This window comes from Klebsiella planticola ATCC 33531, from assembly GCF_000735435.1.
Taxonomy (GTDB): Bacteria; Pseudomonadota; Gammaproteobacteria; order Enterobacterales; family Enterobacteriaceae; genus Klebsiella; species Klebsiella planticola.
In genome coordinates this window covers 1-113,378 of the sequence record NZ_JMPP01000033.1, presented here as the reverse complement: position 1 = coordinate 113,378, position 113,378 = coordinate 1, and the positions used below count along the sequence as shown (strand labels likewise).

Sequence of the window (113,378 nt, the reverse complement as noted above, 5' to 3'; positions counted from 1 at the left end):
CGCGGTTCCATATCAATCGGCTGAAGATAGACGGCGGCGATCTCCATCTCATTCATGGTGACCGGTTCACCTGCCGGATACTCTTTAAAGGCCAGCGCCGCGGGCGCGGTAAAAATAGCGGCCACGGTGGCGCCGATAATCAGGCTCTTTTTGATGGTCATTTGACAAATCCTCGCGTCTTATAATGTTGAAATATTATTTTTTATCTGTGCTGTGGGTAGGTGATTGCGGCGGAGCGTAATCCACAGGGCAACCAGGGCAGCAATCAGTAAAATCACCTGTGGCGTCAGGGTTTCCAGATAGGGATAAATGCCCAGCCAGCTGATTTCAGGCACGCCGCCAACCAGCGTAGGCTGAAACAGTTTGCCTTCTATCAGTTCAAGGACCCCTTTACCGGCAAAAACAAATGCCATCAGGTACATAAAGCCGCCGGTGAAGATAAAGAAAGGTTTGAGCGGCAGGCGCACCACCGAGTAGCGCATGATGAGCCATGCGGCCAGCAGCAGCACGCAGCCAATAACAAACCCGGCGCCGATGGCCAGATGCCCGGAAACACTCTGCGCGTCGCCAACCAGGGCGTAGTAAAACAGGACTGTTTCGGCGCCTTCCCGATAGACGGCAAGAAAGCTGGTCAGCCATAGCCCCACCAGCGAGCCGCGAGAGAGCGAATGCGTCAGCTTACCCTCCAGCCAGGCTTTCCAGCGGCGGGATTCAACCTTCGACAGCAGCCAGTAGCTCATAAAGAACAGCATCACCACGGCGATCAGCATGGTAATCCCTTCCAGCAGCTCCCGACTGGCGCCGGAGTGGGTAAACACCAGTTGGAAAACGACCGCCGTCGCCACGCTGGCAACCAGCGCGACGACCACCGACTGACGAATCAGCAGCAGCTTGTCGTGATGGTCATTTTTCACCAGCCAGGCCACGATGGCCGCCACAATCAGCAGCGCCTCCAGCCCTTCACGTACAATAATCATCAGGCTGTATAGCAGCAGGCTCCACTGCGTCTCTTCACCCTCGCCCAGCATCGCCACCGCCTGATGCAGATCTGCTCGTAGCGCAGCGGCTTCAGCCACCAGTTTGTCCTGCGGCTGTCCGGCCTTCATCAGGCTGACCAGACGGGTGAAGTGGGCCTCAAGGCGGGTTTTAAACGCAGCATCGCGGGAGCCGATTTTGTTCTCCATCCCGGTGGCTTCAAAACGATCGAAGTAGGTGTCCTGAATATCCAGAAGGGCATCAGACGCCTCGCCGCGCTGGTAGCGCGCCAGCGCCGCATCGATACTCTGGTTAATCCCCGTGGCAACGTTGGCCCAGTCAGCGCCCGGCGCGCCTACGGCGAGCGGGGCGCTCTCTTCGTCTGCCGTCGGGGCATTCACCGGCTGGTCATCGCGGGTCGTCGGCAGCCCCGGCAATATGTCTTCGAGCTCCTGCAACAGCGTCGTCACCTGATAAGCCACATCGTTCAGACGATCCGGCTGGGACGTCAGCGCAATCAGGGCGGTAAACTGCTGATTAATGGCCGCCGCGTTTTTTGCCGAGCGGTTTTGCCGCACCGACATTTCCATCTCTGAGTTTTTAAATCCCTGATAGTGCGCCTGCTGCACCTGCTGACTGGCGAGGGGGTAATTTCCCGCCTGATAGGCGCTCACCGCCTGCGCCAGCAGATCGTCGATGGTGCGGAAGCTGTTCTGCCAGTGCAAGGCGATATCGCCCCGGGTCAACGCGGTATGCTGCTCTTCCGCCACCAGCCGATGGCCGCCATCCAGCACAGGCTCAACGTCACGCAGCGCTTTCTTGAGCCCGTCCACCCGGGCCTGAACCTCTTGCAGCGGCTTACCGTCTGCAATCATGCGACGGATGTCACCGAAAGTGCTCTCCATTTCGTAGCTTTTACGCGCCGAAAAATTGATGCGGATAGGGCCTTCGAGGTTTTCAAACACTTCGAAATAGGCGGCCTGCACTTCCCGACGCGCCTCGTTGTTTTTTTGCTGCTGGTAGAGCTCGGTTGTTTTATCCAGCCGGTGCTCAATATCCTCGATCAGCGGCGCGTAGCGGGTTTGCGCCATCGCGCACGCGCAGAACAGGACGCTGAGCAACGTGAGCAGCAGAAAAGAGCGAGGAGCTGACATGACGGGTTCCATTAACGATAATGATAATAGTTATCATTGTCATTTTTCCTTGTCGTGCACATGACCCAGATCATGAAAATGTCAAATGGTGACAATTTGTGTAAAAAACCGCAAAGAACAACACGTTTTGTGTCGGCTGCGGGCGCGTCCGTTTTTGACGCCCCCCGCCCGCAAGATAAAAAAACGACGCCGGAAGTGGCGTCGTGGCGGGGATGCAAACGACTGAAGGCTATTGGGTTAATATCGCGGGATCATCCTGCAGATGGCGGAGAAAATTGCCGTACCCTTGCTCCCCCATCCAGAAATTGATGCTTTTCTCCACGCCGGTTGAGGTCAGGGTCGCACCGCTGATGCCGTCAACGGTATAGGCGTCATGCTGGCCGACACTGTCCTGAACGACCTGCAACGCGGGCCGCCCCTGGTCATCGCGGATTTTTTTCCCTGCCCACTGTCTGCGCCACTGCGGGTCTTCCACCCTCGCCCCCAGCAGCGGCGTCTCATTCTGCTGGTAATAGATCAGGTCATTTACCGTGCGGCCATCCGTGCTGAGAGCAACCAGCGCATACATCATTGATTTGGCACCCTTACCGTAGACCGGCAGAATAATTTGCTGAATATGCTGGTCGGTATCACGGACCAGGTAAATATCCACCAGCGCACAGCGACGCCGGATTTGCGCCGGGTCGCGGGTCGGTGGCAGGTCTGCACAGCGCTGTTGTTCTGCGCCAGTGTGCCCGGCAGGTACCAGCTCGCCGCGATCGAGATTCAGCTGGCGAGTCACGATGCGTGTCTGGAACAGCGCTCTCAATTTTTGCTCGTCGCGATGCCCGCTGTTTGCGAATCCGGCGACGTCCAGGACCGCAGCTTCCGTCTCTTCATTGACGGGCTCCGCAGCGTCATCCTTGAGCAATAAAAAATAAACAGCAACAATTGCAAAACATAAAACACAAACAACCATCAAAGATAAAACAATTATTTTACTCTTGCGCATCCGCGTATTTTCCCCGTTGCGAAATGAATGCCTCTTTTTAGATTGCGATGATTTTCATCCTGCTGTCCACTCTCTTTTTTTGCTGTCGCGCGAGCGCCAGGCAGACAGAAAATAACCAAACCGAGATTGATTTATTTTGTTAAAATATCAACATAACAACTCAAAACACCCACTTTAAATAAAAAATAATAATTAAAATTAATTTATTTTATATTTTCAGTGCCGTGAAAAAGTCAAATAAAAATAGTTTTCCGCTGATTGATGCGGCCAGGCTGTCACCGCGATGCGCTACGTATTGATAGTTTCCCACGCAATACTGAACAATTCCCCCCCAGGCCAATGTAAAAAACCGTCCGCCCGCTGGCTTTAATGAAGATTAATCTTATAATCAGAAGGATAAAAAAGAACTACCTGCCAACGTCAACCCGGGATAAGAGACAAGCATGTCCAGACCTTCGACGCTGTACGTTCCACATGTTTTAAGCGCGGCGGATATTGCGCCGGAAGAGCGCTATCAGCGAATATCGCAGAACCTCAGCTGCTATGGCATTGAGGTCGTAAATAACCGCCGTCCGGCAGAAATTGTTGCCCACCATAAAACCATATCTGCTATTTCCGGCGATTATTGTAGTGCCATGGGTTCTAAAAACGAGACAATCTTCGACCCGCATCAGGTGGCTGAGTCTTCAACCTATATTTCTCTGCTGGTACAGGGGCATCAGCTGATCGGCGGCAGGAAAAAATCCGCCATCGCCCAGGTTAATCCGGGACAACTCATCGTTCATCAGCGCAATGATTATTACAATTATCAATGTGATGATGTCAAACAGCTGTATATCATTCCGCATAGTGCGAAAATCAAAACGCTATTTAGCGGTCAACTGACCAGCCCGATCATCTCCCTGGATAATCACCCTTTAGCGCTATTTTTAAAATCGCATATGCTGCTGCTGGACGCGCAATCGGCAAGTTTATCTACCCAGGAAACCGCGGTAATCGTCGATGGCTTACATCATATCGCGTTACAGGTTCTGGCCGATGTGGCGCAGGAGAAAGGGCTGCGCTCGTCAGGAAAACTCGCGCATCTGGTGAACAGCGCGAAATCGTTTATTGCGCTTAATTATCATAAACATAACCTCTCTCCCGACCTGCTTTGCCGAATGCTGCGCTGCTCAAGATCCAGCCTCGACCGGGCTTTTCAGCAACAGGGGAGTTCGGTGATGGCGGAGATTAAAGAGATACGCCTGGAGGCGGCCCGGCAACTGCTGGAATCCGATCCCCGACTGCGGGTTGAGCTGGTATCCTGGCGCTGCGGTTTTGTCAGCCACCCGTCATTCAGCAAGAGTTTTCGTGAAAAATACCACGCCACGCCGAAAGCCTGGCGCGACAACCATTATAAATAAAGCGTATGCCCGGGCCCTCGGCGGGTATTAGCGATGACGGAAAGATTTAAAGCGCATCGCTTTGCGTTCTTTTATATAACTCAATAAACAATAGATCGATAATCCCAGCAGCGAAATCGCGACGATAATTAAAAGCAGCGTACTGACGTTCATTTTAGTCTTCTCTTTATCATTTATTAGTTGGTTTTATCATAATGATTCTCAGGGCCGCGAACAGCACGCCGGGCCTCAAGCCTGTTCTCTGCCCCTCAATTCTCTCCGGTGCGCAAAGTATTGATCTTCTTCGCCCAGGAGCGCAGCATGGAAGGGCAAACTTAACAAAACAACAACACAATCAAATAAGTCACAGGAGCGTATCAGTGCAAACCGGATATCGTTTTCAGGCGACGGATCTGCATCAGTTCGTCAACACTCTCTTCATTCAGCTTGGCAGTTCTCCCACCGAAGCCTCCCTTGTCGCCGACCATCTGGTGGCCGCTAATCTCGCCGGCCACGACTCACACGGGGTGGGGATGATCCCGAGCTACCTGCGTTCCCATGCTCAGGGTCATCTGCAGTTTAACCGCCATGCCAGCGTGATGAAGGACGCCGGCGCGGTAGTGACACTCGACGGCAACGCAGGCTTTGGTCAGGTAGTTGCCCATGAAGCGATGCAGAAAGGAATTGAGAAAGCCCGGCAACACGGTATGGCGGCTATCGCCCTGCGCAACGCGCATCACATCGGACGCATCGGCTACTGGGCCGAGCAGTGCGCGGCGGCAGGTTTTATTTCGATTCACTTCGTCAGCGTCGTAGGCGACCCGATGGTTGCCCCGTTTCGCGGCAAAGACAGCCGCTTTGGCACCAATCCGCTGTGCGTTATCTTCCCGCGAGAAGGCCAGCCTCCGCTACTGCTCGACTACGCCACCAGCGCGATTGCCTTTGGCAAAACGCGCGTCGCCTGGCATAAAGGCGAAGCCGTTCCGCCCGGTTCGTTGATTGACGCCCGAGGCGAACCGACCACCGACCCGGCGGTCATGCAGACCTCGCCGCTGGGCGCCCTGCTGACCTTTGCCCAGCATAAAGGCTACGCCCTCGCCACGCTGTGCGAAATCCTCGGCGGCGCCGTCTCCGGCGGCCAGACCACTCACCAGCAGAGCCTGCAGACCTGCGTCGACGCCATCTTCAACTGCATGACCACCATTATTCTCGACCCGCAAGCCTTCGACGCGCCGGACATGCAGCGCGAGACGGAAGCCTTCATCGACTGGTGTAAACAGTCGCCTCACGAGGCGCACGCGCCGATTCTGGTGCCGGGCGAATGGGAAGAGGCCAATCGTCAGGCGCGCCTGGCACAGGGCATTCCACTGGATGCCGGCAGCTGGCAGGCCATCTGCCAAGCGGCGCTGGAAGCCGGATTCCCGCCGCAGAAACTGGCGCAGTTTCAGCCCAAAATAGGCTAGCCTCTGAGAGAACGCCCTCCCCGGGCGTTCTGTTACGTCATCGTCATTAGTGACGACATCACGACGACACCTCAGCACCACGAATTAATCTCCTTACATATCAATAAATTAATTTTGGCACAACTTCTGCATACCGCTCCTGCCTTCCGCTTGCATCGCGGCGAAAGGATTCCATGACGATGGCGGGCCTGGCCCGGCCTGACCATTGATCTTCATTCACTGTTAACAGGTCTGTTACTGATGAAAAAAATCACAAGCGTTTGCCCTTATTGCGGGGCGGGTTGCAAACTCAAGCTGGTTGTCGATAACAATAAAATTATCCGTGCGGAAGCCGCCGATGGGGTAACCAATCAGAATCAGCTGTGCCTCAAAGGGTATTACGGATGGGATTTTCTTAATGATACTCAGCTGCTCACCCCGCGCCTGAAGCAGCCGATGATTCGCTACCAGAAAGGGGGGAAACTCACCCCGGTCAGCTGGGACGAGGCGATTCGCTACACGGCAAAAAAACTCCGGGAGATTAAAGAACAGTACGGCCCGCGCGCGATTATGACCACCGGTTCGTCTCGCGGCACCGGGAATGAAACCAACTATGTGATGCAGAAATTCGCCCGGGCGGTGTTAAACACCAACAACGTCGACTGCTGCGCCCGCGTGTGTCACGGTCCGTCGGTGGCGGGTCTGCAGGAGGCGCTGGGTAACGGCGCGATGAGCAACTCCATCAGCGATATTGAACACTCAAAATGTCTGCTGGTCTTTGGCTACAACTGCGCCGACTCCCACCCTATCGTCGCCCGCCGGGTGATTAAAGCGCGCGAAAACGGGGCGAAAATCATCGTCTGCGATCCGCGACGAATTGAAACCGCCCGCATTGCCGATCGCCACCTGCAGCTCAATAACGGCAGCAATATGGCGCTGGTCAACGCCTTCGGCCACGTTCTGCTGGAAGAAGATCTCTATAACCATGATTACGTCAAACGCTTTACTGAAGGGCTGGACGCCTACCGTGAGGCGGTGAAAGCCTACTCGCCTGAAGCGGTGGAAGCGATCACCGGCGTCCCGGCGCAAGAGATACGTCAGGCGGTGAGAATGTTTGCCGCCGCGCCGTCGGCCACGATCATGTGGGGCATGGGCGTCACGCAGTTCGGCCAGGCGGTCGATGTGGTGAAAGGCCTGGCCAGCCTGGCTCTGCTGACCGGTAACCTCGGCCGGGAACATGTCGGCGTCGGCCCGGTGCGCGGGCAGAACAACGTCCAGGGGGCCTGCGACATGGGCGTGCTGCCGAATCTGTTCCCCGGCTATCAGGAGGTGACCGATCCCAGCGTCCGCGCCAAATTTGCCGAGGCCTGGGGAATCGACCCGGCCATAATGGATGACAAAGTCGGCACCCGTATTACCGAAGTTCCGCATAAAGCGCTGAGCGGGGAGATCAAAGCCTACTACATCATGGGGGAAGACCCGCTGCAGACCGAAGCCGATCTGGGGCTGGTGCGTAAGGGCATCGAAGCGCTGGATTTTGTGGTGGTGCAGGATATCTTCATGACCAAAACCGCCGAAATAGCCGACGTGCTGCTGCCGGCAACCTCCTGGGGCGAACACGGCGGCGTCTTCACCTGCGCCGATCGCGGTTTTCAGCGCTTCGAAAAAGCCATCCCGGCCCCGGGCAACGTAAAACGCGACTGGGAGATCATTAGCCTGCTGGCCCGCGAAATGGGCTATCCGATGCACTACGACGACAACCAGCAAATCTGGGACGAAATGCGCGACCTGTGCCCGCTGTTCTACGGCGTCACCTATGAAAAAATGGGCGATATGAACCACGTGCAGTGGCCGTGTCCGACGCTCGAACACCCCGGCACGCCATGGCTGTATAAAGGAAACCGCTTTGATACCCCGTCGGGGAAAGGTCAACTGTTTGCCGCACCGTGGCGTGCGCCGGCGGAGACCCCGGATGCCGACTATCCGCTGGTGCTCTGTACCGTGCGCGAAGTCGGCCACTATTCGTGCCGCTCGATGACCGGCAACTGCGCGGCGTTGCAATCCCTTGCCGATGAGCCCGGTCGCGTGCAGATAAGCCGCGCCGACGCCGACCGGCTGGGGATCGCCGATCGGCAGCTGGTGTGGGTAAGCTCGCGTCGCGGCAAAGTGATTACCCGCGCGGATATCAGCGACCGTATCAACCACGGCGCCGTCTATATGACCTACCAGTGGTGGGTCGGTGCCTGCAATGAGCTTACTCAGGACAACCTCGACCCGGTCTCGAAAACGCCGGAAACCAAATATTGCGCGGTGAAGATAGAAGCCATCAAGGACCAGCTCTGGGCAGAGCAGTTTGCCTGGCGGGCCTACAGTGACATGAAAGCGCGCCTGAAGGCGGCAGTGGACGCCTGAATACCAGGGGAGAGGCATCGCCTCTCCCCTTCACGTTGATAGCAGCAGCTTCCGCCGTCGGCGTCAGCCCACCGGCAGCAGTTTTTCCACCAGCGCCGTCCACAGCGTGACGCCGTGTTCAATCAGATCGTCGTTAAAATCATAGCCGGCATTATGCAGCGGTTTCGACGGCGTTTCGCCATCGGTACCGATCCAGAAATAGGCGCCAGGGCAGGCCTCCAGCATGCAGGCAAAATCCTCCGACGCCATCGACGGCGCGATCTGCCCGCTCACCGCCGCCTCGCCCAGTACCGCCACCGCCGCCTCGCGCACCTTTATCGCCTCCGCGCGATGGTTTTTGGTCACCGGATAGCCGGGATACCAGGCAATGCTCCCCTGCACGTCGGAGACCTGCGGCTGCGTACTGACATAGTGCGCAATCAGCGCTTTTACCCGTTCACGCACCCGGTTGCTCAGGCAGCGGAAGGTCCCGCGCAGCACCACCTTGTCCGGTAAAACGTTAATCGCTTCGCCGCCGTTAATCTGGGTAATGCTGACAACCGCCGACTCCTGCGGCGACAGGCGGCGCGAGGGGATCGTCTGCAGGGCCATAATCAGCTGCGCGGCGGCGACAATCGGATCGGCGCCGCTTTCCGGCATCGCCGCGTGGCAGCTTTTGCCGGTCAGGGTGATTTCAAACGCGTCCAGCGAGGCCATCATCGGCCCCTCGTTAACCGCCACGTGCCCCAGCGGCAGCCCAGGCCAGTTGTGCAGCGCGTAGATACCGTCCATCGGGAAACGTTCAAATAGCCCCTCTTCCACCATCTTGCGCGCGCCGCCGAGGTTCTCCTCGGCCGGTTGAAAAACAAAATGCACCGTCCCGCGAAAGCGGCGGGTCTGGGTCAGATGCGCGGCGGCGGCCAACAGCATCGCGGTGTGGCCATCGTGGCCGCAGGCGTGCATTACGCCCGGATTACGGGACTTGTAGCTGACGTCACCCCGTTCGGTAATGGGCAGCGCGTCCATATCGGCGCGCAGGCCGATAACCGGCCCGGGGCCGTTCTCCAGGGTCGCCACCACGCCGGTCCCTGCCAGCCCGCAATGCACCTGCAGACCAAAGGATGTCAATAATTCAGCGACGCGACGCGAGGTTTTCTGTTCCTGATAGCCCAGCTCCGGGCAGGCATGAAAATCACGACGCCAGCGGATGGCCTCGGCGATCGATGAAGGCGATACTGCCATGTGTTACTCCTTTCCTGCACAGCATCAACGCTGAACGAGTATGAAATCGGGATACATTTTATGCATGCGCCCGTCGCTGGCGGAATGCCCTCTTCGTTATATCCTTTCGCCAGCGCGCTGACAACACTCCCCGGGGGCCCGAACGGCGCGTTTTGCCGGGCGCCCGAGCCCGCGTATCAATATTAGTAGTCATTTCAACGGTGACAGCGCGCATACGTTTAATTAATATTCAGGGTCGTCGGCACTTTGCCGGATTATCCACCTGTTGACTTCCGTTATCGGGAATAAAATGTTTAACCCAGACCAGAATCGCCTTGCCCCCACGCTGGCGATGATTATGGCCGCGTCATTAGTGGGATTTATCACCGGTTATACGGTGCCTTTAATCAGCCTTGAACTTGCCCAGCAGCAGACAGACACCGTCTACGTCGGCCTGCTGGCCGCGCTGCCGCCGGCGGGGATGATGCTCTCGTCGTTCCTCTCGCCCGCGCTGTGCCGTCGTTTTGAGATAGGCACCTTGCTCACGGCCAACCTGATCCTGCTGGCGCTCGCCACCATCGCCTCCTGTCTGACCGTCGATCTGCAGCAGCTGCTGCTGCCGCGCTTTCTGACCGGGATAGCCTCCGGGGTGATCATCGTGCTTGGCGAAAGCTGGATAACCGGCGGCGCGGCGGGTAAAAACCGCGCCACCCTGACCGGTATTTACGCCTCGGCATTCACCGGCTGCCAGTTGGCCGGGCCGCTGCTGATCTCTGCCGGCGCCGATTATCAAATCTGGGTGCTGCTGGCCGTCGTCGGCCTGACCGCGGCGTGTCTGCTGATGCTACGCCATCTGCCGGGTGGAAGCCGCGAAAGCCTCGCTGAACGCGCCAGCTGGCGCAGCCTGGGCGCGTTTTTACCGGTCCTGGCGTCCGGCGTCTTCTGCTTCGCCTTCTTTGACGCCAGCATTCTGGCGCTGCTGCCGCTCTACGGGATGGATAAAGGGCTGAACGAGGCGATGGCGGTTCTGCTGGTGACCATTGTGTTAACCGGCGATGCCTTCTTCCAGGCGCCGCTGGGCTGGGTTGCCGATAAATTTGGCATCCGCCGCGTACACCTGAGCTGCGCGGTGGTGTTTTGCCTCGCCCTGGCGGCGCTCCCTTTCCTGCTGACGTCGCCTGTACAGCTCATCGTCGGGTGTCTGATCCTCGGCGCGGCGGCGGGGGCGCTGTATACGCTCTCGCTGGTGCGCGCCGGTAAAACCTTCAGCGGGCAGAAGCTTATTATGATCAACGCGCTGCTGGGCTTTTTCTGGTCGGCGGGCAGCGTTGCCGGCCCGGTTGTCAGTAGCCTGCTGATCAGCGTATCCGGCTATGATGGCCTGCTGGTCACCCTACTGGCCTGCGGAGTGCTGTTCCTGCTGATTCAGTGCCTGGGGAAAACGGAGAAAGCGCTGCTGGCGAATGCACGCCAGGACCGCGATGACGACGATGCTCAGACTGAAACCGCCTGAGATGCAACCTTAACTGAGCGGCTAACGGCAAGCGCCACCGGGGGATATTCCCTGATGGCGCGCCGTCGTACGGTATTATAATACCTTGCTTAAGAAGGCCGCGGTGCGCGGATTAACCGGAGCAGTAAAGATCTGCTCTGGTTTCCCCTCTTCCTGAATAATGCCCTGGTCGATAAAGATAACCCGGTCAGCCACTTCGCGGGCAAAGCCCATCTCGTGCGTGACGATAACCATCGTCATCCCTTCGCTGGCGAGATTTTTCATCACTTCCAGCACGTCACCCACCAGCTCGGGGTCCAGCGCAGAAGTCGGTTCATCAAACAGCATAATGGAAGGCTTCATCGCCAGCGCGCGGGCGATAGCCACCCGCTGCTGCTGGCCGCCGGAGAGACTGGAGGGCCAGGCGTCACGTTTATCGCTTAATCCTACCTTCGCCAGCAGCTCTTCCGCCAGCTGCACCGCCTGCGAACGGCTCACGCCGTGCAGGTTGATCGGCGCCATGATCAGATTTTCCAGCACCGTCATATGGGGGAAGAGATTAAAGCGCTGAAAAACCATGCCAACGCTTTCCCGCATCTTGTTCAGATCGGTGCTGCGGTCGTGGGCGGCAAAGCCGTTGACTTCGACGATGCCTTCGCTGACGCTTTCCAGCGCATTCATACAGCGCAGGAACGTGCTTTTTCCGGAACCCGACGGCCCGATAATACAGACGACCTCCTGCGGTTTAATATCGCAGCTGATGCCCCGCAGTACGTGGCTGTCGCCGAAACGTTTGTGCAGATTATTAATGTGAATCACTTTTGCCAAACCTCTTTTCCAGACGGTTAACCAGCTGCGCCAGCAGGAAGGTAATGACCCAGTAGACCAGAGAAATGGTCAGGTAGGGCTCCCAGTAGGTGGCATAGGCGCCGGAAACGGTACGCGCGGCATAGGCCAGATCGGCAAGACCAATCGCCGAAGCCAGCGAAGAGTCTTTGACGATGGCAATCGCATTGTTCCCCAGCGGCGGCAGGATCCGCCGAAAGGCCTGCGGCAGAATCACCTGGCGCATGGTTTTCCACCACGGCATCCCCAGCGCGCGTGAAGCTTCCATCTGCCCTTTATCAATCGACTGAATCCCGGCGCGGAAGATTTCCGAAACATAGGCCCCGGCATTGAGGGTAATGGCCACGATACAGGAGAGAAACGCGCCGTAGTTAGAACGCAGTTCGCGGGCAAAATCGGCGCTCATCAGCCCATGGCTGACCAGCAGACCGTCACGCGGGTTGATAAACAGCGGCACCAGCGCGAAGTGCACCACCATAATCTGCACAAACAGCGGCGTGCCGCGAAACGCGCTGACGTAAACGCGCACCGGAAACTGCACCAGATAGCGCAGCACATATTTCCACGCTCCGTGTTCCGCTTTCGCCATCCGCCCAAGGCCCAGCGTCAGGCCCCACAGGGTACCGAGGATCACGCAGATAATGGTACATTTAATGGTCATCAAGGCGCCGTCCATAAACAGCGGACCGTACTCCTCGATGATCTCCCAACGGAATCCCGTCATAGTGCTTCCCTAAAAAATACGGCTATCGCACGCGTCGATAGCCGTCATGAAAACCAAAAGATGAATTATTGCGCAGGCAGCGTCGGGACGTTGTCGTCAAACCAGGTTTTATAGATTTTGGCGTAGGTGCCGTCGGCGACGATTTTCTTCAGACCGGCGTTGATTTTCGCCTGCAGTTCAGCGTTGCCTTTGGCCACCGCGATACCGAAATACTGGCGTTCAAACCTGGCGTCCGGCACCAGCTTAAACTGCTTCTCCGGGTGCTGTTTGATGTAGTATTTCACCACGCCCACGTCGCCCACCGCCGCGCTGACGCCGTCTTCAAACAGCTCCTGCAGCATCAGCGGGGTATTATCAAAACGCTTAATAGAGGTGCTGTTTTTACCCAGCACATCCGAGACCACGATATCGCCGGTGCTGGAGTTCACCACCCCGACCTTCTCACTCTTCAGCGCTGCCAGAGAGGTCACTTTGGAATCTGCCGGCACCACGATGGACTGCTCAGCCGGGAAGTAAGGGGCGGAAAAATCAACCATCTGCTTGCGCTTATCGGTGATGGTTATTCCGGAGATAATGATGTCGCGGTCGCCGGAGCCGAGGGTGGCGAAGATCCCTTCCCACGGCGTATTCACCAGCTTGATAGTAAAGTTCTCCGCTTTAGCGATCGCTTTAATGATATCAATATCAAAACCTTCCAGCTGCTTCTGGCTGTTTTCATATTCAAACGGGCGGTAGGTCCCACCGGAACCGACAACGTAGGTTTCCTGTGCCGCCTGCGCGCTCCCGGCGAGAGCCGCCAGCAGACAACACGCCTTTATCCATTTCCCCATCATGACAACCTCTTTTTATGCATTAATTTTGCATAAAAATACACATCATCACGATTACTTGCAACAGTAAACCTTTCAGCCAGTGAATTATCGTGTACTTAGCTGCGTTTACCGCCGGATTTACCAATCGCTTTATGCAGTTCGTTAATGCGCTTCATTGATTTCATGGTCCGCTGCGGCGTGGTCGTCGCCACCGACAGCACCAGCATTTCGAGACAGACCAGCACCGTACCGTGAAGCGGTACCCGGCCGTTATCGCCGCCGCGCGGGACGTCGATCACCACCTGCGCCTCCTGGCTAAAACGTGAGTCCACCGCCTGGGTCAACAAAATCGTCGGGATCCCCAGCCGCCGGGCTTCGCGCAGCGCGGTCATCCCTTCACGATGCGGCGATTTCTGTCCCATCATAATCATCACATCGCCACGCTGCAGGCTAATCAGCTGCTCGGCAAGGCTGAAGCCGGTACGGTTGAGCACGCAGGACGGTAACCCGATACGGCTGAACAGCCTGCCGGTGTACTCTGCCAGAATCCCCGATGCCCCGATACCGAAAATCGCCACCTGCCGCGCCTCGCTGAGTAGCGCCACCGCCTGAGCGACGGCGGCACGGTTGGCGGGACGAGAGAGCACTTCACAGGCGCGCTGATGGCCCTCCAGCACAAAATCAATGCTCGAATTCACATCGCAGGAGAGCGCATTCACCGTTGACAGCATCTTCTCCGATGAGGTGATGGAGGGGCCGAACCAGCGCTCCATGGTCTGCTTCAGTTCGCGCAGCCCGGCAAAACCCAGCGCCTGAATGGCCCGCACAACCGTGGCATCCGAAGTCTGCGTCGCCGCGGCGATCTCCATCGCCGTGCGCTCCAGCACCACTTCACGGTTGTCGTTGATATAGCTGACGACCGCCAGCAGACGCGGCGAGAGCTGGTGCGCCCGGGCGCGAAAGCGTTCGCCGAACAGGTCGACCCGCCCTTTCTCTCTTTTCACCGGCGTTTTCATTTCAGCTCCGCCGGCAGCGGACGACCGGCAATGTGCGACTGCACCTGCGCCACCATCAGGGTCAGGGCGGCAAAGGAGTTAGAGATAACCTCCTCGCGCGGCAGCAGGATATAGCGGCCGGTGCGGCAGGCACGCATAAAGTCGCACCAGCCGGGCATCACCCCTTCCATCGCCTGCAGCTCCTCCTGCGGTTTACCGCCGGTATCCGAGCGCCAGGTAGCAAAAACAAAATCCGCATCCAGCTCCGGCAGCTGTTCGGCGCTGACGTCAATTCGCTGTCCGTCGGGGATCTTGTCGATCAACGGCGGAAAACGAAACCCGGCGTCGCGCAGTACCCGCCCCAGCGCGTGATAGGAGTGGTGAACGGTGACTTTGCCATTGTTGGCCTGAATAACCGACACCGTGATGTTGCGGGTATCCACCATCGCTTTGAGCTGGGCGATCTGCGCCTGATAGCGGCGCTCAAGAATTGCCAGCCGCGCCTGGCTGCCGGTGAGCTGCGCCAGCTTGCTGTAAATTCGCGGCGCGCTGCCCTGCAGATGGTCAATGCTGACCGTCGGCGCAATCTTCTCCAGCTGTTCCACAGAGACGTGGCGGCTCGGTTCGGTAATAATCAGATCCGGTTTCGCCGCTGCAACGGCTTCGAGGTCAATATCCGCGGTGCCGATAAACTGGATCGCGCTGTTATCAAAATCGACCCCGGTCAGCTGGGCACTGGAGCGCAGATAGTGGCTACCGTCGGGGCGGGTGCGTCCGTGGCTGGCCACCGGCGGCACGCCAAGCTCAATGAGCGGAATCGTGATATCCAGGTCGTGCATCGAGACGATACGCTGCGGATGCAGCGGCACCGTCACCACCCGCCCTAAATCATCAGTAAACGTTTGTGTTTGACGCTCGGCGGCGCCGGTAACGCCCGCCGCTAACAACAGCAAAGAAATAAGCCAACGCATAGCAACCCTTCTACATTACAGGACGTCACGACGACGCCACAGCAGCAAGATAAAAAACGGACACCCCACCAGCGCAATAACAATTCCGGCCGGAATTTGCAGCGGCGCGAAGGCCAGACGGCCGAGAGTATCGGTAAACAGCACCAGCAGCGCGCCAATCAAAGCGCTGCCGCACAGCAGCGACACCTGGCCACCGCGCAGCAGAAAGCGCGCCATGTGCGGCGCCATCAGACCGACAAAGCCAAGGCTGCCGACGCAGGAGACGCTGGCGGAGGTGAGCAGCACCGGCGCAAAAAAGCGCAGCAGGGTCAGCTGCTGCAGGCGCACGCCGAGTCCCACGGCGGTACGGTCGCCAAGCTGCGCCACATCCGCCGCCCGGGCGGTCAAAAACAGAATCAATGTCCCCGGCAGCGCCCACAAAAAGGCCACCATCAACAGCGACCAGGTTGCCGCGTGCAGACTGCCGGCAAGCCAGATCATCGCCGTTTGCACATCGCGCACATCGGCGGTAGTCATAAAAATGCCGACCGCCGCCGCCAGCGTCCAGGAGACGCCGATACCGATCAGAATGAAGCGCGGCCGCGAGCAATCCCGGGCCAGTACCAGCACCAGCAGCGCCACCAGTGCCCCGCCCAGAATGCCGGCCAGCGGGCGCCAGACCAGCCCGACGGCGGGAAAGAACAGAATCAACGCCAGCACGACCACGCTGGCTCCCTCTTTGACGCCAATCAGCCCCGGGTCCGCCAGCCCGTTTCGGGTGATGCTCTGCATCGCCGCCCCCGCCAGCCCGAGCATAGCGCCGCACAGCAGCGCCATCAGCAGCCTGGGAAGGCGAATATCAAACAGAATAAAGCGCGGCTGGTCGCCGACATTTTCTGGGGCAAAGAGCGCTCGCGCCAGAGTACCGGCAGGCAGTGGGAAGCTGCCGCGCGTCAGGCCAAAGCTTGCCAGCAGCAGAATGGCGATAATCAGCACCGCAGCGATGTTCAGCGCCGCGGGGCGCAGAAGCAGATGGCAGCTCCCCGCGCGAAGGGGCCGGAAACCGGCACGGCGCGCCGCGTTTTTCATTTAAAAAACCTCGCCGCAATAAAGATAAATACCGGAGCGCCAACCAGCGCAGTCATCGCCCCGGTCGCCAGCTCCTGCGGCGCCACCAGGGTGCGGGCGGCGATATCCGCGAACAGCAGCACCAGCGCCCCGACCGGCGCCGCCAGCGGCAGCGCCAGACGAATATCTTCGCTGACCAGGCGACGAATAACGTGTGGCACCACCAGTCCGACAAAACCGATCGGCCCGGCAACCGCCACTGCCGCACCGCACAGCAGCGCAATGGCGCCCAGCCCCAGCAGTCGGGTCTGAATAATGTTCACCCCCAGCCCCAGCGCCACCTTATCGCCCAGCGCCAGAACGTTCAGACGTGGCGTGATAAGCAGCGCGAGCAGGCCACCGGCCAGCGCCGGAAGCGTCGCCGAGCGTAAAATTTGCCAGTTGAGTCCGGCCAGATCGCCCGCCAGCCACGTGCGCATCGCCAGCAGCGTTTGTTCATCCAGAATCAGGATCGCGGCGGTGACCGCCGAGGCAAAGGCGGAGAGCGCCACACCGCAGAGCGTGATGCGTAGCGGCGTCGCCCCGCCGCGTCCGGCGGTCGCCAGCAGCATCACGCCGCCGAACAGCAGCGCCGCGCCGCCGGCGGCAATCAGCGGGCGACCTGGCGTCATGCCGCTCAGACCCAGCGCCGATGTGCCGACTACCGCCAGTGAGGCGCCGGCGTTAAGCCCGAGAATATGCGGTTCCCCCAGCGGGTTACGAATCACCGTCTGCAGCAGCACTCCGGCGACGCCCAGCGCCGCGCCGGTCAACAGCGCCGCCGCGAGACGAACCAGTCGCAGCTCGACAATAATCCGTTGGTCAAAATTACGCGGGTCATAGTGAAACAGCGCCTGAAGCACCGTCTCCGGCGCAATCCAGCGCGCCCCCAGTCCCAGATGCACCACCGAACCGACAATCAGCAGCAGCGTCAGTAGCGCGAGCGCTCGTTTTGGCCGCGCCTGGCGGCGGCGGTGCAACAGCAGCGCGGAGGCGCTCATTGGGCTTGCTCCTGTCGCGCGCGGAAAGGCATAAAAAAGGGTTTCCCGGTCTGCGGGTTGAGCGACATCTGTACCTCAACATCAAACACGGTTTTGATAAGCTCCGGGGTGCAGCTGGCGTTTTCGTCCACGACCCCGGCAATACGCCCTTTCTTGAGGAACACCAGGATATCGGCATAGTTCACCGCAAAGTTAAGGTCGTGCAGCACGGTGACCACCGTGCGTCCATGTTCGCGGGTCAGGGTTTGCAGCAGTTCGAGGATATCGACCTGATAGCGCAAATCGAGCCAGGTGGTCGGCTCGTCCAGCAGGATCGTCGGCGTTTCCTGGGCCAGCGCCATCGCAATCCAGCAGCGCTGGCGCTGGCCACCGGAGAGGCTGTCTACCGGCAGATGGGCGAATTCGGCGGTGCCGGTCAACGCCATGGCCTCTTCTACCGCCCGTTCGTCGGCATCAGACCACTGGCGCATCAATCCCTGCCAGGGGTAGCGACCGCGGGAAACCAGCTCAAAGACCGTTAATCCTTCGGGAGTGAGCGGTGACTGAGGCAGAATCCCCAGCTGGCGTGCAACCGCCCGGGTCGGCATGGTGTGAATCGTCTGACCATCCAGACGCACGCTGCCGCCAAGCGGTTTCAGCATGCGGGCAATCGTCGACAGCAGGGTGGATTTACCGGAGCCGTTGGCCCCGGCCAGTACCGTCATTTTACCGTGAGGGATCGTCAAATGAATGTCATCGACAATCAGGGTCTGGCCGTATCCGGCCGACAGGGAATCCAGTACGATTCCCTGCTCTGCAGGCATCACCCGCTGTGGCATAACTCGCTCCTGCGCCGCAACGGCGTGGCATCAGCCAGCACGTTCTGCACTCAAACAAAAATAAATCTCATTCTCTTTTGATCATGCTGCGGATGAATGTAGTAGTCAATACTCTGTTTCAACGGGCATAAATTGCCTGCACTACCCGGATACTCCCGGGAAGAGGATTACATTTTAAATATATAAAACAGATAATTAACTCAAAAATACGGGTAAGGAATAGCGCCAGAAACGCCGATCCGGCAACTGCTGATTTTTTATCTTACATAACATTTACTACTACATCCCCTCGTGATTGAATGATTCTCAATTACATGCCTGAACGCAAATCATCACAGTTAACAGGCAGATAATATTTTTAAGGGCAATGATTTAATTGGCTTTTTCTGTCTGCAAAGGACAGATTCGTTCACGAGAAACAGACAAATGACGCGATCAACGATCCCTTTCACGACGCTGAAAGGGCGAGCTCTTTTTTCACTGATATTTTTGGGTTCTTTTACCTCACCGGGATTAATTGCAGCAGAAAACAGCGCCAGCAAAGAGAAAACGGCTGGCGACGAAACCATGACGGTGGTCGCCGAGGGTGCGCAGAATGACACCAACGGCTATCAGCCGGTTGCCAGCTCAACGGCAACCCTCACGTCGATGCCGCTGCTGGATATCCCGCAGGTGGTGAATACCGTCAGCGACAAGGTGCTGGAAGATCAGCACGCCACCACTCTTGACGAGGCGCTGTATAACGTCGCCAACGTCGTCCAGACCAACACCCTCGGCGGGACCCAGGATGCCTTTACCCGCCGCGGTTTTGGCGCCAACCGCGACGGTTCCATCATGACCAACGGTCTGCGTACCGTTTTGCCGCGCAGCTTTAATGCCGCCACCGAACGCGTAGAGGTGTTGAAAGGCCCGGCCTCCACGCTGTACGGCATTCTCGACCCCGGCGGACTGATTAACGTCGTCACGAAGCGCCCGGAGAGAACCTTTGGCGGCTCGATTTCCGCCACCTCCAGCAGCTTTGGCGGCGGCACCGGCCAGTTTGACGTCACCGGCCCCATCGAAGGTACGCGGCTGGCCTACCGGATCATCGGCGAGTACCAACACGAAGATTACTGGCGCAACTTTGGTAAAGAGAAAAGCAGCTTTATCGCCCCTTCCCTGACCTGGTTTGGCGACCGGGCGACGGTGAACGTGTCGTACTCCCATCGCGACTACAATACGCCGTTCGATCGCGGGACGATCTTCGATCTCAATACCGGCCACGCGGTCAACGTCGATCGGAAAACGCGCTTTGACGAGCCGTTTAACGTTACCGATGGTTATTCCGATCTGGCGCAGCTGAACGCCGAATATCGCCTGAACGATGCCTGGACCGCCCGCTTTGACTACAGCTACAGCCAGGATCACTACAACGATAACCAGGCCCGCGTAACCGCCTACGATTCGGCCACTGGCGATCTGACCCGCCGCGTTGACGCCACCCACGGCTCAACGCAGAAGATGCACACAACCCGCGCCGATTTACAGGGCAACGTGGTCGTCGGCGGGTTTTATAACGAAGTCCTCACCGGCATCGCCTATGAGAATTACGATCTGCTGCGCACCGACATGATCCGCTGTAAGAATGTGAAAGGGTTCAATATTTACAATCCGGTCTACGGCACTGTCGGCACATGCAGCACCGTTTCGGACTCCGATAGCGATCAGCGTATTCAGCAGGAGAGCTACGCCGCCTACGTTCAGGACGCGCTCTATCTGACCGACAAGTGGATTGCCGTTGCCGGGATGCGTTATCAGTACTATACCCAATACGCTGGCAAAGGACGTCCGTTCAATGCCAACACCGACAGCAGCGACCAGAAATGGACGCCGAAATTGGGTCTGGTGTATAAGCTGACGCCAACCGTGTCGCTGTTCGGTAACGTGGCGCAGTCGTTTATGCCGCAGTCATCGATCGCCAGCTACATCGGCAATCTGCCGCCCGAAGAGTCCACATCCTACGAAGTAGGCGCGAAGTTTGATCTGTTAAGCGGTATCACCGCCAACATCGCGCTGTTTGATATTCATAAACGCAACGTGCTGTACACCGAAGCCGTCGGCGATGAGACCGTCGCCAAGACCGCCGGGAAAGTACGTTCACGCGGCGTCGAGGTGGATCTGGCCGGTTCGATTACCGATAACCTGAGCGTGATCGCCAGCTACGGCTATACCGACGCGAAAGTGCTCGACGATCCTGACTATGCCGGCAAGCCGCTGCCCAACGTACCGAAACACACCGGATCGTTGTTCCTCAGCTACGACATCCATAACGTCTACGACAGCAATACGCTGACCGTCGGCGGCGGCGGTCGCGCGGTGAGCAAACGCTCCGGCACCAACGGCGCGGACTATTATCTGCAGGGCTACGCGGTCGCCGATGTCTTCGCCGCCTATAAGATGAAGCTGCAATATCCGGTGACGCTGCAGGTTAACGTGAAGAACCTGTTTGATAAGACCTACTACACCTCATCCATCGCCACAAACAACCTGGGCAACCAGATTGGCGATCCGCGAGAAGTGCAGTTTACGGTGAAAATGGACTTCTGATTGCATCACCACGCCCGGACAGCGCCGTCGCGGCCTGTCCGGGCACCTCCGTTGCGCCCTCGCCAGACTACCAGTCCTCGGCCTGCCCCAACATGCGTAAAATATCCTGTCGGTGCTGCAACAGCTGCGGGTTATCCCGATGCCGGGGAAAGGCCAGCGGTAGCGTAAATTCGCCAATGATCCGCCCCGGTCGCGGCGACATCACCAGCACGCGTTCGCACAGCAGCAGCGCTTCTTCAATATCATGGGTCACCAGCAGGCTGGTGTAGCCCTGCTGCTGCCAGAGCGTAATCAGCTCGCGCTGCATGCCGATACGGGTCAGAGAGTCCAGTTTGCCGAGGGGCTCATCGAGCAGCAGTAAACGCGGCTCGTTGAGCAGCGCGCGCGCCAGCGCGGCCCGCTGGGCCATCCCGCCCGAAAGCTGCCGGGGCCACGCCTGGCTGAATCCCTGCAGACCGATACGCGTTATCAGCGCATCGGCCTGCGCCTCACGCCCTTTTTTGCCCTGCGCCTGCGGCCCCAACAGCACATTTTGCCGCACCGTCAGCCACGGATAGAGCGTCGGATCCTGAAACACCAGAATGCGGTCGGGCCCCGGACCGCCCATCGCCGCGTTATCTATCCGGATCTGCCCGCTCTGCATTGGCTCCAGTCCCGCCAGCAGCCGCAGCAGCGTCGACTTGCCGCAGCCCGAAGGCCCCAGTAGCGCCACGCTCTCGCCCGGACGCAGCTGCAGACTGATATTCTCCAGCACCGGCACCGTTTCCCTGCCGAGGGAAAAAACATGGTGCAAATGGTGAATCTCGATGCCCGCGCCGACCCGGGCGGTGTTTTGGGGTGTCGCTGTTGCTACCATGTCATCCCTCCTCGCTGCCACTTCAGCAGCCGATCGCGCACCATAAACAGCCCGCTTATCAGGCCGGAACAGAGAAAGGCCATTACCAGCAGCGCGGCATACATATTGGGGTAAGCCGCCCAGCCCTGCGCCCACTGCAGATAAAAACCGATGCCCGATTTCACGCCAACCATCTCAGCGACGATCAGCACTGAGAACGACGCGCCCAGCCCCATAAACAAGCCGACAAACACATTCGGCAGCGAGGCGGGAATCGCCACCCGTAAAATCAGAAAGCGCTGGCTGGCCCCCAGCGTGCGGGCAACGTCATACCAGGCTTTATCGATACTCATGACCCCGGACCAGGTCAGCACGGTGACCGGAAACCAGGTGCTCAGCGCAATCAGAAACACGCTTGCCCCAAAGCTGGAGGGAAAAATAAACAGGCATAGCGGCAAGAGCGCCGTTGAGGGCACCGGGCCAAGCAGGCGCAGGACCGGATGCAGCCAGTAGCCGATACGCTGCGACCAGCCAATCGCCAGCCCGCTGATAAAACCGCAGGAGGTCCCGAGCAGCACCCCGAGCCCGAGCAGTCCCAGAGAGTGCAGCAGACTATCCAGCAGACGCGGCCAGTCATCGACCAGCACTTCGATCAGCGCCTGCGGCGGGGCAAAAAACGGCACCGGCAGGATCGCCGTTTTTGCCGTCAGCCACTCCCATAACGCAAACAGCAACGGCAGCAGCGCCAGCCACTTGCCAGCCGCGAGCAAACGACCGCCCCGCGGATACCAGTAGCGGCAACTCAGCGCTAGCGCCAGCAGTCCACCGGCGATGACAAACTGGCTCATCGCCCACCCCGCGCTATAGGGCCAGCGTCGTCCGACATCCGGCCACGCTAGCGTAAACATCCCGCCCGCCAGCCACAGCGCGGCGGCCAGCAGCCCTTCAGACCACAACGGATAGCGCCCCCCGGCGCGTGACAGCGCACGTTCAGGCGAATACGTTGGCATAAATACTCTCCGCAAACTGGTGGGGGTTGGTCCCCGGTTTGATCACCTGCACCCGCTGCAGATCGCTCACGTACTGGGTCAGTTCATTCACAAAGGCCTCTCCCACGGCGTGGTGTCCATGCCCCTGGCCATGAAGGATCCCCGAGACTTCAGCCTCATCGGTGTTTAATGCATGGGCCATGAACGATTGCGCCACGCTTTCAGGGTGGGCCGATGCATAGCTATGCGCCTCGAGAATCGCCTGGGTCAGCGCGGCGGCAACCGGTTTGTGATCCCGGGCCAGCGCCCCGCTCACGCCCAGCACGCAGCAGCTCAGGTTGGCGTAATCGCCGCTCATATTGCTGGCGATCAGTTGATATTTCCCGCTTTGCAGCAGGCGGAAGCTGAAGGGTTCGCTGCCGCTGATGGCCGCAATCTCCCGCTTATCCAGCGCGATACTGAGCAGATCCGCCGGGTAAACTTTCCACTGCACATCGCTTATCGGATCGATGCCATGTCGTTTGAGCAAAATAGCGAAGAAGTTTTTGTCCGGACCGGCCATATCGGTGACGCCAATCGTCTGCCCTTTCAGACTCTCCAGGCCGCCAAACGGCGAATTTTTCGCCGTCAGCAGATTGAGACAGCCGCCGTGCGTTCCGGCCGTCAACTTGACGTCAAAACCCTGCTCCAGCGCCTTCAGCCAGCGTAGCGCCATCCCGACGCCGGCATCGGCCTTGCCGGTCGCGATAGCCTCCAGCAGCACATCGGTCGAGTTGCCGAAGTTAACGAACTCAACCTCAAGGTTGTATTTGCTGAAAAACTTCTGCTGCTCAGCGACCGCCACCGGCGCGAGACAAACCGCGCTCTTGTTGATGGCCAGCTTCAGCTTGTAGGGTTCCGCCAGCCGCAGCGCCAGGTTTTCACCGCTTCCGCCCCCCTCCGGCATCGTGGTCATCGTGTGCGCCCACAGCGGCCAGGCGGCCGCCGCCAGCATGGTTCCACCGCTGAGCTGTAAAAAGCGGCGGCGTGAGAAAGCGGACTGATTCATGGTCTCTTCTCCTGGGCGGCCGGGACATCAGGCAGCGTAAATCGGGTATCAAAGGTCGGCGTGACGTCCAGCTTCGCGCGAATCAGACCATTGGCCTGATAGAAGTCGGCGGTGGCCTGCTGCTGTTCAATGGTGCGCGAGTCCAGACGCTGCCACTGCGACTGACGGTTAGCAAACTGCGCCCGGGCAATGTCCGGCGGGAAACGGATGATGTCGCCGAGGGTTTTGCCATAGCTCTCGAGATTGGCGTAAGCCCAGCGCTCCGCCCCTGCCAGACGGATGAGATAATCCTGTAGCGCCGCGCGCTTAGCCGGATCCTTTAAGCTTTCATCCGTTGCCGCCAGAAATGTATTCCCCGGCAGCAGCCCTTTACCGCTCACCAGAATCTGACCTTCGGCGGTTTTCACCAGCTGCGTGGTGTAGGGTTCCCAGGTCGCCCAGGCATCGACCGAGCCGTTGAGTAAAGCCACTTTGGCATCGACCGGGCCGAGAAATACCCATTGCACCTCTGCGGGCGATATCCCCGCCTGCTGCAGGGCTTTCAGCGCCACGAAATGACCGATCGAACCTTTGCCGGTGGCGATCCGCTTACCTTTTAAATCCGCGGCGCTCTTGAGCGAACTTCCCGGCGGAACCAGCACGGCCGTACCCGCCGGGTTGCTTTTATCGACGGCAATAGCCTTAACCGGCGCGCCGTTGGCCAGCGCAAATAACAGCGGCGCATCGCCAATAATCCCCGCGTCTACCGCGCCGGCGTTCAGCGCTTCCGCCAGCGGTGCGGCGGCCGGAAACTCAGCCCACTTGATCTCATAACCCAGGTTTTGCAGCGCGTTGGCCGCTTCGAGCTGCGAGCGCATGCCCCCTTTCTGATCGGCAATTCGCAGGGTGATACGCTCCTGCGCCGTCGCCAAAGCACTCAGCGCCAGCAGCGAGAGTCCCGCGGCCAATCTTGTCATTTTTCGTTCGCGCATAAACATTATCCTTATGATTGAAAAGCGTGTTGACCCGCCGCCTGCCACGCGCTGTCGCTCTGCGGCGTATGCACGCGCCCGCACAGCACGTTGCGATAGTGGCGTTCCAGAGGATGTTGTCGGCTCAGGCCATGATTGCCGGTAAGTTCCAGCGCCAGAGCCACGACCTGCACCGCGTTGTCGGTAATAGTCACCTTGGCCAGATTGGCCTCGGTGGCGGTCAATTCCAGCCCGGCGGCCTGTTGCAGCAGGCAGCGGTTCGTCAGCAGCCAGCCTTCTATCTGGCCGGTTTTTTCCTGCACGCGCGGCAGACGGGAGAGCGGGTGCCCGAGGTTGGCCGGCGCCCGCGTACTGAGCCAGCCCAGCAGCCAGTCCCGCGCCGCGCGGGCCACGCCGTCATAGATCGCGGCTAACAGCGCGGTCTGTCGATTGGCGAAGAGACGGAAACGTTCGGCATCCGCGGCGGGAGGCGCAGATGCCGGCCAGATATCTACCGCATTTTGCCCGGGGATCGGCACGTTTTTCAGGATCACTTCATGGCTTCCGGTCGCGCGCATTCCGGCATGGTCCCAGCTCTTAATAATAGTGACACCGTCACTTTCCCGGGGTACCAGCCAGGTGCCGACCTGCGGGTCGAGATCGTCGCTTCGTGCCCAGATAGCCAGCCAGCTCAGCCCTTCAACTCCGGTGGTATAGAGTTTGTGTCCGTTAAGACGCCAGCCGTCGGCGGTACGGGTGGCAACCGTCTGCGGCAGCCCCCCACGCGCCGGCGAGCCGAGTTCAGGTTCAACTCTCAGGCTGTTGATCAGTCCACCCCGCTCGACGGCATCACGATAGACCTGCCGACGCAGCGGTTCCGCCCAGCCGTCGCTATCCGCCAGACGCAGATGATGCAGATACTGCATACAGACGATCAGCGCCGTCGCCGGTTCTCCCCACGCAATGGCGGTAATCGCCTGCTGCAGCCGGGCCAAATCCGCCCCCGCCCCGCCATACTGCGCCGGCGTGGCGAGGCTCAGAAAACCGCGCTGATGCAGGTGCGCGAGATTGTGGTGGGGAAAGTCGCCGCTGCGATCAAGCTCTGCCGCCTGTTCGGCCATCAGTTGACGAATGTCGGTTAACTGCTGTAGCCAGTCGGCCTGCGGACGTACGGGCTGTTGACCGAAAAACGTCACGATGCGCGCTCCTGAATCGCACGCTGAGCCGCTTTTTCGCGGGCAATCGGCAGCAGAGCCTTGCCGTATTCCCGCGCATCATTTAAGGGATCGAAGCCGCGAATCAGGAAGTTGCGCACTCCGAGGTCGTAATAATCCAGCAGCGCATCGGCAACCTGTTCCGCCGTTCCGACCAGCGCGGTGGAGTTATGGCCGCCGCCGACCAGTTTCGCAATGCCGGTCCACAGACGTTTATCCACCACATTTCCCTGTTCTGCCGTGGCCCGCAGGCGCCGCGCGCCTTCGCTATCGGGCTTCGCTTTGAACCCCTGACCCGCCTGCGCCGCCCGTTCGGAAGCGACATGCAAAATATGCTCGGCCTTCTCCCAGGCCTGCGCTTCGCTGTCGGCAATAATCGGCCGGAATGAGACGCTAAAATCAATGTGGCGCTGATGCTTCGCTGCTTCGGCACGCACCCGACGGATGGTCTCCTCCGTCTGCCCTAACGATTCGCCCCACAGGGCAAAAACGTCAGCAAGTTTACCGGCCACCGCAATGGCAGCCTCGGAGGAGCCGCCGAAGTAGATCGGAATGTGCGGTTGTTGCAGCGGACGAATCGCCGACCACGCCTGTTCGGCCTGATAAAAATCATTGTCGATATCAACGGGCTGTTCCGCAGTCCAGACTTTTCGCACCGTATCAAGGAAGGCATCGGTACGCGCGTAGCGCTGGTCATGATTGAGGTAGTCACCATCCCGACGCTGTTCGGCATCGTTGCCGCCGCTGATGATATGTACCGCCAGACGCCCACCGAGCAGATGCTCCAGGGTGGCAAACTTACGTGCCGCCAGCGTTGGCGAGACGAATCCGGGGCGATGGGCCAGCAGGAAACTGATTTTCTCTGTCGATAATCCGGCCAGCGCGGTAACCAGAAAGCCATCCGGCTGATCGGACCAATGCCCCACCAGCAGGCGATCGAAGCCGGCCGCTTCGTGAGTTTGCGCAAAGCGCACGATATAGTCGCGGTCAAAAACCGGTCCTGCCGGGGCGATGGTTTCGGATGAGAGGCGATGGCCGATCATCCCGAGAAACTGAATGCTCATAACATAACTCCTTGCGTCGGGTAACGGTGGCCGCAGCGGCGGCGCCTGTCGTTACCCTATACATCGGCAGTTAATGAGCAAAATGCATTTTTATCATATCTTAATATGCAAAATCAGCATTTAGATAATTTAGTATACTCTTCAATCAGATAGAGTAAGCTGCTGCGCAATTTTCCCGGCAAAAAAAGTGAACGGCTGCTGCAGATTCGCCAGATTCTGTGCGCTCACCTGCCACAAGCAGACCGCCGGCTGGAAATCGGCTAACGTCAGAACGGTCACCTCATCGCGCCACGGGCTGGCGGCCAGCGCCGCACGCGGTACCAGACCCAGCCCTTGCCCCTGAGCAACCAGGCCAATTTGCAGGTGAGCCCCCGCGGTTTCGACATTCAGCTGAAGCCGCAGCCCCTGAGCCTGGAGTTCACGAATTAACCCCGCCCGCAGCCCGCAGCCGTCAGGGTTAAGCACCCAGCCCTGAGACGCGCAGTCCCGCAGTTCAGCGGCCTGCAGGCGCAGGCTTTTCGCCGCAATCACCACTATATCCAGCGAACACAGCAACCGGCCGGCATAGCCATCGGCAAAGACCTGCTGTGCCGGCCCCATTGCCAGCATGCCATCCAGCTCGACGCTCTCGAGTCGCTTTTGCAGCAGCCCGCTCCAGCCGCAGGTCACCTGCGGCTGGAGCTGCGGAAACTGCTGGCGTAGCGCCAGCAGCGCCGGCTGGAGCGCAATTTCCGCCACGCTCTGCGGTACGCCGAGGCGCAAAATACCGTGTGGTTCCGCCTGCGGATCCAGCAGCCCGTACAGCTTTTTCGTCTCCCGCTTGATGCTCAGGCACTGCTCATAAACCCGGTGCCCGGCGGCGGTCAGGGTCAGCGGTCGGGTCTGGCGCTCCAGCAGGGTCACGCCGAGAGTTTGCTCCAGACGCTGCAGCCGTCGGGTAATCGCCGATTGGGTAATTCCCAGATATTCCGCCGCCTGATTGAGGGAAGAAAACTGTACCGTCGCCAGCAGGGCGTCAATGTCGTCGATGCGCATAGAATCCTTAATGTGAATTTTGCATATTAATATATGCGTAAATTGCATTTAAATAATATTAACGCCTTTGTTAGCGTAATGACCAGTCCCTCTGACAGGAACCGTTCATGACCGCACCACGACTGGAAAAACTACGCCATTTTATTCAAGAGGTTGATGCCCTTCATCGGGAGTTCAGCGACGAATCGCAGCTGCTGGAGGCGGTTGCGCAGCGCCTGGCGCGGCTGGTCAGGCAGGATGACTGGCTGCCTGACGAGTACGCTTTGCCGCATCCCCACCACTACCAGCAATACCTGCTGCACGCCGACTCCGGACAACGCTTTTCGATCGTCAGCTTTGTCTGGGGCCCCGGGCAGGCCACGCCGATTCACGACCATCGCGTGTGGGGCGTCATCGGCATGCTGCGCGGCGCGGAAGAGAATCAGCGCTATCGTCTCGATGCTGCAGGTCTTCCGGTGGCCGACGGTATTGCCGGACGGCTCTCGCCGGGCGAGGTCGAAAAGGTCTCCTCCCGCGATGGCGATATTCACCGCGTCAGTAACGCGCTGGCGGAGAGCGTGTCAATCAGTATCCATGTCTACGGCGGCAATATTGGCGCCGTTAAACGTGCCGTCTATACCCCGGAAGGTCTCATCAAACCCTTTATTTCCGGCTACTCCAATCGCCACTTACCCAATATCTGGGATTTCCCGAAGGATAATTAATATGCCCATCCACACTTATCGCCAGCCAGCGCAAGTGCGCCAGGCGCTGCTCGACCACGCCGAACTGGCGCTGATTGACGTGCGTGAAGAAGCGGATTTTGCCACCGCTCACCCGCTGTTTGCAGCTAATCTTCCGCTGAGCAAGCTCGAGCTGGAAATCCACCGTCGGGTGCCGCGGCTGACGACGCCGATCACCGTTTACGATAACGGCGAGGGTCTGGCCGCCCAGGCCGTCGATCGCCTGCGCGGCTGGGGATATCAGGATGTAGCGCTGCTGGAAGGCGGCCTGAAGGGCTGGCAACGCAGCGGCGGCGAGCTCTTCCAGGACGTTAACTCCCCCAGCAAAGCGTTCGGCGAACTGGTGGAGAGCCAACGACAGACCCCCTCTCTGAACGCGGAAGAGGTGCAGGCGCTGATCGACAGCCGTCAGCCGGTGCTGATTGTCGACGCCCGACGGTTCGATGAGTACCAGACCATGAGTATTCCAGGCGGCATCAGCGTCCCCGGCGGTGAGCTGGCGCTGCGTATTGACGGACTGGTCGACTCGCCGCAGACGCCAATCGTCGTCAACTGCGCGGGACGTACCCGCAGCATTATCGGCGCCCAGTCGTTGATCAATGCCGGCGTGAGCAACCCGGTCTACGCCTTACGTAACGGCACCATTGGCTGGACGCTGGCCGGTCTGACCCTCGATCGCGACCAGCAGCGCCGCTATGCCGATGAATCGCTGGCTTCGACGGCGCGTCTTCAGCAGGTCAGCCAGCTGGCGGCAAAAGCCGGGGTGGCGGTTATCGACCAGGCCACGCTCCGGCGCTGGCAGCAGCAGAACGACCGCACCACCTATCTTTTTGACGTCCGCAGCCCGGAGGAGTACGCCGCGGGTCACCTGCCGGGAAGCCTCAGCGCACCGGGCGGCCAGCTGGTCCAGGAGACCGATCACCACGCCAGCGTGCGCGGAGCACGTATCGTCTTAGTGGATGATGACGGTATTCGCGCGGCGATAACCGCCTCGTGGCTGGCGCAAATGGGATGGGAAACGGCCATCCTGCGCGGTCTGAGCGCAGCGAACTTTAGCGAACGCGGCGTGCCGCCCGCCCGCCTGCCCGTGGCGCCTGCGGCAGAGGAGATCGACGCATCGCAGCTGGCGGCACTGCTGCGCGAACCGGGAACGGTGGTCCTGGATTTCACCACCAGCGCCAACTATGTGGCGCGGCACATTCCCGGGGCATACTGGCTGATACGCTCGCGGCTGAAACAGGCGCTGGCGCTGATTCCCTCTGCCAGCCGCTACGTACTGACCTGCGGCAGCAGCCTGCTGGCGCGCTACGCCGTCGCCGAAGTGGCGGCGCTGACCGGCAAACCGGTGCAGGTGTTGAGCGGAGGCACCGCCGGGTGGATCGCCTCAGGTCTGCCGCTGGAGCATGGCGCAACCCATCTGACCAGCGCGCGTAGCGATCGCTATCGTCGTCCCTATGAAGGGACCGATAATTCCCGCGAAGCGATGCAGGCCTATCTGGAGTGGGAGTATGGCCTCGTGGCCCAGCTGGCAAACGACGGGACGCACGGGTTTACGGTACTGTAGCGCGGCCGCGCGATGCCGGACGATATCAGGCCTCGCGCATAATCCACGAATACTGGAACGTTTTCTCTGCCGGGAAGTGCGTGCGCCGCCGGAACGATCCCAGCGACTGCGGCGTACAGTAGGTACAGCTGCCCAGCCATTCAATATGATTTTCCGCCACCCCGGCGCGGCGTAACAGCAGCTGGCCAAAAGCCCGCAGATCGAACCACATCGTGTCGTCCCCCGTCGCCGGCGCTTTTTCCGCTTCAGGCTCAGGGCCACGACGGTGCAGAAACAGCCGATCGCGGTGCTGTTTGACCAGCCCGGCCACCGGCATCGCCAGCAGCGCCTGATAAAATGCCGCCGAGACCTCATAGCAGCAGGCCTGAATATGCGGCCCAATCGCTACCACCACCTCGTCCGGCGGTATGCCATGTCGGGCAAAGAGATCGAGACTATTAGCAATAATTCCGGTCGCCGCGCCGCGCCAGCCCGCATGCACGCTGCAGACAAAAGCGCCGTCACGGGAGGCCATCAGCATCGGCAGGCAATCGGCAGTCACCACCCCCACCTTTTGCCCGCCCAGTGCGGTAAAAACCGCGTCGGCATGCGGGCGTTCCGCCAGCGGCTGCTGAAAATGATGAACCACATTGCCGTGCACCAGCTTCACCGGAGCCAATTCAGCGTAAGGAAAGGCGGCCGTTTCGTGTACATCGAGAAAGGCATAGCGAATGCCGGGAATATCGCTCAGTAACCGGGATTGAAAAGACATGGCGGCAGAGATAAGCAATGGGTGATGATTTACCGTATGCCAAAGTCTGCCGTTGCGCAAGGTGGCGCGCTGCCGGGCCCTGAAGCATAACCCGGCGCCGACGTCAGGCTATTGATTGCCGTCTCTGGCGATTCATCAGCCAGAACACCGCCACGCCAGCCAGCAGAATCCCGGGCGCGGAGGCGGCCATCACCCCAACGGTACCGGCCCCCAGCGCCAGCATTTTTCCCGCCAGCAGCGGACCGCTCATCGCCCCCAGCCGCCCGACGGCCACCGCCGTCCCCACCCCGGTGGCGCGAATTTCCGTGCGGTAGAACAGCGGCGCCAGCGCGTACAGCACGCTTTGCCCGCCGGTGGCGAACAGCCCGGCCACAAAGCCGGAGAACAGCATCGCGGGAAAGGAGGTGGCGCAGCCCAGCGCCAGCAGCGACGCCAGCATACCGCTATAGATCAGCAGCGACATCAGCAGCGGACTTAGTTTATCCAGCAATGCCCCCAGCAGCAGCGTGCCGCAGGCGGCTCCCAGCTGCAAAACAAACATTACGCCTGCCGCCTGACCGGCGCGAAATCCCTGACCTATCAGCAGCATGGGCAGCCAGTTGATCAGCATATAGACCACCAGCAGCGTAAAGAAATAGCACAGCCACAGCAGCAGCGTGGCGGTGGCATTTTCCGGCGCCAGCAGCGTCCGCAGCGGCGCGCTCTGCGTCCCGGCGCGAAAGACGGCGGATTCAGGCAGCCAGCGCAGTAGCATCGGCACCAGCAGCAGTGGCACCACGCCGCCGACCCAGAATACCGTCTGCCAGGCAGAGGTCTCCCCCCACCATCCCAGCGCCGCGGCCAGCGCGGCGCCCACCGGCACCCCGCAGTACATCAGGCTGACGGCGGTACCGCGAAATCGCGGGCCGGCCGCTTCGGAGGTTAATGCGATCAGATTCGGCAGCGCCGCCCCCAGCCCCACACCGGTCATCAGGCGCGCCAGCAGCAGCAGCGGAAAGCTCCCTGCCAGCGCGGTCGCGATGGAAAACAGACCGAACAGCATGACCGACGCGATCAGCACCCGCTTGCGGCCATGGCGGTCAGCAAGAATTCCCCCCACCAACGCGCCGGGAAGCAGCCCGAGGATACCGGCGCTGAAGATCCAGCCCATCTGCATATTGTCGAGCGCGAAGGCGTGAGCCATCCCGGCGGCGGCGATCCCGGCCGCCTGAAGATCCAGCCCTTCCATCAGGGCCACCATAAAACAGAGCCCGATGGTTAACATCAGGCGTGAAGCCGATCCAGAGGTTGTCGTGGTCATAGGGTACCTGTGCGATAGCGAAAACGGTGCCGGTGAAAGGCGGCTGATACGTTGCCAGCCGCCCGTTTTTATTTCGCGCGCTTGAGCAGGTCCAGCGCCACATCGACGATCATATCTTCCTGGCCGCCCACCATCCGCCGCTTGCCCAGCTCGACGAGAATATCGACCGCGCTCAGACCGTAGCGCGCGGCCGCCACTTCGCTATGGCGCAGAAAGCTGGAGTAAACCCCGGCATAGCCCAGCGCCAGGGTTTCGCGATCGACGCGTACCGGACGATCCTGCAGCGGCCGCACCAGCTCATCAGCGGCGTTCATCAGCGCATACAGATCGGTGCCGTGGTTCCAGCCAAGCTTGTCCGCCGCCGCAATAAAGACCTCCAGCGGCGCATTCCCCGCCCCGGCGCCCATGCCGGCAAGGCTGGCATCGATGCGGTCGCAGCCCTCTTCCACCGCGGCGATAGAGTTGGCGACGCCGAGGCTCAGGTTATGGTGCGCATGCATCCCGGTGGCGGTTTCCGGCTTGAGCACCGCCCTGAGGGCGCGGAAACGATCGCGAATATCGTGCATATTCATCGCCCCGCCGGAATCGACCACGTAGATGCAGGTCGCGCCGTAGGATTCCATCTTCAGCGCCTGCTGCGCCAGCTGCTCCGGGGTAGTCATATGGCTCATCATCAGGAAGCCAACGGTATCCATCCCCAGCTCGCGGGCGAAGGCGATATGCTGGGCGGAAACATCCGCTTCCGTGCAGTGGGTTGCCACGCGCACTACCCGCGCCCCGGCCTGATACGCATTTTTCAGGTCGTGCAGGGTGCCGATGCCGGGTAGCAGTAAAGTGGCGATTTTCGCCCGGCTGACCGAAGACGCCGCCGCTTCAATCCACTGCAGGTCGCTATACGCGCCGAAGCCGTAGTTAAAGCTCGACCCCTGCAGGCCGTCGCCGTGGGCCACCTCTATCGAATCCACTCCCGCGCTGTCCAGCGCCCGGGCAATCTGGCGCACATTGTCGAGCGAGTATTGATGGCGAATCGCGTGCATCCCGTCGCGCAGGGTCACGTCTGAGATATAGAGTTTTTTGCCGTTCATGCTGCGTCTCCCGCCGTACCGTTCATCGCCTGAGCCATTTTTTCCGCCGTCGCCAGCGCCGCTGAGGTCATAATGTCGAGGTTGCCGGCGTAGGCTGGCAGATAGTGCGCCGCCCCTTCGACCTCGAGGTAAACCGCCGTTTTCAGGCCACAGAAGCGGCCAACGCCCGGTAGGTTCACCGGCTTATCTTCCGCGATCACCTCAAACTGCACCTGCTGTTTCAGGCGGTAGCCCGGCACATAGGCCTGCACCGCAGCCGCCATCTCGGCGATCGACGCGGCAATCTCCTGCTGCGACGCCGCTTCGCTCAGGACATAAACGGTATCGCGCATCATCAGCGGCGGCTCCGCCGGGTTCAGTACGATAATCGCTTTACCTTTTGCCGCGCCGCCGACTTTCTCTATGGCCTGCGAGGTGGTTTCGGTGAATTCGTCGATGTTAGCGCGCGTTCCCGGGCCGGCGGATTGGCTGGCAATCGAGGCGACGATTTCCGCATAGTGCACTTTTGCCACCCGCGATACCGCCGCCACCATCGGGATGGTCGCCTGACCACCGCAGGTCACCATATTGACGTTGCCCTCGGCAAGATTGGCCTCAAGATTGACCACCGGCACGCAGTACGGGCCGATCGCCGCCGGGGTCAGGTCGATCACCCGGATCCCCGGTTTGGCTTCCCGCAGCGCGGCGTCGTTTTTCACGTGCGCTCCGGCGCTGGTGGCGTCAAACACGAAATCGATATCGGCGAATTCCGCCAGCTGCATCAGGCCGCCGACGCCCTCGTGCGTGGTGGCAACGCCCATACGTCGGGCGCGGGCCAGACCGTCGGATTCAGGGTCGATGCCGACCATCACCGCCATTTCCAGGTGCTGGCCGTGGCGCAGAATTTTAATCATTAAATCGGTGCCGATATTGCCGGAGCCGATAATGGCGACTTTGCGTTTACTCATCACTGTTTTCCTCTTGCGCGACAAACGTTGCCGCCACTGAACCTAAACCGTCAATGTCGGCGGCAAAGCGATCGCCGGCGTGAATCGCCACCATCGGACCTAACGCCCCGGTCAGCACGATGTCTCCCGCCCGCAGCGGTTCGCCGAGGCTGGCCATTTTGCGCGCCAGCCACACCGCCGCATTGAGCGGATGACCGAGACATTCGCTACCCCGCCCGGTGGACACCTCTTCCTCGTTACGCGTCATACGCATGGTGCAGTTTTTCAGATCCAGCCCGGCCGGACGCCGCGCCGGACTCCCCAGTACGTAAACGCCGCAGGAGGCGTTATCGGCGACCGTGTCGACGAAGCCAATCGACCAGTCGCGGATACGGCTACCGACCACTTCCAGCGCCGGCAGTACCCAGTCGATAGCGGCGTACAGCTCATCAAAGGTGGTATCGGCATGCGGCAGGTCGTGTTTAAGCAGCAGGGCGATTTCGGCTTCCACTTTCGGCTGCAGCACCCGGGAGAACGGCACATCGGCGTTATCGCCATAGCACATGTCGGCAAACAGGGTGCCGAAGTCCGGCTGGTCAACGCCCAGCTGCTGCTGCACTTTAGGATGGGTCAGCCCTACTTTGCGCCCCACTACCCGCCGTCCGTGCGCGACGTGGTGCTGGACGTTAATCCGCTGGATGGCGTAGGCCGCCTCCGCATTATCGACGCCGAGAAGATCGCGCAGCGGTTCAATGGCCCGCCCCTGGGTTTCGGCGTCACGCAACCGTTGCGCCAGCTGTTCGAGAGATAACGTTGTCATGACGGTTCCTTATTTGCGCGCCAGAAAATCCAGCACCAGCTGGTTGAAACTGTCGGCATGTTCCCACTGCGCCCAATGGCCGCAGTCACGATAGAGATGCAGTTCAGAACCGTTAATCCCGGCCAGCAGGCGCAGGCCGGCGTCCATCGGTACAAAGCGGTCGTTGCGCCCCCAGACGATCAGGGTTTGGGCGCGGATTTCGCCGAGACGCGGGCTAAAATCCGGGAACTGTTTCGGGTTGGCTTCCAGACTTTTGACGAAATTATCCAGATGATCCCGGCGCGACAGCATATTGTTGAGGCGCGCTTCGAACAGAGCCTCGGTCAGATCGCGGGTATCGAAGACAAAGATATGCATCATCTTTTTCAGGTTTTCGATGGTCGGTTCGCGATACAGGCCGTTCAGCAGCTTGATGCCTTCCGTCGGCATCGGCGTAAACAGGCTCATGCCGCCGGTTCCGCCGCCCATCAGCACCAGCTTGCCCACCCGTTCCGGCCAGCTCAGAGTGAAGGCCACCGCGCTGTGACCGCCCATGGAGTTGCCCAGCAGATGCACTTTGTTGATATCCAGCTGATCAATAACGTTTTTCAATACCCGGGCGTTCAGGTCTGAACGGGAACCGCGATTGACTATCGAGTCGCTTTTTCCCCAGCCGGGACAGTCCAGCAGAATGACCCGGTAGCCGGCCTCGACCAGCGGATCGATATTGCGGCTGAAGTTCGCCCAGCCGGTGGCGCCGGGGCCGGAACCATGCAACAGGACCACGGTTTCATCCCCCTGGCCGCAATCATTAAAATGGATGCGTAGTGTTTCTCCGCCCTCTTCTACGTTGAGGAATCGGCTGGTGTCGGCTTCAGTTTGCGGTTGGTAGCTCATCATATTCTCCCGTTAATTCAGTTCTGCGCGGCGGCGCTCAGCGAGCCAAATCCGGCTATCCACTCGGGGATGGGTCGGTAATAGCGGCCTTCGCAGCGCCAGCGGCCAAATGCGGATAGCGCGGCAAAGGCGGCCACCCAGGTCTTAATTTCGTGCGTCGATTTGCCGGCCATTGCCGACAGCTCTTCGTTACTGACCGCATCCAGCTCCGTCAGCCGTCCCTGCTCGAGCAGGCTCATAAAGCGGTTGTCCCAGACGGGATTGAGCGGATAGAGCGAGTTCTGGTCCTCGATAAACTGTTTCGCCGCGCTAATGACCCGCTGCTGGCGCAGTTCCCGCTCGTCCGGCGGCAGCTGTTTGCCGCTGCCCAGCAGCCGGTCGCGCATATGGGCATCGGCTTTCGCCAGTTCCGGCACCGGCGGCTGATGCGACAGTCCGCCGGAGCCGAGGATTAATACCCGTTTGTTGAGGGTGGTCAGGAAGCGGCCGATGGCTTCGCCCAGCATGCGGGTGCGCTGAAATCCCGGCAGCGGCGCTGCGACGCCGTTAATAAATACCGGCAGAACCGGCAGCGTATCGAGGCCGCCAAGCAGGAACTCCAGCGGTTGCGCAAAGCCGTGATCCACCTGCATACAGTAAGAGACCGCCAGATCGATCCCGTCCTTCATCACCGCGTGGGCGCAGGCTTCCGCCAGCGCCGTCGGCACCGGCAGAACGCCGCTGGCGCTGCTGAAATCACCGATAGAGGTCGCGCCGATGCCTAAACAGAACGGCGGCATCACATCGTAGAAAAAGCCGTTGTAGTGATCGGGGGCAAACAGCACCACCAGCTCCGGGTCGAAGGCGGCAATCCGCGCCCGCGCGTCGGCAATGGCGCCGTTAACTTCGTCCAGTACCGCCTGTTCCGGGTCCACGTAGCCCACCAACGGCGTATGCGAGAGGCAATGAAGATAAGCGTTCATATCAAGCCACCTGTTCAATCGTTGTTGCCATCTGCGCGGAGGCCAGCTGCATCTTGCTGGCCAGCGCGTCGAGCTTTTTGCTCAGGGTTTGCGGGATGGCCACGGTGGCGACGAAGCGATCCGGACGCACAACGGCAATCGCGGTATCGTGCTGCGCGAACCAGCTTTTCAGACGGTTTTGCGTATCGCCGACGCGGATAACGCCGGGCACGTTGTCCTGTTCGCAATGAATCTGTACCTCCGGCACCACCTGAATAAACCGCACCCCGACCGCGCGCCACTGGGCTATCTGCCCGGCATTCAGCCCCCATTGCGGGTTGCAGCCCCAGGCGATAATGGCGAATCTGGCGCCAATCACCTCATCAAGCAGCGTCACCTGCCCGTTTTCCAGCGTGACCTTCGGCTGGATAAACATTTTGCCTGCCGGCGATGTTTTGCCTTCGCCTTCCGCCAGCAGCGCGCCGTCGCGATACTGCGGCATCGGCTTGAAACGCATCTCGAGGAAGTAGCGTTTGACCGGCGGCAGATAGTTCAGCAGCCACGAAATCCCGTCGCGCACCGTGCCATGCCAGCGTTTCGCCGGCGCCAGCACGTTGCCGGCGGTGACCGAGAGATCGATCATCGCTTTGGCGTGATCGCGCCGCTCTTGTTGGTAGCTGTCCAGCAGCGCCTCTCCGGCTTTACCATTCACCACCAGCGCCAATTTCCAGGCCAGGTTGAAGGCATCGCGCATGCCGCTGTTGTAACCCTGTCCCTGCCAGACCGGCATGATGTGGGCGGCATCGCCCGCCAGCAGCACGCGATCGACGCGAAAGCGTTCGGCGATGCGCGCGTTATGGGTGTAGACGCGCTGGCGAATCAGCTCGACGTGGTCGGGGTCCGGCAGCACCTTGCTCAATAGCTGGCGCATCTTGTGCGGCTCGCTGAGCTGGGCTTCGGTTTCGCCGGGCATCACCATAAATTCGAAACGCCTTATGCCGTGCGGCAACGCAGCGGAGACGTACGGACGCACCGGGTCGCAGCACAGATAGACGTGCGGCGTCGCCAGCGGGTCGTTGGCGATATCGATAACAATCCATTGATTCGGCGCGGTTTGACCTTCGAAGGGAATATTCAACGTGCGGCGAATGAAGCTGGCGCCCCCGTCGCAGGCGACCAGCCAGTCGGCGCGAACGGTTTCCCGCTCGCCGTCGCTGCCTTTTACGTTCAAGGTGACACCGTCACTATCCTGAGTAAAAGCTTCAACTTCACGGGAAAACAGGCAGCGCACATGGGAAAAACGGCTGAGGCCGTCATACAGCACCGCGTCGACCTGCGGCTGAATAAACGCGTTACGTCGCGACCAGCCAAACTCGTCGGTCATCGGCTGAATATCGGCAAAGCAGCGCCCTTTCGGCGTCAGAAAACGCATCGCGTGCCACGGCGTGGTATGCGGAAGAACATTGTCCACCAGCCCGATGCCCTGCATCGCGCGCAGCGATTCATCGTCGATGCCGATAGCGCGCGGGTAATCAATCAGCGCGTCGAGCTTTTCGACAACCACTACGCTGACGCCCATCTGACCAAGGTAATTGGCCATCATCAGGCCGACCGGCCCCGCGCCGGCGATAGCGACCTGGGCGGTGTGCTGTACAGCGGGTTGAATATCCGGATTCGATGTTGTCATTTCAGAACCTCACGACTCAGACAAGGTACCTGGCGTCGCAAACTGACGCCCAGCACTTTGTTAAATAGATGTGAATATATTTTTATAGTGAGGTCAGTATAGGGTCGGCCGGATGCGCTACAATCAAAACATCACCGGATGTGCACCAGGTGCACATCGTTGTTTATCTGGATATTTATCGAGGTAACATGCGCGAAAACAGGCAGGCGGATTACAAAACGGTCCGCGGATTGAGTCGGGGATTGTTGTTACTTAATTTGTTAAATAAATTCGATGGCGGGGCCACGATCGGCACGCTGGCTGAGTTTAGCGGTCTGCATCGCACCACCGTCAGGCGGCTGCTGGAGACATTGCAGGAGGAGGGTTACGTTCGCCGCAGTCGATCCGATGACAGCTTTCGTTTAACCCTCAAAATCCGTCAGTTGAGTGAAGGATTTCGTGACGAACATTGGATTTCTGCCCTCGCCACTCCGCTGCTGGGAGAGCTGTTGCGCGAAGTGCTGTGGCCGACGGATATCTCCACGCTGGATGTTGACGCGATGGTGGTCCGTGAAACCACGCACCGCTTCAGCCGCCTGTCGTTTCATCGCGCGATGGTCGGCCGTCGGCTCCCGCTGCTGCTGACCGCCTCGGGGCTCACCTGGCTGGCCTTCGCCCCGGATCATGAGCGCCAGGCGATGATCGAGATCCTCGCGGCGCGTCCGGAAGAGGAGTATCAGCTGGCGCGGGAGCCGGAAAAGCTGGCGGCCATTCTTGAGCGCACGCGACGCCAGGGCTACGGCGAAAACTTTCGCGGCTGGCAGCAGGAGGAGAAAATCGCCTCCATCGCCGTACCGATCCGCAGCCAGCAGCGGGTTATTGGTTGTCTGAACCTGGTTTATATGGCGAAAGCGATGAGTCTTGAGCAAGCGGCGCAGAAATATCTGGCGCCGTTGCAAAAAGTGGCCGCCCAGATCGAGTCGCGAATGACCGAAGAAGAGGTTTTTTACGAGTAAACTTGTCCTGAATGGGTAGACAGGCCGGTTAGAATTGCTTCCGCCAACGCTATATATTTTAATATACGACGATTCTTCTCACCTAACCGAGTCCTCTCATGTCAAAACGACCCCGTTTCTTACCGGGGCTGACGCTGCTCAGCGCCTGCCTGTTTGCCGGTCATGCCTTTGCCGACCGTACCGTCACCGACCAGCTCGGCCGCGAAGTGACGCTTCCAGACCACATTACCCGCGCCGTCGTTCTCCAGCATCAGACCCTCAATCTACTGGTGCAGCTTAATGCCGCCGACGAGATTGTCGGCGTGATGAGCAGCTGGAAAAAGCAGCTTGGCCCTGCTTTCACCCGCTTTATGCCGGGGATTGAACGGCTGCCGACGCCGGGAGATTTAACCCAGGTCAATATCGAGAGCCTGCTGGCGCTGCATCCGCAGGTGGTGTTTGTCGCCAACTATGCGCCGCAGGCGATGATTCAACAGATTCAGAACGCCGGGATCCCGGTGGTGGCTATCTCGTTACGCCAGGACGCCGCGGGTGAAAAAAACAAGATGAACCCGTCGATGGCCGACGAAGAGCAGGCCTATAACGAAGGGTTAAAGCAGGGTATTCGCCTGATTGGCGCGGTGGTCGATCGTAAAGACCAGGCGGAAACGCTCATTCGCACCACCTTTGCAGCGCGTAAAGAGGCCAACGCGCCGGTCGCCGATATCCCCGACGACCAGCGGGTGCGCGTCTATATGGCCAATCCAGACCTTAATACCTACGGCTCCGGCAAATACACCGGCCTGATGATGAAACATGCCGGCGCGCTGAACGTCGCGGCGGCCACGGTCAAGGGCGCGCGTCAGGTCTCACTGGAGCAGGTTTTACAGTGGAATCCGCAGGTGATCTTTGTCCAGGACCGCTATCCGCAGGTGGTCAAACAGATCGAATCCGATCCGCAGTGGCAAGGGATTGACGCGGTAAAAAATCACCGCGTCTGGCTGATGCCAGAGTATGCCAAAGCCTGGGGTTACCCGATGCCGGAAGCGCTGGCCCTCGGCGAGCTGTGGATGGCCAAAAAGCTCTATCCTTCCCGCTATAACGGCGTGGATGTTGATGGTAAAGCGCAGGAGTACTACCAACGATTTTATCGCGTGAAGTGGACGCCGGATGCTCAGTAATCGTCACCCGGCGCTGCTACAAGGCGGGCTGGCGCTGGCAACCTTGTTGATTGCTGTCGCCTCGCTCTGCGCCGGCCAGTATCACCTGAGCCTGAGCGAGGTGTTCAGCCAGCTGGGACATCTGTCGCCCGCTGACGGCGTGGCCGGGCAAATCGTCTGGTCGGTGCGCCTGCCGCGCGTCATCATGGCGCTGCTGGCCGGCGGCGCGCTCGGTCTGTGCGGCGCCACGCTGCAGGGCGTGTTCCAGAACCCGCTGGTGGATCCCCATATCATTGGCGTCACCTCCGGTTCCGCGTTTGGCGGCACGCTGGCTATCCTGCTGGGGCTGGACACCGTGCTGATGATGACCTCCACCTTCGGTTTCGGCCTGCTGGCCCTCATGCTGGTGTACCTGATTGCCGCGCTGCAGGGGCGGGAAAATACGCTGGTGCTGATTCTTTCCGGGATTATTCTCAGCGGTTTTTTCGCCGCGCTCGTCAGCCTGATGCAATATCTGGCCGACACCGAAGAGACGCTGCCGAATATTGTCTTCTGGCTGCTGGGCAGCTTCGCCACCGCCAGCTGGCACAAAGTGGCGCTCATGGCGCTACCGATTCTCGTCAGCGCCACGATCCTGATCGCGCTGCGCTGGCGGATCAACCTGCTGGCGCTGGAGGAGAAAGACGCGCGCGGTCTCGGCGTTTCGGTCACCGCGCTGCGCCGCGGCGTGCTGCTATGCTGCGCGGTGCTGGTGGCCGCACAGGTGGCGGTCAGCGGCAGCATCGCCTGGGTGGGGCTGGTGATCCCGCATCTGGCACGGCTGCTGGTCGGCGCCGACCATCGCCGTCTGCTGCCCACCGCCTTCTGGCTCGGCGGCGGATTCATGATCGTGGTCGACGATCTGGCCCGCTCGCTGACCCAGGCAGAGATCCCTGTCGGGATCATTACCGCGTTGCTCGGCGCCCCGCTGTTTACCTGGCTGCTGATCCACTCACGTCGTCGGGGGATGGTCTGATGAACATGTCGCTTCGCCTGGCGGAACTGCGCTACGGCCATCGTCAGCCGCTCTTCCGGCCGCTCAACCTGCAGTGCCTGCCCGGTGAAATCTGGGCGGTGCTCGGCGCCAACGGGCGCGGGAAAAGTACCCTGCTCGACACCCTCACCGGCGTGCTGCCGCCGCTTGGCGGGAGTTTCCACAGCGAAGGTGGGATAGCGATTGTGCCGCAATCGTTCCGTCCGGCGTTCAACTGGCTGGTGCGGGAGGTGGTGTTGCTGGGCCGCGCCCGGCAAGTCAGTCTGTTTGCTCAACCGGCCGTTGAAGATGAACGCCGGGTTGAGGAGGCTTTACGCCAGCTGGGCATCCCCGACCTCGCGGACCGCGCGTTTCGCTCACTCTCCGGCGGCCAGCAGCAGCTGGTGCTGATTGCCCGCGCGCTGGTGGGTGCCAGCCAGAATATCCTTCTGGATGAGCCCTGCTCGGCGCTGGACCTGTCCAACCAGCAGGTGGTGCTGCAGCTCATCAGCGACCTGGCCCATCGCCAGTCGCGCACCGTGCTCTTCACCACCCACGACCCCACCCATGCCCTGCAGGTCGCCAGCCATACGCTGCTGCTACTGCCGGACGGCGAGTGGCTGGCGGGACGCTCCGGGGAAGTGCTTAGCGAGCCGCATCTGCAACGCACCTACGGCCTGGCGGTACGTAAAATTGAGTACCCCGGCTCAGACTCGCCGCTGCTGGCGCCGCAGTTTACTATTCGGCGTTAGCCGGTAAAAAACCCGCGGCCTGCAGATACTGCTGCCCTTCCGCGCCGAGAATAAAGCGGCACAGACGCTGCGCCCCGGCGCTCTCGTCGAGCGTCGTCAGCTGATAATCGGCCTGGATATTCCACGGCGCCGGGATCGCGACCGTCCGCAGATCGTCAGCCATCGCCATTTGACTGGCGTAATGGGCATAGCCAATAAACAGGTCGGTTAACCCCTCGCGGATAAGCCAGGCTCCCGCCGTTTCGCCCGGCGGGACGCTGAGCGACTGCCGTCCACCGACCAGCTGCTGAGCGCGGGCCATCATCGCGCTACCGGCGCCCGGGAAGCGGGCTTCAATGCGCTCAAACAGCTGCCAGGTATAGTCGCCGGACGGGTCGCAGCCCGGCGTCGATGTAGCCAGACGCAGCTGCGGGTTAGTCAGGAGCGTCAGCCAGTCGTCTCTCTCGCCGGAGGCGGTGCGACGGGCGGTCAGCATCAGCTGGTTGCGGGTAAACGAATGACATTCCCCCGCCCTGCCGGCCTGGCGCAGCGCCTGGGGATGCTGGCGGTTGGCAGAGGCAAATACCGAACACGCCGCCCCGCCTTCAATGCGCTCGCGCAGTAAACCGGCAGGACCAAAATGGGCCTCGACCAGAATACCGCTTTGCTGATGGAAACGTGCCAGCAGCGGGATAAAAGCCCCTTTCAGGCTCCCCGCTGCCAGCAGAACGACTGCGTTGGTCATCGTGATTGCTCGCTAAACGCCCGGAAACAGAGCGATATATTAACCGGGCCGCCAGCGATTCAGTAGCGAATTTCCGCCAGTTCGCGCAGCTGTTCCGGGGTCGCTACCGGTAGGTTGAAGAAACGCAGATAGGCCGGGATCATTTCAAACAACATGTCGGTTCCGCGCTGAACCGGGCAGTCGCGCGCCTGAGCGGCCTGCAGCAGCGGCGTAAAAGCCTGGGTCATCACCACTTCCCCTACCCAGGTACCGGGCGTCAACCGCTGCGGGTCCAGCGGCAGCGGGTCCCCCGCCTTCATTCCCAGCGGCGTGGCGTTTACCACCAGATCGTGCCCCTGCGGGTCACGCTGCATCAGGCTGATATCCAGCAGCGGGTAGTGTTGCAGCAGACGGGCCGCCAGCGCATGCGCAGCATCGGCGTGGCTATCGTAGAGCGTCAGAGCGCGCCCCCCCGCCGCTGCCAGCGAAGCGGCGATTGCCGATCCCACGCCGCCGCAGCCGACCACCAGCGCCCGCGCCCCCTCAGGCTGAAAACCTTTACGCCGGATACCGAGCACGAAACCGTCGCCATCGAACATATCGCCGCTCAGAGTGCCGTCGGCCTCGCGGCGAATGGCGTTGCAGGCGCCGGCAATGGCCGCCGTGGGGCTGAGGCGATGCACCAGCCCGCAGGTGGCAATTTTGTGCGGCATCGTGACCAGCGCACCGATAATATTGGTCAGCGTAAACAGCGCCGGAACCACCGTCGCCAGCGCCTCCGGCTTCACGCCCGTGGGCACCACCTTGACATCCACCTGCTGTCGGTCGAACCACGGGTTGTAGATCATCGGCGCCTTAAAACCGCCGGTCGGATAACCCAGATGCGCGATCAGCTGCGTATTACCACTAATTATCATCCCCAGCTCCTTTACTGCGATAGCTCGATGCGTTTGACATCGCCCAGAATAAACAGATACGCCACGACGCCGAGCAGCGCGGCGCCGCCGATATAGATAAGCGCATAGAAGAAGTCGCCGAAGGCGGCGACGATAAAGCCAATCACCAACGGCGTGAGGATTCCCGCGAAGTTAGCGCAAAAGTTAAACAGGCCGCCGGTCAGGCCGCCCAGCCCTTTCGGCGCGATATCGGAGATCAACGTCCAGCCCAGACCGACCATTCCCTGACCAAAGAAGGCGAATGACATCACCAGAATCACCGCCAGATCGCTGCTCAGCCAGTTGGCGGAAATAATGCTGCTGGCCATCAGCAGACCGGCAACGATCGGCAGCTTACGCGCGAGGTTGGCCGAGCCGGTGGCCTTCAGCAGTTTGTCGGAGATCCAGCCGCCGAACATCACGCCGCCGGCAGCGGCAAGGAACGGCAGAATGGCGAAGATTCCCACCTTCAACCACGGCATATGCCGCGCGGTGGCCAGATAGGTCGGGAACCAGGTGAGGAAAAACACCAGCACCGTATTGCCGGCAAACTGGCCGATGCTGGCGCCCAGAATCTGCCGTTTCCCCAGCAGTTGACGCACCAGCGGCCAGCTGAAAGCCGTCTGCTGGTCGCTCGCCGTCACCAGACCGCCGCCGTTGACAATATGCTCTCGCTCCTGCTGGCTGAGGCGTTTGTCTTCATGCGGTTCGCGGTAGCAGCGCCACCACACCAGCGCAAACAGCACCCCGACAGCGCCGACGCTGATAAACAGCGCCCGCCAGCCGAAACTGCCCATAATCCAGAACAGCAGCGGTGAGAAGCAGGCCAGCCCGAGGTACTCCCCGACGGTATAGACTGCCGTTGCCTTGGCCCTCTCCTGCTGCGGGAACCACGCGCTGACCACCCGGCTGTTCACCGGGAAACAGGGCGCCTCGCTGACCCCCAGCCCAAAGCGGCACAGCAGCAGGGTTTTCAGCCCTATCGCCATGCCGTGAAACAACGTAAACAGCGACCACAGCGTCAGCGACAGGAAATAAGTCACTTTATTGCCGAAACGGTCGAGGAACAGGCCGCCGGGAATTTGCGCCAGCGCGTAGGTCCAGGCAAAGGCGGAAAACACGATCCCCATGACCGCGGCATCAATCCCCAGTTCGGAAGTTAAACTGGGGGCCGCGATGCCCAACACCGTCCGATCGAGGTAGTTAATCATCGTGCCGATAGCCAGCAGCGTGAGGATCCCCATTCGCCGCCGGGAGCGCGGCACGGCGGTCGCGGCTTGCGCCGCTGCCGTGTGATTCTGGCTGTACGCGTTCATAGTCGTTTTCCTGTCATAGGGTGCAGATGAATGTTGTTATTGTATTGGCGATGCTGTGCTCAACGAACCATTTGATACATCACTAACTGTATTGCATTGCCGACAGACGAACGGCGGCATTTGCCGCACCGTACAGGGCATAGCCATCGCGTCTTTCGGTCAATTCGAAGAAAAAGCGCCCTGCCGAGAACGGCCGGGTATAGAGGTGGAGGAACTCCCCGCCGCGCGGATCGCGGTCATAGAGAATGTGCAGACGTTGCAGGGTCGCAACGTCCACCGCCTCGCCATAGCGCGCCAGCAGGTCATCATAGTAATTAGCCGGAATCGGCAGCGCCTGACGGGAGACCTGCGGCAGAGCGTCGAGGGTCTCCGGCAGGTGGCGGCAGGCAAACGCCGCGTGCTGCAAGCCCGCCCCCTGATAGCAGGCCACCGACCGGGCAATCTGGGTGGCGCGGCTCTGAGAAATATTCAGGGCCAGGCGAATATTACCCTGCGGGCTGTGCACCGCCAGACTGCGCACCAGACCATACGGATCCGGCAGCGTCTGTTCATGTTCGAGAGTGAAACCGAAGACGGTGCGGAAAAAGATAATCCAGTTATCGCGGCTTTCCGCCTCCATGCCCAGCGCCAGATGATCGATGCCGCTGTAGTCATCGCGCAGCGCTGGCGCGTCGTGCAGATGAAAATCACGGGCGTAGATATCGTCACCGGCTTCGATTAAATAGATCAGGCTGCCGTCGGGGGCGCAAATCGCCGGAATCGGACTTTCATTCGGCCCGGCATCGCCTTGCCAGGTAGCGTAGCCATAGGCGCGGGCGCGCTCAACAATCGCCGCGCTGCGGCTGACGCGCAGCGCCATCGCACACAGCGAGACTCCGTGGCGCTGGTGAAAATGGTCGGCCCAGCTGTGCGGTTGGTAGTTCACAATCGCTCGTGCGCCGCCGTTGCGCCACAGCACCACCTGTTTCGAACGGTGGCGACCTTCCTGACAGAACCCCAGCTGCGACAGGCGCTGGCCGAGGGCCTGCGCTTCCGCTGGGCTGGCGGCAAATTCGATAAATTCCAGACCGAGATAGTCTGGCGCTGTCGCGGCGTGAAACAGCGATGCATCGCTGTTGTCCAGCTGCCGGTAGGTCTGCTCTTCCAGCCATTGCAGCGAGCGGTAGCCATCTTTCGCCGTTGCGCCGTTCGGCGAAGCGCGGAAGCCGTCATTGAAAATTTCCAGCGACCACGGGCCGCGATAGCCGCAGCGGGTCAGATCGCGGGCAAAGTCCACCAGCGGCAGCTGTCCCTGCCCTGGGAAGCAGCGGAAATGGCGGCTCCACTCCAGAACATCCATCTTCATCAGCGGCGCATCGGCCAGCTGCAGAAAGGTAATTTTGTCCACCGGGACTTCAGGCAACCGCTGCAGCGTATCGCCGCGGGCGAGGATATGAAAGCTATCGAGGACGATACCGAGCGCCGGGCTGTTGACGCTTTTCACCCGTTCCCAGGCCTGATACCAGCGGTTGACGTGCGTTCCCCAGGCCAGCGCTTCGTAGCCGATGACGATCTTTTCCTGCTCCGCCAGCGCCGCCAGCGCGGCGAGATCTGCCACCTGCAGCGCAACATCGGCGGAACACTCCGGCTGCACATTGCTGCACAGGAGCAATGTGTCGCAGCCCAGCTCATGCATCAGGGCGAATTTGCGCTTCGCCCGCTCCATATTCGCCGCAAACTGGCTGCGACTGGCGCCTTCAAAATCGCGAAAGGGTTGAAAAAGCGTGATTTTTAGCCCTAAATCGGCCGCCAGATTGCGAATATCCGCCGGCGTGCCGGTATAATACAGCAGATCGTTTTCAAAGATTTCGACGCCTTGATAACCCGCAGCCGCAATAGCATGGAGCTTTTCAGGCAAGGTGCCGGAAATCGAAACGGTAGCAATAGAGCGCAGCATAAGGTCCTCGTGTCATCAACAGGCGTGAGTCCTGAATATGTATCATTTGGTTCATTTGCGCCATACAAGGTTGCTAATTTGTGATCATTATGTGTATTTTTTGTCTCTCAGAAAAAAGGAGTGGTTATGTCTGTCGTGGCTCATGATGAAGCACAGTCCCTGAAGGAGCGGATTTTCACCGCCGCAATCGTCGTCTTTGCCGAACACGGGCTGTCCGGGGCGCGCATGGAACAAATTGCCACCGAGGCGCAGACAACCAAACGCATGGTGGTTTACTACTTCAAAACCAAGGAGCAGCTGTACCAGGAGGTACTGCAGCATGTCTATGCGCGCATTCGCGAGACGGAACAGCAGCTCGGGCTGGAACAGCTTCCGCCGGTCGAAGCGCTGGTGCAGCTGGTGCGCTGGAGCGTGCGTTATCACGCCACCCATGCGGACTTTATGCGGGTGATTTGTATGGAGAATATGCAGCGCGGTAAGTGGTTACAGTCGTCAGGTCAGCTGAAGCCGCTGAATCGAACCGCCCTGTCGATTCTGGAGGATATTCTGCAGCGCGGGCAGCAGCAGGGAATTTTTCAGGAGGGTCTGCAGGCGCGGGATGTTCATCGTCTGATCAGCAGCTTTAGCTTTTATCAGGTGTCGAACTTTTACACCTTCAACAGTCTCTTCCTCGACGACCCGCTGCCGGCTATCGACGATGAAGAGATGGTCGCCCACCACTGCGATATTGCGGTGAAAGCGGTCGTGCGTTTTGTGATTTCCTGAGCCTGTGCAATCCGCGCGCCGGGAAGGTTAATCGTGCCCGGATAAGGCGTGGATCACCTTCGCCATCGCTTCTTTGGTCAGTTCAGAACGGGCGATTTTCGGATTGGCCAGCGAGGTACGTACCACCCCGGCGATCACGATATGTTTTGGCTGCTGGCCGAGATCGCGCATTTCAAGCACCACTTTCCCCACCACCCGGCACATTTCCTGGTACAACTCGTCGTCTCTGGCTTTATTTCCCATTCTTTTCGACTCACAAATTATCATTATCAATCAAATTATTATTGATATGTTTTCGTGATAAATCAAACCAGCGAACTATTTTTGCACCAGTGCGCCATTTCCAGTAGCTAACCGCGAGAAAATTCGCGCAACAGCGGCGTTGATTTTTGTCGGCTGGTGAAAAAATGTGTTGCGAAGAAGATTTAGATTAGTTTGAGTTTTGTTACATTTTTATGGGAAAGAATGAAACGTCGTTTTCATTTTCTTTTTTTGTTCCAGCGTCGTATAATGCACACCGATTCTTTCTTGAATGGTTTCAGCACATTGGACTGCACAACTAAACGCATAAAATACTGCCTCTTTTCATGGGCTGAACCGCCAGCATACTTTCTTCTGCACGCTCTTTTGTTGTCACCTATCCTTAGAGCGTGGCATAGCAACTTTCGCAATACAGGTTTGACTCCACGGCCGCGCGCCAACGGAGCGAGATTTCCATATCCTTCACAACTTAAAGACTAAAACTTTCATGAAAAAGACCAAAATTGTTTGCACCATCGGTCCGAAAACCGAATCCGAAGAGATGCTGTCCAAAATGCTGGACGCGGGCATGAACGTCATGCGTCTGAACTTCTCTCACGGTGACTATGCTGAACACGGTCAACGCATCAAGAACCTGCGTAACGTGCTGAGCAAAACCGGTAAGACAGCGGCTATCCTGCTGGACACCAAAGGCCCGGAAATTCGTACCATCAAGCTGGAAGGCGGCAATGACGTCTCCCTGAAAGCAGGTCAGACATTCACCTTCACTACCGATAAATCCGTCGTTGGCAACAACGAAATCGTCGCCGTGACCTATGAAGGTTTCACTACCGACCTGTCCGTCGGTAACACCGTTCTGGTCGACGATGGTCTGATCGGCATGGAAGTGACTGCCATTGAAGGTAAGAACGTCATCTGTAAAGTGCTGAACAACGGCGACCTCGGCGAAAACAAAGGCGTAAACCTGCCGGGCGTTTCTATTGCCCTGCCGGCGCTGGCTGAAAAAGATAAGCAGGACCTGATCTTCGGTTGCGAACAAGGCGTTGATTTCGTTGCTGCTTCCTTTATCCGTAAGCGTTCTGACGTCGTCGAAATCCGCGAGCACCTGAAAGCTCACGGCGGCGAAAACATCCAGATCATATCCAAAATTGAAAACCAGGAAGGCCTGAACAACTTCGACGAGATTCTCGAAGCGTCTGACGGCATCATGGTTGCTCGTGGCGACATGGGCGTTGAAATCCCGGTTGAAGAAGTTATCTTCGCCCAGAAGATGATTATCGAAAAATGTATCCGCGCGCGTAAAGTGGTTATCACCGCAACGCAGATGCTGGATTCGATGATCAAAAACCCGCGTCCGACCCGCGCTGAAGCCGGCGACGTGGCGAACGCCATCCTCGACGGTACCGATGCGGTAATGCTGTCTGGCGAATCCGCCAAAGGGAAATACCCGCTGGAAGCGGTCACCATCATGGCCACCATCTGCGAGCGTACCGATCGCGTGATGACCAGCCGTCTGGAATTCAACAACGACAACCGCAAACTGCGCATCACCGAAGCCGTGTGCCGTGGTGCGGTAGAAACCGCAGAAAAACTGGAAGCTCCGCTGATTGTTGTCGCGACCCAGGGCGGTAAATCTGCGCGCGCCGTGCGTAAATACTTCCCGGACGCCACCATCCTGGCGCTGACCACCAACGAAACCACTGCCCGTCAGCTGGTGCTGACCAAAGGCGTGGTGCCGCAGCTGGTTGACCAGCTCTCCTCTACCGATGATTTCTACATCCTGGGTAAAGAACTGGCGCTGCAGAGCGGCCTGGCGCGTAAAGGCGACGTGGTTGTCATGGTCTCTGGCGCCCTGGTCCCGAGCGGAACCACCAATACAGCCTCCGTGCACGTGCTGTAATAATTTACAGGTTAATTCGTTTTTTAAAGGCGCCTCTTCGCAGGCGCTTTTTTTTTATTCAATCACTAGCTACTCTTAATAAAAATGCAAATCGGAATTTACTATTTAATAAGAGATTATCTAAGATGAATCCGATGGAAGCGTGCTGTTTTCACAAAGATTTTTAAACTAATCTGCCAAATTCGATGTTTCTTTGAGCGAACGATCAAAAATAAGCGTATTACCGTAAAAAAATATTCTCATCCCAAAAAAGTTTGTGTAATACTTGTAACGCTACATGGAGATTAACTCAATCTAGAGGGTATTAATAATGAATCGTACTAAACTGGTACTGGGCGCGGTAATCCTGGGTTCTACTCTGCTGGCTGGTTGCTCCAGCAATGCTAAAATCGATCAGCTGTCTTCTGACGTTCAGACTCTGAACGCTAAAGTTGACCAGCTGAGCAACGACGTGAACGCAATGCGTTCTGACGTCCAGGCTGCTAAAGACGACGCAGCACGCGCTAACCAGCGTCTGGACAACCAGGCTACTAAATACCGTAAGTAATAGTACCTGTGTAATAAAAATGGCGCACATTGTGCGCCATTTTTTTGTCCTCTGTTCCCTTCCGTCTCGCGCTACTGCACCCTTTTCGCTTCGTCCATCGTGCCATTCTGCACCGACATCGTCGATATCGCTGCGCTGCTCGCCGCCTCATTGCCCGTGGAGACCACCACCGGATAACCCGCGCGTCGGGACAGCGCTTTCTTAAGCTGCGCATCGTCTACGGTCTTATCTCCGGCAAACTGATGGAAGGCCGCTGGCAGCGTGTGCGGAATCGTCCGGGTGTTGCCCGCTTCATCCTGCGTCAGAGGCCGATGAACTTCGACATAGCGTTTACCGTCCGGCTCAATCGCAAATTTCACCGGCTGGTTGATAACGCGAACCGGCGTCCCCGTTTTTACCTGACTAAACAGCGCCTGGATGTCCGCGGCGTTCATGCGCATACAGCCCGAGCTGACCCGCAGGCCAACGCTATCCGGTGCGCTGGTACCGTGGATAAGATACTCGCCGTTGCCGTACGCCAGGCGCAGCGCATAGCGCCCTAACGGGTTATTCGGCCCGGCCGGCACCACGGGCGGCAACTTGATGCCTTTCTCCAGCGAACGCGCGCGGATGCCCGCCGTCGGCGTCCAGGTCGGATTGGGGATCTTCTGCCCGACGCGCGTGGTCATCTCCGGCGTCTCCAGCCCTTGCTGACCAATACCCAGCGGATAAACCTGAACCTGGTTCTGTCCCGGCGGGAAGTAGTACAGCCGCAGTTCCGCCAGGTTCACGACGATACCTTCCCGGGGCACATCCGGCAGCAGCATCTGCGAAGGAATTAATACCTGAGTCCCGGGTTTCGGTTCCACCGGCGCAAGAGTGTCGTTCGCTTCGAGAATCAGCATCGCCGCCGTGTCGAAATGGCGGGCAATCGCCTGCAGATTGCGATCCCCTTCCTGTACCGTCCACCATTGATTCTGGCCAATGAGCCGACTGTTAGCCGGGGGAAGTGGATAATCTACCGCCCAGGCGCCGTGTGAGACGCTGAGGGCGGTCAGAAGGGCTACGGTGATAAGAGATGCGCGTTTCATACTGAGATTCCTTCTTTCGCTGATAAAACGCCAGGATCTGCCGTCGGGCCGGGATCTCCCCGGCCTGACCTAACAGAATGAAATCTACCTGTTTATTCTAGCTAAGATTTGCGGCTTTCGCGCGAATTGCGCGAATCATGGCTTCCAGGCCCTGAGATCGCGAAGGGGTAAGATGCTGGGTCAGCGCCATTTTTTCAAACCACGGCCGCACGTCAAAGTCGGTGATATCCTTGGCCGTCATCTGGTCGTAGAGGATAAAGACCACGGCAATCAGCCCTTTGACGATCGCCGCATCGCTATCGCCGCGCAGCGATAGCCCTCCGGCTTCCCCTTGTTCTACCACGATCCACACCTGGCTCTGGCAGCCCTGAATGATATTTTGCGCGGTATGCTCTTCGGCGCTCAGCGGCGCCAGCCGCTGGCCGAGTTCGATAATATAGAGATACTTCTCTTCCCAGTTCGCGCAACGACTAAAGTTGCGCAGCAGTTTGTCTTTATCCGGTAATGCCGCCATGATTGCTTCCTTTAGCCCAATAGCGTGTGGATGCGCTGCAGTCCTGCGACCAGGCGATCCACCTCTTCCGTGGTATTGTACATCGCCAACGAAGCCCGACACATGGCCGGTACGTTGTAAAACGCCATCAGCGGCATCGCACAATGGTGACCGGTGCGTATGGCAATGCCGTAATTATCCAGGAAGCTGCCCACGTCATAGGCATGATGAGCGCCAAGGTTAAAGGCTATCACCCCCAGTCGCTCGTCAGGGCCATACAGGGTTAAATCAGGCACCGCCTTCAGCGCCTGCAAGGCGTAGCGCATCAGCGTCTGTTCATATTCGCCAATGTGCGCCAGCCCCAGCGCGCTGACATACTCCAGCGCGGCGCCAAAGCCGATAATCCCGCCGGTATTGGGCGTACCCGCTTCGAAGCGCCACGGCGCTTTCGCCCAGGTCGTCCCTTCGGTCAGACTGACGGTGGCAATCATTGACCCGCCCCCCTCCCACGGCGGCATCTCCTGCAGCAGCGCCTCTTTGGCATACAGAATGCCAATTCCGGTCGGGCCGTACAGCTTATGGGCGGAGAAAACATAAAAATCGCAGTCCAGCGCCTGCACATCCACCGCGTGGTGCATCACCGCCTGCGCCCCGTCCACCAGCACTTTCGCCCCATGCTGGCGGGCTAGCGGAATCAAGGCCGCCAGCGGGTTCTCCGTCCCCAGTACGTTGGAAACCTGGGTGATGGCCAGCAGGCGGGTTCGCTCATCAAACAGCGGCGGAATGGCATCCAGCTGCAGAGTGCCGTCCGGAGTGAGCGGGATAACCCGCAGCTCTGCGCCCACCCGGGCGCAGAGCATCTGCCAGGGGACGATGTTCGCATGGTGCTCCATGGCGCTGATGATGATGTTATCGCCGGCGCCGACGTTGGCGTTCCCCCAGCTGTTGGCCACCAGATTGATCCCTTCGGTGGTCCCCCGGACGAACACCAGCTCTTCCGCTGAGCGGGCATTCAGGAACCGCGCGGCCTGCTGACGCACCTGTTCCATCCGCGCCGTCGCCTCTGCGCTCAGCGTATGGATACCGCGATGGACGGCGGCATAGCCGTGGCGATAAAACTCCGCCTCGGCGCGAATTACCGCCTCTGGTTTTTGCGCGCTGGCGGCGCTGTCGAGGTAGACCAGCGGCTGACCGTTGACCTCCCGGCTCAGCAACGGAAAATCCGCGCGTATCCGTTCTACAGAAAATGTCATGCTTTTTCTCCCGGTAGACGTTGGCCAATACGCGCCAGAATCTGCGCCCTGAGCGTCTCATCGCCAATCGCTTCCGTCAGCTCGGCGGCGAAAGCGTACAGGATCATATGCTGCGCCGCCCGATGGGGAATGCCACGCGAACGGAGATAGAACAGCTGTTCGTTGTCGATGCGCCCGATGGTAGCACCGTGGCTACACTTGACGTCGTCGGCATAAATTTCCAGCTGCGGCCGGGTGTCCACTTCAGCCAGGCGCCCGAGCAGCAAATTATTGTTGGTCATCTGACCGTCGGTTTTAATCGCGTGCTTCGCGACATTAATCAGACCGTTAAACACCGCCCGCCCTTTATCGCTGACGATGGTCTTATGCAGCTGGCGGCTATTACAGTAGCCAACGCGATGATCGAGCCAGGTTCGGCTGTCGCAGACTTCATTGTTGACCGGCATCGCCAGGGAGTTGATCCGCAGGGTGCTGTTCTCTCCCAGCAGTTGGGTGCTGGTGTGGTGGCGCAGCACCGCGCCGCCAAGCAGAAAGCTGCTGCTGAAGACCGAAGCGTCGCGGCCCAGCGCGAGATCGTTGTGGGCAAAGTGGTTGCTCTGCGCATTTTCAAACGCCAGTTTGATATGCTGCAGATGGGCATTATCCGCCACCGACATCGTCAGACGCGCGCCGGTAAAGTGGCGCTGTTCATCCAGGCTCAGATAGTGCTCGATAATCGTGGCTTCGGCGCCGCTCTCCAGCTCAAGATGATGGCGATAGTGCGCGGTATTCACGTCGTCGCCCGTTCCTCCACGCGTCACATGCATGAGCAGCAGCGGCTTAGTGGGCCGCTGATGGCGTGTTACGCGGATTCGCGTCACCGTCTGAGCCAGGCTCTCTGTGAGATGCAGGAACACTTCTGGCTGCACCGCGTCAGGCAACCCCTGACGATCGGCCGTCACGCTGACGTCGTAGCCGCTGTCGGCCAGATTGTCGCTTAACGTCTCGCTGAACTGCCCGTCGATGAAGACCAGCCGCCAGGCGTCCACCGACAGCGCCCGTTGATCCCGCTCTGTCGCCGTTAAGGTACCCGGCTCAAGCGCGACAAACGTGCCTTTGGTTAGCGTATCCAGCGGCGTATATTTCCAGTCTTCATGTTTGCGCGTCGGCAGACCGAGGCGCAGTACCTGTTGGAGATGCTGGCGGGCTTCGGGCGTTCGCCGCTCGCCCTGCGCCTCAAACAGATGATGCCACTGCTGCAGCGCGTTACTGCTGTTCGGTAAGCCAGCCATAGCCCTGCTCCTCCAGTTGTTTGACCAGGGTAAAATCGCCGGATTTGACGATTCGCCCCTGATAGAGCACGTGGACGTAATCAGGCTTGATATAGTCGAGAATACGCTGGTAGTGGGTGACGATAATAAATGCGCGCTTGCCATCGCGCAGCGCATTGACGCCGTCAGAGACGATCTTCAGGGCGTCAATATCCAGCCCTGAATCCGATTCATCAAGGATGCACAGGTCCGGCTCCAGCACGGCCATTTGCAGGATATCGTTGCGCTTCTTTTCACCGCCGGAGAAGCCCACGTTGACCGAACGGGTCAGCAAATCTCCCGGCATCTTCAGCAGCTTGATTTTCTCTTCCATCAGATCCTGGAAGTCGAAACGGTCTAACTCTTCCTGGCCGCGATAGTCGCGCACCGAGTTAAGCGCAGTCTGCAGGAAGAACTGATTGCTGACGCCGGGAATCTCCACCGGGTACTGGAAGGCCATAAAAATGCCTTCACCGGCGCGGTCTTCCGGCGCCAGGCTGAGCAAATCTTTGCCTTTGAACTCCACGCTACCGCCGACGACCTCATAGTCCTCACGCCCGGCGAGCGTCGCAGAAAGGGTGCTTTTGCCGGAGCCGTTCGGCCCCATAATGGCGTGCACTTCGCCAGGGCGGATTTCCAGATTCAATCCGCGCAGGATCTCTTTGTCTTCAACGGCGACCTGCAAGTTTTTGATACTTAACATCTCATTTCCCTTAATTCGTAAAGCCTGGTGCTTAGCCGACGCTGTGTTCCAGACTGATAGCCAGCAGTTTTTGCGCTTCGACGGCAAACTCCAGCGGTAGCTCTGAGAAGACATCTTTACAGAAGCCGTTGACGATCATCGAGATGGCATTATCTTCGCTGATGCCGCGCTGCAGGCAGTAGAACAACTGGTCTTCGCCGATCCGCGAGGTGGTGGCTTCGTGCTCCAGCTGCGCGCTGTCGTTGCGACACTCCACGTACGGGAATGTATGCGCCCCGCAGTCCGGTCCAATCAGCATCGAGTCACATTGGGTGAAGTTACGCGCGTTAGTGGCCGTCGGCATAATTTTGACCAGCCCACGGTAGCTGTTCTGGCTTTTGCCGGCGGAAATCCCTTTCGAGATAATCGTCGAGCGGGTGTTTTTGCCGATGTGGATCATCTTGGTGCCGGTGTCTGCCTGCTGGTGCCCGCTGGTCAGCGCCACGGAGAAAAATTCGCCGATGGAGTTATCGCCGCGCAGAATGCAGCTCGGATACTTCCAGGTGATGGCCGACCCCGTTTCTGACTGCGTCCAGGACATCTTGCTGTTTTCGCCTTCGCACAGCGCGCGTTTGGTGACGAAGTTCAAAATCCCGCCGGTGTTGTTATCTCCGGGGAACCAGTTCTGCACCGTGGAATATTTCACCTCGGCATCTTTGTGAATAATCACCTCGACCACCGCCGCATGCAGCTGGTAGCTGTCGCGCACCGGGGCGGAACACCCTTCGATATAGCTGACGTAGCTGCCTTCATCGGCCACCAGAATGGTGCGTTCGAACTGGCCGGTTTTTTCCGCATTAATGCGGAAATAGGTCGACAGCTCCATCGGGCAGCGCACCCCTTTTGGTACGTAGATAAAGGTGCCGTCAGAGGCCACCGCCGCATTCAGGGCGGCAAAAAAGTTGTCATTCCCCGGCACCACGGTGCCGAGATATTGCTTCACCAGCTCCGGGTGGTCGTGGATCGCTTCACCAAACGAACAGAAGATAATCCCCTGCTCCGCCAGTTTTTCCCGGTAGGTTGTCGCTACCGAAACGGAGTCAAAAATCGCGTCAACCGCGACTTCGCGCCCTTCGCGTACCGGTACGCCCAGCAGGTTGAAAGCCTCTTCGACTTCCTGAGTCAGGTAGGCGCCGGGGCCGGTTTGCTGCACCGCGCCTGGCTCAGAGGCGCAGGTGTCATCGCAGTTACCGCAGGACGGCGCCGAGTAATAGCTGTAATCCTGGTAGTTGAGCTTTTCATAGTGCGCTTTCAACCAGTGCGGTTCTTCCATCTCCAGCCAGGCGTGATACGCCTTTAGCCGGAACTCGAGCATCCACTCGGGCTCGTTGCGGCGGGCGGAAATGGCGCGCACCACCTCTTCGTTGATGCCTTTCGCCAGCTCATCGGTCTTTAAGCGGGTAAAAAAGCCTTCTTTATAATTGAGCGGCCCGTCGGACCAGGTTTTGACATCGTCAGTTGCTTCAGTATTACGAGACATAGTTACTCCGCCTGAACCCCAAAGCTTTCGCCGCAGCCGCATTCGTGCTGCGCTTTCGGGTTATGAAACTTAAAGATTTCATTTAATCCTTCCCGAACATAATCCAGCTCCGTCCCGTCGATAAACGGCATCGCCTGCAGCGGCGCCCAGAGTTTCGCCCCGTCGCGCTCAAACAGCAGGTCGTCTTCTGCCGGTTCGGCAATCAGCTCGAGTACGTAACCAAAACCGGCGCAGCCGCTGGTTTTAATCCCCAGACGCAACCCCTGTTTGTCGGGCTGTTGACTCACCAGGTCGCGAATATGGGCGGCTGCCGCGGGGGTCATCATCAGACCCTGCCAGCTAAATTCATCGGGATTGAAGGTTCCTGTATCTAATTCCATCGCTCTACCTCATTGGTTAGCGCCATAAGGGCATACGACCATGTTAATGATAACGATTATCACTTCAACCCAGCCGGAGAAGGGATATTCCCCATGCGAACCCTTTTATCTCGCTTTTTATAAGCATAGACCCTCACCTGCAGGTTATCAGGTGACTATTTTGTAATTTAATATATTGATAAATAATAAGTTATTTAGCGTTTTATCCGGGTGTGACGGGCAATGGGAAAGGTGCATCGGAAATACCTATTTTTGAAATCGAAAATAGTCCATTCAGCATCAGTAGCACTTACTGTCAAATCAATAGCTTGTTGTTTGTACCGTTTGATGGCAAGGCGCTATCCGATCTACCCCTTTAGCATTATCTATAACTATCCTTCTGGATGGCTATTTGTTATCCGGTAAAGCGAAGCGGTTATCATGTTAAATTCGGACAAAAACCAGGAATAAAGGTTTTTTCTCTACTGGTAAATTGATGTACAATTCCCGGCTAAATTTCCTACAGTTTTCGACCCTGTGTCGGAGGCACTGCTTACCTGGAGTTTGTCCGTACCGGATGATAGATATCAGTATTATGTCGATGTGCATGGTGGTACTGCTGGTTATGAGCGTACTGCTGAACTAAGCCAGCCACAAACCCTGCTTCCCACGCCGGAGCTTCACATTCGTTATGAAATGAGGAGTTTTGGAGGATTTGCCCGCCGTGGGATTGTTCGTCAATGACGTTGCCTCTAAGATTCCAGCCACATTCCAACGAGGTAACGAAGATGAAAGGAACAATCATTGCTCTGTTAGCCACCGCGTCAATTGTCGCGGCCAGCGCATTTGCGGCAGATAAAAATGACGGCCCTGCTCCCGCCGGTAATAATGCCGGACAGCCGGTGATGGAGATGCCGCAAGGGCGTGGTCCAATGCCTATGCCTCTGCCGCCATTCCCGCCGAGAAAACCGGTATTATTCTCTGCAACGGTTGCCACCGATAACCCGGCTGAGACCATTAATAAACTGACCGCGCTGATCCCGACAGGTAGCGCTAAACATTATGAAGTGCGCGTGGAAGTTGTTCCCGCTCCCGATATGCCCTGAGTTATCCCGGGCCATATACCGGTAGCCTTGAGCGGCTGATGCCAGCCTCATAAAAAAAGCTGCCAGTTAACGTGGCAGCTTTTATTTTGCGTCTGCTTTAGTGCTCAATGTCTATATCCTCATCACCCACGGCGATGAGGATACAGGTATGATGACGGTATATTAACTCTTAATCTTTCTGTAGATAAACAGCACGACTAATGCACCGATTACCGCCACGACAAAGCTGCCGAAATTAAAGCCATCAACCTTGCCGAAGCCAAAAAACGTACTGATCCAACCACCGACAACCGCACCAATGACCCCCAGAACGATAGTGACGATAAACCCGCCGCCGTCTTTGCCTGGCATAATCCACTTAGCCAAAATACCGGCAATAAGACCAAAAATGATCCAGGAAATGATACCCATAGTTAACTCCGTCCTCTTCGTTACGCACAAATATTTCGTACTTAAAATAGTAGCATAAGTAGCGTGAATAATTCATGAATTATATTTTTAGCGCCGATGACTTGCTGTATAAGCCGCGATGGTCTACATATCATGGTGTCGATGCTAATGCGCAAAGGAGTTAAGAATGGGGTATTACGTTATTAAAAAATCGGAGAAAAGCGTTTCCCAGCCATGGTATTTCCTGCTAAAAGCGGATAACCATGAAACCATTGCCACCAGTGAAATGTATTCCTCGAAGGAAGCGGCGAAAAAAGGAATTGCCTCAGTGCAGAAGAATGGTCCCACTGAAACGATTAAGGATGAAACACAATAAAATCTGCTGAATATAAGGGGGAAATATATTCCCCCTTATATTTGGATGAGAAGAATCTCAGCGCGCTGTGGCTATCTCAGACGACCGCCGTGGTCAGGCGCGAGGAGCAGCACAGGCGCCCCTGTTCATCAAAGATTTCAATCTGCCACACCTGATGGCGCGAACCGACATGCAGCGCTTTACAGACGCCCCTGACCCGGCCACCGCGCACCGAGCGAATGTGGTTGGCATTGACCTCCAGCCCTACCACCTTTTGCTCGCCTTCACTGCACAAATAGCCGGCAACCGAGCCCAGCGTTTCCGCCAGTACCACCGATGCTCCACCATGTAGCAGACCAAACGGTTGATGGGTGCGGCTATCCACCGGCATGGTGGCTTCGATGGTATCATCGGTGAAGCTATCAAAATGAATATCCAGCAGCCCGACCATATTGCCTTCGCCCATGCGGTTAAGCTGTTCCAGCGTTGTCTGACGTTTCCAAATCATCCAATAATCTCCAGCAGCGCCTGCAGCGGATGACGAACACCGCTGCCTTCAATGCGTTTCACCTGACTACGACAGGAATATCCGGTCACCAGGCAACGGTTGCGCGGTAAACGCTGGATCGCCTGTTGCCAGGAAAGCGCGTAGATATCCAGCGAGTTGGCATGGTTTTTTACCTCATGACCGTAGGTGCCGGCCATCCCACAACAGCCCACGCTGACGTTTTCCAGTTTCGCGCCGAAGCGCGCAAAAATCTCTGCCCACTGCTTCGGCGCCGCGGGCAGCGCCGTGACTTCCGTACAGTGACCAAACAGATACCACGCTTCGCCGCCATTCTCCTGTTCGCGAGCTTCCGGCAGCGCCTGCGGCAGCCACTCGTGCACCAGCATCACGCGGAAATCCCCCCGTTTGTCACCCAGAACCTGGTTGTACTCATCGCGATAGCACAGCACCAGCGCCGGATCGACGCCAACCATCGGCATGCCCAGCTGCGCCACGCGGTTGAGAAAATCTGCGGTTTTCTGCGCCGTACGCGCAAAGCGCGAGAGGAACCCTTTGATGTGCTGCGCCTTGCCGTTTGGCGAGAACGGCAGCAGTACCGGCTGGTAGCCTACTTTTTCAACCAGACGAACAAAATCAGCCACCACCTGCGCGTCGTAGTAGCTGGTGAACGGATCCTGCACCACCAGTACCATTTTGGCTTTCTGCTCAGCGCTGAGCGTTTCCAGCTGCTCCAGCGTCATGTTTGCCGAGCGATGTCCCACCATTCTCTGCTTCAGCGACGGCGTCGAGAGCAGCGGCAGATCCACCATCCCGATGTGCTTCTCCGACAGCTTGCGCATCCACGGCTGGTTAATAAAGAAGTTGAAGGTCTTCGGCGCCTGGGCCATCAGCGGCGCATAGGATTCCACCGTTGCCACCAGATGATCGCGAACCGGCCGCAAATAGCGACTGTGGTAAAGCTGCAGGAAGCGCGAGCGGAATTCCGGAACATCGATTTTAATCGGACATTGGGTAGAGCACGCTTTACAGGCCAGACAGCCGGACATCGCCTCTTTGACCTCATGGGAGAAGTCATATTCCCCCTTGCGGGCGTGCCAGCTGTTGCGGGTCCGCGCCACCAGCGTACGCAGGCTGGCGCGTTTTTCCGGCAGATCTTTTTCCAGCTGATTGGGGTCGATGCCGCGATCCGCCAGCAGGCGCAGCCACTCGCGCACCAGCGTTGCGCGCCCCTTCGGCGAGTGGATACGGTGATTGCTGACCTTCATCGACGGACACATCGGGCTTTTAACATCGAAGTTAAAGCACAGGCCGTTACCGTTACACTCCATCGCACCGCGCCATGCGCTGCGCACCGCAATCGGGATCTGCCGATCCCAGGTGCCGCGCTTCACGGCATCCACTTTCATCATCGGCGCCTCTACGCCTTCCGGCGGACAGATTTTCCCCGGGTTAAGACGGTTGTGCGGATCGAACGCCGCTTTGACTTTGCGCAGCTCGCCGTAAAGTTCTTCGCCAAAGAATGCCGGACTGTACTCGGCGCGGAAGCCTTTGCCGTGTTCACCCCACAGCAGGCCGCCGTATTTGGCGGTCAGCGCCACGACCTCGTCGGAGATCTGTTTCATCAGCACTTCTTGCTGCGGATCGCACATATCCAGCGCCGGACGCACGTGCAGAACGCCGGCGTCTACGTGGCCAAACATACCGTAGCTCAGGCCGTGGCTGTCGAGCAGCGCACGAAACTCGACGATATAATCGGCCAGATGTTCCGGCGGCACGCAGGTATCTTCCGCAAAGGGAATCGGCTTGGCGGCACCTTTGGCATTCCCCAGCAGCCCCACCGCTTTTTTACGCATCGCGTAGATGCGCTCAACGCCGTCCAGTTCGTTGCAGACCTGCCAGCCGATGACGCCCGCTTCGCTGGCGGCAATCAGCTCATCAAGGCGCTGACACAGCGTGGTCACCTGGTTGTCGATAAGCGCCGCGTCATCGCCGGCAAATTCGACGATATTCAGCCCCAGCATCTCTTTATCCGGGACATCGGTAATCAGCTCACTGACCGAATGCCAGACGATATCTTCGCGCGCCAGGTTAAGGACTTTTGAATCGACGGTTTCCACCGACAGCGCTTTCGCCTCGACCATAAACGGCGCGTTGCGCAGCGCGGAGTCAAACGAATCGTATTTGATATTCACCAGACGGCGCACTTTCGGCAGACGGGTAATATCGAGACGCGCTTCGGTGATAAAGGCCAGCGTCCCTTCCGAGCCGGTGAGAATACGGGTCAGATCGAACTCGCTCATGTCATCATTAAAGACGTGGCGCAGGTCATATCCGGTCAGGAAACGGTTAAGTTTGGGGAATTTATCGATAATGAGCTGACGTTGCGCTTTGCAACGCTGAAATACCGTCCGGTAAATCCGCCCAATCGCCGACTGTTCCCGGCTCAGTGTCTCCGCCAGGGCGACGGGCATCGCCTGGGTATCGAGAATATCGCCGCCCATCAGCACCGAACGAACGCCCAGTACATGGTCTGAGGTTTTGCCATAAACCAATGATCCCTGGCCGGAGGCATCGGTATTGATCATCCCGCCGAGGGTGGCGCGGTTGCTGGTGGAAAGCTCCGGGGCAAAAAAGTAACCGTACGGTTTAAGGTACTGGTTCAGCTGATCTTTAATTACGCCCGCTTCAACACGAACCCATCCCTCTTGCGGGTTGATTTCGAGTATGCGGTTCATATGGCGGGACATATCGACGATGATCCCCGCATTCAGCGACTGGCCGTTGGTGCCGGTGCCGCCGCCGCGCGGGGTAAAGACCAGCGATTTGAAGCGTTCTTCGGCGGCGAGCCGCGCCAGCAGGACGACATCTGCCGTCGAGCGGGGAAATAAAATGGCATCCGGCAGCAGCTGATAAACGCTGTTATCTGTCGCCATCGTTAGCCTGTCGGCATAGCTGGTGGCGGTATCGCCGGTAAATCCTTGCTGCTCCAGTACCTGCAAAAAAGTCAATACCAGTTGAACGACACCTGGTGCTTGAGAAATTTGTGGGATCATAATGCTTGACCCTGCCTGACTATGTTGTGTTGTAGAGATGTCATCCTTCAGACTGCCTCTTGTTGGCGCATTTGCTGCCGACTCCTTGCGTGAAGCTGACCCTTGCGGGCAATGCAAACCACGTTCACCACGCCGGGCAAAAAAAGCCTGAGAGCCGGGAGTCGATCGCCGCCTCGATGCGTCCGGATGATTTTGTGTATGGATAACTAAACGATTGCGTGGCGCAGTCAACTTTTTATCACATTTTTTTCATATGCGCCCGCCAGATTTATGTGCAAAATCAGGCCCGTGAAATTATTGATATTATTATCAGTATATGGATTTACGCGGCGTCAGCATTTTGACGCGACTGGAAAGGTAAAATTTCTTTATGCTTAACGATCGCCAACCCCGGGATATACCGCAAATTCTGCTGTCGGTACTGTTCTTATCCCTGATAATTATCTCCTGCCTGTGGGTGGTGCAACCCTTTATTCTGTCCTTCGCCTGGGCAGGCACCGTCGTCATCGCCACCTGGCCCGTTCTGCTGCGTCTGCAGCGTTTGCTGTTCGGTAAACGCGCCCTCGCCGTGCTGGTCATGACCGTGCTGTTGTTTTTACTGTTTGTCATCCCGATTGCGCTGCTGGTAAATAGCCTGGTAGATAACAGTATTCCGCTGATAAAACTGATCTCCACCGGGAATGTCACGCTGCCGGATTTCGCCTGGCTCAATAGCGTTCCGCTGATTGGCGACAAGCTCTACGCTGCCTGGCACGGCCTGCTGGATATGGGCGGTGCGGCCATTATGGCCAAAATTCGTCCCTATATCGGCACCACCACCACCTGGTTCGTCGGTCAGGCGGCGCATATCGGCAAACTGCTGGTTTATTGCGGGCTGATGCTGTTGTTCAGCGCTCTGCTGTACTGGCAGGGTGAGAAAGTCGCTTATGGATTCCGTTATTTCGCAACGCGTCTGGCGGCAAAACGCGGCGATGCGGCGGTCCTGTTGGCCGGTCAGGCCATTCGCGCCGTGGCGCTGGGCGTGGTGGTGACGGCGCTGGTTCAGGCGGTGCTCGGAGGGATAGGCCTGGCGATTAGCGGCGTCCCTTACGCCGCGCTGCTGACCGTGGTCATGATCTTCACCTGCCTGGTACAGCTGGGGCCATTGCTGGTCCTGGTCCCCTCGATTATCTGGCTCTACTGGACCGGAGATACCACCTGGGGCACGGTGCTGCTGGTATGGAGCTGCGTGGTGGGGACCATGGATAACGTTATCCGCCCGATGCTGATTCGTATGGGCGCCGACCTGCCGATGATCCTGATTCTCTCCGGCGTTATCGGCGGGCTGATCGCCTTCGGGATGATCGGCTTGTTTATCGGTCCGGTGCTGCTCGCCGTCTCCTGGCGCCTGTTTGATGCCTGGCTGCAGGAGGTTCCGCCGCCGCCGAAAGATCCCGATCAGGTGCTGGCGGAACTTGAAGCGTTAAACGTCAGTAATATCAACAGCGAAAAGTAAAAAATCGAGGCGGGGAAACCCGCCTTAATCATAAGAAAAACTGATAAAAATAATACTGTTCTCCCCCGTAATCCCCTCCCTCACGTTACGCAATCAGCATATTCTTCACACCTGTTTAACTATTGAGATGAATCTGATCGACGCAAAAAAAGGCTGTGTCTACTATTAGGGCACGGTTATAGATCAACACCTTGATTTATAAGCATGGAAATCCCCTGAGTGAAACAACGAATTGCTGTGTGTAGTCTTTGCCCATCTCCCACGATGGGCTTTTTTTTACTTCGTTGCCATTAGCCGCCGCGGCGCTATCTCCGCTTGTTTGCACGTACGGCTGTCAATAGCGGTCGGCACGCGCCGAAAATAAAAAAATCCCCGCCATTGCTGACGGGGATTGGGGGGATTTAAAGCGCGGGCTTACTTATTCAGTTCAGCCAGACCAAGCCAGGTTTGCACCACGGTATCCGGGTTCAGAGACAGACTATCAATCCCTTCCTCCATCAGCCATGCGGCAAAATCTTCGTGGTCAGAAGGACCCTGGCCGCAAATACCGACGTATTTGCCCTGCTTCTTCGCCGCGCGAATCGCCATCGACAGCAGCGCTTTCACCGCGTCATTACGTTCGTCAAACAGCTCAGAGACCACGCCGGAGTCGCGATCGAGGCCCAGCGCCAGCTGAGTCATATCGTTTGAACCAATGGAGAAACCGTCAAAGTGCTCAAGGAACTGTTCGGCCAGCAGCGCATTCGATGGAATTTCACACATCATAATGATTTTCAGCCCGTTTTCGCCGCGCTTGAGCCCCTGGCGCGCCAGCTCTTCTACCACCGCTTTCGCCTGGGCGACGGTGCGGACAAACGGCACCATGATTTCGACGTTACTCAGCCCCATATCGTTGCGCACGCGCTTCACCGCTTCGCACTCCAGCGCGAAACAATCGCGGAAGCTGTCAGAGACGTAGCGACCGGCGCCGCGGAAGCCGAGCATCGGGTTTTCCTCTTCCGGCTCATAACGCTCGCCGCCCACCAGGTTGGCGTATTCGTTAGATTTGAAGTCGGACAGACGCACGATTACCCGCTTCGGATAGAACGCCGCGCCGAGGGTCGCAATCCCTTCGGTCAGACGACCGACGTAGAACTCTCTCGGCGAGTCGTAGCCTTTCATCAACTCACGGATTTCGTTCTGCAGCGCCGGCTCCTGGTCATCAAACTCCAGCAGCGCGCGCGGGTGGACGCCAATCATACGGTTGATGATGAATTCCAGACGCGCCAGACCAACGCCTTCGTTCGGCAGACAAGCGAAATCGAATGCGCGATCCGGGTTACCGACGTTCATCATGATTTTCAGCGGCAGGTCCGGCATTTCCCCGACGCTTGAGCTCTTAATGCTGAAGTCGAGCAGTTCGGCGTAGACGTAACCGGTATCGCCTTCGGCACAGGAGACGGTCACGTTCTGGTTTTCCTGAATGCGATCGGTCGCGTCACCGCAGCCAACGACCGCCGGAATCCCCAGCTCGCGGGCAATAATCGCCGCGTGGCAGGTACGGCCGCCGCGGTTGGTGACGATCGCCGAGGCTTTCTTCATGATCGGTTCCCAGTCCGGGTCGGTCATGTCGGTGACCAGCACGTCGCCCGGTTCGATGCGGTTCATTTCACTGATATCGTGAATGACTTTCACCGGACCGGCCCCGATGCGATGGCCGATCGCGCGGCCTTCAGCCACAATCTGCCCTTGCGCATGCAGGGTATAGCGTTCCATCACCTGGCCGCGTGAACGTACGGTTTCCGGACGCGCCTGGACGATGAACAGCTCGCCGGTATGGCCATCTTTCGCCCATTCGATATCCATCGGACGGCCGTAGTGCTTCTCAATTTGCACCGCCTGCTTCGCCAGCTCCTGCACTTCCTCGTTGGTTAACGAGAAAATGTCACGCTGCGCCTGCGGAACGTCTTCGATACGCACCTGCTTGCCATGTTCCTGGGTCGGCGCGTAAATCATGCGGATCTTTTTCGACCCCATGGTACGGCGCACGATAGACGGACGACCCGCCGCCAGCGTCGGTTTATGGACGTAGAACTCATCCGGGTTCACCGCGCCCTGCACCACCATTTCGCCAAGGCCCCAGGCGGAGGTAATAAATACCACCTGGTCAAAGCCGGACTCGGTATCAATGGAGAACATGACGCCGGATGAGGCGAGGTCGGAACGCACCATCCTTTGAACCCCGGCGGATAGCGCCACGCCGCGGTGGTCATAACCCTGATGCACGCGATAGGAGATCGCGCGATCGTTAAACAGCGAAGCAAACACGTGCTTCACCGCGACGAGCACGGCATCAAAGCCCTGCACGTTGAGGAATGTCTCTTGCTGCCCGGCGAAGGAGGCATCCGGCATATCTTCCGCCGTGGCGGAGGAACGCACGGCAAAGGAGGCCTCGGCATTATCCGCGGACAGCTGTGTATAAGCATCACGAATGGCGTCTTCCAGTTCGCTCTGGAACGGCGTATCAATGATCCACTGACGGATCTGGGCGCCCGCTTTCGCTAATGCGGAAACGTCGTCAATGTCGGTTTCATCCAGCAGTTCATAAATACGCTGGTTGACACCGCTTTGGTCCAGGAACTGATTGAAGGCATCAGCGGTGGTGGCAAACCCGTTCGGTACGGAAACACCCATACCGGACAGATTCGTAATCATTTCACCAAGGGAGGCATTTTTGCCCCCAACTCTGTCTACATCATTCATGCCGAGTTGGTTATACCAAAGCACCAGCGGTGACGAGCCATTGTTGGACATCGAGACAATCCTTTTGTGATTTAATACCAGTGATAAAAAACTCACGATCAACTACGGGATTTATCCTGACATATTTATGCGGCTGAAAAAAACGGTGAATCGTTCAAGCAAATTATTTTTCATTTTTTAGGATAGTTTTCCCGATATAGCTAAGCTAATGATTCTGCTGAAATCTGCTGCAATAAGATACAAAGTGCCGGCAAAATCGAAAACTGAACCATCCTTTTCATTAAAAATAAAAATACCGTTTCATTTTTAAAAGTGAGACAAAGCCTAAAGGGATATGCTTAAATTTAATTTCTGCTTTCAGATAATTAAACTCATTATACCGGATGGTCAAAATGGAAAGTGCTGTAGATCGCCACGTATTTTATATTTCTGACGGTACCGCCATTACGGCCGAAGTCCTGGGGCATGCGGTGATGTCGCAATTCCCGGTCGCTATCAGCAGTTTTACGCTGCCGTTCGTCGAAAATATCAGCCGCGCGCGGGCAGTTAAGGAACAAATTGACGCCATCTATCAGCAGACCGGCATCCGCCCGCTGGTGTTCTACTCCATCGTTATCCCTGAAATTCGCGATATCATTTTGCAAAGTGAGGGGTTTTGTCAGGATATTGTGCAGGCCCTGGTGGCCCCGCTTCAGCAGGAACTCCGGCTCGACCCGACGCCGATCGCGCACCGCACCCACGGCCTGACGCCGGGTAACCTCAACAAATACGATGCACGTATTGCGGCGATTGATTACACCCTTGCCCATGACGACGGTATCTCGCTGCGTAATCTCGATCAGGCACAGGTCATTTTGCTGGGCGTCTCGCGCTGCGGCAAAACCCCGACCAGTCTTTACCTGGCGATGCAATACGGTATCCGCGCGGCAAACTACCCGTTTATCGCCGACGATATGGACAACCTGATCCTCCCGGCCTCGCTCAAGCCCTTACAACATAAGCTGTTCGGTTTAACCATTAATCCGGAACGGCTGGCCGCGATCCGCGAAGAACGCCGTGAAAACAGCCGCTATGCGTCGATGCGCCAGTGTCGCATGGAGGTGACCGAGGTTGAGGCCCTGTATCGCAAGAATAAAATTCCGTGCCTGAATAGCACCAATTATTCGGTTGAAGAAATTGCGACTAAAATCATGGACATCATGGGGCTGAATCGAAGAATGTACTAACGAACTAGTGCATTGGAGAAAATTTGTTTATGCTATCGCCCGTGGCCTATACAGGATCATGACCTGCCCTTGCAATAAGCAGAGATTGGTTTATCGTGATGCGCATCACTTCCCGGCATTTTCGCCGCGGAAGAAACAGATTTTTTGAGACTCCAATGAATAAAACAGACGAATTGCGTACCGCGCGCATTGAAAGCCTGGTGACGCCCGCGGAACTGGCGCAGCGGCATCCCGTGTCTGCCGACGTTGCCGCACACGTTGCCGCCTCCCGCCGTCGGATTGAAAAAATCCTCAACGGTGAAGATCGCCGTTTGCTGGTGATTATCGGACCGTGCTCCATTCATGATACCGACGCGGCGATGGACTACGCGCGCCGCCTGCAAGGGATGCGCGAACGCTACCAGCCGCAGCTGGAAATCGTCATGCGTACCTACTTTGAAAAACCGCGTACCGTTGTGGGCTGGAAAGGGTTAATTTCGGATCCTGACCTTAACGGCAGCTATCGGGTGAATCACGGTCTTGAACTGGCGCGTCGGCTGCTGCTGCAGGTCAACGAGCTGGGGGTCCCCACCGCCACCGAATTTCTCGATATGGTGACCGGGCAGTTTATTGCCGACCTGATAAGCTGGGGCGCTATCGGCGCGCGTACCACCGAAAGCCAGATCCACCGGGAAATGGCCTCCGCGCTCTCCTGCCCGGTCGGCTTCAAAAACGGCACCGATGGCAATACCCGTATCGCCGTTGATGCCATCCGTGCCTCCCGCGCCAGCCATATGTTCCTGTCGCCCGATAAGCAGGGTCAGATGACCATCTATCAGACCAGCGGCAACCCGTACGGCCACATCATCATGCGCGGCGGTAAACAGCCGAATTATCATGCTGAAGATATCGCCGCCGCCTGCGATGCGCTGCGTGAATTTGACCTGCCGGAACAGCTGGTGGTTGATTTCAGCCACGGCAACTGCCAGAAGCAGCACCGTCGTCAGCTGGAGGTGTGCGCCGATATCTGCCAGCAGATTCGCGCCGGTTCCACATCGATTGCCGGCATCATGGCCGAAAGCTTCCTGCAGGAAGGCACGCAGAAGGTGGTTGCCGGGCAGCCGCTGACGCGGGGCCAGTCCATTACCGATCCTTGCCTGAGTTGGGAAGATAGCGAACGTTTGCTGGCCGAACTGGCTGCGGCAACCGCTACCCGCCTGTAGTCCCTGCCCCCGCCACGCCGTGGTGGGGGAGATTCTTTCCGCCTGGTCTGGCGCAACCTCCCCCAAAAAACAGGGTTTTCACAAATAACGCTTGCCGTGAAAATTAACATTACTGATAATGATTATCATTGTTTCTTTTATTTTTATTTGGTGCTTTGACGCGTATGGATAACACTGCCACAGCAGAAAAAACAAAAGACAATGCCCCTTACCCCATCCCCACCGACCGTAAGATCAACAGCCGCACCTTACTCGGCGCTGAAGGTCGGGTGGTGATTGAACATGGCGGCCAGCGCTATTTGCTGCGCCAGACCCATGCGGGGAAACTGATCCTGACGAAATAGCCCCTCTCTGCCCGCGAGGACAGAGCAGGCCTGGGTAACGTCAGCTGGAGCAGCTTACTTCCAGACGCCTTCCCCAGTCGGGCGGACGGTTGATATAATCATCGTCCCGGTCTGCAAACGGCTGGCGTAATGCCTCATGCAGCCGCGCCAGTTCGCTCATCTCCCCTTGCTCTGCCTGCTCGATGGCCCGCTGTGCCAGCCAGTTTCGTAACACCAGCGCCGGGTTTACGCTCTGCATCTGCTGCTGGCGTTGCGCATCATCGATCGGCTCATCGCGCAGACGCGCGCGATAGCCTGCGAACCAGCTATCGAAGGCCGCGCGATCGATGAACTCATCGCGCAGCGGCGACGCCGCGCTGTGTTGTTCACTCACGCTCAGCATGCGGAAAGTCCGGGTGTAATCGCTGCCTTCCCGTATCATCAGCGCGAACAGCCCATCCAGCAGGTCATTATCGCCTTTCTGCTGGGTGAACAGACCCAGCTTATCGCGCATACGGCGGCCGTATACCGTCAGCAGAGCATGCTGGTAGCCATCCAGCGCGGCATTAAGCGCATCCACCGCAATAAACGGCGACAGCGACTGCGCGAGACGTTGTAAATTCCACAGACCAACCGCCGGCTGGTTTTCAAAACTGTAGCGGCCCTGATAATCGGAATGGTTGCAGATAAAATCGGGTTTGAAGTCGTCCAGGAAGCCGTATGGGCCGTAGTCCATCGTCAACCCAAGAATCGACATATTATCGGTGTTCATCACCCCATGGGCGAAGCCTACCGTCTGCCAGCTGGCGATCAGCGTCGCCGTTCGCGTGACAACGTCACGGAACCATAAAACGTATTTATCAGCGTCATCAACCAGCTCTGGCCAATGGTGACGAATCACGTAGTCGGCTAGCTGCTGTACCTTTTCCGGCTCACGGCGATAATAGAAATGTTCGAAATGGCCGAAGCGCACGTGGCTTTCGGCCAGACGCATCAACATCGCGCCGCTTTCCAGCGTTTCGCGTTGCACGGGGGTATCGCTGGTGACCATGGCGAGCGCGCGCGTCGTCGGGATCCCCAGCGCATGCATGGCTTCCGAGGCCAGGCTTTCGCGGATCGTGGAACGCAGCACCGCTCGCCCGTCGCCCATTCGCGAATAGGGCGTCAGGCCGGCGCCTTTAAGATGCCAGTCCAGGCGACGCCCGTCCGGCAGCTGCTGTTCAGCAAGCAAAATCCCTCGGCCATCGCCAAGCTGGCCGGCCCAGGCGCCAAACTGATGGCCGCTGTAGACCTGCGCCAGCGGCGACATGCCGGGCAGCAGCGTTTCGCCTCCCCACACGCCGGCGCCCTGCGCCGGATGAAACAGCGCCTCGGGAATGTCCAGGGTTTGCGCCAGCGGCGCATTGTGCCAGATAAGTCGGGCATTTTTCAGCGGGGTGGGCGCTAAAGCGGTATAGAAATCCGGCAGTTCATCACGCCAGTGGGTAGTAAAAGACAGGGTCATGGTTCCTCCTCTCTCCAGTGTAGTGCCTTCAACACGGTATTAACACGGGAGAACCGCAGGGTTATCGACATAAAAAAAGGGAAGCCAACGCTTCCCCTTCGCCACGCCTTCCGTCGCTATATCCTGCGGGCCTGCCAGAACTTTTTATTCCAGTAGACGTTATCCAGGGAGGAGCGCGTCACGCCCTGGCTGGTCGAGGCGTGGATAAACTGATTGTCGGTATCGTAGATGCCCACATGCAGACCGCTGTCGCCGGACCCGGTTTTGAAAAAGACCAGATCCCCCGGTAACAACTCACTTTTATCAATTTTAGTGCCAATTTCTGCCTGATCGCGAGTTTCACGCGGCAGTTGCAGGGCAAACTTATCGCGGAAGGTCATGAGGACAAATCCGGAACAATCAACCCCGCGCGGAGACATACCGCCATAGCGATACGGCGCGCCCCGCCAGTTGCGCAGCTGTTCGTTCAGGTTTGCGATAACGGTAATGGAATCTGCAAGCCGCGGATTCGGCGGCGGCGCCCGGTGGCTACTGCAGCCAGCCAGAAATAGCGCCGTCAATAAAATGAACCACAAACGCATCTCAGACGATTCCTCTGTTCCTTATCAACTCGTCAGGATAATTTAGCTGGTTTATCAATGCACTGGCAAGGTTGCTTCGTGCTACTGTGACGCAACGAGCATAAAATGACCGGCGACCGCAATGCGCTGAAAAGGAATCGCATAGGCCGCGGTTAAATTTTCTTCGGTTAACACCGCCGATGTCTCACCGCAGGCAATGGCCTGCCCCCGGCAGATAAGCCAGGATTGATGCGCGTGTCGCAGGGTATGATTAAGATCGTGGCTGCTCATCACGACCGCCACGCCCGACTCGCACAGTTCACCCAGAACCCGGTCTAGCGCCGCCTGCTGCGCCACGTCCAGACTGTTCATCGGTTCATCCAGTACCAGCAGCTGCCCCGCCGGATTCGCCTGCGGATGAATCTGCAGAATGACCGCCGCCAGGCGTACGCGCTGCCACTCGCCACCAGAAATATGATTCACCTGGCGCCCGAGCTTATCGCTCAGGCCCAGCTTATCGGCAACGCTGCCGAGCAGTTCGCTTTGCCCACCATTTTGCAGATGCAACGACAGATAGTGCCATACCGGCATGGCAAAAGGCGGCATCTGGTGCTGGCTGAGGTAGGCCCGGTGACGCGCCAGCTCCTGTGCCGACCACTGGTCCAGTTTACGTTCGTTAAGAATAACGTCTCCGGGCCCCGTCGTCAGGCCGGCCATTCGCATCAGCAACGTGCTTTTGCCTGCGCCGTTGGGCCCGACCAGATGAACCATTTCACCAGGACGCACCTGGGCGCTAAATGGCGCCAGACGCCCCGCCTCTTTGACGTCCCGCAGCTGCATCAAAAACGGCATTATTTCGCTAACGCCCCTTTAATCGCGGCCACCAGCAGCGGATCGTCGGGGGTCATATCCGGCGAGAAGCGCTGGATAACCTGGCCATCTTTACCCAGCAGGAATTTTTCGAAATTCCACAGAATGTCGCCGACGTTGGCCGGCGCACGGCCTTTGCTGGCCATACGCTCGTAGAAACCGCTGCCTTCCGGCGCTACGGCCTGCGGCGCGGCATCGACCAGCTGCTGATAGAGCGGATGGCGGTGCTCGCCATTGACATCAATTTTGCTGAACAGCGGGAAAGTGACGCCGTAGGTGGTGCTGCAGAAGGTTTTAATCTCTTCTTCGCTACCCGGCTCCTGCCCCAGGAACTGATTGCACGGGAAGCCAAGCACGGTGAAGCCGTCATTCTCAAGATCTTTTTGCAAGGTCTCCAGCTGCTCATACTGCGGCGTCAGGCCGCATTTTGACGCCACGTTCACGATCAGCAGTACTTTGCCCGCATAGTCCGCCAGCGTTGTTTTTTGACCATCAATCGTGGTGACTTCAGTATTCAGAATATCGTGTTGCATAGCCTTCTCTCCGTCCATCAAATGGATTTCTGATTTAAGGTGATCCCTATCTACTGTAGCGGATTCACGGGCGTTCATTGTACGTCTAATCGGCTGCCAGGAATACCGCACCGTACCCGCCGCGAACATGAATTCCTCTCAATATGGTCAGCAGACAATTCAGTGTACAGTGTTAAATGGATGTAATAGCCTTTTGTTATGGACTAATTTTGAGAGAGTTTTATAGATGAAAAAGTTGTTAAGCTCGGTGTTAATCGCCACATCGGTAGTGTTGTTATCGGCCTGCTCTCCAGACGATAACAACAAAGTTAAGGTGGCGATTAACACCGGTCCGGATGAAGCCATCTGGAAAGTGGTTGAGCAGGTGGCGAAGGATAAATATCACCTCGACGTCGAGGTTATCTCTTTCAATGATTACGTGCTGCCCAATGAAGCGTTAAATAATAAAGACGTCGATGCTAATGCCTTCCAGACGCTGCCCTATCTTGAGGCACAGTCGAAAGAGCGCGGCTACAAATTTGCCATCGTTGGCAAAACGTTTGTCTTCCCGATTGCCGCTTATTCACGCAAAATTAAACATATCAACGAGCTGCCGGACGGCGCAACGGTATCTATCTCTAACGAAACCACGACCTTAGGCCGCAGCCTGCTCCTGCTGCAGGCGCAGGGCTTAATCAAACTGAAAGAGGGCGTGGGCTATTTGCCGACATCGCTGGATATTATCGACAACCCGAAACATTTGAAAATTGTTGAAGTCGATACGCCGCAGCTGACCCGTACCCTCGACGATCCGAACGTCGCGCTGTCGATTATTAACACCAACTTCTCCGCGCAGGCAGGTCTCTCCGCGGCCCGCGATGGTTTATTTATGGAAGGACCGGACTCTCCGTATGTGAATGCCATCGTTTCACGTGAAGAGAATAAAGACAGTAAAAAGATTCAGCAGCTGAAAGAAGCCTTCCAGACCAAAGAGGTCGCAGATAAAGCCATGGAAGTATACAAAGGCGATGCGATCAAAGGCTGGTAAACCCCAGCTCCCCTCCCTGGCGCAGCGATAATGGCTGCGCCAGTCCACCGCTTATTGCGAATGCGCGGATTTCAGCAGTAGCCAGATGAAGACCGGCGCTCCCAGCGTCGCGGTGACCACGCCGATCGGTAATTCCGCCGCCGACAGCGCCAGGCGGGCAATGATATCGGCGCCGAGCAGCGAACTGGCGCCGGCAAGCACACAGGCCGGAAGCAGCACCCGATGATCGCTCAAGCCGCATAAGCGCAGAATATGCGGTATCACCAACCCAATAAATCCAATTGCCCCTGCCAGCGCCACGCTCACGCCAACCAGCCAGCCTGTCGCCACGACCAGCAGCCTGCGCCAGAGCCAGAGAGGCAGTCCCAGCTGACGAGCGGACACTTCCCCCAGCGCCAGGAGATTCAGCGGCTGTGATTGCAGACACGCCCAGATAAGCACCGGCAACAGCGCCAGTATCAGCCACAGCTGCTGCCAGTCCACGCCGCCAAACCCGCCCATCATCCAGTACATGAGCTGACGCAAATCGAAAGAGGTGGAGAAATAGACCGCCCAGGTCATCAACGCGCTACAGATAATGCCGAGCGCGACGCCCGCCAGCAGCAGACGGCTGGTTGACAGATGCCGCCGGGCAAAACGCAGCAGAATAAAAGTAATCACCAGCGCGCCGGCAATCGCGCACAGCCCCAGCGCCCACCCCGGCAGATAGCCTTTGCCCAGCAGCACCGCGGCAATTAATCCCACGCCAGCACCGTTGGAGACACCCAGCAGCCCCGGTTCCGCCAGCGGGTTTTCGAATAATGCCTGCATGATCGCCCCGGAGAGTGCCAGCGCAGCGCCGACCAGCAGAACGGCCAACGTACGCGGCAGACGAATCTGCCAGATAAACAGCTGCCCTTTGGCGCTGAACCACTCCTGCGGACCAATCCACTGGTCTCCGGCGCAGAGACTGACGGTCATCATGCCGAGAAGCAGCAGCAGTAGTGCAATAAGCCAGCGCCGGCTGCGGCGCTGTTGAGTTTGGGCAAAGGTCAGCATAATTTCCGTATTGCCAGAAAGAGATGCCGTTGATTTTACGGTGGCGACAGAGGTGAGAAAAGCAAAACCTCCCGCAGAGGAAGAGATAACCGGATGATCCACTGACCATCACGGCGAGACATCGGCCCCGCCGCACTGAGCAGAATGGCCTCTTACACCAGCACCTGAAACAGCAGAGCGAAGAGAATAATGTTAGCAATCACGATAGCCCAGCCGTTATAGAGCATGTATTTGAGATGGGTCGACTGCGCCAGCCCCATCTGCCCAAACATATCCGAAGAGGGGAACGGGCCAAACCAGTCCACCTGCGATGAGGCCAGCAGCACCGCAGTGGTTCCCTGCGGCGGGACGCCAGCGGCCATCAGCATCGGGCCAAAAATCTTGTGGGTAAAGGTCATCTGCGCTACCGCCGCGCCGGGCACATGGCCAATGATATTGAAGGCGAAAATACAAAAGCACAGCCAGGCCGGGGAGATCCCCTCCAGCAGCGGCTGGGTGTAATCCAGCAGCCCCTGATAGGCATGGAGCCCATCCATCAGTTCAAGAATCGGGTTATAGAGCCAGTAGAGGATAAACATCCACACCAGACGGCCGCAGCCGTGATACAGCGCCTGCAAAATCTGCGTAGGCCGCAGGCCGCCGACCAGCCCGGTGATCAACGCCACCAGCAGCATCACAATAATCGCGAAGCTAAAGCCGGCTTTTATCACCACGCCCACCACCGCCATCACGATAATCGTTGCCGCAAACGCCAGCGCGCTGAGCTTTCTGCGCTTTGAAACGGCGGCACTCGCTTGTTCCTGCGTTTTTTCAGCCAGGTCGACCTCATACCGCAGCTTCCCTTCGGTCATCTTCTGAATGCGCCCCGCCATCAGCCAGCCGGCCAGCAAAGTCACCGCACTCATTGGCAACCCGACATACAGTAAATAGTCCGGATAGCTGAGGCCGCCGAGCTTGAGAATCGTCACGGTACTCGGCGTAAACGGTCCGGTAAAAAGCCCGATGGAGCCGGCGGTCATCATCAGCGCCGCCACCGTCGGCGGCGTCAGCCTGACCGCCGCGGCAACCGGAATAATCACCGCCACGATGATCGCATTTCCCCCGGCCATGGTCCCCAGGGCGCCGCAGATTAGAATCGACGAAATGACAATACCCAGTTTAACCCGGGTCTGACTCGACAGCCCGATACGATGAACCACAAATTTCACCAGTTCCACCGCAGCGCCGGTACGGGTTGCCACTTCTCCGACACCGGCACCGAGCATAATGATTAACCCGACGGTGGCAATGAAAGAACCGGTCGATTTTGCCAGCATCGTTCCCATTTCAGGCAAGCCGGTCGAGGTCATAATCATCGCAATAATAATGGATGAGATCACCGCCAGCACAATATCTACCCCGACGAGCGAGAGGATGGCGAGGGCGACAAGCGGTGTAAAACTCAGCAAGCCGAGTTCGGCGGCGGGCCGTCCATGGCACCAGAATGCCGTCACTAAAAACAGCCCTAATAACAGGCCAATAATAATATTTTTTCTGGTGATATTCTGTCTGGTTAGCGGGTTGCCAGAGAGCGTTGAGTCACTCATATAACTCCTTGATGCCAATAAAACCGGCCGCTATTAGGGCGCGGTGTATTCGGGCCTGCTCAGAAAATATCCCCCCTCGTTATAATTTGTTGGCTTCGTTGCCTGAGGGTGTATGTAGGGACAACAGGTATTGTTCTGAGAATCGGATTATCCGCCTGAAGGCGGCGCAGTCAGCTCAATAAGTCAACAGCTCGCTGATTGCGGATTAAATTTATGTTAAGTTAATGTTATTAGAAAATGACTTTTTATCTGGCCTCTATAACCCTGAGTTAACTCCTCATGAAACTGCGTCACCTGGAAATCTTCCACGCCGTGATGACTTGCGGCACGCTTTCCCGAGCAGCAGAATCGCTCAACATCTCTCAACCCGCCGCCAGCAAAGCGCTTAAAAACGCCGAGCAGAAGCTGGGTTTTAAACTTTTTCAGCGGGTACGCGGCAAGCTGCTGCCCAGTAGCGAAGCGCTGATGCTGTTTGAAAAAGCTCAGAATATTTATCATGATCTCGATAACCTGCGCCTGCTCGCCGATAACCTGGCCCGCGATCCCAGAGCCAAAATTAGCCTCGGCTGTCTGCCGAGCCTTGGGTTGAGTCTGGTCCCGGAACTGGTCACTGATTTCTACCAACAAAATGCCAATCTGGTGATGACACTCACCACCGAACACACTGAGACATTGGTCAAAAAATTGGATCTGCGCGAGATAGACCTAGCCCTGACGCTGCAGCCCGTCCAGCAAGGGGAGATCACCAGCACCGCCATCGCTGAGGTCCCGCTGGTGTACATTGACCGCGACTATCGTCAGGGAGAGGTGGTGATTGAGGAGATTGACCAGCAGCGGTGGATCTCGCCCGGACCGCACTCTCTCTCCGCGGCCATTGCGACCCGCCGTGATTTTTCGACGACCCGTCTGAACGTGCAGACCTACTACATGGCCACCGAGTTTGTGAAGCGCGGCATGGGATGCAGCATTACCGATATTTTTTCCGCCCGGCATAACCTGGCGCCGGCGATGATTCATCCGATCGCGCCGCCGATGATGATCACCCTGTGTTTACTGCGTCGGGCAGATGTTTCACTCAGCCCGATCAGCCAGAAGTTTGTCGATTTTCTCTGCATCCGGCTCCGCCAGCAGCTGCAGGAGATTAACCTGGAGTTATACCCTGAACATAAAAAGTCAATTGCGCCGCAGAGGCAAATGCTTTGACATAAAGCCCATGCATTTATCAGCGGTGGGTTTATCAGGTTATGAAAAAGCGCATTGTCATTATCGGCGGCGGTGTTATCGGGCTAGCAACGGCTTATGAGTTAATCAAGAGCGGTCATCAGGTGCAGTTGCTGGAGCGTCAGGCGAAGCCAGGTCAGGCAACCAGCTTTGCTAACGGCGGGCAGCTTAGCTACCGGTATGTGGCTCCCCTGGCCGATCGTGGCGTTCCCCTGCAGGGGATGAAATGGATGGGTAAAGCCGACTCGCCGCTCAATATGCGTTTGAAAATGTCGCCGGGGCAATGGCGCTGGCTGCTGCAGTTTCTCCGCGCCTGTAATAGCCAGACGAATAAGCTCAACGGCGATCATATATTGCGCTTGTCGCTGCTCAGCCGTCAGGTGATGCAGGAGTGGCTGACGGCGGATAATCTGCACGACTTTCACTGGCGGCGTTCCGGGAAATTGATCGTTCACCGTCGGGCATATGATTTTAATAAAGCCGCCAAAGGCATTAGCCCGCAATACCAGCAAGCGTTGAATGCCGACGACTGTATTCAGCTTGAACCGGCGCTGAAATATATTCGCCCTTCGCTGCAGGGCGGTATTTATTCACCCGGCGATGAGACCGCCGACTGTCAAAAATTCTGTCAGGCGCTGCTGGAGAAACTGCATGCCAGCGCCAGCTTTACTCTGACCAGCCATTGTGAGGTGCTGCGCCTGAATAAAAAAGGCGCCCGCATTGATTCTGTCGATACCCGTCAGGGAACGATAGTCGGCGATGAGTACATCGTGGCGGCAGGAAACGGCAGCGGCCCCCTGCTGGCCGGGACCGGTATTCGCGTGCCGCTGTGCGCTCTGAAAGGCTACAGCCTGACGCTCCCCTACCCCACAACGCCCGGGATTGCCCCTGATATCAGCGTAACGGATTACGGCCATAAAGTGGTCTATGCCCGGCTGGGCGATCGGCTGCGCATTGCCGCCATGGTCGATATTGGCTACGACGGCGATCAACTGCGCCCCGAGCGTATCCAGGCGCTAAAAAAGATCGTGACCCGCAGCTTCCCTGAGTTACAGGGGGTTGAAGATGCAGAGGCCTGGTGCGGTATGCGCCCTTCAACCCCCGCGGGGCCCCCTCTGCTTGGTCGTGCCGGGTATCAGAACCTGTGGATGAACCTCGGTCAGGGTAGCCTTGGCTTTACTCTGGCCGCCGGCAGCGCGGTGGTTCTCGGCGCGCTACTCAACGGCGCTGGTCCCGCCATTTCTTTAGAAGGTCTGACATGGGAACACACAGCATGAAAATAGAACGCCATCATTCGCAGCCCCGCCTTTCCGCCAGCGTCGGGTACGGCGATCTGATCTTTTTATCAGGGCAAACCCCGGTCAGCAGCGATGACGATATCCGCCAGCAAACCCGGGAGGTTTTAGCGAAAATTGACGCGCTGCTGGCCGAAGCAGGCAGTGATAATCGTCATATTCTGTCTGCCCAGGTGTGGCTGAAGACGATGGCGCGTGATTTTGCCGGGTTTAATGAGGTCTGGGTCGCCTGGATGCCGGAAGGTCACAGCCCGGCACGCGCGGCTGTCCAGGCGGAAATGGCACGCCCTGATATCCTCGTCGAGGTGATGGTTACGGCCGTAAGAAGTTGATTTACGCCACAAAAGAAAAAGGCCGCATCAGCGGCCTTTTTAGTTAGTTCAGATTATTTGTCTCTGGGCGAAGCGTTTTCGACACGGCTTTTAAGTTTCTGACCGGGTCTGAAGGTCACCACACGCCGGGCTGTAATGGGAATATCTTCCCCCGTTTTCGGGTTACGACCCGGGCGTTGGTTTTTATCCCGCAAATCGAAGTTGCCGAACCCGGAGAGTTTTACCTGTTCTCCGTTTTCCAGAGCACGACGCACCTCTTCGAAAAACAACTCTACCAGCTCTTTGGCATCCCGCTTGCTAAGCCCAAGCTTATCAAACAGATATTCTGACATTTCAGCTTTTGTAAGCGCCATAGGTTCAATCCCTCAATGATGCCTGGAATCGCTCTTTTAATGCCTCTACACATCTGGCAACGGTAGCGGCAATCTCCTCTTCTTCGAGTGTACGGCTGGTATCCTGCAGGATGAGGCTAATCGCAAGGCTCTTACTGCCTTCCGCTACCCCTTTACCACGGTACACGTCAAATAAGTTTACGCCAACTACCTGATTTACGCCAACTTTCTTACACTCTGTCAAAACATCGGCTGCAGGTACGTTTTCCGCGACGACAACGGCGATATCACGACGGTTCGCCGGGAAACGAGAAATCTCGCGCGCCTGAGGCACCACGCGGTCTGCAAGCTTGTTCCACTCCAGTTCGAACGCTAAAGTCCGGCCGTTCAGATCCAGTTTACGTTCCAGTTCAGGATGAACAACCCCAATGAAACCAATACGTTCACCTTTCAGATAAATCGCGGCCGACTGCCCCGGATGCAGTGCGCTGTTCGCTTCTGCGCGGAATTCGATATCCGCTAATTTACCGGTCAGGTCGAGAATGGACTCCAGATCGCCTTTCAGATCGTAGAAATCAACGGTCTCTTTTGCCAGATTCCAGTGCTCTTCGTAGCGGTTGCCACAAATCACACCGGCCAGCATCACGTCCTGACGAATCCCCAGCGGAGCCTGGGTATCCGGAACAAAGCGCAAACCGCTTTCAAAAATACGCACGCGGCTCTGCTGACGGTTCTGGTTATACACCACCGTACCCAGCAGGCCGGTCAGCAGCGACAGACGCATTGCCGACATTTCGCTGGAGATAGGACTCGGCAGAATCAGGGCTTCTTCACCCGGGTGAATCAGCTGCTGCACTTTCGGGTCAACAAAGCTGTAGGTGATCACTTCCTGGTAGCCTTTGTCGTTAAGCAGCGTTTTTACACGTTTCAGCGACAGATTAGCTTCGCGGTGGGTGCCCATAATCAGCCCCGCCTGCACCGGACGATCGGGAATGTTGTTATAGCCATACACGCGGGCCACTTCTTCGACCAGATCTTCTTCGATGGCAATATCGAAACGCCAGCTCGGGGCAACCGCCTGCCACTCATCGTTGCCCGCGGTCACTTCGCAGCCCAGGCGCGTCAGAATATCGCTGACCTGAGCATCATCAATATGATGGCCGATCAGGCGATCCAGTTTGCTACGACGCAGGGTAATGGTCGCCGCCTTCGGCAGCGCAGCTTCGTGGGTCGCATCGATAACCGGACCCGCTTCGCCGCCGCAGATATCGATCAGCAGGCGGGTTGCACGTTCCATCGCTTTATACTGCAGCGCTGAATCCACGCCGCGCTCATAGCGATGTGAGGCATCGGTGTGCAGACCGTGACGACGCGCGCGGCCGGTGATGGCCAGCGGGCTGAAGAAGGCGCATTCCAGCAGCACGTTCTGCGTTTCGTCATTGACGCCAGAGTGTTCACCGCCAAAGATGCCGCCCATAGCCAGCGCTTTGTGATGGTCGGCAATAACCAGGGTATCGGTATCCAGTTTGGCTTCGGTGCCGTCCAGCAGAACCAGTTTCTCACCCTCTTTCGCCATACGGACCACGATCCCACCGTCGATGCGGTCGCAATCGAACGCATGCATCGGCTGACCCAGCTCGAGCAGCACATAGTTGGTGACGTCAACCACCGCGTCGATGGAGCGAATCCCGCAGCGACGCAGTTTCTCTTTCATCCACAGCGGCGTTGGCGCTTTAACATTGATACCTTTCACCACGCGGCCCAGATAGCGAGGACAGGCGTCCGGCGCTTCAACGGCAATCGGTAGCGTATCGGTAATGGTGGCGGCAACGGGGGTAATCTCCGGTGCGTTCAGCGGTTCTTTATTCAGAACGGCCACGTCGCGGGCGACACCGATGATACCTAAGCAGTCCGCGCGGTTCGGCGTGACGCTGATTTCGATAGTGTTATCGTCCAGCTGCAGATATTGACGAATATCGGTGCCAATCGGCGCATCCGCCGGCAGTTCGATAATTCCGCTATGATCGTCGGACACGCCCAGCTCAGAAAACGAGCACAGCATCCCTTCGGAAGGCTCACCGCGCAGCTTCGCGGCCTTAATTTTGAAGTCGCCAGGCAGCACGGCGCCGATGGTTGCTACGGCAACTTTCAGCCCCTGACGGCAGTTTGGCGCCCCGCAGACGATGTCCAGCAGACGTTCGCCGCCGACATTGACTTTCGTGACGCGCAGTTTGTCGGCATTCGGGTGCTGACCGCACTCAACCACTTCTCCCACAACCACGCCGTTGAAGCTACCGGCAACCGGCTCAACGCCGTCCACTTCGAGACCCGCCATGGTGATCTGGTTAGCCAGCGCTTCGCTGTCGATCGCCGGGTTAACCCACTCGCGTAACCACAGTTCACTGAATTTCATTATTCTGTCCTGCCCTTATTTAAACTGTTTGAGGAAACGCAAATCGTTTTCGAAGAACGCACGTAAATCGGTCACGCCGTAGCGCAGCATCGTCAGACGCTCCATCCCCATGCCGAAGGCAAAACCGGAGTAGACTTCCGGATCGATGCCAACATTACGCAGCACGTTCGGATGCACCATCCCGCAGCCCAGCACTTCCAGCCACTTGCCGTTTTTACCCATCACGTCAACTTCCGCGGACGGTTCGGTAAACGGGAAGTAGGATGGACGGAAACGAATCTGCAGGTCTTCCTCAAAGAAGTTATTCAGGAAGTCGTGCAGCGTCCCTTTCAGGTTGGTGAAGTTGATATTGGTATCAACAATCAGACCTTCCATCTGGTGGAACATCGGCGTGTGGGTCTGGTCGTAGTCGTTACGGTAAACGCGGCCCGGCGCAATAATGCGGATCGGCGGCTGCTGGTTTTCCATAGTGCGAATTTGCACGCCGGAGGTTTGGGTACGCAGCAGACGCGTCGCATCAAACCAGAAGGTATCGTGATCGGCACGTGCCGGGTGGTGTCCCGGAATGTTCAGCGCATCAAAGTTGTGGTAGTCATCTTCGATTTCCGGACCGGTCGCGACGGTGAAGCCAAGCTCGCCGAAGAAGTTTTCGATGCGATCGATGGTACGGGTCACCGGATGCAGACCGCCGTTTTCAATACGGCGACCCGGCAGAGAGACATCGATAGTCTCTGCGGCCAGACGCGCATTCAACGCTGCGCCTTCCAGATCCGCTTTACGCGCGTTAAGCGCCTGCTGGACCTGCTCTTTCGCTTCGTTGATGACCGCACCAGCCGCCGGACGCTCTTCTGGCGGCAGTTCACGCAGGGTTGTCATCTGAAGGGTCAGATGCCCTTTCTTCCCCAGGTATTCCACGCGGACGTTGTCCAGCGCGGCAACATCTGATGCCTCATTAATGGCTGCCTTCGCACTGGCAACCAGCTCTGCGAGATGTGACATGGTTTTCCTCATTATGTCGGTGCAGACACCGGTTATGGTCATTATTTTATTCTGACTATTTCGAGTTACAGGCGGCGCCGGGCCGCATGGCACTTAGCGCAGAAAACCGCTGTCGCCGAATGCGCGCTCAGCCCACGCACCTGCAGCTTGAAATAGAATGAACACGTTCATATACGAAAAAAGCCTCCACAGTGGGAGGCTTTCTGGCGCTGTTTTCCGTTTCTTCTTTCACGCGCTAGCCTCCTGAGTTCAGGTGCTAAAGTAAAAAAAGAAGCGGAAAATAGCAGCATTCATGCTTGCATTACCTTGTCTGGTACGAAACGTAAGACCTGTATTGAAAAGCTTACGGCAATAAAAGTCAATGTATTGATGGTGTTGAAACGAAAAGAGGGAGACAAGCTCCCTCTTTCAACTGGCTTATGCCAGAGCTGCTTTCGCTTTTTCGACCAGCGCGGTGAACGCTAATTTGTCGAATACGGCGATGTCAGCCAGGATCTTACGGTCGATTTCAACAGAGGCTTTTTTCAGGCCGTTGATGAATTTGCTGTAAGAAATACCGTTCTGACGTGCTGCTGCGTTGATACGCGCAATCCACAGTTGACGGAACTGACGCTTTTTCTGACGACGGTCACGATAAGCGTACTGACCAGCTTTGATAACAGCCTGGAAGGCAACGCGGTATACGCGAGAACGCGCACCGTAGTAGCCTTTAGCTTGTTTCAAAATTTTCTTGTGACGTGCACGGGCAACTACACCACGTTTTACGCGAGCCATATGTGCTCTCCTGTATCTATTCTAATTAAAAAGTTTAAAAGGGTTAACGACTTATGCGTACGGCAGGCACGCGATTACCAGGCCCAGATCGCCTTTGGAAACCATGGCTTTCGGACGCAGGTGACGTTTACGCTTGGTAGCTTTTTTAGTCAGAATGTGACGCAGGTTAGCGTGCTTGTGCTTAAAACCACCTTTACCGGTTTTTTTGAAGCGCTTAGCAGCACCGCGTACGGTCTTAATTTTTGGCATTTTAATAACTTCCACTTCGCATTGTTAATAAACGAAACATAGGCGAACAACGCCTGCGAAGCCTGAGGGCTCCACAGGAGTTGCTACTTGAAGGCCTTACTGTTTCTTCTTAGGAGCGAGCACCATGATCATCTGGCGGCCTTCGATCTTCGATGGGAAGGATTCGACCACTGCCAGTTCACTCAGATCGTCACGGACGCGGTTAAGCACTTCCATACCGATCTGCTGGTGAGCCATCTCACGACCGCGGAAACGCAGCGTGATCTTAGCTTTATCACCCTCTTCCAGAAAGCGAACCAGGCTGCGGAGTTTTACCTGGTAGTCGCCATCATCGGTGCCAGGACGGAATTTGATTTCCTTAACCTGGATAACTTTTTGCTTTTTCTTCTGTTCCTTAGAAGACTTGCTCTTTTCATAGAGGAATTTGCCGTAATCCATAATACGACAAACCGGCGGCTCGGCGTTAGGGCTGATTTCGACTAAGTCTACTCCGGCTTCTTCAGCTTTTTCCAGAGCTTCTCTCAGACTCACAATACCAAGCTGCTCGCCTTCCAGACCTGTTAAGCGAACTTCTTGCGCGCGAATTTCGCCATTAATACGATTCGGACGCGCCGTTTGAACTCGTTTTCCGCCTTTAATACCTTATTCCTCCAGTTGTTGAAGACTGCGGCTGCGAATCTCTTGTTGCAGCTTTTCGATCACTTCATTTACGTCCATGCTGCCGAGGTCTTTACCACGACGGGTACGCACGGCCACTTTGCCGGCTTCGACTTCTTTGTCGCCACAGACCAACATATACGGGACACGACGTAAAGTGTGCTCGCGGATTTTAAAGCCAATCTTCTCATTTCTCAAGTCCGCTTTTACCCGAATGCCCGCATTTTGTAGTTTACGAGTCAATTCGTTAACGTATTCAGACTGAGAATCGGTAATATTCATCACCACGACCTGCACCGGCGCAAGCCAGGTTGGGAAGAAGCCGGCAAACTCTTCGGTCAGGATGCCAATGAAGCGCTCCATGGACCCCAGAATGGCGCGGTGAATCATTACCGGTACCTGACGCTCGTTATTTTCGCCCACATAAGAGGCGCTTAAACGCTGCGGCAGAGAGAAGTCCAGCTGTACAGTACCGCACTGCCATGCACGATCGAGGCAGTCATACAGAGTAAATTCAATTTTCGGACCGTAGAACGCGCCTTCACCCAGTTGATATTCAAACGGGATATTGTTTTCTTCCAGCGCGACCGCCAGATCCGCCTCAGCACGATCCCAGGTCTCGTCGCTTCCGATACGTTTTTCCGGACGAGTTGAGAGTTTGACGACGATTTTCTCGAAGCCAAAAGTGCTGTACATATCGTAGACCATACGAATACAGGCGTTGACTTCATCACGGACCTGATCTTCAGTACAGAAGATGTGGGCATCATCCTGCGTGAAGCCACGTACACGCATCAGACCATGCAGCGCGCCCGAAGGCTCGTTACGATGGCAGCTACCGAATTCCGCCATACGCAGCGGCAGATCGCGGTACGATTTCAGACCCTGATTAAAGATCTGCACGTGACCCGGACAGTTCATCGGCTTGATGCAGTATTCACGGTTCTCAGAAGAGGTGGTGAACATCGCATCTTTGTAGTTGTCCCAGTGCCCGGTTTTTTCCCACAGCACACGGTCCATCATGAACGGGCCTTTTACTTCCTGGTACTGGTACTCTTTCAGCTTGGAGCGCACAAACACTTCCAGCTCGCGGAAGATTGTCCAGCCGTCGTTATGCCAGAAGACCATACCCGGCGCTTCTTCCTGCATATGATACAGGTCGAGCTGCTTGCCAATCTTGCGATGGTCACGTTTGGACGCTTCTTCCAGACGCAGCAGATGCGCGTTAAGCGCTTTTTTATCTGCCCATGCGGTACCGTAAATACGCTGCAACATCTTGTTGTTGCTGTCGCCGCGCCAGTACGCGCCTGCGGTTTTCATCAGTTTAAAGTGATGACAAAAACGCATATTCGGCACGTGCGGTCCACGGCACATGTCGACGTACTCTTCATGATGATACAAGCCAGGCTTGTCATCATGGGCGATATTTTCATCAAGAATGGAAACTTTATAAGTTTCGCCACGCTTCACAAAGGTTTCACGCGCTTCGTGCCAGCTGACTTTCTTCTTGATGACGTCATAATTCTTCTCGGCGAGCTCGTGCATACGTTTTTCGAGCGCGTCGATATCTTCCTGGGTCAGCGTATGATCGAGATCGACATCATAATAGAAGCCGTTATCGATAACCGGGCCGATAGCCATCTTGGTGTTTGGCCACAGCTGCTTAATCGCATGACCGAGCAGATGCGCGCAGGAGTGACGAATGATTTCCAGACCGTCTTCATCTTTTGCGGTAATGATGGAGAGGGTTGCATCGTTTTCGATGAGGTCGCTGGCGTCGACCAGCTCACCATTCACTCGTCCAGCGATCGTAGCTTTCGCCAGGCCTGGACCGATATCCAGAGCAACATCCAGCGGGCTAACGGCGTGGTCAAAATGGCGTTGACTGCCATCAGGAAGCGTAATTACAGGCATTTTATGTCCTTATTTGCAGTGGTGCCCCACACGAAAGAGCACATACAAAACAATATAATAATAATTATCAACAAGTTATAGCTCAGTTCCCGCTTCACTCTGCGAAATATGAGGACGACCGTTTACCGAACCGTTCCCACCTGCAGCCGCCTGTTGATAACACCGGCCCTTAGTTTACACATCATTAGTGCGTGTTAAAAGTCAGAACAAGATAAATGGTGGCGGTCAGGGATAAAACAAGGGGAACAGAAATCATGCGCTGGATATTCAGCCACAGGAACAACATGCCGGGACGACGGATGAAAATAGAAAAACAGCTCGCGCCACAACAGGTAATGGCAAGAAATAGCAAAGTGGAAGAATCGCCTTGACCACTCTTCAGGAAATAAACCGGTACATCTCTACCCGGCTTTATATCCCCTGAAATGTCATCATATTATCTACAGATGAAAATCAGGACCACTCGCCGGCAACAAGGGTATGGACATTAAATGCATCATCCATAGAGTGACCCGTTGATTGTGAACCGGGAGCAATATTTGATCCGGCTTCAACATCGGTAGCTTTGGCAATACCGACCTGCGTATGGTCAGTGTTGCCTGGCTGCGGGACCGGGTTAGCGGCGAACACGCCAAAAGACAGGGTGCACAGCATCACAGCCGCAGTCGCGATTTTGCTATTTTTCATGATGGTGATTCTCTTATTTACTGAAGGTAGTCCGGCAAAGATCTCATCTTCGTCGATAGTCAACAGTATAGATCCCGATCACACTTTTGTCCGACTAAATATTTAGCTATTTGTGTCAAATTATCTGCAGAGTTGTCAGGAAAAAATGAATTATGAGGAAATTATGGAGTTATTTTCTTTTTATAAAAAACAAAACAAAAGACCAAAAATAATAATGCCAGCGGTTGTGAATTTTAAAACAATCAGGCCGGTTTCCCGGCCTGAAATAAATTACATCTTATAACCCAGAGACAGCGTCGTGCGGCGATCGGTATGATTCGGCGCCGATGACGGCGGCTCGGAGTTCCAGGTCAGGTTGTAGGCAACCCGCAGTGCAAAATGCGCATTGATAGCGACGTTCAGGGCACTTTCCGAGTTCAGCGTCGTGTCCTGGGCACCAAACACCGACACCCCTTGGGTGAACTTGGTGTTATCGGTCATCTGCCAGGCCCAGGTACCGGAAGCATAGCCCAGCGGCTGGGTATCATTATCGCCATCGGTATACTCGTCATAGCGCACGCCAGGACCAAATTCAAAGCGCAGGCTGTGGACCGGACCGTTCAGAATCTGGCGACCATAACCCGCGGTTAAAACGTCGCGTTGTTGGTAGCCATTATAGCGGTCAGTCAACCAGCTGGCCTGGCCAAACACGTAGTTGCTGTCGGTCAGGTTGTAGCGACTACGGCCGCCAACCGCGTATTTTTCGGAGGAGCGCTGATCGTTGGACGATGTGTTGCTGGCGTTACCCCACAGCGACCATGCCGTCGTATCGCCGTACCAGGTCAACGTAGAATCCGCGGTCATTGAAGAACTTTTCGTATTTCCGGACTGCGCCAGATAACCGGCGTTAACCGCACCTTCGAAAGGTTTTTTGGCAGTGGAAGGGTCATCCATAACAGTAAAAACGGAATCATCGGCCAATGCGTGCGCAGACGCAAAGAGCCCCCCCGCCAGCAAAGCCGCTGCGGGTACTGTCTTCAAAAGCTTCATTTAATTTAGAGTCCGTACAACAAAAAGAGAGACCCAGCTGGTCCCGGAAACTTTCGCAAGGATCGCTATACGCGTCATCCTTCAGGCTACTTCTTTGCTGGCGTCACTAAGACATCCCCCACACAGTATGAACTGTGCTTTCGTGGGATGGCTTCCCTCGCCGCCTCGACGCATCTTGAATGATATTTGTATCTTGCAGGTCCAATGAAAGGCAAAGAATTATAAAAAAGCACGATTAACATAGCAATCAATTACTATTTCATTTTTTGAATAAGACAGCTCTTAGAACAATCTTTATTTCATAAAGATAAAAATAAAAAGCGCTTTACAAATCGCGACCGGCAATCGCTTCCCCTTCCCGGTAAGAAGTGCCATGCTTAAAAACACAACAGCTTAACCCGTATCATGGAGGAAATTAGATGACCAAAATCTATACGCTAACGCTGGCTCCCTCACTCGACAGCGCAACGCTGACACCGCAAATGTATCCTGAAGGAAAACTCCGCTGCAGCGCACCGGTTTTCGAACCCGGCGGCGGCGGTATCAACGTCGCACGTGCCATCACCTTTCTCGGTGGTAACGCAACGGCCATCTACCCGGCCGGTGGCGCCACCGGCGAACACCTTACGGCGCTACTCACTGCAGAACAGGTCCCGGTTGAGCCTGTCGAAGCGCAAGACTGGACGCGGCAAAATCTGCATGTGCACGTGGGCGCCAGCGGCGAACAATACCGCTTCGTGATGCCTGGCGCCGCCTTAACGGAAGAGGAGTTCCGTCGTCTCGAAGAAAAGGTTCTGGCAATCGAGAGCGGCTCATTGCTGGTGGTGAGCGGCAGCCTGCCACCTGGCATCGGCGTTGATAACCTGACTCAGTTAGTCAAAAGCGCGCAGCGTCACGGGCTTCGCTGCATCATTGATAGTTCGGGCGAGGCGCTGGCGGCCGCTCTTGATGTCGGTAATATTGAGCTCGTCAAGCCTAACCAAAAAGAGCTGAGTGCCCTGGTGGGGCGCGATCTGAGCCAACCCGATGACGTTCGACGTGCGGCGGAGGAGCTGATTCGTTCGGGTAAGGTCCGCCGGGTTGTCGTCTCACTCGGCCCACAGGGTGCGCTGGGGGTAGATGCCAGCGGCAGTGTACAGGTCGTGCCGCCGCCGATGAAAAGCCAAAGTACCGTTGGCGCCGGCGACAGCATGGTCGGCGCAATGACCCTGCGCCTGGCGGAAGATGCCAGTCTGGAGGATATGGTCCGCTTCGGCGTCGCCGCCGGTAGCGCCGCCACCATTAACCAGGGTACCCGTCTGTGCTCGCTGGAAAACACGCACAAAATCTATACTTACCTGTGCGGTCGCTAGTTCCCCTTCCCTCTGCTGGCGCAGAGGGAGTCGCCAAATCATCATCATGGTCTATGCTGAAAATTCCATGGATTACAACAGGGTGAAAAATGAGCACAGAAATTGTTACCCGCGTCGTCACGGTTAACTTTCAGGAAGAGACGCTGACTGAAATTAACGAGCTAAGTAATCATCTCACCCGCGCAGGATTTACTCTTGTGCTGAATGACGAAAACGGCAAGGTCCATGAACTGGGTACGAATACCTTTGGCCTGATTTCCGCGCAAAGCGCCGACGAGGTCAAAGCGCTTAGCGCCGGATTGGCGGAAACGGCGCTGGGTCGCCCCGTTGATGTTACCGTCACCACATTTGCCGAGTGGTTGAAAGCTCAATAAGTGCGATTCGTGCAGCGGAGCGCGCCAGTTGTGCGTCAGTTCGAATTTTACACCGGGGTTATGGGCTAACCTTATGAAATGGTGGAAAACAAGGGGAGAGACAGCATGTGGCAAGCTATCAGCACGTTGTTAAGCGACTGGCATTCCGAAACAGCTGAAATCGAACTTCGCAACGAACTGCCCGGCGGTGAAATTCATGCGGCCTGGCATTTACGTTTCGGCGGACGGGACTACTTTGTTAAATGTGATGAGCGCGAGCTTCTGCCTATCTTTACCGCTGAAGCAGACCAGCTTGAGCTGCTGTCGCGGAGTAAAACCGTTAGCGTTCCGCAGGTTTATGCAGTTGGCAGCGATCGCGACTACAGTTTCCTGGTCATGGAATATCTGCCCCCTCGCCCGCTGGACGCGCACAACGCCTTCTTACTCGGTCAGCATATTGCGCATCTGCATCAGTGGAGCGATCAGCCGCAGTTTGGGCTGGATTTTGATAACGACCTTTCCACCACCCCGCAGCCCAACGCCTGGCAACGCCGCTGGTCGACTTTCTTTGCCGAACAGCGTATCGGCTGGCAGCTGGAGCTGGCTGCCGAAAAAGGGCTCAGCTTCGGTGATATCGACAGCATCGTCGATAATGTGCAGCAGCGTCTGAGCAATCACCAGCCTCAACCGTCATTGCTACATGGTGATTTGTGGTCGGGGAACTGCGCGCTAGGACCCAACGGCCCCTACATCTTCGATCCCGCCTGTTACTGGGGAGACAGAGAGTGCGATCTGGCGATGCTGCCGCTACACCCTGAACAGCCACCGCAGATCTACGATGGCTACCAGTCAATATCGCCGCTGCCCTCCGGTTTCCTTGAGCGTCAGCCGGTTTATCAGCTCTACACGTTGTTAAACCGGGCGATTTTATTCGGCGGTCAGCATCTGGTGACGGCACAGAAAGCGCTGGATGCGGTATTAATGGAAAAGGCCCCATAAGGGGCCTGATTACAACACGGTCAGCTAATCTCTACGCCCTTCAGACGGAATTTGATCGTCATGGTGACGCCGGTTCCTGGTTTGCCCGCTTCATAGCGCCATTTGCGCAGCGCGTTTTTCACATCGCGTTCAAACATGTTGGCTGGCTGCGCAGAGAGAATTTCTACGTTATCCACCCGCCCATCTGGCGTGACATCAAACTTGACGCGAACAGAGCCTTCAATGCGCAACGCCTGGGCACGTGCCGGGTATGCCGGCTGGTTGCGGCTTAGCGCTCGCGGGCCGCTCGGCGCGGTCAGAGTCGGTTTCGCCGTTGCCGGTGCGGCGTTCGGCTGCGTACGCGCTGGCGCGGTATTGGTCGTTTCAAACGGTGAAGCCACGCGCGTTTCCGCCGGTTTCACATCACGCTTCGGCTGCTCAACCTTCTTCTCCGGCTTCGGCTTCGGTTTAGGCTTCGGCTTCGGTTTGGGTTCGGGCTTGTGAATGACGACCGGCGCTTCTTTTGGCGGCTCCGGTTCCGGCACGACTTCCGGTTCAGGCTCCGGTTCAACAACGGGTTCCACTACCGGCTGTGCGGCCTGAGGCGGTTCGAGATCTGCCGGCGCAACCATCGTAATTTCGATGGGTTGCGAGGGAGAGGGCCGTTCAATAACCTGATGTACCGAGGTATAAAGCAACCCCGCCACAACGGCACCGTGGATAGCCACGGACAGCAGCGTCGGCCACGGGAAGCGGCGAGGTAAATCAAGGGTCATTGCGCTCATAGTCGTTTCTGTTGAAAAATGATGCCCCGATTTTAAATGCAAATAGCAATCATATTCAATAAGCCTTGTTATCTTGCATCAAAATTTGCCCCGTTTTGTGGGAAAAATTTTCTGAAGCATGGCATTTTAAGCCGGTACGCATCTTTACATTGCAGTCAACGACGGATTCACTTAACGTGATTCGCCTGTTTATTGATAAGGAGCCTTGCCGTGCTTTACGTTATCTACGCTGAAGACATTGCCGATTCTCTGGAAAAACGCTTGTCGGTACGTCCCGCCCACCTGGCACGTTTGCAGCTGTTACAAGATGAAGGTCGCCTGTTGACCGCCGGGCCAATGCCTGCCGTCGACAGTAATGAGCCTGGCGCCGCCGGGTTTACGGGCTCAACGGTCATTGCGGAATTTGAATCGCTGGAAGTCGCAAAAGCATGGGCAAATGATGACCCTTACATCGCGGCTGGCGTGTATCAGAACGTCTCCGTGAAGCCTTACAAGAAAGTATTCTGAGATCGTCCGACAGCAAAACAGAGGCACCGTAAACGGTGCCTTTTATATCAGTACTCAGTGAAGACAAACAGCAGGGAACCACGTTGTCGTTTCACCAGTTCCTTCCTGATGGAGAGGATGCGCATGTTGCGGCGCGATTGGGCTTCCAGCCAGCGGGACTTGCGGCGACTCACCTGTCTTAGCATGCGCCAGCGCCCTACTTCCGTTCTACTACGCTTCATTGCTACTACTCTACAAGTGAAAAACAGACCACATTATAAACCCATGAATCTGGCTGACCAACGCTTTCGCTGCGTTTTTATTTGCCAGATGGATGTTGATGCGTAAACTCATGACATAGAGTTATTCAAAAGGATTTTTCATCTATGACAACCTTTTACACGGTGGTGAACTGGCTGGTCATCCTCGGTTACTGGTTACTCATCGCCGGTGTAACATTACGCATTCTGATGAAACGGCGCGCCGTACCTTCAGCAATGGCGTGGTTGCTGATTATCTATATTCTTCCGCTGGTTGGTATTATTGCCTATCTCTCATTTGGCGAGCTGCACCTGGGTAAACGTCGTGCGGAACGAGCCCGGGCGATGTGGCCCTCCACCGCCAAATGGCTAAACGATCTCAAAGCCTGCAAACATATTTTTGCCGAGGATAACAGCCCGGTCGCCGAGTCGCTGTTTAAGCTCTGCGAACGCCGTCAGGGGATCGCCGGCGTTAAGGGCAATCAGCTACAGCTGTTGACCGAATCTGATGACGTGATGCAGGCGCTGATGCGCGATATCCAGCTGGCGCGGCACAATATTGAGATGGTGTTTTACATCTGGCAACCTGGCGGCATGGCCGATAAGGTCGCGGAATCGTTGATGGCGGCGGCGCGGCGCGGCGTTCACTGCCGCCTGATGCTTGATTCCGCCGGCAGCGTCGCCTTTTTCCGCAGCCCGTGGGCAGCCATGATGCGTAACGCCGGTATCGAGGTGGTCGAAGCGCTGAAGGTCAACCTGATGCGTGTTTTTCTGCGCCGCATGGATCTGCGCCAGCACCGCAAAATGGTGATGATTGATAACTATATTGCCTATACCGGCAGTATGAACATGGTCGACCCGCGCTTCTTTAAACAGGATTCCGGCGTCGGGCAGTGGATTGATCTGATGGCGCGGATGGAAGGCCCGGTCGCCACGGCGATGGGCATCGTCTACTCCTGCGACTGGGAAATTGAAACCGGCAAACGTATTTTACCGCCGCCGCCGGATCTCAATATTATGCCCTTTGAAGAAGCCAGCGGACACACGATTCATACCATTGCTTCTGGCCCCGGTTTCCCGGAAGACCTGATTCATCAGGCGCTCCTCACCGCCGCCTATTCCGCCAAAGAACATCTGATCATGACCACCCCTTACTTCGTGCCCAGCGACGATCTGCTGCATGCTATCTGCACCGCGGCGCAACGCGGGGTCGACGTCAGCATTATCCTGCCGCGTAAGAATGATTCGCTGCTGGTTGGCTGGGCCAGTCGGGCCTTCTTTACCGAGCTGTTGGCGGCCGGGGTTAAAATTTATCAGTTTGAAGGCGGCCTGCTGCATACCAAAAGCGTACTGGTCGACGGCGAGCTCAGCCTGGTCGGTACCGTGAATCTCGATATGCGCAGCCTGTGGCTTAATTTCGAAATCACGCTGGTCATTGACGACGTCGGATTCGGCGGCGATCTGGCGGCCGTTCAGGACGATTATATTTCCCGTTCGCGCCTGCTGGACGCGCGGCTGTGGTTAAAACGACCGCTCTGGCAGCGGATCACCGAGCGACTGTTTTACTTCTTCAGTCCGTTGCTGTAAAACGTGCCAATCAGATGTTTAACGGGTAGCAATCATGGATATGGATTTAAACAATCGCCTGACCGAAGACGAAACGCTTGAACAAGCTTATGACATCTTCCTGGAGCTGGCTGTCGATAACCTCGATCCGGCGGATGTCATTCTGTTTAACCTGCAGTTTGAAGAACGCGGCGGCGCCGAGCTGTTTGACCCCGCGCCGGACTGGGAAGAGCATGTCGATTATGACCTCAACCCGGACTTTTTCGCCGAAGTCGTGATTGGTCTTGCCGATACCGATGGCGGCGAAATTAACGATATCTTTGCGCGTATTCTGCTGTGCCGTGAAAAAGACCATAAGCTGTGCCATATTCTGTGGCGTGAATAAGCCTCTCCCATACTAAAGCACAAAAAACGGCAGACGGTCACCACACCGCCTGCCGTTTTATTTTTCTTCCCCGACTATTCCGGCAGTTCACTCCCGCAGGCGTTGCAAAAACGCGCATTTTTATCATGCGCGGCGTGCTGACAGTTTGGACACGCGCGCGCGCGGCGATGTTGTAATGCGCTGGTCATATGCGTGGTGATAAGCCCGGTCGGGATGGCGATAATGGAATAGCCGATTAAGATCAGAACCGAGGCCAGAATTCTACCGATCGGCGTATGCGGCGTAATATCGCCATACCCTACCGTCGTAATGGTCACAATCGCCCAGTAGACCGATGCATTTAAGGTGGTAAACCCATACTGCGGCCCTTCAATCAGATACATCAGCGAACCAAAGATAACCATCACGATGGCAATAAAGGAATAAAAGAGGATCAGCTGATGGCGGGCGCTAACGATTGCCGCCCAGAAAATATTCAATGACGGCATAAAGCGCAGCAGTTTAAGAATACGCAAGCAGCGAATCGCCCGCATCGCACGCCACGCAAAGACATAATTGAGGCTCATTTCCGGCCACATCCACATCACATAGAGCGGCAGGATGGTGGCTAAATCTATCACCCCCCAAAAGCTGAAAATATAGCTGAAGGGTTTCGGCCAGCTGATAATACGCAGGAAATATTCGAGGGTAAAAACAGCGGTGACAAACAGCTCCAGCCAGACAAAAATGTGCCATTCATCAAACGTCAGGTGATATTGCGTACCCAGACCGGACTCAATAAAAATCACCAGCACGCTCAAAAGCGCAAAAATACCGCACAGGCCTTCAAATCGTCGTCCGGAACGACGGGTTTGATCGAAGAGTAAATGATACAACCGCTGGCGAGCGGCGTGAAAATGAACAGCCACGTTTAACCTCGCAAAAAAAAGGGCTGACCTACGTCAGCCCCAGAGATTATAACGGGTCTACCTTCAGGCAGGAAACCGCATGTCGGAAACTCCCCTCCAGCACCGGCCGCGTTTTCGCACATTCTGGCCCGGCGATGGGACAACGTGTACGGAAAACACACCCCGACGGCGGGTTAATCGGCGACGGCAGCTCCCCCTCCAGCAGCTGGATGGTTTTGTTCTTTTCCAGATCCGGGTCCGGAATCGGCACCGCGGACATCAGCGCTTTGGTATAGGGGTGCAGCGGATTGTGGTACACCTCATCATAAGTCCCCAGCTCCACCGCATGGCCCAGATACATCACCAGAACGCGATCGGAAATATGCTTCACCACCGCCAGATCGTGAGCGATAAAGATCAGCGACAGCCCCATTTCGCGCTGCAGCTGCTGCAGCAGGTTAACGACCTGCGCCTGAATCGAAACGTCCAGCGCCGAAACCGGCTCATCGCAGATAATCAGCTTCGGCTCGAGAATCAGCGCACGGGCGATACCGATACGCTGGCACTGGCCGCCGGAAAACTCGTGCGGATAGCGGTTAATCAGGTTCGGCAACAGACCCACTTTCATCATCATCGCTTTCACCCGGTCACGGACTTCCTGACGCGACATTTTGGGATGATAGGTGCGCAGCGGCTCGGCAATAATTTCGCCGATAGTCATACGCGGGTTGAGCGAAGCCAGCGGATCCTGGAAGATCATCTGGATATCGCTGCGAACATCGCGCCACTGTTCCTGCTTCATGCCTAACAGATCTTTGCCAAGCCAGGCGACTTTGCCGTCGGTCGCCTTCACCAGACCAATAATTGCCCGGGCAAAGGTCGACTTGCCGCAGCCGGATTCCCCGACCACGCCCAGCGTTTCGCCCTCGTAGAGACGCAGCGTGACGCCATCCACCGCTTTCAGCGTTTTGGACGGCTGCCAGAACCACTGTTTGCCATCCTTAATATCAAAGTGGACTTTCAGATCGGCAATTTCGAGCAGGACTTTTCTTTGTTCCGTAACGGCGGTCATAGCAGATCCCCTACCAGTTGAAAGCAGGCGCGCAGGCGGCCCGGTGCAAACTCCTCCAGAGGTGGAGCACTATGACAAATCTCCATCGCATGCGGACAACGCGGCTGGAACGGGCAGCCTTTCGGCAGACGCAGCAGGTTTGGCGGGTTGCCCGGGATGGTCAACAGCGACTCGCCCTCGGCGTCCAGACGCGGAACCGCGTTCAGCAAGCCGATAGAGTACGGATGGGAAGGATGATAAAAGACATCCCGCGCCATGCCGTATTCCATGGTCCGCCCGGCATACATCACCAGCACTTTATCGCAGATCCCGGCGACGACCCCAAGATCGTGAGTAATCATAATGATCGCCGTATTGAACTCGCGCTTAAGCTCATTCAACAGGGTCATGATTTGCGCCTGAACCGTAACATCCAGAGCAGTTGTCGGCTCATCGGCAATCAGCAGTTTAGGCCGGCACAGCAGCGCCATCGCAATCATCACGCGCTGACGCATCCCGCCGGAGAATTCGTGCGGATACATTTTCATGCGCTTACGCGCTTCCGGCATCTTAACCGCATCCAGCATCTTCACCGACTCTTCAAAGGCTTCGGCTTTTCCCAGACCTTTATGCAACATCAGAACTTCCATCAGCTGCTCACCCACCCGCATATACGGGTTCAGGGAGGTCATCGGGTCCTGGAATATCATGGAAATTTGTTCGGCGCGAAGCTTATTCAGATCGCGCTCCGGCAGATTGAGAATCTGACGGCCGTTAAACAGAGCCGACCCGCCAATCTGACCGTTGGAAGCCAACAGGCCCATTAAAGCAAACGCGGTCTGCGACTTACCGGAACCCGATTCGCCGACGATGCCCAGCGTTTCCCCGGCTCGCAGGTTAAAATTGAGGTCATTCACCGCCGTGACATCGCCATCAGGCGTTTTGAACGTGACGCGGAGATCTTTGACATCCAGCAGCAGGCCGGATTGTTGCTGTGCCTGCGGCGCTTTTGCCGTTTCAATTGTGCTCATGACGGCGCTCCTTAGCGATCTTTCGGGTCGAGGGCATCACGCAGGCCATCGCCGATAAAGTTAAAACAGAACAGCGTAACCACCAGGAACCCCGCTGGAAACAGCAGCAACCACGGCGACACTTCCATAGAGTTCGCGCCATCGCTGAGCAGCGCACCCCAGCTGCTCAGCGGTTCCTGAGTACCCAGACCAAGGAAGCTTAAGAAGGATTCAAACAGGATCATGCTCGGAACCAGCAGAGAGGCGTACACCACCACCACACCCAGTACGTTAGGCACGATATGCCGAACCACAATACTGAATGTTGAAACACCGCCGACCTGCGCCGCTTCGATAAACTCTTTGCGCTTCAGGCTCAGCGTCTGGCCGCGAACAATACGCGCCATATCCAGCCAGGAGACCATGCCGATGGCAACGAAAATCAGCAGGATGTTCTGGCCAAAGAAGGTGACGAGCAGGATAACGAAGAACATGAACGGAAAGGAGTTGAGGATCTCCAGCAGACGCATCATCACGGAATCGACTTTGCCGCCCAGGTAGCCGGAAAGTGAACCGTAGAGCGTACCAAGAACCACCGCCACCAGCGCCGCAGCCACCCCGACCATCAGCGAGATACGCCCGCCGATAGCGACGCGAACCAGCAGGTCGCGGCCGGAAGAGTCGGTACCAAAGTAGTGGCCGGATGTCGTATCCGGCGCACTGGACATCATGCCCCAGTCGGTATCGAAGTAGGAGAACTGCGATACCATCGGTGCAATAGTCACGAACAGTGCGATAATCACCAGCACAATCAGGCTGGCAACGGCGGCACGGTTATGCATAAAACGACGGCGGGCGTCCTGCCATAAACTACGTCCTTCGACTTCCAGCTTTTCACTGAAGTTTTCCAACGCCTCGTTGCTTTTCTTACTTAACATCATGGCGAACTCCAGCCTCAATAGCGAATCTTCGGATCGATAACGGCATACAGCACGTCAACAATCGCGTTAAACAGAATAGTCAGCGCGCCGACCAGAATGGTCAGGCTCAGCACCAGCGAATAGTCGCGGTTAAGCGCGCCATTCACAAAAAGCTGACCAATACCCGGAAGACCGTAGATCGTTTCGATGACCATTGAGCCGGTGATGATCCCCACAAATGCTGGCCCCATATAAGAAAGAACCGGCAGCAGAGCGGGTTTCAGCGCATGACGCAAAATAATGCGCCGCATCGGCAGCCCTTTCGCGCGCGCGGTGCGGATAAAGTTGGAATGCAGGACCTCAATCATTGAACCGCGGGTAATACGCGCGATACTGGCGATATAGGCTAACGATAAGGCCACCATCGGCAGAATCATAAATTTCAGCGCCCCGCCGTTCCAGCCGCCGCCGGGCAACCAGTGCAGCGTGATGGCGAATATCATCACCAGCAGCGGCGCAACCACGAAACTGGGTATCACCACGCCGGTCATTGCCACCCCCATGACCGCATAATCCCATTTTGTATTCTGCTTCAGGGCCGCAATAACCCCTGCCGTCACGCCGAGAACGACCGCCAACAGGAAGGCGGCAAGCCCTAATTTAGCGGAAACCGGGAAGCTCGACGCCACCAGATCGTTTACCGAATAGTCTTTATATTTAAAAGAGGGACCGAAATCACCGTGCGCCAGCTGCTTCAGATAATTGAAGTACTGGGTCATGATGGGGTCGTTTAAATGGTATTTAGCTTCAATATTCGCCATCACTTCCGGCGGCAGCGTGCGTTCACCGGTAAATGGACTTCCCGGCGCCAGACGCATCATGAAGAAAGAGATCGTAATAAGAATAAATAGCGTCGGAATCGCTTCCAGACAGCGACGAAAAATAAATTTTAACATTGCCCGTACCTTCTGGCCTGTGCCTATCGAGTGCGATGAATTCAGACACGGTGGGGCAAGCGTCGCCTGCCCCACGTATTGCCATTAATGTTTGATAATATAAAGGTTTTTAACGTAGATATTATCTAACGGGTCTTTACCGGTATAGCCGCCCACCCACGGTTTAACCAGACGGGCGTTGACGTAATAGAAGACCGGCACGATCACAGAATCTTTATCGAGCTGCTGTTCTGCTTGCGCATACAGGTCGGCACGCTTCGCGTCATCATTAGTTTGTAATGTTTCGGCGATGATTTTATCGAAAGCCGGGCTCTTATAATGAGAGGTGTTATTTGAGCTGTCGCTCAGCATCGTATTCAGGAATGAGGTTGGTTCGTTGTAATCCGCACACCAGCCGGCACGCGCCACGTCGAAGGTCCCCTGATGACGGTTATCGAGGAAGGTTTTCCATTCCTGATTTTCCAGCTTGACGTTAGCCCCCAGGTTTTTCTTCCAGATGGACGCCACGGCAATAGCCAGTTTTTTATGCAGATCGGAAGTGTTATACAGTAAATTAAAGGTCAGCGGTTTATCAGCGGTATATCCGGCTTCCGCCAGCAGTTTTTTCGCTTCTTCGTTACGCTTGTCCTGAGACCAGGTAAACCATTCTGGTTTGACAACTTTCATGCCATCGGTATACGGCGGGGTATAGCTATAGGCCGGCAGGTCGCCCTGATTCTTCACTTTATTAACGATAATATCGCGATCCAGCGCCATTTTCAGCGCGGTACGGACGCGGACATCGGTAAACGGTGCTTTCTGGTTATTAATTTCGTAGTAATAGGTGCAGAGATACGGATCGACATGCACTTCTTGCGGGATCTCTTTTTTCAGTTTCTGGAACAGTTCAATCGGCATGTTGTTATAGGTCATGTCGATTTCGCCGCTGCGGTAGCGGTTAACGTCGGTAACTTCGGAAGAGATCGGCAGGTAGGTAACCTGATTAATGACGGTTTTCGCGTTATCCCAGTATTGCGGATTGCGCTCAAGCACAATACGTTCGTTAACGACCCAGTCTTTCAGCTTATAAGCGCCGTTGGTCACGATATTGGCAGGCTGGGTCCATTTCTCGCCGTATTTTTCGATGGCGGCTTTCGGCACCGGAGAAACGGATGGGTGAACGAGGAGTTTATAAAAATAAGGAACCGGTTCGCTCAGCGTGACTTCGAAGGTTTTATCATCAATCGCTTTTACGCCCAGATCGGTGATCGGCTTTTTGCCCGCGATAATGTCATCAACATTCAGCAGGTGGCCATATTGCAGATAGCTTGCGTAAGGTGAAGCGGTTTTCGGATCCGCCAGACGCTGCCAGCTATAGACGAAATCTTGCGCGGTAACCGGCGTGCCGTCCGACCATTTCGCATCTTTGCGCAGATGGAAGGTCCAGACTTTAAAATCTTTATTATCCCAGGATTCTGCGGCCCCAGGAATCGGATGGCCTTGAATATCGCCAATCACTAACCCTTCAAACAAATCGCGGTTAATGTTGGATTCCGGAACGCCTTCAATTTTATGCGGGTCCAGGGATTGCACTTCCGCGCCGTTATTACGTACCAGCGATTGTTTATCCGCCAGCTGCACCCCTGCAGGTACATCCGCTGCCATAGCAACATTCGCGGTAATTAGCGCAGACAAAATCCCCGCGGCTACCAGACTTTTTTTGGTGATGATGGTCATTGTGTTGTTACTCCATTCATTATAATTACTGGCTATTTAACCAGCCTGTTTTTTTCCCCTAACGGGATTCTGTACAGTGCAGGAGTTTATGCTGCTGTCAGACTTTACTACTTGCTATCACCGACTTATTTATTACGGCCGCTCAAACGGCGACCTTGGCGTCGATTCTTTTATCCCCTGTGGCGGGGCGGTTTCAGCCGCAACGAGTTATTTAATAATAATTCTCATTTACGTGTATTGTTCAGTGAGCGATCACGGCGGAAAGTACCAAAAGGCCATCTCATCCGCCAATGCAATTTGCAAATATGTTACCGGATTCTCTTTTATGGTTTTCTCTACGCCGCTATCTTGCCCTGTCTTGCGGCGAGAAAATCATTAAAGAATTTAGTTTTCATACAGATACTGTCAACAGCCCGTTATGGATGCCGCGGCACCACGCTGAGATGCATTTTTGTACGAAAATTTAACAATCGGTTATTATTTAGCACATTCATCTGCCCCGGTTATGAAATTACTAATATCATTTCAATTATGCGACGGCAAGCACCAGAGAATGATGTGAAGAAAATAACAGTGGCAAGGGGGTGATAAAAAGAGAGGAAACGTTCGGAAAGTTACATAATCAGCTGATAAATAACAATATTTAAAGACATTACGGAAAGCTATCTTATCGCGTGTTATCCGCTTAATTGATATGTTTTGCTAATAATGAAGCAAACGCGGAGCACCGGGCTCCGCCTCGCGCGGGCTCGTTTAACTGACCAGGCCAGGAAACAGCGCTTTTATTCCGGTGACGATAAACTCAATCCCCAGCGCCATCAGCAATAGCCCCATAATACGCGTGATGACGTTGATACCCGTCTGCCCTAACAGGCGCACCAGCCACGGCGCCATGCGGAAAATCCCCCAGCAGCATAAGGCAAACAGGGCAATGGCAAGGGAAAACCCTAACAGGTAGGTTACCGTGTGGTAGCGCGTTCCCCAGACGATAGTCGAGCTGATTGCGCCCGGCCCTGCCATCAACGGCAGCGCCAACGGCACGACGCCAATACTTTCACGAATTGCGGTTTCTGATTTTTCCTGCTTGTTTTGCTTATCCTCGCCGAGTTTGCCGCTGATCATCGACATCGCAATCGTCACGACCAGGATCCCGCCGGCAATACGGAATGAGTCAATAGAGATGCCGAAAATTTGCAAAATCGAGTCACCGAGAAAAAGCGACGTCAGCAGAATAATGGCAACCGAAAGATTCGCCGTCAGGTTGGTCTTATTGCGGATCACGGCCGTCTGATAACTGGTCATACTAATGAAAACCGGGATGATGCCTACCGGGTTAACCAGCGCAAATAACCCGATGAAAAACTTGAAGTAAGTTGAAAAATCAAACAACGGTAGAGTCACAGTGCGCTCCGCAGCATCATTAAAAATGGCTGTTGACAGTTAGCCACATAAAATATTCGCGCAGAAGATACGCTTTTTAGCAGCATAATTCATCTCAAATATACGTACAGCGGCGACAAAATGGCATGTTATCTATTTGTTTCCCTCGGTTACTTATTCACTTAGTTTGCATACCAATTATTACACTTGATTTGACTGGTCAAAAAACAGACTGCTGAAAGGTGTCAGCTTCACGTAAACTTGATCTAAATCACGTAAATTGTACTCAGAAGTGAGTAACCTTGTTCACACCAAAAGAGTGCAGCATAGCGGTACCTGAGAATTAAAAAGATCAAGCTTCTTTAGTAAATCAATGAAGCCAGCGGCGCCAGAAACGGCACCTTAACATTTAGATGCAAGCTGTTAACAGCCTGTCTATACTGTCGAATCGAGCTACTGATTTACTAAAAAAGTTTAACATTATCAGGAGAGCATTATGGCTGTTACTAATGTCGCTGAACTTAACGCACTCGTAGAGCGCGTAAAAAAAGCCCAGCGTGAATATGCCAGTTTCACTCAAGAACAAGTTGATAAGATCTTCCGTGCCGCCGCTTTGGCCGCCGCAGATGCTCGAATCCCTCTCGCAAAAATGGCCGTAGCAGAATCTGGCATGGGCATTGTCGAAGACAAGGTTATCAAAAACCACTTCGCTTCCGAATATATCTATAACGCCTATAAAGATGAAAAGACCTGCGGTGTTCTCTCTGAAGACGACACTTTCGGGACTATCACTATCGCCGAACCGATCGGCATTATCTGCGGTATCGTTCCGACGACTAACCCGACTTCCACAGCAATCTTCAAATCACTGATCAGCCTGAAGACGCGTAACGCGATCATCTTCTCTCCACATCCGCGTGCGAAAGATGCCACCAACAAAGCGGCAGATATCGTTCTGCAGGCTGCTATCGCGGCAGGCGCACCGAAAGATCTGATCGGTTGGATCGACCAGCCTTCCGTTGAGCTGTCTAACGCGCTGATGCATCACCCTGACATTAACCTGATCCTCGCGACCGGTGGTCCAGGCATGGTTAAAGCAGCTTATAGCTCCGGTAAACCAGCTATCGGCGTAGGTGCAGGTAACACTCCGGTCGTTATTGATGAAACTGCAGACGTTAAGCGTGCGGTCGCTTCCGTACTGATGTCTAAAACCTTTGATAACGGCGTTATCTGTGCGTCTGAGCAGTCAGTGGTCGTTGTTGACTCCGTCTATGACGCCGTTCGCGAACGTTTCGCCAGCCACGGCGGCTACCTGCTGCAGGGCAAAGAGCTGAAAGCCGTTCAGGACATCATCCTGAAAAATGGCGCGCTGAACGCGGCAATCGTAGGTCAGCCGGCATACAAAATTGCTGAACTGGCAGGCTTCACCGTTCCGGCTACCACCAAGATTCTGATTGGTGAAGTGACCGACGTTGATGAGAGCGAGCCGTTTGCTCACGAAAAACTGTCTCCGACGCTGGCCATGTACCGCGCGAAGAACTTCGAAGATGCTGTTGATAAAGCTGAAAAACTGGTGGCAATGGGCGGTATCGGTCATACCTCTTGCCTGTACACCGACCAGGACAACCAGCCGGCTCGCGTTGCCTACTTCGGCCAGATGATGAAAACCGCACGTATCCTGATTAACACCCCGGCTTCTCAGGGTGGTATCGGTGACCTGTACAACTTTAAACTCGCGCCTTCCCTGACTCTGGGTTGTGGTTCCTGGGGTGGTAACTCCATCTCTGAAAACGTTGGTCCGAAACACCTGATCAACAAGAAAACCGTTGCTAAGCGAGCTGAAAACATGTTGTGGCACAAACTTCCGAAATCTATCTACTTCCGTCGTGGCTCACTGCCAATCGCACTGGATGAAGTGATTACTGATGGTCACAAACGCGCGCTGATTGTGACTGACCGCTTCCTGTTCAACAACGGTTATGCAGACCAGATCACCTCCGTGCTGAAAGCATCCGGCGTTGAGACTGAAGTCTTCTTCGAAGTTGAAGCTGACCCTACCCTGAGCGTAGTACGTAAAGGTGCGGATCTGGCTAACTCCTTCAAGCCGGACGTTATCATCGCCCTGGGCGGTGGTTCCCCGATGGATGCCGCGAAAATCATGTGGGTCATGTACGAACATCCGGAAACCCACTTCGAAGACCTGGCGCTGCGCTTTATGGACATCCGTAAACGTATCTACAAGTTCCCGAAAATGGGCGTGAAAGCGAAGATGATCGCCGTCACCACCACTTCCGGTACCGGTTCTGAAGTTACGCCATTCGCAGTTGTTACCGACGATGCAACCGGTCAGAAATATCCGCTGGCTGACTACGCGCTGACTCCGGATGTGGCGATTGTCGATGCTAACCTCGTGATGGATATGCCGAAGTCCCTGTGTGCTTTCGGTGGTCTTGACGCCGTGACTCACGCCCTGGAAGCCTATGTTTCCGTACTGGCATCTGAGTTCTCCGACGGCCAGGCTCTGCAGGCGCTGAAACTGCTGAAAGAGTACCTGCCAGCGTCCTACCACGAAGGTTCTAAGAACCCGGTAGCACGTGAGCGTGTGCACAGTGCAGCGACTATCGCCGGTATCGCGTTTGCTAACGCCTTCCTCGGCGTATGTCACTCCATGGCGCACAAACTGGGTTCTCAGTTCCATATTCCGCACGGCCTGGCTAACGCCCTGCTGATTTGTAACGTGATTCGTTACAACGCGAATGACAACCCGACCAAGCAGACTGCATTCAGCCAGTACGACCGTCCGCAGGCACGCCGTCGCTACGCTGAAATCGCTGACCACCTGGGTCTGAGCGCACCGGGCGACCGTACCGCAGCGAAAATTGAAAAACTGCTGGCATGGCTGGAAAGCCTGAAGGCTGAACTGGGTATTCCTAAGTCTATCCGTGAAGCTGGTGTACAGGAAGCTGACTTCCTGGCCCACGTTGACAAGCTGTCTGAAGATGCATTCGATGACCAGTGCACCGGCGCAAACCCGCGCTACCCGCTGATCGCCGAGCTGAAACAGATTCTGCTGGATACCTTCTACGGTAACGAGTTCAGCGAAGGTGAAACTGCCGCGAAGAAAGAAACCGCAGCCGCACCAAAAGCCGATAAAAAAGCGAAGAAATCTGCTTAATCGACTCTGATAACGCTGGTAAAAAGCCCCATCTCCGGATGGGGCTTTTTTTTATCCCCTTCCGCCAGAGAAGACGGGATGAGCGATAGCAAACGCTTTTTCCTGATGCGCATTTGCGACCTGGGTATCCACGATACCGCTGGTAGAGCTTTGTTTTCGGCGGCACAGGAGCACAATCAGGGTCGCAACGCCCTCATGCCGTTGATACCGGCCAGGAGAAGTCCATCACGGAACATCGGCAGCAGCAGGCGTTTCAGGCGTAACCAGTTCTGGATAAAAGTCAGGGTATCGGTTCACGGCAGGAAGACGCAGCAGGCGCCATACAGGCGCCTGGGAGGGGAATGTTCTGTACGATTAGCAGTGGCGATGTTTACTCTGCACCCGGGTCAGCGAGCCTTCACTTAAGGCTTCTTTATAATGTTTACGGCAAACGGAAACATAGCGTTCATTCCCGCCAATCACCACCTGCTCACCTTCATTATATGGCCGCCCTTCCTGATCGAGACGCAGCACCATGCTCGCTTTACGTCCGCAGAAGCAGATCGTTTTTAATTCAACCAGCTTATCGGACCATGCTAATAAATACTGACTACCAATAAACAACTCGCCACGGAAATCCGTACGCAGGCCGTAGCACAACACCGGAATATCCAGGCGATCGACGACTTCAGACAATTCATGTACCTGCTCGCGGGTCAGAAACTGACTCTCATCCACCAGGACACAATGAACAGGCTGTTGCGCATGTTCGGCCGCAATATCGCTAAAGAGCGAGGTTTGAGGGTTAAACAGCCGGGCTGGCGAGGAGAGACCAATTCTTGAACTGACCTTACCTGAACCAAAGCGGTCATCAATCTCGGCGGTATAAACCAGGGCACGCATGCCTCGCTCTTGATAATTGTATGACGACTGTAACAAAGCGGTCGACTTACCTGCATTCATTGCAGAATAGTAGAAATAAAGTTGAGCCATCGGCTGCATCACCCCAATCAGTGTGTTTTATCGCGGCAAAATTGTAGCATATTTTCCCGTGCTACCCCCCCTTTCAGCATGGGTATAGCGGCATACGCTATGCTCGTCCTCCCTGCTGATAGATTACGCTTTTTTAATTGAATGCGGGTGCCGGCAATTTGTACAGCCCTCCTTGTTGGCCCCCTACGATTGTCCTTTTGTGCGAATCGTAGCAGGCGCCAGCCCGCTATAACGTTTTTTGCTCACCCGATTATATTAAAGATTGCCGTTACTAATACGCTAATACTCAAGAGGGATATTTATCCCTGCAAAGTATAATTTTACTCCCGGGCAACAGAGAAAAGCATACTATCTCAGGGTTTTAGCGCAGGATTCAGCTCAGGCTATAAGCAAAAAAGATGTGAAGTCGCACGTAGAATTTAACTTAAATTAATTAATTACCACGACAAATAACAAGTAATTTTGAATTCCTTACATTCTCCCCTATTGCACATCTGATTATATCGCTCTATTATTACTCCAACAAACCACCCCACAATATAAGTTTGAGATTACTACAATGAGCGAAGCACTTAAAATTTTGAACAACATCCGTACTCTTCGTGCGCAGGCAAGAGAATGCACCCTTGAAACGCTAGAAGAAATGCTGGAAAAATTAGAAGTTGTCGTTAACGAACGTCGCGAAGAAGAAAGCGCTGCAGCTGCAGAAATTGAAGAGCGTACTCGTAAACTGCAACAATACCGTGAAATGCTGATTGCAGATGGTATTGATCCGAACGAACTGCTGAGCACCATGGCGGCAGTCAAAGCGGGTACCAAAGCTAAACGCGCTGCGCGCCCGGCTAAATACAGCTACGTTGATGAAAACGGCGAAACCAAAACCTGGACAGGTCAAGGCCGCACCCCGGCAGTGATCAAAAAAGCCATGGACGAGCAGGGTAAAACCCTGGACGATTTCCTGCTGTAATCGATCAGCTGTATTTGAAAAATCCCGCTTCGGCGGGATTTTTTTTATCTGCCGTCCGGCGATATAAAAAAACCGGGAAACGAAATTCGCTCCCGGTTTATCATTATGCTGAAAACGATTACTTAGCTACTGCTTTTTCCAGCCAGGCTTTAAAATCTGCGCCGAGGGATTTATGGCGCACGCCATATTCCACAAACGCCTGCATATAGCCCAGTTTATTACCGCAGTCGTGGCTCTTACCTTTCATATGATAGGCCTCAACCGTCTCTTTCTCGATCAGCATGTCGATCGCATCGGTCAGCTGGATTTCATCCCCGGCTCCCGGAGGCGTTTTTGCCAGCAGCGGCCAAATGTCCGCGCTCAGCACATAGCGACCGACGACAGCAAGGTTAGACGGCGCCACATCGGCTTTCGGCTTCTCAACCACACCCACCATCGGGACGCTTTCGCCCGGCTGCAGGGACTCGCCTTTACAGTCGACAACGCCGTAGGCGGTAACATCAGCGACAGGCTCAACCATAATCTGGCTGGATCCTGTTTCATCAAAACGGGAGATCATTTCGGCCAGGTTATCACGGGAAAGATCCGACTCGAATTCATCCAGAATAACGTCTGGCAGAATAACCGCGACCGGCTCGTCACCCACCACCGGGTGCGCGCACAGTACCGCGTGGCCCAGACCTTTAGCCAGACCCTGACGGACCTGCATAATGGTGACATGCGGCGGACAAATAGACTGAACTTCTTCCAGCAGCTGACGTTTAACACGTTTTTCCAGCATCGCTTCCAGTTCAAAACTGGTATCGAAATGGTTTTCGATAGAGTTTTTAGACGAATGGGTCACCAGAACAATTTCAGTAATTCCGGCTGCGATGCATTCGTTAACAACGTACTGAATTAAAGGCTTATCTACCAGTGGCAGCATTTCTTTCGGAATAGCCTTGGTGGCGGGTAGCATCCTGGTACCTAATCCCGCAACCGGGATAACAGCTTTTCTTACTTTAGAATTAAGGGCAGCCATTGAAATCTCCTGGACTGTTCGTTTTTTAAACTTTTCGTTAATAATAACGTGTCGAGTATATCAGTCCACTCAGGCAAACCTGGTCTGAAAAGGTTTGTGTTCCCTCGAATTAGGACTTTACTTATAAAACGCAATGATAGTACCACCGCAAAAGATTACCCGGTAATCCTACCAGCTTAAAAAAACAGGTAATTGTTCATTCCGCAGACAACATCAGTCGCAAACGCCCTCCGGCCCCCCAAATTTGGCACTGCCATGATGCGCAGCGCTGGCTAATTTGGTTGAGATAAGCGTTACCCAATGTCCCTAACGGAACGCCATTGCTAATCTGAATTTGATGTTCTCCGGTATTGAGTGTGCCATTCAGACCTGCGGATACCAATATCAAATTTTTCAGACCGCTATGGTAATAACCCACCAGCAATGGAAATTGCCCAGGTAAATTGGCCTGACGCAGTAATTGGTTAACCTGTTTCAACAGGCTCCCCATTTCCGGCAGGCGCTGCCCCTGATGGGCCAGCTGCTCCTGAAGCAATCCATTAAACAAAGCCCGCAGCAACAGCGCCGCCAGCACCCCATTATCTCCTGCTCGTGTGACATCCAGACAATAGAAGGCCAGATCATTTTCTGATAATGGCGCAATATCGAGCACCAGACCGGGTTTATCCGCCGACACCAGCTGACGATAATGAATACGGCACTTCGAAATTTCTTGCTGTACCGGAGGCTGAAGCTCCTGCAGCAGCCTTGACGCTGCGGTAGGGTCGCTAACCAGCGCGTCCCAGTCCTCAAACAACCGTTCTTCTTCCTCAACCCGCGAGTTGAACATATTGGGATACAGACAGGCATACACCGTTTCCCGCAGGCGGTTGAAATCTTTTACCGGCTTTAGCAACACATCCTGGACGCCAAGGCGCAACGCCCTGGCAATATCGGCCATATTTTCCGTTGCCGAAATCATCAGAATCGGCAGCGTTTCGCCCCGGTTGCGTATCTGCTCCACCAGCTCAAGACCATTCATTCGCGGCATAGAGATGTCGCAAATCATCAGGTCGGGTTTGGACTCGGCCATCTTCTGGAGCGCTTCCACGCCATCCCCCGCCAGTGCCGTTGTCGCGCCCAGTGAGGTTAGCCAGGAGTGCAAGAGTGAGCGGAAAACGGCTTCGTCTTCAACTATCAGAATCAGTTTTCCCGCCAATGGCTGCGTCATGATCTCTCCTCTGGCTGACGATAGTTAAATAGTGGCATGCAATTCACACTATCGCCTGTCAGAATTTACTTAAGTCCTGGTTAAATGGCGTCACACCGCAGTGCGCACCAAGGGTAGTAGCTCATCCATCTTCTTTTCAACCGCCTGATATCCGGCAGCAATCGCCTCACCGGCACGATGAAAATCAAGCGTGGATATTTGTGGGCAAAAAGGCTGCAGCAGAATATCGGGAGGATCGCCCGCCATCCGATTGCGTTTCAGGCGATTTTCCAGCACCTGAATAGAGGTCGACATAATCTCCATCGCCGTTGGCGTCGCCGCGCGACGGGAGGTCATTCCGCTCAGACGCGCGCGAATCCTCGCATGCCAGGAAAAATCTTTGTCTTCTTCAGGCTGAGGTTTTTCAATGGACCACAAATCCTGCTGCATCAGATGCGCATCGTGCTGTAAGTCGACGGCAATCACGATATCCGCCCCCAGCGCGCGCGCCAGGGAAACCGGAACGGGGTTGACTACCGCGCCATCGACCAGCCAGTAGCCATTATGCATGACCGGCGACATCAGGCCCGGCATGCTGCAGGAGGCGCGCACGGCCTGGTGCAGATCGCCCTCGGTAAACCACAGTTCGCGGCCGGTGCTTAAATTGGTCGCCACCGCAGCAAAGCGACGGTCGCAGCGCTCAATATCGGAGACGGGCAATACCTGTCGGAACTGATTGAATACGCGCTCACCGCGCAGCAGGCCACCGCGACGCCAGGAAAGATCCATCAACCGCAGCACGTCCCAGTTACTAAAAGAGGAGACCCATTTCTCAAGGACCGGAAGCCGATTGCAGGCAAAGGCGGCCCCCACCAGCGCACCGATTGAACATCCTGCGACGATATCAATTTCAATGCCCGCGCGCTGTAGCGCTTTAATCGTCCCTATATGCGACCACCCGCGGGCAGCTCCCGCCCCTAACGCCAGACCAATTTTAAGCTTTCTCATTATGACCGATATACTTCCTTCCACTCCGAGCATGGCATCATTGCCACAGCTCAGTTAACATAAAACACTTTGGCGCCGATGCGCCGTGATTCTTTTTCCATGGAGGCCGCTTTGTCGCCATTATGCCCTTGTGGCAGCGCTCTGGAGTATAGCTTATGTTGTCAGCGATATCTGACCGGCTCGTTGCCCGCACCGGATCCCTCACAGCTGATGCGATCTCGCTATAGCGCGTTTGTCATGAAGGATGCCGATTACCTGATCGCCACCTGGCACCCTTCCTGCCAGCCACAGCACTTCCGGGACGATCTGGAAAAGGGGTTCGCTAAAACGCAGTGGCAAGGCTTAACCGTATTTGCTACCGATGAAGGCCGTCACCCCGACGAGGGATTCGTCAGTTTCATCGCGCGATACCACGACGATAACCGCCCCGGCGCGATTATTGAACGTTCCAGATTCTTAAAAGAAAATGGACGGTGGTATTATATCGACGGCACACGACCGCTGATTGGTCGTAACGACCCCTGCCCTTGCGGTTCAGGTAAAAAATTTAAAAAATGCTGCGGCCAGTAAAGTTGGCGCCGGCAATAGCAAACACTACAGGATTTTCCTCGCGATGCATTCATTACAACGTAAAGTACTACGCACCATTTGCCCTGACCAGAAAGGACTCATCGCGCGTATCACGAATATTTGTTACAAGCACGAGCTGAATATCGTGCAGAACAACGAGTTTGTCGATCACCGTACCGGTCGCTTCTTTATGCGTACCGAACTGGAAGGTATTTTTAATGACGCCATTCTGCTCGCCGACCTTGATAGCGCGCTGCCGGAAGGCTCTATACGCGAACTAACCCCCGCTGGCCGCCGTCGCGTGGTGATCCTGGTCACCAAAGAGGCACACTGTCTGGGCGATCTGCTGATGAAAGCCAACTATGGCGGCCTGGATGTTGAGATTGCGGCGGTCATCGGCAACCATGAAACCCTGCGCTCGCTGGTTGAACGTTTTGATATTCCGTTCCAGCTGGTCAGCCACGAAGGGCTGACGCGCGAAGAACACGACAAGCTGATGGGCGACGCCATTGAATCCTATGCGCCGGATTATGTGGTGCTGGCGAAGTATATGCGCGTTCTGACGCCGGAATTCGTTTCCCGCTTCCCGAACCAGATTATCAACATTCATCACTCCTTCCTGCCAGCCTTTATTGGCGCCCGTCCTTATCATCAGGCCTATGAGCGCGGCGTGAAGATCATCGGCGCTACCGCCCACTACGTTAACGACAACCTGGATGAAGGCCCGATCATTATGCAGGATGTAATTCATGTCGATCACACCTATACGGCGGAAGATATGATGCGCGCGGGGCGCGATGTTGAAAAGAATGTGCTGAGCCGCGCGCTGTATCAGGTTCTGGCCCAGCGCGTGTTTGTTTACGGCAACCGAACGATTATTCTTTAATCGATAATGAAATGAACTGGTTAGCATTACACCTTTACGCGTAAATTTCAGGCAACCAGTTTAATTTTATCAACGGAAAGCTTTACAGGGGCGCATCATTTGATATGATGCGCCCCGCTTCCCCAGAAGGAAGCAGGCCAGTATTATGCATTACCCCGTGGTGGGGTTCCCGAGCGGCCAAAGGGAGCAGACTGTAAATCTGCCGTCATCGACTTCGAAGGTTCGAATCCTTCCCCCACCACCATTATTCACCACAGTAATGTGGTAACCCCGGCAAATCTCAGCAAGGTTTGCACTTGTCGGGAAGGGTAAGAACCTTCGATTAAGGTTCGACTCGAGCGCAAGCGAGAGAACGTTGCCGCAGGCAACGGCCCGAAAGGTGAGGCGCGAAGCGACGAATAATCCTTCCCCCACCACCATTCACTCCGCTGAATGTTGTCATCT

General features: G+C 56.5%; 107 protein-coding genes, 1 tRNA gene, 2 other RNA genes, 1 pseudogene and 1 other annotated feature (1 of these 112 running past the window's edge). Of the genes and pseudogenes, 38 read left to right on the top strand and 73 right to left on the bottom strand.

Annotated elements, in window-relative coordinates:
* From GRPL_RS10580 to nqrC, 3 genes are all read right to left on the bottom strand, one after another.
* Positions 1-161: the beginning of an iron transporter gene (locus tag GRPL_RS10580; protein ID WP_032687199.1), read on the bottom strand. 367 nt of this gene lie to the left of the window's left edge; 161 of the gene's 528 nt are visible here — the first part of the coding sequence; it begins with the start codon at positions 159-161; the stop codon falls past the left edge of the window.
* 18 nt (positions 162-179) lie between these two features.
* Complete coding sequence (locus GRPL_RS10585) at positions 180-2,129, bottom strand: FTR1 family iron permease (RefSeq protein ID WP_032699584.1); 1,950 nt, start codon at positions 2,127-2,129, stop codon at positions 180-182.
* Positions 2,130-2,358: 229 nt separating this feature from the next.
* On the bottom strand, positions 2,359-3,120 hold the full coding sequence (gene nqrC, locus GRPL_RS10590) for an NADH:ubiquinone reductase (Na(+)-transporting) subunit C (protein WP_032699583.1): 762 nt from the start codon (positions 3,118-3,120) through the stop codon (positions 2,359-2,361).
* 443 nt (positions 3,121-3,563) lie between these two features.
* Here nqrC and GRPL_RS10595 point away from each other — a divergent pair, with 443 nt between their 5' ends.
* Positions 3,564-4,523 (top strand): helix-turn-helix domain-containing protein, encoded by a 960-nt coding sequence (locus tag GRPL_RS10595; RefSeq protein ID WP_032699581.1) that lies wholly within the window; start codon positions 3,564-3,566, stop codon positions 4,521-4,523.
* A 27-nt stretch (positions 4,524-4,550) separates the two neighbouring features.
* On the opposite strand, the gene GRPL_RS0125755 is transcribed toward GRPL_RS10595, so the two are convergent.
* The gene (locus tag GRPL_RS0125755) at positions 4,551-4,676 is read right to left on the bottom strand and encodes a small membrane protein (RefSeq protein ID WP_138223600.1); all 126 of its coding nucleotides are present in this window, start codon (positions 4,674-4,676) and stop codon (positions 4,551-4,553) included.
* A gap of 206 nt (positions 4,677-4,882) precedes the next feature.
* Between GRPL_RS0125755 and GRPL_RS10600 the strand changes: the two genes are divergently transcribed.
* Positions 4,883-5,965, top strand: a complete 1,083-nt coding sequence (locus GRPL_RS10600) for a malate/lactate/ureidoglycolate dehydrogenase (protein ID WP_032699579.1) — start codon at positions 4,883-4,885, stop codon at positions 5,963-5,965.
* 240 nt (positions 5,966-6,205) lie between these two features.
* Complete coding sequence (gene fdhF / locus GRPL_RS10605) at positions 6,206-8,356, top strand: formate dehydrogenase subunit alpha (RefSeq protein WP_032699577.1); 2,151 nt, start codon at positions 6,206-6,208, stop codon at positions 8,354-8,356.
* Between the two features lie 63 nt (positions 8,357-8,419).
* Here the strand turns inward: fdhF and GRPL_RS10610 are convergent, their stop codons facing one another.
* Positions 8,420-9,577, bottom strand: a complete 1,158-nt coding sequence (locus tag GRPL_RS10610) for a M20 aminoacylase family protein (protein WP_032687193.1) — start codon at positions 9,575-9,577, stop codon at positions 8,420-8,422.
* A 289-nt stretch (positions 9,578-9,866) separates the two neighbouring features.
* On the opposite strand from GRPL_RS10610, the gene GRPL_RS10615 reads away from it, so the two are divergent.
* Positions 9,867-11,069: an MFS transporter gene (locus GRPL_RS10615; RefSeq protein WP_032699575.1), complete on the top strand. Its 1,203-nt coding sequence runs from the start codon at positions 9,867-9,869 to the stop codon at positions 11,067-11,069.
* 75 nt (positions 11,070-11,144) lie between these two features.
* Here GRPL_RS10615 and GRPL_RS10620 read toward each other — a convergent pair whose 3' ends face one another.
* The 8 genes from GRPL_RS10620 to GRPL_RS10655 form a co-directional block, all read right to left on the bottom strand.
* Positions 11,145-11,867 (bottom strand): amino acid ABC transporter ATP-binding protein, encoded by a 723-nt coding sequence (locus GRPL_RS10620; RefSeq protein ID WP_032687354.1) that lies wholly within the window; start codon positions 11,865-11,867, stop codon positions 11,145-11,147.
* A complete protein-coding gene (locus GRPL_RS10625; RefSeq protein WP_032687191.1) occupies positions 11,854-12,618 on the bottom strand; it encodes an amino acid ABC transporter permease in 765 nt (254 codons plus the stop codon). The genes GRPL_RS10620 and GRPL_RS10625 overlap by 14 nt, the downstream gene beginning before the upstream one ends.
* Positions 12,619-12,683: 65 nt before the next feature.
* Positions 12,684-13,451, bottom strand: coding sequence for a basic amino acid ABC transporter substrate-binding protein (locus tag GRPL_RS10630; protein ID WP_032697350.1), 768 nt, complete (start codon positions 13,449-13,451; stop codon positions 12,684-12,686).
* Between the two features lie 95 nt (positions 13,452-13,546).
* Complete coding sequence (locus GRPL_RS10635) at positions 13,547-14,446, bottom strand: MurR/RpiR family transcriptional regulator (RefSeq protein WP_032687189.1); 900 nt, start codon at positions 14,444-14,446, stop codon at positions 13,547-13,549.
* Positions 14,443-15,396, bottom strand: coding sequence for an iron-siderophore ABC transporter substrate-binding protein (locus GRPL_RS10640; RefSeq protein ID WP_032697351.1), 954 nt, complete (start codon positions 15,394-15,396; stop codon positions 14,443-14,445). The genes GRPL_RS10635 and GRPL_RS10640 overlap by 4 nt, the downstream gene beginning before the upstream one ends.
* A 15-nt stretch (positions 15,397-15,411) precedes the next feature.
* Positions 15,412-16,464 carry a FecCD family ABC transporter permease gene (locus tag GRPL_RS10645; RefSeq protein ID WP_032687187.1) on the bottom strand — a complete coding sequence of 351 codons (1,053 nt, stop codon included), beginning with the start codon at positions 16,462-16,464 and terminating at the stop codon, positions 15,412-15,414.
* Positions 16,461-17,483 (bottom strand): FecCD family ABC transporter permease, encoded by a 1,023-nt coding sequence (locus GRPL_RS10650; protein WP_032699572.1) that lies wholly within the window; start codon positions 17,481-17,483, stop codon positions 16,461-16,463. The genes GRPL_RS10645 and GRPL_RS10650 overlap by 4 nt, the downstream gene beginning before the upstream one ends.
* On the bottom strand, positions 17,480-18,301 hold the full coding sequence (locus GRPL_RS10655; protein WP_032697353.1) for an ABC transporter ATP-binding protein: 822 nt from the start codon (positions 18,299-18,301) through the stop codon (positions 17,480-17,482). The genes GRPL_RS10650 and GRPL_RS10655 overlap by 4 nt, the downstream gene beginning before the upstream one ends.
* A gap of 516 nt (positions 18,302-18,817) precedes the next feature.
* Here GRPL_RS10655 and GRPL_RS10660 point away from each other — a divergent pair.
* Positions 18,818-20,887 (top strand): TonB-dependent siderophore receptor, encoded by a 2,070-nt coding sequence (locus GRPL_RS10660; RefSeq protein ID WP_155274630.1) that lies wholly within the window; start codon positions 18,818-18,820, stop codon positions 20,885-20,887.
* A 67-nt stretch (positions 20,888-20,954) separates the two neighbouring features.
* Here GRPL_RS10660 and GRPL_RS10665 read toward each other — a convergent pair whose 3' ends face one another.
* The 7 genes and pseudogenes from GRPL_RS10665 to GRPL_RS10695 all read right to left on the bottom strand — a co-directional run bounded on the left by GRPL_RS10665 (position 20,955) and on the right by GRPL_RS10695 (position 28,022).
* Positions 20,955-21,743: an ABC transporter ATP-binding protein gene (locus GRPL_RS10665; RefSeq protein ID WP_032699568.1), complete on the bottom strand. Its 789-nt coding sequence runs from the start codon at positions 21,741-21,743 to the stop codon at positions 20,955-20,957.
* Positions 21,737-22,732, bottom strand: a complete 996-nt coding sequence (locus tag GRPL_RS10670; protein ID WP_032687178.1) for an ABC transporter permease — start codon at positions 22,730-22,732, stop codon at positions 21,737-21,739. Before GRPL_RS10670 ends, GRPL_RS10665 begins: the two co-directional genes overlap by 7 nt.
* Positions 22,713-23,759: an ABC transporter substrate-binding protein gene (locus GRPL_RS10675; RefSeq protein WP_032687177.1), complete on the bottom strand. Its 1,047-nt coding sequence runs from the start codon at positions 23,757-23,759 to the stop codon at positions 22,713-22,715. Before GRPL_RS10675 ends, GRPL_RS10670 begins: the two co-directional genes overlap by 20 nt.
* Complete coding sequence (locus GRPL_RS10680; protein WP_032687176.1) at positions 23,756-24,730, bottom strand: ABC transporter substrate-binding protein; 975 nt, start codon at positions 24,728-24,730, stop codon at positions 23,756-23,758. The genes GRPL_RS10675 and GRPL_RS10680 overlap by 4 nt, the downstream gene beginning before the upstream one ends.
* Positions 24,731-24,741: 11 nt before the next feature.
* On the bottom strand, positions 24,742-25,830 hold the full coding sequence (locus GRPL_RS10685; protein WP_050460871.1) for an acyl-CoA dehydrogenase family protein: 1,089 nt from the start codon (positions 25,828-25,830) through the stop codon (positions 24,742-24,744).
* Positions 25,831-25,900: 70 nt separating this feature from the next.
* A pseudogene (locus tag GRPL_RS10690) lies at positions 25,901-26,987 on the bottom strand (LLM class flavin-dependent oxidoreductase); the annotation flags it as partial.
* Positions 26,988-27,128: 141 nt separating this feature from the next.
* Positions 27,129-28,022, bottom strand: coding sequence for a LysR family transcriptional regulator (locus tag GRPL_RS10695; RefSeq protein WP_032699562.1), 894 nt, complete (start codon positions 28,020-28,022; stop codon positions 27,129-27,131).
* Positions 28,023-28,129: 107 nt separating this feature from the next.
* Between GRPL_RS10695 and GRPL_RS10700 the strand changes: the two genes are divergently transcribed.
* Positions 28,130-28,726, top strand: a complete 597-nt coding sequence (locus tag GRPL_RS10700) for a cysteine dioxygenase family protein (protein WP_032687172.1) — start codon at positions 28,130-28,132, stop codon at positions 28,724-28,726.
* Position 28,727: 1 nt separating this feature from the next.
* Positions 28,728-30,308, top strand: coding sequence for a rhodanese homology domain-containing protein (locus GRPL_RS10705; RefSeq protein ID WP_032699560.1), 1,581 nt, complete (start codon positions 28,728-28,730; stop codon positions 30,306-30,308).
* Between the two features lie 25 nt (positions 30,309-30,333).
* Here the strand turns inward: GRPL_RS10705 and GRPL_RS10710 are convergent, their stop codons facing one another.
* From GRPL_RS10710 to GRPL_RS10745, 8 genes are all read right to left on the bottom strand, one after another.
* Positions 30,334-31,059: a purine nucleoside phosphorylase YfiH/LACC1 family protein gene (locus tag GRPL_RS10710; RefSeq protein WP_032699558.1), complete on the bottom strand. Its 726-nt coding sequence runs from the start codon at positions 31,057-31,059 to the stop codon at positions 30,334-30,336.
* Positions 31,060-31,162: 103 nt separating this feature from the next.
* Positions 31,163-32,359: a 3-(3-hydroxy-phenyl)propionate transporter MhpT gene (mhpT, locus tag GRPL_RS10715; RefSeq protein WP_032699555.1), complete on the bottom strand. Its 1,197-nt coding sequence runs from the start codon at positions 32,357-32,359 to the stop codon at positions 31,163-31,165.
* A gap of 68 nt (positions 32,360-32,427) precedes the next feature.
* Positions 32,428-33,444, bottom strand: coding sequence for a 4-hydroxy-2-oxovalerate aldolase (gene mhpE / locus GRPL_RS10720; protein WP_032699554.1), 1,017 nt, complete (start codon positions 33,442-33,444; stop codon positions 32,428-32,430).
* On the bottom strand, positions 33,441-34,391 hold the full coding sequence (gene mhpF / locus GRPL_RS10725) for an acetaldehyde dehydrogenase (RefSeq protein ID WP_032699551.1): 951 nt from the start codon (positions 34,389-34,391) through the stop codon (positions 33,441-33,443). The genes mhpE and mhpF overlap by 4 nt, the downstream gene beginning before the upstream one ends.
* Positions 34,384-35,190 (bottom strand): 2-keto-4-pentenoate hydratase, encoded by an 807-nt coding sequence (gene mhpD / locus GRPL_RS10730; protein WP_032697362.1) that lies wholly within the window; start codon positions 35,188-35,190, stop codon positions 34,384-34,386. The genes mhpF and mhpD overlap by 8 nt, the downstream gene beginning before the upstream one ends.
* 9 nt (positions 35,191-35,199) lie before the next feature.
* Entirely contained in the window at positions 35,200-36,066 is an 867-nt protein-coding gene (mhpC, locus tag GRPL_RS10735; RefSeq protein ID WP_032699549.1) for a 2-hydroxy-6-oxonona-2,4-dienedioate hydrolase, read from the bottom strand.
* A 17-nt stretch (positions 36,067-36,083) separates the two neighbouring features.
* Positions 36,084-37,028, bottom strand: coding sequence for a 2,3-dihydroxyphenylpropionate/2,3-dihydroxicinnamic acid 1,2-dioxygenase (mhpB, locus tag GRPL_RS10740; protein ID WP_032699546.1), 945 nt, complete (start codon positions 37,026-37,028; stop codon positions 36,084-36,086).
* A gap of 1 nt (position 37,029) precedes the next feature.
* Complete coding sequence (locus tag GRPL_RS10745; RefSeq protein ID WP_032699543.1) at positions 37,030-38,694, bottom strand: bifunctional 3-(3-hydroxy-phenyl)propionate/3-hydroxycinnamic acid hydroxylase; 1,665 nt, start codon at positions 38,692-38,694, stop codon at positions 37,030-37,032.
* A 188-nt stretch (positions 38,695-38,882) separates the two neighbouring features.
* On the opposite strand from GRPL_RS10745, the gene GRPL_RS10750 reads away from it, so the two are divergent.
* The 4 genes from GRPL_RS10750 to GRPL_RS10765 all read left to right on the top strand — a co-directional run bounded on the left by GRPL_RS10750 (position 38,883) and on the right by GRPL_RS10765 (position 42,592).
* Positions 38,883-39,689: a DNA-binding transcriptional regulator gene (locus GRPL_RS10750; protein ID WP_032699615.1), complete on the top strand. Its 807-nt coding sequence runs from the start codon at positions 38,883-38,885 to the stop codon at positions 39,687-39,689.
* 98 nt (positions 39,690-39,787) lie between these two features.
* Positions 39,788-40,849 (top strand): ABC transporter substrate-binding protein, encoded by a 1,062-nt coding sequence (locus GRPL_RS10755; RefSeq protein WP_032699541.1) that lies wholly within the window; start codon positions 39,788-39,790, stop codon positions 40,847-40,849.
* A complete protein-coding gene (locus GRPL_RS10760) occupies positions 40,839-41,843 on the top strand; it encodes a FecCD family ABC transporter permease (protein WP_032687161.1) in 1,005 nt (334 codons plus the stop codon). Before GRPL_RS10755 ends, GRPL_RS10760 begins: the two co-directional genes overlap by 11 nt.
* A complete protein-coding gene (locus tag GRPL_RS10765) occupies positions 41,843-42,592 on the top strand; it encodes an ABC transporter ATP-binding protein (RefSeq protein ID WP_032699538.1) in 750 nt (249 codons plus the stop codon). Before GRPL_RS10760 ends, GRPL_RS10765 begins: the two co-directional genes overlap by 1 nt.
* Here GRPL_RS10765 and GRPL_RS10770 read toward each other — a convergent pair.
* From GRPL_RS10770 to GRPL_RS10785, 4 genes are all read right to left on the bottom strand, one after another.
* On the bottom strand, positions 42,579-43,316 hold the full coding sequence (locus GRPL_RS10770; protein WP_032699535.1) for a substrate-binding domain-containing protein: 738 nt from the start codon (positions 43,314-43,316) through the stop codon (positions 42,579-42,581). The two genes, GRPL_RS10765 and GRPL_RS10770, sit on opposite strands and share 14 nt — an antisense overlap.
* A 59-nt stretch (positions 43,317-43,375) precedes the next feature.
* Positions 43,376-44,212 carry a shikimate dehydrogenase family protein gene (locus GRPL_RS10775; RefSeq protein ID WP_032699532.1) on the bottom strand — a complete coding sequence of 279 codons (837 nt, stop codon included), beginning with the start codon at positions 44,210-44,212 and terminating at the stop codon, positions 43,376-43,378.
* Positions 44,213-44,223: 11 nt separating this feature from the next.
* Positions 44,224-45,546 carry an MFS transporter gene (locus GRPL_RS10780; protein WP_032699529.1) on the bottom strand — a complete coding sequence of 441 codons (1,323 nt, stop codon included), beginning with the start codon at positions 45,544-45,546 and terminating at the stop codon, positions 44,224-44,226.
* A gap of 82 nt (positions 45,547-45,628) precedes the next feature.
* Positions 45,629-47,482, bottom strand: a complete 1,854-nt coding sequence (locus tag GRPL_RS10785) for a bifunctional sugar phosphate isomerase/epimerase/4-hydroxyphenylpyruvate dioxygenase family protein (RefSeq protein WP_032699527.1) — start codon at positions 47,480-47,482, stop codon at positions 45,629-45,631.
* Between the two features lie 126 nt (positions 47,483-47,608).
* Here GRPL_RS10785 and GRPL_RS10790 point away from each other — a divergent pair, with 126 nt between their 5' ends.
* Positions 47,609-48,247: a TetR/AcrR family transcriptional regulator gene (locus tag GRPL_RS10790; RefSeq protein WP_032687155.1), complete on the top strand. Its 639-nt coding sequence runs from the start codon at positions 47,609-47,611 to the stop codon at positions 48,245-48,247.
* 27 nt (positions 48,248-48,274) lie between these two features.
* Here GRPL_RS10790 and fumD read toward each other — a convergent pair whose 3' ends face one another.
* Positions 48,275-48,490, bottom strand: a complete 216-nt coding sequence (fumD, locus tag GRPL_RS10795; RefSeq protein WP_032687154.1) for a fumarate hydratase FumD — start codon at positions 48,488-48,490, stop codon at positions 48,275-48,277.
* Between the two features lie 222 nt (positions 48,491-48,712).
* Between fumD and ynhH the strand changes: the two genes are divergently transcribed.
* From ynhH to lpp, 3 genes are all read left to right on the top strand, one after another.
* Positions 48,713-48,988 carry a protein YnhH gene (ynhH, locus tag GRPL_RS28585; protein ID WP_421082474.1) on the top strand — a complete coding sequence of 92 codons (276 nt, stop codon included), beginning with the start codon at positions 48,713-48,715 and terminating at the stop codon, positions 48,986-48,988.
* Positions 48,989-48,995: 7 nt separating this feature from the next.
* Complete coding sequence (gene pykF, locus GRPL_RS10800) at positions 48,996-50,408, top strand: pyruvate kinase PykF (protein ID WP_015584114.1); 1,413 nt, start codon at positions 48,996-48,998, stop codon at positions 50,406-50,408.
* Positions 50,409-50,718: 310 nt separating this feature from the next.
* Complete coding sequence (gene lpp, locus GRPL_RS10805; protein ID WP_001082307.1) at positions 50,719-50,955, top strand: murein lipoprotein Lpp; 237 nt, start codon at positions 50,719-50,721, stop codon at positions 50,953-50,955.
* 71 nt (positions 50,956-51,026) lie between these two features.
* Here the strand turns inward: lpp and ldtE are convergent, their stop codons facing one another.
* The 7 genes from ldtE to sufA form a co-directional block, all read right to left on the bottom strand.
* Positions 51,027-52,025, bottom strand: coding sequence for a L,D-transpeptidase LdtE (gene ldtE, locus GRPL_RS10810; RefSeq protein ID WP_032687153.1), 999 nt, complete (start codon positions 52,023-52,025; stop codon positions 51,027-51,029).
* A 97-nt stretch (positions 52,026-52,122) separates the two neighbouring features.
* The gene (sufE, locus tag GRPL_RS10815) at positions 52,123-52,539 is read right to left on the bottom strand and encodes a cysteine desulfuration protein SufE (protein ID WP_032687152.1); all 417 of its coding nucleotides are present in this window, start codon (positions 52,537-52,539) and stop codon (positions 52,123-52,125) included.
* Positions 52,540-52,550: 11 nt separating this feature from the next.
* The gene (sufS, locus tag GRPL_RS10820; protein ID WP_032687151.1) at positions 52,551-53,771 is read right to left on the bottom strand and encodes a cysteine desulfurase SufS; all 1,221 of its coding nucleotides are present in this window, start codon (positions 53,769-53,771) and stop codon (positions 52,551-52,553) included.
* Positions 53,768-55,042 carry a Fe-S cluster assembly protein SufD gene (sufD, locus tag GRPL_RS10825; protein ID WP_032699524.1) on the bottom strand — a complete coding sequence of 425 codons (1,275 nt, stop codon included), beginning with the start codon at positions 55,040-55,042 and terminating at the stop codon, positions 53,768-53,770. Before sufD ends, sufS begins: the two co-directional genes overlap by 4 nt.
* The gene (sufC, locus tag GRPL_RS10830) at positions 55,017-55,763 is read right to left on the bottom strand and encodes a Fe-S cluster assembly ATPase SufC (protein WP_032697372.1); all 747 of its coding nucleotides are present in this window, start codon (positions 55,761-55,763) and stop codon (positions 55,017-55,019) included. The genes sufD and sufC overlap by 26 nt, the downstream gene beginning before the upstream one ends.
* A 31-nt stretch (positions 55,764-55,794) precedes the next feature.
* Positions 55,795-57,282: a Fe-S cluster assembly protein SufB gene (gene sufB, locus GRPL_RS10835; protein ID WP_015584111.1), complete on the bottom strand. Its 1,488-nt coding sequence runs from the start codon at positions 57,280-57,282 to the stop codon at positions 55,795-55,797.
* A 2-nt stretch (positions 57,283-57,284) separates the two neighbouring features.
* Positions 57,285-57,662 carry a Fe-S cluster assembly scaffold SufA gene (sufA, locus tag GRPL_RS10840; protein WP_032687147.1) on the bottom strand — a complete coding sequence of 126 codons (378 nt, stop codon included), beginning with the start codon at positions 57,660-57,662 and terminating at the stop codon, positions 57,285-57,287.
* A 767-nt stretch (positions 57,663-58,429) separates the two neighbouring features.
* Between sufA and GRPL_RS10845 the strand changes: the two genes are divergently transcribed.
* Positions 58,430-58,747 (top strand): hypothetical protein, encoded by a 318-nt coding sequence (locus tag GRPL_RS10845; RefSeq protein ID WP_032687146.1) that lies wholly within the window; start codon positions 58,430-58,432, stop codon positions 58,745-58,747.
* Positions 58,748-58,909: 162 nt separating this feature from the next.
* On the opposite strand, the gene GRPL_RS10850 is transcribed toward GRPL_RS10845, so the two are convergent.
* Positions 58,910-59,158 carry a GlsB/YeaQ/YmgE family stress response membrane protein gene (locus GRPL_RS10850; RefSeq protein ID WP_004863295.1) on the bottom strand — a complete coding sequence of 83 codons (249 nt, stop codon included), beginning with the start codon at positions 59,156-59,158 and terminating at the stop codon, positions 58,910-58,912.
* 166 nt (positions 59,159-59,324) lie between these two features.
* Between GRPL_RS10850 and GRPL_RS10855 the strand changes: the two genes are divergently transcribed.
* On the top strand, positions 59,325-59,513 hold the full coding sequence (locus GRPL_RS10855) for a YegP family protein (RefSeq protein WP_032687145.1): 189 nt from the start codon (positions 59,325-59,327) through the stop codon (positions 59,511-59,513).
* A 76-nt stretch (positions 59,514-59,589) separates the two neighbouring features.
* On the opposite strand, the gene menI is transcribed toward GRPL_RS10855, so the two are convergent.
* Together menI and ydiJ are read right to left on the bottom strand one after the other, a co-directional pair.
* Positions 59,590-60,000 (bottom strand): 1,4-dihydroxy-2-naphthoyl-CoA hydrolase, encoded by a 411-nt coding sequence (menI, locus tag GRPL_RS10860; RefSeq protein WP_032687144.1) that lies wholly within the window; start codon positions 59,998-60,000, stop codon positions 59,590-59,592.
* Positions 59,997-63,053, bottom strand: a complete 3,057-nt coding sequence (ydiJ, locus tag GRPL_RS10865) for a D-2-hydroxyglutarate dehydrogenase YdiJ (RefSeq protein ID WP_032699522.1) — start codon at positions 63,051-63,053, stop codon at positions 59,997-59,999. Before ydiJ ends, menI begins: the two co-directional genes overlap by 4 nt.
* A gap of 370 nt (positions 63,054-63,423) precedes the next feature.
* Between ydiJ and ydiK the strand changes: the two genes are divergently transcribed.
* Together ydiK and rprA are read left to right on the top strand one after the other, a co-directional pair.
* Positions 63,424-64,548: an AI-2E family transporter YdiK gene (gene ydiK, locus GRPL_RS10870; RefSeq protein ID WP_032687142.1), complete on the top strand. Its 1,125-nt coding sequence runs from the start codon at positions 63,424-63,426 to the stop codon at positions 64,546-64,548.
* Positions 64,549-64,720: 172 nt separating this feature from the next.
* Positions 64,721-64,828, top strand: an RNA gene (gene rprA, locus GRPL_RS26950) — antisense sRNA RprA.
* 134 nt (positions 64,829-64,962) lie between these two features.
* On the opposite strand, the gene ppsA is transcribed toward rprA, so the two are convergent.
* Positions 64,963-67,341 (bottom strand): phosphoenolpyruvate synthase, encoded by a 2,379-nt coding sequence (gene ppsA, locus GRPL_RS10875; protein WP_032697375.1) that lies wholly within the window; start codon positions 67,339-67,341, stop codon positions 64,963-64,965.
* Between the two features lie 341 nt (positions 67,342-67,682).
* Here ppsA and ppsR point away from each other — a divergent pair, with 341 nt between their 5' ends.
* The 3 genes from ppsR (at position 67,683) to hemP (ending at position 70,062) form a co-directional block, all read left to right on the top strand.
* Positions 67,683-68,516, top strand: coding sequence for a posphoenolpyruvate synthetase regulatory kinase/phosphorylase PpsR (gene ppsR, locus GRPL_RS10880; protein ID WP_004863318.1), 834 nt, complete (start codon positions 67,683-67,685; stop codon positions 68,514-68,516).
* Between the two features lie 155 nt (positions 68,517-68,671).
* Entirely contained in the window at positions 68,672-69,718 is a 1,047-nt protein-coding gene (gene aroH / locus GRPL_RS10885; protein WP_004863320.1) for a 3-deoxy-7-phosphoheptulonate synthase AroH, read from the top strand.
* A gap of 164 nt (positions 69,719-69,882) precedes the next feature.
* The gene (hemP, locus tag GRPL_RS10890) at positions 69,883-70,062 is read left to right on the top strand and encodes a hemin uptake protein HemP (RefSeq protein WP_046852335.1); all 180 of its coding nucleotides are present in this window, start codon (positions 69,883-69,885) and stop codon (positions 70,060-70,062) included.
* A 40-nt stretch (positions 70,063-70,102) separates the two neighbouring features.
* Here the strand turns inward: hemP and selO are convergent, their stop codons facing one another.
* The 4 genes from selO to GRPL_RS10910 form a co-directional block, all read right to left on the bottom strand.
* Positions 70,103-71,545, bottom strand: coding sequence for a protein adenylyltransferase SelO (gene selO, locus GRPL_RS10895; RefSeq protein WP_032687140.1), 1,443 nt, complete (start codon positions 71,543-71,545; stop codon positions 70,103-70,105).
* 116 nt (positions 71,546-71,661) lie between these two features.
* Positions 71,662-72,126, bottom strand: coding sequence for an NlpC/P60 family protein (locus tag GRPL_RS10900; RefSeq protein ID WP_004863328.1), 465 nt, complete (start codon positions 72,124-72,126; stop codon positions 71,662-71,664).
* An 81-nt stretch (positions 72,127-72,207) separates the two neighbouring features.
* Positions 72,208-72,957 (bottom strand): vitamin B12 ABC transporter ATP-binding protein BtuD, encoded by a 750-nt coding sequence (gene btuD / locus GRPL_RS10905; protein WP_032699519.1) that lies wholly within the window; start codon positions 72,955-72,957, stop codon positions 72,208-72,210.
* Entirely contained in the window at positions 72,957-73,508 is a 552-nt protein-coding gene (locus tag GRPL_RS10910) for a glutathione peroxidase (RefSeq protein WP_032687137.1), read from the bottom strand. Before GRPL_RS10910 ends, btuD begins: the two co-directional genes overlap by 1 nt.
* 226 nt (positions 73,509-73,734) lie before the next feature.
* Here GRPL_RS10910 and GRPL_RS10915 point away from each other — a divergent pair, with 226 nt between their 5' ends.
* The gene (locus GRPL_RS10915) at positions 73,735-74,535 is read left to right on the top strand and encodes a MetQ/NlpA family ABC transporter substrate-binding protein (protein ID WP_032687136.1); all 801 of its coding nucleotides are present in this window, start codon (positions 73,735-73,737) and stop codon (positions 74,533-74,535) included.
* 51 nt (positions 74,536-74,586) lie between these two features.
* On the opposite strand, the gene btuC is transcribed toward GRPL_RS10915, so the two are convergent.
* Both btuC and GRPL_RS10925 read right to left on the bottom strand, forming a co-directional pair.
* The gene (gene btuC / locus GRPL_RS10920) at positions 74,587-75,573 is read right to left on the bottom strand and encodes a vitamin B12 ABC transporter permease BtuC (protein WP_032699518.1); all 987 of its coding nucleotides are present in this window, start codon (positions 75,571-75,573) and stop codon (positions 74,587-74,589) included.
* Between the two features lie 152 nt (positions 75,574-75,725).
* A complete protein-coding gene (locus GRPL_RS10925; RefSeq protein ID WP_032687134.1) occupies positions 75,726-77,159 on the bottom strand; it encodes a gluconate:proton symporter in 1,434 nt (477 codons plus the stop codon).
* A 279-nt stretch (positions 77,160-77,438) separates the two neighbouring features.
* Here GRPL_RS10925 and admX point away from each other — a divergent pair, with 279 nt between their 5' ends.
* From admX to GRPL_RS10940, 3 genes are read left to right on the top strand one after another with little or no spacing between them, the layout of a single operon-like run.
* Entirely contained in the window at positions 77,439-78,362 is a 924-nt protein-coding gene (gene admX / locus GRPL_RS10930) for an HTH-type transcriptional regulator AdmX (RefSeq protein ID WP_032687133.1), read from the top strand.
* A 14-nt stretch (positions 78,363-78,376) separates the two neighbouring features.
* Positions 78,377-79,657: a D-amino acid dehydrogenase gene (locus GRPL_RS10935; RefSeq protein WP_228134580.1), complete on the top strand. Its 1,281-nt coding sequence runs from the start codon at positions 78,377-78,379 to the stop codon at positions 79,655-79,657.
* The gene (locus GRPL_RS10940; protein ID WP_032699514.1) at positions 79,654-80,007 is read left to right on the top strand and encodes a RidA family protein; all 354 of its coding nucleotides are present in this window, start codon (positions 79,654-79,656) and stop codon (positions 80,005-80,007) included. The genes GRPL_RS10935 and GRPL_RS10940 overlap by 4 nt, the downstream gene beginning before the upstream one ends.
* A gap of 53 nt (positions 80,008-80,060) precedes the next feature.
* Here GRPL_RS10940 and ihfA read toward each other — a convergent pair whose 3' ends face one another.
* The 10 genes from ihfA to GRPL_RS10985 all read right to left on the bottom strand — a co-directional run bounded on the left by ihfA (position 80,061) and on the right by GRPL_RS10985 (position 89,061).
* Positions 80,061-80,360 carry an integration host factor subunit alpha gene (gene ihfA, locus GRPL_RS10945; RefSeq protein WP_004102960.1) on the bottom strand — a complete coding sequence of 100 codons (300 nt, stop codon included), beginning with the start codon at positions 80,358-80,360 and terminating at the stop codon, positions 80,061-80,063.
* A 4-nt stretch (positions 80,361-80,364) separates the two neighbouring features.
* On the bottom strand, positions 80,365-82,752 hold the full coding sequence (gene pheT, locus GRPL_RS10950; protein WP_032699512.1) for a phenylalanine--tRNA ligase subunit beta: 2,388 nt from the start codon (positions 82,750-82,752) through the stop codon (positions 80,365-80,367).
* A gap of 15 nt (positions 82,753-82,767) precedes the next feature.
* On the bottom strand, positions 82,768-83,751 hold the full coding sequence (gene pheS / locus GRPL_RS10955; protein ID WP_032687130.1) for a phenylalanine--tRNA ligase subunit alpha: 984 nt from the start codon (positions 83,749-83,751) through the stop codon (positions 82,768-82,770).
* A gap of 173 nt (positions 83,752-83,924) precedes the next feature.
* Positions 83,925-84,050, bottom strand: a sequence feature (Phe leader region).
* Positions 84,001-84,045 (bottom strand): pheST operon leader peptide PheM, encoded by a 45-nt coding sequence (gene pheM / locus GRPL_RS27785; protein WP_001386830.1) that lies wholly within the window; start codon positions 84,043-84,045, stop codon positions 84,001-84,003. Its footprint overlaps the feature before it by 45 nt.
* A gap of 118 nt (positions 84,051-84,168) precedes the next feature.
* Positions 84,169-84,525 carry a 50S ribosomal protein L20 gene (gene rplT / locus GRPL_RS10960; RefSeq protein ID WP_004102963.1) on the bottom strand — a complete coding sequence of 119 codons (357 nt, stop codon included), beginning with the start codon at positions 84,523-84,525 and terminating at the stop codon, positions 84,169-84,171.
* 51 nt (positions 84,526-84,576) lie between these two features.
* Complete coding sequence (gene rpmI, locus GRPL_RS10965; protein ID WP_001124225.1) at positions 84,577-84,774, bottom strand: 50S ribosomal protein L35; 198 nt, start codon at positions 84,772-84,774, stop codon at positions 84,577-84,579.
* 96 nt (positions 84,775-84,870) lie between these two features.
* Positions 84,871-85,413, bottom strand: a complete 543-nt coding sequence (gene infC / locus GRPL_RS10970) for a translation initiation factor IF-3 (protein ID WP_049267827.1) — start codon at positions 85,411-85,413, stop codon at positions 84,871-84,873.
* Positions 85,414-85,416: 3 nt separating this feature from the next.
* Positions 85,417-87,345, bottom strand: coding sequence for a threonine--tRNA ligase (thrS, locus tag GRPL_RS10975; RefSeq protein ID WP_032697383.1), 1,929 nt, complete (start codon positions 87,343-87,345; stop codon positions 85,417-85,419).
* A 453-nt stretch (positions 87,346-87,798) separates the two neighbouring features.
* Positions 87,799-88,032: a YdgH/BhsA/McbA family protein gene (locus GRPL_RS10980; RefSeq protein ID WP_004863364.1), complete on the bottom strand. Its 234-nt coding sequence runs from the start codon at positions 88,030-88,032 to the stop codon at positions 87,799-87,801.
* A 270-nt stretch (positions 88,033-88,302) separates the two neighbouring features.
* On the bottom strand, positions 88,303-89,061 hold the full coding sequence (locus tag GRPL_RS10985; protein ID WP_004863367.1) for a DUF481 domain-containing protein: 759 nt from the start codon (positions 89,059-89,061) through the stop codon (positions 88,303-88,305).
* Positions 89,062-89,480: 419 nt separating this feature from the next.
* Here GRPL_RS10985 and pfkB point away from each other — a divergent pair, with 419 nt between their 5' ends.
* The 3 genes from pfkB (at position 89,481) to GRPL_RS11000 (ending at position 91,765) form a co-directional block, all read left to right on the top strand.
* Complete coding sequence (pfkB, locus tag GRPL_RS10990; protein WP_032687128.1) at positions 89,481-90,413, top strand: 6-phosphofructokinase II; 933 nt, start codon at positions 89,481-89,483, stop codon at positions 90,411-90,413.
* A gap of 89 nt (positions 90,414-90,502) precedes the next feature.
* Positions 90,503-90,787 (top strand): type V toxin-antitoxin system endoribonuclease antitoxin GhoS, encoded by a 285-nt coding sequence (gene ghoS, locus GRPL_RS10995; protein WP_004863372.1) that lies wholly within the window; start codon positions 90,503-90,505, stop codon positions 90,785-90,787.
* Between the two features lie 105 nt (positions 90,788-90,892).
* Complete coding sequence (locus tag GRPL_RS11000; RefSeq protein ID WP_032687127.1) at positions 90,893-91,765, top strand: fructosamine kinase family protein; 873 nt, start codon at positions 90,893-90,895, stop codon at positions 91,763-91,765.
* A 20-nt stretch (positions 91,766-91,785) separates the two neighbouring features.
* On the opposite strand, the gene tonB is transcribed toward GRPL_RS11000, so the two are convergent.
* Positions 91,786-92,529 (bottom strand): TonB system transport protein TonB, encoded by a 744-nt coding sequence (gene tonB / locus GRPL_RS11005; RefSeq protein ID WP_032687126.1) that lies wholly within the window; start codon positions 92,527-92,529, stop codon positions 91,786-91,788.
* Between the two features lie 210 nt (positions 92,530-92,739).
* Between tonB and GRPL_RS11010 the strand changes: the two genes are divergently transcribed.
* On the top strand, positions 92,740-93,036 hold the full coding sequence (locus tag GRPL_RS11010; protein WP_004863379.1) for a YciI family protein: 297 nt from the start codon (positions 92,740-92,742) through the stop codon (positions 93,034-93,036).
* Between the two features lie 47 nt (positions 93,037-93,083).
* On the opposite strand, the gene GRPL_RS27780 is transcribed toward GRPL_RS11010, so the two are convergent.
* On the bottom strand, positions 93,084-93,257 hold the full coding sequence (locus GRPL_RS27780) for a YciY family protein (protein WP_004863385.1): 174 nt from the start codon (positions 93,255-93,257) through the stop codon (positions 93,084-93,086).
* A 144-nt stretch (positions 93,258-93,401) separates the two neighbouring features.
* Here GRPL_RS27780 and cls point away from each other — a divergent pair, with 144 nt between their 5' ends.
* Both cls and GRPL_RS11020 read left to right on the top strand, forming a co-directional pair.
* Positions 93,402-94,862, top strand: coding sequence for a cardiolipin synthase (gene cls / locus GRPL_RS11015; RefSeq protein ID WP_004863387.1), 1,461 nt, complete (start codon positions 93,402-93,404; stop codon positions 94,860-94,862).
* 34 nt (positions 94,863-94,896) lie between these two features.
* Positions 94,897-95,226 (top strand): HI1450 family dsDNA-mimic protein, encoded by a 330-nt coding sequence (locus tag GRPL_RS11020; protein WP_004863389.1) that lies wholly within the window; start codon positions 94,897-94,899, stop codon positions 95,224-95,226.
* Between the two features lie 74 nt (positions 95,227-95,300).
* Here GRPL_RS11020 and GRPL_RS11025 read toward each other — a convergent pair whose 3' ends face one another.
* The 7 genes from GRPL_RS11025 to GRPL_RS11055 all read right to left on the bottom strand — a co-directional run bounded on the left by GRPL_RS11025 (position 95,301) and on the right by GRPL_RS11055 (position 103,167).
* Complete coding sequence (locus tag GRPL_RS11025) at positions 95,301-96,134, bottom strand: ion transporter (protein ID WP_032699510.1); 834 nt, start codon at positions 96,132-96,134, stop codon at positions 95,301-95,303.
* A 46-nt stretch (positions 96,135-96,180) separates the two neighbouring features.
* Positions 96,181-97,185, bottom strand: coding sequence for a murein tripeptide/oligopeptide ABC transporter ATP-binding protein OppF (gene oppF / locus GRPL_RS11030; protein WP_032699507.1), 1,005 nt, complete (start codon positions 97,183-97,185; stop codon positions 96,181-96,183).
* Positions 97,182-98,195 (bottom strand): ABC transporter ATP-binding protein, encoded by a 1,014-nt coding sequence (locus GRPL_RS11035; RefSeq protein ID WP_032699505.1) that lies wholly within the window; start codon positions 98,193-98,195, stop codon positions 97,182-97,184. Before GRPL_RS11035 ends, oppF begins: the two co-directional genes overlap by 4 nt.
* An 11-nt stretch (positions 98,196-98,206) precedes the next feature.
* Positions 98,207-99,115 (bottom strand): oligopeptide ABC transporter permease OppC, encoded by a 909-nt coding sequence (gene oppC, locus GRPL_RS11040; RefSeq protein WP_032687122.1) that lies wholly within the window; start codon positions 99,113-99,115, stop codon positions 98,207-98,209.
* Between the two features lie 14 nt (positions 99,116-99,129).
* Positions 99,130-100,050: an oligopeptide ABC transporter permease OppB gene (gene oppB / locus GRPL_RS11045; protein ID WP_004863406.1), complete on the bottom strand. Its 921-nt coding sequence runs from the start codon at positions 100,048-100,050 to the stop codon at positions 99,130-99,132.
* Between the two features lie 84 nt (positions 100,051-100,134).
* Positions 100,135-101,766 carry an oligopeptide ABC transporter substrate-binding protein OppA gene (oppA, locus tag GRPL_RS11050; protein ID WP_032697388.1) on the bottom strand — a complete coding sequence of 544 codons (1,632 nt, stop codon included), beginning with the start codon at positions 101,764-101,766 and terminating at the stop codon, positions 100,135-100,137.
* 753 nt (positions 101,767-102,519) lie between these two features.
* Complete coding sequence (locus GRPL_RS11055) at positions 102,520-103,167, bottom strand: YchE family NAAT transporter (RefSeq protein WP_004863410.1); 648 nt, start codon at positions 103,165-103,167, stop codon at positions 102,520-102,522.
* A gap of 475 nt (positions 103,168-103,642) precedes the next feature.
* Between GRPL_RS11055 and adhE the strand changes: the two genes are divergently transcribed.
* Positions 103,643-106,321, top strand: a complete 2,679-nt coding sequence (gene adhE, locus GRPL_RS11060) for a bifunctional acetaldehyde-CoA/alcohol dehydrogenase (protein WP_004863415.1) — start codon at positions 103,643-103,645, stop codon at positions 106,319-106,321.
* Between the two features lie 354 nt (positions 106,322-106,675).
* Here the strand turns inward: adhE and tdk are convergent, their stop codons facing one another.
* The gene (gene tdk / locus GRPL_RS11065; RefSeq protein ID WP_032699614.1) at positions 106,676-107,293 is read right to left on the bottom strand and encodes a thymidine kinase; all 618 of its coding nucleotides are present in this window, start codon (positions 107,291-107,293) and stop codon (positions 106,676-106,678) included.
* A 559-nt stretch (positions 107,294-107,852) separates the two neighbouring features.
* Between tdk and hns the strand changes: the two genes are divergently transcribed.
* Complete coding sequence (gene hns, locus GRPL_RS0125750; protein ID WP_004863421.1) at positions 107,853-108,260, top strand: histone-like nucleoid-structuring protein H-NS; 408 nt, start codon at positions 107,853-107,855, stop codon at positions 108,258-108,260.
* Between the two features lie 118 nt (positions 108,261-108,378).
* On the opposite strand, the gene galU is transcribed toward hns, so the two are convergent.
* The 3 genes from galU to rssA form a co-directional block, all read right to left on the bottom strand.
* Complete coding sequence (gene galU / locus GRPL_RS11070) at positions 108,379-109,281, bottom strand: UTP--glucose-1-phosphate uridylyltransferase GalU (protein WP_032687120.1); 903 nt, start codon at positions 109,279-109,281, stop codon at positions 108,379-108,381.
* A 196-nt stretch (positions 109,282-109,477) separates the two neighbouring features.
* Positions 109,478-110,491 carry a two-component system response regulator RssB gene (gene rssB / locus GRPL_RS11075; RefSeq protein ID WP_032699503.1) on the bottom strand — a complete coding sequence of 338 codons (1,014 nt, stop codon included), beginning with the start codon at positions 110,489-110,491 and terminating at the stop codon, positions 109,478-109,480.
* A 90-nt stretch (positions 110,492-110,581) separates the two neighbouring features.
* Positions 110,582-111,478: a patatin-like phospholipase RssA gene (rssA, locus tag GRPL_RS11080; RefSeq protein ID WP_032699501.1), complete on the bottom strand. Its 897-nt coding sequence runs from the start codon at positions 111,476-111,478 to the stop codon at positions 110,582-110,584.
* 111 nt (positions 111,479-111,589) lie between these two features.
* Between rssA and GRPL_RS0125745 the strand changes: the two genes are divergently transcribed.
* The 4 genes from GRPL_RS0125745 to GRPL_RS26280 all read left to right on the top strand — a co-directional run bounded on the left by GRPL_RS0125745 (position 111,590) and on the right by GRPL_RS26280 (position 113,353).
* Positions 111,590-112,048, top strand: a complete 459-nt coding sequence (locus tag GRPL_RS0125745; RefSeq protein WP_032687117.1) for a YchJ family protein — start codon at positions 111,590-111,592, stop codon at positions 112,046-112,048.
* Positions 112,049-112,091: 43 nt separating this feature from the next.
* Positions 112,092-112,934 (top strand): formyltetrahydrofolate deformylase, encoded by an 843-nt coding sequence (purU, locus tag GRPL_RS11085; RefSeq protein WP_004863432.1) that lies wholly within the window; start codon positions 112,092-112,094, stop codon positions 112,932-112,934.
* 159 nt (positions 112,935-113,093) lie between these two features.
* Positions 113,094-113,178: transfer RNA gene (locus tag GRPL_RS11090), tRNA-Tyr, on the top strand.
* A gap of 43 nt (positions 113,179-113,221) precedes the next feature.
* A non-coding RNA gene (locus GRPL_RS26280) (RtT sRNA) lies at positions 113,222-113,353 on the top strand.
* The last annotated feature ends 25 nt before the right edge of the window (positions 113,354-113,378 follow it).

Excerpts from the sequence above, each read along its gene's own strand:
- GRPL_RS10685 (WP_050460871.1), bottom strand. The coding sequence starts at position 25,830 with ATGGCCGAACAGGCGGCAGAGCTTGATCGCAGCGGCGACTTTCCCCAC.
- GRPL_RS10780 (WP_032699529.1), bottom strand. The coding sequence starts at position 45,546 with ATGAACGCGTACAGCCAGAATCACACGGCAGCGGCGCAAGCCGCGACC.
- sufB (WP_015584111.1), bottom strand. The coding sequence starts at position 57,282 with ATGTCTCGTAATACTGAAGCAACTGACGATGTCAAAACCTGGTCCGAC.
- GRPL_RS10775 (WP_032699532.1), bottom strand. The coding sequence starts at position 44,212 with ATGATAATTAGTGGTAATACGCAGCTGATCGCGCATCTGGGTTATCCG.
- nqrC (WP_032699583.1), bottom strand. The coding sequence starts at position 3,120 with ATGCGCAAGAGTAAAATAATTGTTTTATCTTTGATGGTTGTTTGTGTT.
- oppA (WP_032697388.1), bottom strand. The coding sequence starts at position 101,766 with ATGACCATCATCACCAAAAAAAGTCTGGTAGCCGCGGGGATTTTGTCT.
- GRPL_RS10750 (WP_032699615.1), top strand. The coding sequence starts at position 38,883 with ATGCGCGAAAACAGGCAGGCGGATTACAAAACGGTCCGCGGATTGAGT.
- GRPL_RS10705 (WP_032699560.1), top strand. The coding sequence starts at position 28,728 with ATGCCCATCCACACTTATCGCCAGCCAGCGCAAGTGCGCCAGGCGCTG.
- GRPL_RS10915 (WP_032687136.1), top strand. The coding sequence starts at position 73,735 with ATGAAAAAGTTGTTAAGCTCGGTGTTAATCGCCACATCGGTAGTGTTG.
- pfkB (WP_032687128.1), top strand. The coding sequence starts at position 89,481 with ATGACCAAAATCTATACGCTAACGCTGGCTCCCTCACTCGACAGCGCA.
- tonB (WP_032687126.1), bottom strand. The coding sequence starts at position 92,529 with ATGAGCGCAATGACCCTTGATTTACCTCGCCGCTTCCCGTGGCCGACG.
- pheT (WP_032699512.1), bottom strand. The coding sequence starts at position 82,752 with ATGAAATTCAGTGAACTGTGGTTACGCGAGTGGGTTAACCCGGCGATC.
- tdk (WP_032699614.1), bottom strand. The coding sequence starts at position 107,293 with ATGGCTCAACTTTATTTCTACTATTCTGCAATGAATGCAGGTAAGTCG.
- GRPL_RS10790 (WP_032687155.1), top strand. The coding sequence starts at position 47,609 with ATGTCTGTCGTGGCTCATGATGAAGCACAGTCCCTGAAGGAGCGGATT.
- mhpT (WP_032699555.1), bottom strand. The coding sequence starts at position 32,359 with ATGACCACGACAACCTCTGGATCGGCTTCACGCCTGATGTTAACCATC.
- GRPL_RS10940 (WP_032699514.1), top strand. The coding sequence starts at position 79,654 with ATGAAAATAGAACGCCATCATTCGCAGCCCCGCCTTTCCGCCAGCGTC.
- sufE (WP_032687152.1), bottom strand. The coding sequence starts at position 52,539 with ATGGCGGCATTACCGGATAAAGACAAACTGCTGCGCAACTTTAGTCGT.
- fumD (WP_032687154.1), bottom strand. The coding sequence starts at position 48,490 with ATGGGAAATAAAGCCAGAGACGACGAGTTGTACCAGGAAATGTGCCGG.
- GRPL_RS10760 (WP_032687161.1), top strand. The coding sequence starts at position 40,839 with ATGCTCAGTAATCGTCACCCGGCGCTGCTACAAGGCGGGCTGGCGCTG.
- GRPL_RS10755 (WP_032699541.1), top strand. The coding sequence starts at position 39,788 with ATGTCAAAACGACCCCGTTTCTTACCGGGGCTGACGCTGCTCAGCGCC.
- GRPL_RS27780 (WP_004863385.1), bottom strand. The coding sequence starts at position 93,257 with ATGAAGCGTAGTAGAACGGAAGTAGGGCGCTGGCGCATGCTAAGACAG.
- hemP (WP_046852335.1), top strand. The coding sequence starts at position 69,883 with ATGGATAACACTGCCACAGCAGAAAAAACAAAAGACAATGCCCCTTAC.
- GRPL_RS10585 (WP_032699584.1), bottom strand. The coding sequence starts at position 2,129 with ATGTCAGCTCCTCGCTCTTTTCTGCTGCTCACGTTGCTCAGCGTCCTG.
- GRPL_RS10845 (WP_032687146.1), top strand. The coding sequence starts at position 58,430 with ATGAAAGGAACAATCATTGCTCTGTTAGCCACCGCGTCAATTGTCGCG.
- GRPL_RS10665 (WP_032699568.1), bottom strand. The coding sequence starts at position 21,743 with ATGGTAGCAACAGCGACACCCCAAAACACCGCCCGGGTCGGCGCGGGC.
- hns (WP_004863421.1), top strand. The coding sequence starts at position 107,853 with ATGAGCGAAGCACTTAAAATTTTGAACAACATCCGTACTCTTCGTGCG.
- GRPL_RS10675 (WP_032687177.1), bottom strand. The coding sequence starts at position 23,759 with ATGAATCAGTCCGCTTTCTCACGCCGCCGCTTTTTACAGCTCAGCGGT.
- GRPL_RS10700 (WP_032687172.1), top strand. The coding sequence starts at position 28,130 with ATGACCGCACCACGACTGGAAAAACTACGCCATTTTATTCAAGAGGTT.
- mhpB (WP_032699546.1), bottom strand. The coding sequence starts at position 37,028 with ATGAACGCTTATCTTCATTGCCTCTCGCATACGCCGTTGGTGGGCTAC.
- GRPL_RS10745 (WP_032699543.1), bottom strand. The coding sequence starts at position 38,694 with ATGACAACATCGAATCCGGATATTCAACCCGCTGTACAGCACACCGCC.
- aroH (WP_004863320.1), top strand. The coding sequence starts at position 68,672 with ATGAATAAAACAGACGAATTGCGTACCGCGCGCATTGAAAGCCTGGTG.
- rssB (WP_032699503.1), bottom strand. The coding sequence starts at position 110,491 with ATGACGCAGCCATTGGCGGGAAAACTGATTCTGATAGTTGAAGACGAA.
- GRPL_RS10925 (WP_032687134.1), bottom strand. The coding sequence starts at position 77,159 with ATGAGTGACTCAACGCTCTCTGGCAACCCGCTAACCAGACAGAATATC.
- GRPL_RS10595 (WP_032699581.1), top strand. The coding sequence starts at position 3,564 with ATGTCCAGACCTTCGACGCTGTACGTTCCACATGTTTTAAGCGCGGCG.
- mhpE (WP_032699554.1), bottom strand. The coding sequence starts at position 33,444 with ATGAACGGCAAAAAACTCTATATCTCAGACGTGACCCTGCGCGACGGG.
- fdhF (WP_032699577.1), top strand. The coding sequence starts at position 6,206 with ATGAAAAAAATCACAAGCGTTTGCCCTTATTGCGGGGCGGGTTGCAAA.
- mhpD (WP_032697362.1), bottom strand. The coding sequence starts at position 35,190 with ATGACAACGTTATCTCTCGAACAGCTGGCGCAACGGTTGCGTGACGCC.
- GRPL_RS0125755 (WP_138223600.1), bottom strand. The coding sequence starts at position 4,676 with ATGAACGTCAGTACGCTGCTTTTAATTATCGTCGCGATTTCGCTGCTG.
- GRPL_RS10910 (WP_032687137.1), bottom strand. The coding sequence starts at position 73,508 with ATGCAACACGATATTCTGAATACTGAAGTCACCACGATTGATGGTCAA.
- cls (WP_004863387.1), top strand. The coding sequence starts at position 93,402 with ATGACAACCTTTTACACGGTGGTGAACTGGCTGGTCATCCTCGGTTAC.
- adhE (WP_004863415.1), top strand. The coding sequence starts at position 103,643 with ATGGCTGTTACTAATGTCGCTGAACTTAACGCACTCGTAGAGCGCGTA.
- galU (WP_032687120.1), bottom strand. The coding sequence starts at position 109,281 with ATGGCTGCCCTTAATTCTAAAGTAAGAAAAGCTGTTATCCCGGTTGCG.
- GRPL_RS10635 (WP_032687189.1), bottom strand. The coding sequence starts at position 14,446 with ATGAAAACGCCGGTGAAAAGAGAGAAAGGGCGGGTCGACCTGTTCGGC.
- GRPL_RS10850 (WP_004863295.1), bottom strand. The coding sequence starts at position 59,158 with ATGGGTATCATTTCCTGGATCATTTTTGGTCTTATTGCCGGTATTTTG.
- oppF (WP_032699507.1), bottom strand. The coding sequence starts at position 97,185 with ATGACCGCCGTTACGGAACAAAGAAAAGTCCTGCTCGAAATTGCCGAT.
- rssA (WP_032699501.1), bottom strand. The coding sequence starts at position 111,478 with ATGAGAAAGCTTAAAATTGGTCTGGCGTTAGGGGCGGGAGCTGCCCGC.
- GRPL_RS10645 (WP_032687187.1), bottom strand. The coding sequence starts at position 16,464 with ATGAAAAACGCGGCGCGCCGTGCCGGTTTCCGGCCCCTTCGCGCGGGG.
- sufA (WP_032687147.1), bottom strand. The coding sequence starts at position 57,662 with ATGGAATTAGATACAGGAACCTTCAATCCCGATGAATTTAGCTGGCAG.
- mhpC (WP_032699549.1), bottom strand. The coding sequence starts at position 36,066 with ATGAGCTACCAACCGCAAACTGAAGCCGACACCAGCCGATTCCTCAAC.
- ynhH (WP_421082474.1), top strand. The coding sequence starts at position 48,713 with ATGAAACGTCGTTTTCATTTTCTTTTTTTGTTCCAGCGTCGTATAATG.
- ldtE (WP_032687153.1), bottom strand. The coding sequence starts at position 52,025 with ATGAAACGCGCATCTCTTATCACCGTAGCCCTTCTGACCGCCCTCAGC.
- GRPL_RS10630 (WP_032697350.1), bottom strand. The coding sequence starts at position 13,451 with ATGATGGGGAAATGGATAAAGGCGTGTTGTCTGCTGGCGGCTCTCGCC.
- oppB (WP_004863406.1), bottom strand. The coding sequence starts at position 100,050 with ATGTTAAAATTTATTTTTCGTCGCTGTCTGGAAGCGATTCCGACGCTA.
- GRPL_RS10985 (WP_004863367.1), bottom strand. The coding sequence starts at position 89,061 with ATGAAGCTTTTGAAGACAGTACCCGCAGCGGCTTTGCTGGCGGGGGGG.
- ihfA (WP_004102960.1), bottom strand. The coding sequence starts at position 80,360 with ATGGCGCTTACAAAAGCTGAAATGTCAGAATATCTGTTTGATAAGCTT.
- rplT (WP_004102963.1), bottom strand. The coding sequence starts at position 84,525 with ATGGCTCGCGTAAAACGTGGTGTAGTTGCCCGTGCACGTCACAAGAAA.
- GRPL_RS10610 (WP_032687193.1), bottom strand. The coding sequence starts at position 9,577 with ATGGCAGTATCGCCTTCATCGATCGCCGAGGCCATCCGCTGGCGTCGT.
- ghoS (WP_004863372.1), top strand. The coding sequence starts at position 90,503 with ATGAGCACAGAAATTGTTACCCGCGTCGTCACGGTTAACTTTCAGGAA.
- GRPL_RS10615 (WP_032699575.1), top strand. The coding sequence starts at position 9,867 with ATGTTTAACCCAGACCAGAATCGCCTTGCCCCCACGCTGGCGATGATT.
- sufS (WP_032687151.1), bottom strand. The coding sequence starts at position 53,771 with ATGACATTTTCTGTAGAACGGATACGCGCGGATTTTCCGTTGCTGAGC.
- GRPL_RS10980 (WP_004863364.1), bottom strand. The coding sequence starts at position 88,032 with ATGAAAAATAGCAAAATCGCGACTGCGGCTGTGATGCTGTGCACCCTG.
- sufD (WP_032699524.1), bottom strand. The coding sequence starts at position 55,042 with ATGGCTGGCTTACCGAACAGCAGTAACGCGCTGCAGCAGTGGCATCAT.
- ydiK (WP_032687142.1), top strand. The coding sequence starts at position 63,424 with ATGCTTAACGATCGCCAACCCCGGGATATACCGCAAATTCTGCTGTCG.
- GRPL_RS10855 (WP_032687145.1), top strand. The coding sequence starts at position 59,325 with ATGGGGTATTACGTTATTAAAAAATCGGAGAAAAGCGTTTCCCAGCCA.
- GRPL_RS10680 (WP_032687176.1), bottom strand. The coding sequence starts at position 24,730 with ATGCGCGAACGAAAAATGACAAGATTGGCCGCGGGACTCTCGCTGCTG.
- GRPL_RS10770 (WP_032699535.1), bottom strand. The coding sequence starts at position 43,316 with ATGACCAACGCAGTCGTTCTGCTGGCAGCGGGGAGCCTGAAAGGGGCT.
- btuD (WP_032699519.1), bottom strand. The coding sequence starts at position 72,957 with ATGCCGTTTTTGATGCAGCTGCGGGACGTCAAAGAGGCGGGGCGTCTG.
- ppsA (WP_032697375.1), bottom strand. The coding sequence starts at position 67,341 with ATGTCCAACAATGGCTCGTCACCGCTGGTGCTTTGGTATAACCAACTC.
- GRPL_RS11035 (WP_032699505.1), bottom strand. The coding sequence starts at position 98,195 with ATGAGCACAATTGAAACGGCAAAAGCGCCGCAGGCACAGCAACAATCC.
- GRPL_RS10785 (WP_032699527.1), bottom strand. The coding sequence starts at position 47,482 with ATGCTGCGCTCTATTGCTACCGTTTCGATTTCCGGCACCTTGCCTGAA.
- GRPL_RS10640 (WP_032697351.1), bottom strand. The coding sequence starts at position 15,396 with ATGCGTTGGCTTATTTCTTTGCTGTTGTTAGCGGCGGGCGTTACCGGC.
- menI (WP_032687144.1), bottom strand. The coding sequence starts at position 60,000 with ATGATTTGGAAACGTCAGACAACGCTGGAACAGCTTAACCGCATGGGC.
- ppsR (WP_004863318.1), top strand. The coding sequence starts at position 67,683 with ATGGAAAGTGCTGTAGATCGCCACGTATTTTATATTTCTGACGGTACC.
- GRPL_RS10710 (WP_032699558.1), bottom strand. The coding sequence starts at position 31,059 with ATGTCTTTTCAATCCCGGTTACTGAGCGATATTCCCGGCATTCGCTAT.
- GRPL_RS10625 (WP_032687191.1), bottom strand. The coding sequence starts at position 12,618 with ATGACGGGATTCCGTTGGGAGATCATCGAGGAGTACGGTCCGCTGTTT.
- mhpF (WP_032699551.1), bottom strand. The coding sequence starts at position 34,391 with ATGAGTAAACGCAAAGTCGCCATTATCGGCTCCGGCAATATCGGCACC.
- GRPL_RS11000 (WP_032687127.1), top strand. The coding sequence starts at position 90,893 with ATGTGGCAAGCTATCAGCACGTTGTTAAGCGACTGGCATTCCGAAACA.
- GRPL_RS10695 (WP_032699562.1), bottom strand. The coding sequence starts at position 28,022 with ATGCGCATCGACGACATTGACGCCCTGCTGGCGACGGTACAGTTTTCT.
- ydiJ (WP_032699522.1), bottom strand. The coding sequence starts at position 63,053 with ATGATCCCACAAATTTCTCAAGCACCAGGTGTCGTTCAACTGGTATTG.
- purU (WP_004863432.1), top strand. The coding sequence starts at position 112,092 with ATGCATTCATTACAACGTAAAGTACTACGCACCATTTGCCCTGACCAG.
- GRPL_RS10900 (WP_004863328.1), bottom strand. The coding sequence starts at position 72,126 with ATGCGTTTGTGGTTCATTTTATTGACGGCGCTATTTCTGGCTGGCTGC.
- GRPL_RS11020 (WP_004863389.1), top strand. The coding sequence starts at position 94,897 with ATGGATATGGATTTAAACAATCGCCTGACCGAAGACGAAACGCTTGAA.
- pykF (WP_015584114.1), top strand. The coding sequence starts at position 48,996 with ATGAAAAAGACCAAAATTGTTTGCACCATCGGTCCGAAAACCGAATCC.
- GRPL_RS10655 (WP_032697353.1), bottom strand. The coding sequence starts at position 18,301 with ATGCCACAGCGGGTGATGCCTGCAGAGCAGGGAATCGTACTGGATTCC.
- btuC (WP_032699518.1), bottom strand. The coding sequence starts at position 75,573 with ATGCTGACCTTTGCCCAAACTCAACAGCGCCGCAGCCGGCGCTGGCTT.
- GRPL_RS10650 (WP_032699572.1), bottom strand. The coding sequence starts at position 17,483 with ATGAGCGCCTCCGCGCTGCTGTTGCACCGCCGCCGCCAGGCGCGGCCA.
- lpp (WP_001082307.1), top strand. The coding sequence starts at position 50,719 with ATGAATCGTACTAAACTGGTACTGGGCGCGGTAATCCTGGGTTCTACT.
- GRPL_RS10765 (WP_032699538.1), top strand. The coding sequence starts at position 41,843 with ATGAACATGTCGCTTCGCCTGGCGGAACTGCGCTACGGCCATCGTCAG.
- sufC (WP_032697372.1), bottom strand. The coding sequence starts at position 55,763 with ATGTTAAGTATCAAAAACTTGCAGGTCGCCGTTGAAGACAAAGAGATC.
- admX (WP_032687133.1), top strand. The coding sequence starts at position 77,439 with ATGAAACTGCGTCACCTGGAAATCTTCCACGCCGTGATGACTTGCGGC.
- GRPL_RS10670 (WP_032687178.1), bottom strand. The coding sequence starts at position 22,732 with ATGCCAACGTATTCGCCTGAACGTGCGCTGTCACGCGCCGGGGGGCGC.
- selO (WP_032687140.1), bottom strand. The coding sequence starts at position 71,545 with ATGACCCTGTCTTTTACTACCCACTGGCGTGATGAACTGCCGGATTTC.
- oppC (WP_032687122.1), bottom strand. The coding sequence starts at position 99,115 with ATGATGTTAAGTAAGAAAAGCAACGAGGCGTTGGAAAACTTCAGTGAA.
- rpmI (WP_001124225.1), bottom strand. The coding sequence starts at position 84,774 with ATGCCAAAAATTAAGACCGTACGCGGTGCTGCTAAGCGCTTCAAAAAA.
- pheS (WP_032687130.1), bottom strand. The coding sequence starts at position 83,751 with ATGTCACATCTCGCAGAGCTGGTTGCCAGTGCGAAGGCAGCCATTAAT.
- thrS (WP_032697383.1), bottom strand. The coding sequence starts at position 87,345 with ATGCCTGTAATTACGCTTCCTGATGGCAGTCAACGCCATTTTGACCAC.